Below are 115,343 nucleotides of genomic sequence, written 5' to 3'. Positions count from 1 at the left end.
AAAGATATTGAACAGACAGTTTTGTGCTGCTACATCTATAGAATTATCTGCTACAGGTAAGTTTAAAGCATCTCCTTTACGTAAGTCTACAAACTCACTTTTAAACCAGTCGTTTTGTTGTTCTGCTTCTATAAAATTTTTACGAGAAGCTTCAAGCATTTCATCAACAACATCTAATCCTATTACGCCACCTTTTTGTCGGTTGAAATAGGCAAATTGTAATAGTTCCATTCCGCCTCCAACTCCAACATATAACATTGTTGGATTGTTCGTAAGATCGCGAGCGTGCACTGTACTTCCACAACCATAATTCATTTCTTGCATGATTTTAGGAATTTTTAAGCCAGGTAATTCCCAAATAGGATTGGTGGTACAACAGAGGCCTACATCAGGTGTTAATGCAGCTTCTTTATAAACGTCGTGTGTAGTATCTAAATAACTCATTTAGTTTGATTGTTTATTTTTTTGTAATAATGTGTCTAGTCGATAGTTGTCCCATTCTGTCGGTAATAGGAGTAAAGCTATCAGTAAAATAGCTCTGTACATTACGTGCGATAAATCCCAGATAGGCGCTGTTAAGCCATGTCCGAAAGTAACAATTAGTAGTACAGATGCCAAAGCATATAACGTATAGTCGCGCTTGAATCCAATAATTAACAGTAAACCACCAAAAAACTCTACATATGAGGTGTAATAGGCAGTAGCTTGTAATAAGAATTCTGGTAAAATTCCTTCGTAAGGTTTAGCAAAAAAGTTGGTATATACTTTGTCAACGCCAAAGGTGAAAACTTTTCCAAACCCTTGAAAAAAGAATATGAATCCCAATAGTAATCGAATCGTGAGAAGTGCTATTTTTTTATTGGTATTCATATGTTTTTTAGATGAAAGTTGCTGTTTTTATGTAATCTTTTTTTTGCTGCTTCTTAATTTAAAATGTTTTGATTAGTTCTGTAAAGAGCGTAATCATTTTTGGTTCTGTTTTTCCTGCTACTGCGATAATATCTTCAATGTCTACTGGAGCTAAATTGTCAGGATCGCATTCGTCAGTTAAAACAGAAATTGCAATACATGGCAACTTTAAATGATTTGCGACAATGACTTCTGGGACAGTACTCATCCCTACAGCATCAGCACCGATAATTTTTAACATTCGGTATTCGGCACGTGTTTCCAATTGTGGTCCAATTACACTTGCATACACACCTTTTTGAATATCGATATGATGATTTTTAGCAATATCTTCAATGGTAGCAATCATTTTAGCATCGTATGGTGCGCTCATATCAGCAAATCGATCACCAAATTGTCCAACACCTTTAAAGGCTAAAGGTGAGCCGCCTTGTAAATTGATATGATCGTCAATAATCATAATATCTCCTTTTTTGTAATTGAGATTGATTGCTCCTGCAGCATTCGATACTAAAAGTCTCTGTATGCCTAATTGATGCATAATGCGAATAGGATAAGTGATGTCAACAAAATCATAGCCTTCATATAAGTGAAAACGACCTTGCATCACAATTACTTTTTTTCCTGCTAAAGTTCCATAAATCAGCTTGCCTGTGTGAAATTCGACAGTTGCCAAAGGAAAATAAGGGATGTTATTGTAATGTGCTTCAGCAATAATTTCTATATCATCAATCAATTTTCCTAATCCTGTACCTAGTACAATCCCGATTTCTGGTTTGTCAAATCCTTTGTTTATTAGATATTCAGTAGTTTCTGTAATGTGTTTTTGCATACGGGTATATTATGAAATGTATTTTTTAAATGTTTCGTAAGGTAATAAATCTTCAGCGTAGTCTATATCATTCAACGTTTCAAGAAGATGAATTTTTTCTGCATTAAGATCATTTAGAGTGTCTTGTAAAACGGTTTCTGTTCCCCAATTTTTTTGTGTAAATGCTTTTTTGTGTAAACGATTCATTCCTAAAAGGTAGTAACCACCATCTTTTGCAGGGCCGAGTACAATATCGTTTGTGTTTAGAGCTTCCATTGCCTCTTCAATGTGTTTAGGTTGTAAGTCATACAAATCACTTCCAATAATGATTACTTTTTTATAGTGATTAGCAAAAGCTTCGGTGAATGCGTGTAGCATGCGCTCGCCAAGATCTTTGCCTTTTTGAACTGCTTTTTGATAAATATTATCTGACCAAATATCGTTTGTATGAATTTTGACGGAGTACCAAACGCATTTATCAACATGTAATTGTTGTAACACAGTTTCGGTATGTTGTAAAAGCTCTTTATAAACTTCAAGTGCGGCTTTTTCTCCAATTCCTTGTGCCAAACGGGTTTTAACTTTTCCTAATTCAGGATTTCTAACAAAAGTGATGATGAGCGTTGATGAATCACGCATATTTTACTACTCTTTTTTGGGTGTTGATTTTTTAAAAATTTTAGTGCCCTTTTTTAACCAGATACTCCAATCTTCGTTAAATGTATGTACATTTTCCGTTTCCTTTCCTTGAGCATCAACAACTATTTGATCTTGGTTTTTCCACTCAAAAATCCCTCCGTATAAATTGTACACGTTTGTATATCCCGCTTTTTGTAACTTTTCAGCAATATCTTCCGAACGGATTCCTAATGAGCAGTATACAATAATAAGTTTGTCTCTTTCTTTTGGAAGTACTTTTTGAATTTTTTTAAGCTTAAACTTATCATAACCAACACATATTGCCTCTTGAATGTGACTTGTTTGGTATTCTTCAAGTTCGCGACTATCAAGCAATACAAAATTCTGTTTTTGAACTAATTCAGCTACGGTAATGTAAGGAACAGTTTGTTTATTCTCTTTTTGCAACAGACTATCGAGTTTTGTTTGCCCATTTACTAAAGAGACAACTGTAAAGATGAATATGTATAGAATGTATTTCATTAATAGTGTAAATTCATATGACTTGAACTGTAGCTCAACTTAGCTGTATTCTCAATATAAAAGCTTCAATTGTACTATGCTACGGTTCCTTGACAACTGCTTCCCGCACCAGCAGTGCAACCGAAACAGTGTTGTGAGATTATGATATTTCTGTTTTGTAACAATTCTTCGTTGTATTCTGAGATGTGTTTTATTTTGCTTGCAACTTTTAAATCGAGCATTTGATTAAAATCACAATCGTATAGCCAACCGTCCCAACTAACAGAAACAGTGTTTGTGCACATTACGTTTGCAACGGCGGCAGGATTGAAAGCTTCTACTAATGAATACATATAATCTTCATAGTTGTCTGAGGCAATCAAATAGTCTAAAAAGCGACTAATAGGAAGGTTTGTAATTGCAAATAGGTGGTGGAATTGAATTCCGAAATCTTCTACTAATGCTTTTTTGAAATCTTTTTCTAATGCCAATTGATCACCTGGGAGAAAAGCTCCTGAAGGGTTGTAAACCAAATCTAATCGCAAATGGCTGTCAGGTATACCATAACCAACGGCATTCAACTCTTGAAGTGCTTTGATAGACTTGTCAAATACACCATCACCGCGTTGTTTGTCTGTTTTTCCACGTGTCCAATGTGGCATGGAAGAAACCACATGTACATTATGTTTTTTAAAGAATTCTGGAAGATCGTAATATTTCTTGTTAGCTCTGATGATTGTTAAATTAGAACGCACAATAAAGTCTTTTACCCCTATTTTAGAAGCTTCTTCTACAAACCAACGAAAGTTAGGATTCATTTCTGGAGCACCGCCAGTTAAATCGAGCGTATGCGCACCAGTTTTTTCGATTACATCCAAACATTGTTGCATGGTTTCACGTGTCATGATTTCTTTCCGGTCTGGACCCGCATCTACATGACAGTGAGCGCAGACTTGATTACACATATATCCTACGTTGATTTGTAAAATTTCAATCTTTTTGGGTTGAAGCGGAAATTGATTGGTTTCTTTTATTTTACTAGCAAACGTAGGCAGTTCGCCACTTTGAAAAATTCCATTGGAAAGAATTTCTAGTTGTCGCTGCGTATTTGCAAGTTCGCTTTCTCGTTTAAGTAGGGACTTTGTCGCCATTAATCAGTTTTTTATTTTCTTTCTACATTATGTACGTGAACTGTGCATGCTTGGTTTGATTGCTTTTAAAGCATCTTTACATTATTGATATGATTGTGTAAGAATGCTATTTGTTCACATTTCTAATTTGTTGACTTTGTTCATCATTTGTACGCCGTGAACAAGCGTTGCACCTCCTTTGATTGCTGCACCTACATGAATTGCTTCCATCATTTCTTCTTTTGTAATTCCACGTTGTAATCCATCTTGTGTGTACGCATCAATACAATACGGACATTGTTCAGTATGCGCCACAGCTAAGGCAATCAAAGATTTTTCACGAGGAGTTAAAGCACCTTCTTCGAATACTTTTCCATAGTATTCGAAAAATTTTTCTCCAAGTTCTTTGCTCCATTCTGCAATTGAACCAAATTTTTTAAGGTCTCTAGGATTATAGTATGATTTGTCCATAATTTAATTAATTCAATGTTGAGATTTGCTAAAGTACGCAAAAACATACAGTCTTTAATGTGACGAGATTTTTTTTAAAACTTTACATTGGGGTTGAATAAAAATAAAAAATCCTAAGTCGTACAACTTAGGATTTTCTTGAAGTTCTGTTAAAACATCGTGCCCGTTTTCCTTATAATGACTACAACCTCTATTATAAAACACTTTGTTTTACTTAGAACTATTTTAGTGTTGTAAAAGTAATTTCAAGTATGCAATATTGCACTAGGGAATACCTTAATTTTAAACAGGAAAATAACCCTTATAAGTAAGTTTTGCTTGTAAGAAAAACTATTGAAAGAAATCTCAGTTTCTCTATATTTCAAGAGAAATAGAGATTTCAAAATAATTGGAGCGTTTTATTTTAAGGGACTAAAGCCGATGGAATCATTATATCTGCTAAGCGCAAATAAAACAATCCAGTTCCAGATAACCCTAACATAAGTCCTACATTTTCTTGTTGTCCAATTGTAAATCCGCTAGGATCATTTACACCGCTGGGAAAAATAGTTCCTGTTTTGTCGTACTGTGCAATTCCAAAATCACCAACATTTTGAGCAACTTGTATGTACGTAGGGTCTTCTAAAAGTTGGTATGCATGTAAAAGAATATCAGCATTTCCTGCTAAACCATGGCATAGAGAGAAGTTGGCTTTTGTATTGACGTTTGTTTCTTTTATAACACTTCTTTTAGTTGTTTCTAGAGCTGTTTTTGCTTCTTGCAAAAAGTACGTTTGTTGTGTCATTTCGTATGCTTTGAGATGTGCAATAGCAATTCCTGGTGCTCCATGACACCACATAGTACCGTAATGTAACGGCTTTGTTCCATCATATTGACGCAAATCTGGCCAATTTTGAGATTGTTCATTGAACCATTGCTTTTCGTAGTTGAATCCGCCAATAGCAGCATGCCAATACGCTTCGTTTTTGGTAGTTGCATATAGTTCCATTAGAGCAGAAGCAATACCACAAGCGCCATGTGAATATCCGGTTAGTGCATTTGTAGGATCAACAGTCATCCACGAACAAACTTGTCCGTTTTGCTGCATTTTATTTAATAAAAATTGTCCACAATCATTTGCTATTTCTAAAAATGTATCATCTTGAACAGCATAATAGAGTTTTAGCAAAACTGAAATAGAACCAGCAGCTCCCGAAATAATGTCCACTTCTTGATCGGTAATTTCTAATCCTTTGACAGATTTAACACATTGTAATCCCTTTTCAGAAATCGAAGGATTTCCTAATTTTTTCCCAATACGCCATAATGTAAACCCTACACCAATTTTCCCCGAATAATACCCATAATTATTTACATTCTTTTTTTCGAGATTAAAATCAATGGTATTTAATGTACCATTAATTGTATGTAAAACGATAGGGTCATTGATTTTGTTATATAATTCGGTCAAGAATAAAGCAATTCCAGTAAGTCCGCTATACAAATCAATACTGCATGCTTTTACTGCAGTTTCATATTTGTCGCCAACTACGGCTACTTCATGACTAGTCCAATTGCACATATTTTGATGCCAAATGGCTTCTTTACTTAGATACTTACCAATATTATGAGCGGTTTGTATGTACATTTGAAGGTCTTTTGTTGTTGAGGTTTCTATATTAGTCATAAGATGGAAAAGTTGGAGTTATAGCAGTATGTCTGTTTAGGTATAAGCGATCTGTTGTCATTCCTTTTTTAGCTAAATATTGTATGGTATGCTCGAAGGTTTTAGCGAAATTTTGATGCTGCTGAAAAGCCTCTACAAGTGCTTCAGCAATTGCAAAAGAACGACTCATGCCAAAACTTTGTCCTTTGCCAGGATCTTCTGCATAACTAACACCTTTGAAAAGTTTTTTGGTAAACATAGGAATTTCGTCAACTAGATAAGTTTCTAGTGTAGGTATTATGGATTTTAGTATGATTGCTACAATTTGTACGTGTTTTTTATCGAGATATAAGACAGCCGAGTCAGAACGAACGTAAAGTGCCGGATGATTTAAACATTTGAATTGAAAAGGAATTTTATATGAATTTAATGTACTTGTAAGAAGTTGAATTAATTCTCCAGCTCCTTCTGGAGTAATATTCCAGTATATTCTAGCTATTTCGGCTTCTTGAGGAAATATTTCGTTGCTAAATACATGATAAAATACAGGTTGCAAGTTCTTATTTTCTTTAAACCTATTTAAGTGTACTTTCGTATTGATTTCTGGTTGTTTTTGATGTGGGTTTGCATATTGATACGAATTGGGTTGCAACCAGCGCAATTCATCATTTTTTTGAATATAAATACTTCCTGTATTTTGGTCAATGTTGTAGATATTCCAATTATAATCGAACCCATTTATAGATGTATTGGCTTTGGAAAGTTGTTCCATAAACAACTCTCGTTCTCCTTTAGGTGGAATTTTGGTAGTATGTTCTTCTTCATTGATACCACAGTAGAAACGCATATAAATACTATTGGTTATCGCATTGATAAGATTGATGCGCTGTTGATGTGTATCAATCGTAGTATTACTCCCAAACGATTTGAAATCTTCTGAAAATGTATGATAAGGTGCTTGGTGTTGTACATACTCTTCTGTGCCAAGCACAATATAAGTGCTTAATGAAGTGATTTGAACAGCATCAACAATTTGCTTTATTTGTTGGGTATATATAGTTTCTTTCATACTTTAATCAATTAAATTCCATTGTTTCGCAATTCCTGATGTGTCTTCTAAAATATGATTGCAGAATTGTAAAATTCGCACAGAATTTGCATAAATGTGTGATTGGGCCATATTATTTTCAAAAGCAGTCTGTATCATTCGAACTGCCATATATGAGAGTGTTTTAATTAATTTTTTGGAACTCTCTTTAGCTGAAAATTCTTGTTTTTTTGCATAAGTATCCCAAAGTATTTTTACAATAGGAGTGATTTTTTCTATTGATAAAAATTCAGTTCCTTGTGTTTGAAGATGCTGTTGTATATTTTGATTATTAAAACTTAACACCCATGCACTAAAATATGATTGAAAAACTCCAGCCACATCCCATAAAGGGTCTCCAAGATCTGCGATTTCCCAATCAACTAATTTGATGTCTTCATTGTTAGGTATTACAATAAAGTTCATCCATTTAATATCCCCATGAATCAAACTAGTAGTTTCCCATTGTGTTGCTAATTTTTCAATTTTTTTAACTAAATCTTGATGTTTGTGAATTTCAGCAATAACAGAATTGGTAATGCCTTTAGGGTTCGCATTTAACAGTTGACTTGTGTTTAGAATCCAAGGAAGTTGTTTACTAAAAAATTGTAAAGAGCTATTTTTCTTAATCTCATTTGTAATATCAAAATGATAAGAAGCTAAAATGTTTGCCATTTTAATAGCGTGTGTCTTAGATAGTTTTTGATCTCTGTAGGTAACTTCATGAACATTTTTAGTGTTGGCAAAATATTCAGTAACTAATATGTTTTGATAAGGATCATACCCATAATAATCAGGAATGTGTTTTGCTGTTTCTCGATACAGATTAGATTGATGAATTAAATAATGACTGGTAGCATCTTTTTGCATTAAATAACTATTGGTAGCATCTTGCGTAATGAGTTGCTTAACAAAAAGGCCTTTATTGTTTTCTTGTTGAATTTTGAATATGGAATTTCGGCTTTGAGTTTGAGTTAACAGGTAGTCTCCAGACATAAAAGTATCAGGTTCAAGAAACCCTTTGTCTAGCAAATAATAGGTAATATTTTTTTTTGTTAAGCGCATTTTGAAAATTATTTTGGTTGGAAAAGTTGCCCGTAAAAACAGGCAACTTTATATAAAAAATAGCTGTATCTGTAGTAGATAAGCTGTTGTTAGCAAACGGGCCAAGCTCCTGTACAGCTGCGTGTTGGAATACAGTTGGCTACTGGAATGCTATGAATTTGAGCTTGTGCATTTCCTGCATCATCACAACCAATTTGTGTACAAACTGTTGCGGCAGTTCCTTGTGGTTTGTGGCAACCTTCATACCCTGTACATCCTAATAAATGTGTTGGTCCACCACACATACTTGGTTGTGTACAAAGTGTAGCAGCAGTACCAGGTTGTCCGCATCCAAGATAAGCAGTATGTCCAATAGTTTGTGCATGTGCTCCATCATTATCTTGACCGCACCCTTGATAACCAGTTGGTCCTACTATAGTACACCCTTGTGTTCCTGTAGGTCCCACTACTGTACATCCTTGCCATCCAGTTACACCAATAGTTTGTGCTTGAGCATTATCTTGACCACACCCTTGATAACCAGTTGGCCCTACTATAGTACAACCTTGCGTTCCTGTAGGACCCACTACTGTACATCCTTGCCATCCAGTTACACCAATAGTTTGTGCATGTGCATTTCCTTGATGGCATCCTTGATAACCAGTTGGTCCCACTATAGTACACCCTTGTGTTCCTGTAGGTCCTACTACTGTACATCCATACCATCCGGTGATACCAATAGTTTGAGCTTGAGCTCTTCCTCCTTGAGGACATGTAAGCGTTACTGGAGGAATACCACATCCTTGGAACCAAGTATTAATTACAGTTTGAGCTTGTGCATTTCCTTGATGGCATCCTTGGTAACCAGTTGGTCCCACTATAGTACACCCTTGCGTTCCAGTTGGACCTAAACAATGTCCAGGTTGTGTGCAACCTTGTGTTCCAGTAGGTCCAAGAGTCTGTGCTTGTGCGTGGCCTCCACCTACTTGCCCACATGTTAACGTAACAGGTGGAATTCCACACCCGTGAAAAAATGTAAACATAATAATAAAAGTTAAAGGTTAATAAATTGATTTTTAAATCTTTCGATTCGGATAATTGATAATTTTGTTTCAATTATTTTGTCATTATCTGCATTTCCCACAACCACAAACAGGCGCATTACCCTTTTTTTGTTGCTGTTGCGAAGTATTGTTTTGTGTAGTATTTATGAATTGTTGATATATATCACCTTGAAAAAATTGAGCAGCTTCTTGTTGAGTTCTTGTATCGTAAGTATTTAAGTAGGAAGAAGCATTTTTTATCCATAGTATTGTTCCACCAAAAAGACTGTGTGTTTTAGTCATTTTTACGTGATGTACAATATCTTTTTCATGAATATTGATTGAGTTTTTTAATAAAGGGTCAAAATAGAATGTAATGGATTCTTCATCAGTACTTGCTGCGACAAATCCATATATCATGAGTATATCGGCTATTTTTTCTCCGTTTTTAATCAATTTTTTAGGAAGTTCATCTATTGTTAATTTATTTGCCATATCATTGTTTTTTGTGGATTATTCTAAACTATCAATAGCGTGTAATAATTCTTTTCCATTAGGAGTTCCTAAACCTGTACATGGATTCCAGTCAGAAGCCGCTACATACAAATTATTGTTGCCTTCCAATACTTGATGAAAAACGGGTGTGCCCATTAGTCTGTATAAGTATGAATTGATAAACCCAAGTCTATAACCCAGATTTTGATTGATTCTAGCAATAAGCGCTGCCCATAAAGGTGTGGCTAGGCTGGTTCCTCCAATTTTAGCCCAATTTCCTTCAAAGAAAATAGCATATCCAGAAGCATCAGCAGCGTTAGCCGCAATATCAGGAATTCCTCTTCCTCCTGCTTTTTGATAAGGTTCAAATTGAGGAAATTTATGAATGTAATTTTGAATGGCAAGTGTTTGGTAAGGCTGTTCGGCAATCCGTTGACTAAAACCACCACCACTGGCTATTTGTGATTGTGGTGTGGATTCGTTCCAAACAGTTTCTTCATACATGTTCGTATTTTCAATAAAAGTTTTTGTTCCGCCACAAGCTAATACATATGGAGAGTTAACAGGAACATTAACATTTGCATACGGTTTATTGTTGAATGCTCCATTATCTCCAGAAGCTCCTACAATTGTAATTCCTTTTAGAGCTGCTTCATGAAAAACGCTATTTAACTCTGTAATTTCTTGCATAGAATAGCCAAGTTCTGAACCAGCCCAACTGATAGAGATTACGGAGAGTTTATTTTGAGTGTCAGCCAAAGCCATCTTCATGGCATTCAAAATCGAAGTTCCGTAGTAAATTACAAATTTAGCTTTTGGAGCTAGTAATCCAGCTACTTGAATATCGGCTGTGACTTCAACATTATCATTTATAGGCGTAGTAGTTGGTTTACCGATAATTTGAATTTCTGGAACGGGAATATTGTATTTGGCAAAGAAGGTATCTAAATCACTTTGTTCAAACTTCCCACCTAGTTCAATGATTCCTATGGTTTCTTTTTCTCCATCTCCTTCAGGAAAGTTATAAGCTTCTGCTAGCTCTAATATGCTGTATCCTTGTGAAGGTTCTTGTATAGGAATTGGGTTTCCGCGACCTACGCGTTTTTCTTGATTATTTTTTACAAATCCTGTTTTTTGATGTGGGGCTAATATATCATCTGGACTAGCATTTTCTTTGGCGTCGACATCTTTTACATCTAAATGAATATCTCCTTGCGTACTTAAAAATTTAAGTGAGTCAATTGGTGAGGAGTCATTTTCTTTGATGTTGAGTACATCTTTTGAGTGTATTTTGATTGTAATTTCTCGTGATAATTTATCAAAAGAGACCTCCCAATTATTTTCTTTGGCATGATCTATAATTTCATTTGCTTCATTCATGCTAGGAGCAAAAATTCTAGAATGTGTAGTGTTTGAAAGATATTTTCGATCTCTAGGATGTTTTAGGATTGCATCATCAATTATTCTTTGCTGTCGTTCTGTGACGTCATTGATAGGAACGTATACTTTAATCTCTAAAATGTCTTCTTTTTGGCTATTTTCATGAGTGGCTTCCATAAAAAGTAATCTGTTTGGTAAAGGTTACTCAAAGTTGCAGAATACGCCTTTATTTTAGATGCGTAGTTTCCCTTGGTTTTGAGATTGAGTATTATCACTTTTGAGCCCGTAAAAAATACGTATCGATTTTTATTGAATATTCTTTGTGTTGAAATTCAGTAGTTTATGGTGTTGTTGGAAATGAAAAAGTCCCTGAGTTTTTAAATGTAAACCAGGAACTTTCACTTCAAGAAAAATGTGTGCAGAAATATCATTTAGGTTTTAACGTTTGTAAATAATTGGACGGATTTACACCAGTGTATTTTTTAAAAGCTTTTGTAAAAGCTTCTGTACTTCCAAATCCTGTTTTTTTAGCAAGAGTTTTTATGGTTAATGTATGAAATGTCTCGTTTGAGTTTAACTCTTTTAAAAGATATTGTATACGCAACTCATTAATGTATGTGCTAAAGTTTTTTTCGTAATAGCTATTGATAATTTTGGAGAGATATTTTGGATTGGTGTCTAATTTTTTAGCTAGTGATTGTAAGGTTGTTTTTTTAAAAAATCCTTTACTTTGTTCAAAATCACTTAATTTATCCATAATATCTAAGATTACATTTTCAGGAATTTCAAGTGTGTTAGGTTGCATTTTCCTTTCTTTATAAAAGAATCTTTTAAAAGTATGTATAGCTTTTTCAATATAATGTTTCATTTTGTGTGTAAAAATTTCTAATAAGAAAGTAGTCTCACAACCGTTTTGGTAGAACGATCATGAGACAATTAAAAACATAGTGATTATGTATTATTGCTTATTTATTTGTTTGTTGAAAAAATGTCTTTTAACTGTTTTACGACACCGCCGTTTCCAGCAACTGTAATTTCGCCAATTTTTTCAGCAATTTTTTCTACATATTCCATTTCTTTCAACTTAAAAAGCATTTCGTTCTCTTCCATCAATTTTGCAGTGTTTAGCAAACTTCTAGTAGAAGCGGTTTCTTCACGACGCGTAATGATGTTTGCCTGCGCTTTTTTTTGTGCAATCAATACTTGGTTCATGATTTCTTTCATTTCACCCGTAAGGATTACATCACGAATACCACAAAATAATACCTTGATACCTAAAGTTTCTTCGGTATTTTTCATGTTTTCAAATACAGCATTGGCTATGTCATCTTTCTGATCTAACAATTCATCTAATGTGTAATTTCCAACATATGAACGCAGTTTTAGCTGCATTGCGATGTACAATTGCTTTTCATAATCTTTGTTATTTAAAACAGCTTTTTTAAGATCTATAACTTTGTATTGTGTATAGAAGTTAATTCGAATTGCGGCTTTATCTTTTGTTAACAATTCTTGACCAGAAATTTCTAGTTGTAATTGACGCATATCTACTTTTGAAATTTTTAAGCTTGTAGCATTTCTCCAAAAGCGGTAAATACCTGCATTTAGAATTTTTTCGTACTGATCGTCTATTAACAAAATACCTTTTTCATATTCTAATACTTCAAATGTTTTGATATATTTTGCTAAGTTGTAATTGCTTAGCAAGTTTTTATCTTCAATCTCGGTAATATCTATTTTGCTTAAGTCAATTCGAGTAAAAGTTCGTTCTACTAAGCCTTTCCAGTACAAGTGCTGTCCTGCTTCCAAAATTGTTTTAAAGTTTCCTTTTTCAAACATCAACACAATTTCGTTATCGTTTACAGTAATTACGTCAAGCATATTTGCTAAATTCTTGTCTTGCAAAATAATTTCACTTGCTACTGGCGCATGAAACTTTTCTGTAAGTTGATAGGTTGCCAATTGCTTGTTAAATCCTAGCCAGTGTGTACCTGAGGTAATCACTTTTTCATAGTTTCCGTTCTTGAAAACCAATCCTACATTTCCTGTATTAATTCGTACTCGTTTCATGATACTACTATTAATTTGTGCCTTTTTAGGCGATTTATACTTTTTTAATAAAAAACATCACGTATGCATCATTTCTTAATCACGGAGATAAAAGATTTTGCATGTTTTTACTAGTTCTTTTTTGAAAATGGAGTCGCACGAGCATTCAACTAATAGGTAGTTTTATGGTTATGTTTGACTTGATTTTCAAGAAATTATAGCTCCTGCAAGCAAGCACTTTTATGTCAAAGTAATCTCAAAACTGCTATTCATTTTGTTTAAAACTTTAGCAGATGGATACGTGAACGTTTTTGTGTCAATTTTTCAGCATGACATACTGGTGATCTTTTTTATAAGAGATCTAACTTGAAGCTACATTAACAGTGTAGTGCTCTACCAATTGAGCTACAATAACCTTGGGTTATTGATCGGACTCGAACCGACACCTTCCTATAAACGTTGTTCTAACCACTGAACTATCTCTGCTGTAAGAGAATGGGATTCGAACCCATGACCCACGTTTCCCTTGGAGGACTTTTTTGGCTAAGCCCAAGCCTTCAAGTCGAATTGCATATAAAATCGTAATACAAATTATGCAACGTTTTACACAATGGTGTTATACAGAAACACGCAACAAGACCCGCTTGATATTTTGATTCGCTAGGCGAAATTATTTCTGATGCAAATATTTTAATTAACTACGCAATTATCTTGCGTAGTTAAAAAATGTTTGGAAAATCCTAATGTTTATATATAAATTAGATTCCTTTCGTAGTTGCATACAATTGATCCCTACGATCAATTTCACCTAAAGGACTTCCTTTAAATATGGAAATGTTTTGGAAACCATTTTCTTCGGTGATTAGTGATTCTTCAGCTAATACAGCACCTCTTCTTTTATTTCCATAATCTCCTGTTAGTTTTTTAGTGGCAGGATCTAAGTCTCCCCATAAATTTGTTGGCTTTCCAGAGTCAATAGGTTCTACAAAGTAGGTGACTCCAGTCCTTTTTGAAGTCACGAGAAATCTTCCAGAATCTTCTGTTTTGTATAAAAACTTTTGTAATACATCGTGTCTCATAACTTTTGTTTTTGATAATTTTTATTTATTCTTATTGGTTGAAAAATGGCAAGATTCGTACTTGCATCTTCGAGATATATACTCGCTATTTTAGATTTAAACTACATCTTCTTGTAGAGTAATAGTATTTTATGCATTTTTGTTTTAAACACTATTCTTCTTTAATTTTTGGGTGACTTCGGGATTTGAACCCTGTTCTTCTCATCCACAGTGAGGCGTTTTACCAAATAAACTAAAGTCACCATTTTGTAGCGATAGAAAGATTCGAACTTTCAACTTCTGACTTATGAGATCAGTGCTTTGCCAATTAAACTATATCGCTAAGATAGATCTGAGAGGAATCGAACCTCTTCTTCGAGAATCAAAGTCTCGTGTGCTAGCCGTTACACAACAGATCAATTTTGTAAGTCTAATAGAATTTGCATCTATACCTTTAGCGGTAAGCTAATGTGCTTCGTTACACCATAGACTTTGAACGCTCCTTTCTAAATTGCGTTAGTACAGAGAGAGAGATTCGAACTCTCAAAAAACTGTTTCTAAGACAGCTGCGTATGCCTATTCCGCCATCTCTGTATTTTGTAATGTTGTCTGAGAAGTAGGATTCGAACCTACAACCTCTCGCGTCCAAGGCGAGTAAACAGCCATTGTTATTTTCTCAGTTTTGCAGTATCGACGGGATTTGAACCCGCAACTTCTCGAGAGACAGTCGAGCACGCTACCCATTGCGTTACGATACTGTGAATTTTTAGAGACAAGGACGAGATTCGAACTCGTAAAAAACAGTTTTGCAGACTGTTGCCTTTACCATTCAGCCACCTTGTCAATTGTTTTGAGGAAGCACGGATATTTGTACTCCGTATTGCAGATTTATAATCTGTTGTTTTGGTTTATAAACGATATCCTCAAATTTTAGTCATAAAAAAAGCATCTCTTTTATGGGAGATGCTTCTGTAAAATGTATTACACGATTATATCATTGTAATATATCTTTACAATACTCCCAAATATTAATACGCTCCACGTCACTTACTTGTTTCGGCAAAAACAGCCCTCTATGTCCAAATGGATAGAGAATGTCTGTGAAAGCAGCTATATGTTGTATATTATTTTTCATGATGTCTTTTTTGTTTTTGACGTTGCAAATATGAAATCTATTTTTCAATTACACAAGCTTTTTTATATTTATTTTACTGATAATCAAATGGTTACACTTGATTTTAAACAATAAAAATCTTGTCCGTTTTTTAACGGATACTTTGCTTTTTTACAACTGTCTGTCTCTCAATTGTTTTTTGTTTCAATGCTTTTTATTTTCTATGTACTTATGCGATGAACATTTTTTTATTTTTTTCATAAAAAAAGCGCCTAATTTCTTAGACGCTTTTGTGATTGTATAATTTTTAAGTTATTTCATGATTAATTATTCATAAAAATTTACATAAAGCGTCATTTTCGTTGGAAATGGTACCTCCATTCCATGATTATTATCCTGACTTTTCAGACAAATAGAAGCCATATGTGTGTATTTTTTTATCATTTGTGTGGCAAATATGTAATTTTTAAGAGATTCCATCCAAATATGATGGCTTATTTATAATTATTCTATAAATCTGTTAGAAAAATAAGCAGCAGTAGACGAGATTTGAACTCGCACTTCATGCGTGACAGGCATGCACTCTTCCAATTGAGTTACTACCGCTGCCGTTTTTTATATTTTACCAACTTTCAATTTTATAGTTTTTTAGTAGTTTTCCTGTAAATATAGTATTGTTTTGTTCATTTTCATAGATTGGATGTATGATTCGTGCAGCGCCATCTACTGGGTCGAGTGGAGGAATGTATCCTTTTTCAAATTGTTTTTTGCGCAATGTTTCTTGCGCGCCTGTTGAAATCCAACCTACATCAACTGCACTCATATACACATTATTTTTTTCAAAATCTTTTGCAGCAGTCAACGTCATCATATTTAATGCGGCTTTTGTCATATTAGTATGTGGGTGGAACATAGTTTTATTTTGGTAACTAAACTGCCCTTCGGAAGACGTTACATTGATAATATGTTTTTTAAGGAAATGAGATTTCTGTAGCAAAGGAAGAAGCTCTTTTATTAAAAAATAAGGCGATATTTGATTAATCAGGTTTACTTCAATCAATTCTTGCATAGAGATTTCTTGCAATGTTGCATTCCAGCTATTTTTAGAACGAGGATCAATTGGCTGTCCAAAACGGTTTAGTTCTAAATGATTTAAATCTACATGCTGATTTAGCATAGTTGCTTTTGCCACGGGTATTTTATTTGCAATTAAATATTGTTGGTTAGAAAACTTTTTTAGTAGTTTTTGTTCGTTAGCTATTAAAGGTGTATAATATTGATCGGTATATTTAATAGTTTGGGCAGCATTATTAATTAGGATATCGAGTGTTTGATGAGTTGTTTTATAGTATTGGATAAAATTTTCAACAGATTTTAGATTTCGTAAATCCAATCCATAAATAACCAAGTTATTTTTCCAATGTTCATAATCTTTTTCTTCTTGAAATAACGTTAATGCTGTAGCAGGAAAGCGTGTTGTTACAGTAAGATTTGCGTTGGAACGTAGCATTTTTAATGCAGTTGCGTACCCAATTTTTATACGTCCACCTGTTAAAATTACGTTGCGATTTGTTAAGTCAAGACTTTTGAAACGATTTTCATAATTCAATTCGGCGCAAGTTGGGCACAAGCGATTGTAAAATGAATGTGCAAAGGAAAAAGATGAATTACAACAATAACAATTTTTTGGAACATTTAGTTTTGTGAATGACTGTTCCTTTTGTTGATTTTCTTGGTATGTAGTAGTGTTTTGTATAGCATTTTTAGAAATTTCGCTATTTAAAATAGTTTCTAAATCTTGCTTCTTTTTTACTGAAAATGAGTCTATTCGATTTAATTTTTTTGCTAGTTTAAAAATTTTTGTGATGAGTGTACCTAATTGTTCATTGTTTGGATTGGCAAAAGGATCTTTTTTGAGTGTATGCAGTACTTTTAGACAGTTTTCCCATTCTTCTTTTGTAAAGTTATATTGCTGTTCAAATTCTGTCATGATTGTAATTTTCAAAAGGTTCTAAAAAGCCGATAAGTTCTAAGTTTTCCATTTTCCAACGAATTCCATGTCCGCTTGCAATTCTAGCTTCGTAAACAATTTCATGTTTGTAATGTGTAAATACATTCCACCAAGTTTTGTGTGCCAGTATATGTTCGATTAGCAATTTTACGCTATACTCTTTATGGTCTGTACTTCCTTTTATTGTTCCCCAAAAACTTTCTGTAGAGCGTTGAGCATGTTTTTCCCAAGCGCGCACAGCTTTAGAGATTTGATTATTATGCGCTTTAAAACTACATTGTAATAGTTCGTTTCGCAAGGGCGGAATGGCACGTTCATCTTGAATACTCGCAGACGTTAATCGTTGTCCCAAAAGTATCAAAAGATTGGTAAAACTTGTCCCTTCTACAGCAGAGGCAAATGCATTACGCGTCAATTTATTCGTTTCAAAATCGTACTTTTTTAAGATTTTGAATTGCTCTTTAAACACTGAAAATACTTTTGGCAGATTCGGAATGATTTCTTCGTCAAAATTGGGTTTCCCGTGAAATTTCTCAAAGTCATTTTCATACAACGCATACACATTTCGTGCTAAAACAGACAAGTGTTCATTTTGTAAAAACGCACCATAGGTTGCTTTCCATTCATCTGAAAAGTAATTTTTACAAGAGTATGCTATGTTTATGAGGGTATTCACTAATAGGAAGATTTTATGCTTTTTTATGTTGTAAGCACCAATGTAAGATTTTTGCAATATTTCGTGCATCATCAATTCCTCTATGATGTGTTCCGTCTAGAGGAATATTCAAAATATGTAGTGCACCTTTCATTCCAACTTTTTTTTGCAACCCTTTCACTTCTGAAAAAGTAGTTTTTACATTAATATGCTGTTGTCCCATAGGATATTCCACACCACGTAATTTGCATTGTTTTTTTAACATATTAAGATCGTATTCGCCGTAACTTGCCCATGTATATTGTTTCGGATTGTATGCGATACGAAGTTTTGAGCAAGCTTCTTCAAAGGAAACACCTTTTGTGTTGACTAATTCTTGCGTAATTGTGGTGAGTTCAGTACAAAATTCGCTGATTGTAGAACGTGTGGGTTTTACAATAATTCCTTCGTTTTGGCTGATTTTTCCAGTTTTTGTATCCAATACACAAATTCCGATTTCAATAATTTCGTTGACTTGCCCATTAGGAATTTTACCGTCCCAACAAGTCGCTTCTAAGTCAATAATAATTATATTGTCTGTATGATTCATTTTTTAATTTTTTTATTCAGATTCCACTACATTTTTTTGTGGAATGTGTGCGTCTACAATATATCGTACCATATTACACCAATTTGAAGCATGATCTAAAATCCACGCGTCGGAACTAATGGCAATTTGCTTACTTTCTACAATCAGTTTGTCTGGATTGTTGTCTAAAATGATTTCCCAATGGAGATGATGTATGTCTGCAAATTCTCGTAATGTTGTTTTTAAACGTCCGCTGTTGGATACAGGTTTGTCGAAAACCCACGTTGCTTTTTTGACCTTGTTTTCTTGTAAAAAATCTGCAATTAGCTGAATAGCTTCTGGTGTTTGTTTTACTTTTTTATAAGTTCCATGCACGCTAGATAAATCGCGATAGCAACCGTCTAAACCTTTAAAAAGATAGGCGCCTGACAATGCACTTTCAAGCATGATTAAAACATTAAATCCATCCAAAATGACTTCCTTTTCCGCTAATTGGTTTGATAACAGGCAACGTTCCGCACGTTTTATGAGTTTATCGTTTGCTTCACTCATTCCTTGTACGGCGCGTTGTTGACGATTGTTGAGTTTGTAGCGATTTCCTACCAATGCCAATGAGGATTTTTCAGAGAAGCCTCTGCTCAACAAATACGACAGATCTTTGATAGCTTCTCGCATTTTTGACTGCATGCTTAAGTCTCCAAACAAACGGTCGTCACTTCCTTCTTTGCCTCTGTTTCTCTCGGTCATGATTGTGTTTTTAGAGTTTCTAAAATTGTATAGACTGTGGAAATTTTGTTCGCCTCCAATTGATCTTTAGTTTCAAAAAACGCTATTTCAATTTTAGATAAAATGGCATCTTCAGAAAACCATTTCATAAGTTCATTTTTAAACTTATTATTTTTGGAAAATAGAATGTTTCCTAAAACAATATCAATTATTAAATTTAGAGCACTAGCATGATTGATGAACTTCCAATGTAATATTATTTTTTCTAATCCAACATATGAAATCATAAAGTCTAGCCCGTTTTCAATTTGAGAAAAAGACGCATCTTTATCATTCATTATTTTAATCCATAATGCAATAAAATACTTTTCAATAGCATCAATTTCGGTTTTGTTCCAAGTATACCAATTGGTGTAATGAAGTTTTTCAAACGTAAGAAAATCATCTAGCAGATCATTCTCGTCAAATTGTAATAGCTCCAAAATTCGTGGTAAAAAATGTTTATAGTCGTTTACATTTCCATAAGTTGTAACAGCTTTTTTCATATAATACCTGATCTCATCTTCTGAGATTGAAAGCAAATCTTTCGATAACAAAAGTTTAATGTCTTTATCAGAAACACAACAGCTACAGCTTCGTTCTCGAAGATTTCCCTCAAGGGAATATGAGTTGAATGTCTTGTAAAGATTTTCAGTTGCTATTTCAAGATTTGTTTTCATTATATTATTTCTTCTTTTTTTTTGCGACGCTTCCAAGGCGCATTTTTACTTACATCACCTGCCATAATACATCCAAATGGCATGACTTCATCAATCACTTCTCCCAACCCGAAGTGCTCCATTTGTGCACGTACAGTTGCTGCATTTTTATAGGCAGAAGGTAACTCAGTAATGTCAATTTCGTTGGAAAAGAATCGTACGTCTAAGCCTTTCGTTTCTGCTTCAAATATTTCTTGAAATGTTCCTGTTTTACTTTTTCGGTGTTGCGTTCTACTTACATTTCTTCCTGCTCCGTGTGGTGCAAAACCTAAATTTGTAGCGGTTGTTTTTCCTTCTACAATCAACACAGGTTCTGCCATGTTTAACGGTATTAATCGTGGTCCCGTAATGTCTGGCATAAACTTTTTGTCTAATGGAGTCGCACCTTTTGCATGATAAAACAAATCCCCGTCTTTAAATACAAAATTATGTTCGTTCCAATAGCGATTTACTTTATCAATTCCGAGTTTCTCTAAGGTTGCATCATGAATAACTTCGTGATTTTTTTTAGTCCATTTTCTAACAATTTGCAGTGCTTCCCAATAGTTTTGACCTTCTTCTGTATCAAAAGGAATCCACGCGTTGTGTTTTAAGGTTTCTGGCGATAATTCTCTTCGAAATTGTTCAGCTACTTTCATTCCTTTTTTGTATAAGTTTGCGCCAAAACCTCTACTTCCATGATGTGTAACCATCATTGTGTTTCCAGTTTTTTTAGAAGTTCCAACAAATAAGAAGTGGTTTCCATCACCTTGGGTTCCTAAATGTGAGCGTGCTGCTGAGATGCATTTTTGGTCATTCAAGAATTTGTTTGCTTCAATTTCTGCTAATAACTCCATTGGGAAGCGAAATTGCGTATGACGATCTCTTCCGCCAGGACCAAAATGCGTTACTGCATGTGCTGCATCTAATACATCTTGAGGATTTGCATCACCAAAATCAGTTAAAAGTACTGAGCAACAAATATCTGCACTATGCATTCCTGGGTGAATGGCATTTTTTGCTACAGCCACACCACCAACAGGGATAACGCCATTTGCTCCTGTAGGACAAGCATCCGGCATTACTGCTCCATTAACGATAGTTGGAGTTCGCATTAATGTTTCCATAGTTGTAAGTACATCAGAAACATTTTGCTCTTCGATTTCATTCTCTGCTTCAATATTAATAGCAAATGAAACTGGTTTTTCGTGTAATTCTATTTCTGGATCAGATGCGAACTGTTCTAAATAGGCTAACATCTCATCGTGTTGCAATTGATTTTCATTGATGTATACAAGAGCTTCTTTGAACCATTTTTTAGGTTTAAATCCTAAATCAATCAATGTGTTTCCGTTAATTTGAATGTGTTCTTTCATCTGTTTTTAGTTTAAAGAACTCCGCTGACATCCAGCGTTCAGCGGAGTAAGCTACAATGTCGTACGAGACAACATATTTATAATTCCGATACAAATGTTTTGAGTTACTGCGCAATTATTTTGCGTAGTAATAAAAGATCTTTATTTTCATTTCAAATTAAGAAGTTATGGCAATCAATAAAAATGCATTAATCCGGTATAAAACAATTGATAAGTGCTTGCAAAATAGATATCGTCAATGGACATTAAATGATTTGATAGATGCATGTTCAGACGCTTTGTATGAATATGAAGGGCGTGAAATTAATGTAAGTAGGCGTACAGTTCAGTTAGATATTCAAATGATGCGTAGTGACAAATTAGGTTATAATGCTCCAATTGTAGTATATGACCGAAAGTATTATAAATATGAAGATGAGGAATATTCTATTACTGATATTCCTTTGACAGAAAACGACATGAATGTGCTTTCAGAAACTGTAGAGATGTTGAAACAGTTTAAGGATTTTTCATTGTTTTCAGAATTAGGAGGAATCATTCAGCGATTGGAAGATAAGGTGTATACTGAAAAAACACATCAAACATCTATTATTCATTTAGATAAGAACGAAAATCTTCGAGGGTTGAAGCACTTGGATGTTTTGTATCAAGCAATTTTAAAAAAAATTGTATTGCGTATTACATATCAATCATTCAAAGCGAGGAATCCTTCAGAAATTATTTTTCATCCATTTATATTAAAAGAATTTAACAATCGCTGGTTTTTGATTGGAGTAGTAGGTAAAAAAACTAAAATTTCTACGTTTGCTCTCGATCGAATTTTAGAAGTTGATTATGATTTGAATATTCCGTTTAGAGAAGAAAATTTTAATGGAGATGAATATTATAAAAATACGATAGGGGTTACGGTTTTGGAGGAAAAACATGTGCAAAATATTTCGTTAAAAATTGATAAAAGCAATGCTCCTTATGTGTTGACAAAACCGTTACATCATTCACAGGAAGTTGTAGAACAGCATGAAGATAGAAGTATTACAATAACACTAAAAGTACATATCAATTTTGAGTTGGAACGTTTAATTTTAGGTTTTGGAGATAGTATTGAGGTAATTGCACCCAGACTTTTGCGAAATCGAATTCAAAAAAAACTACAGATTGCTTTGCAAAAATATGCAAAACAATAGTAACGATTTATAAAAGGAAAACGTTATCTATAAAGACAGTAAGCACAAGTTTATCCAATTTTTTTTAAGCATAATTAAAGCTGTAGAAGTAACAAATTTAAAGTCTACTGAAAATTATAGAAAAAGTCTAAAAAATGTAAGAAACAGTACTTTTTATATGATGTAAAACAAAAAACCCAATCAAATTGATTGGGTTTTTCTGGTGGTGCCTCCAGGAATCGAACCAGGGACACAAGGATTTTCAGTCCTTTGCTCTACCAACTGAGCTAAGGCACCAGTTGCAAATGCGGATGCAAATATAAGTGTTTTTTAAAATTCACAAAACTATTTTGCAAAAAAAACGTTTCTTAAATTAGCAATCTTTAATTTGAATGCATGAATTTAATCATTGACGCTGGAAATACGTTTGTAAAAATGGCTGTTTTTCAGGGAAATACTTTAGTGTTTGACGAAAGTTTTGAAAAAAAATATTTTCAAGAAAAAATTGAAAAATTTTTTAAAGCATACAATAAAATTGATGCTTTAATTACGTCTTCTGTGACAACATTAAGTGAAGACACGCAAAAATATCTAGCTTCTCTAAAGGTACAAGTCATGAAGCTTACCTATAAAACGAATGTGCCTTTTCAAAATGCATATAAAACACCTGAAACTCTTGGGGTAGATAGAATTGCACTTACAATGGCTGCAGTAAGTGAATATCCAAATAAAAATGTGTTGGTGATAGATGCGGGAACATGCATAACTTATGATTTTAAAACGACAAACGAGGAATATCTTGGAGGAGGAATTTCACCAGGAATCCGACTTCGATACAAAAGTTTAAATCTTCTTACCGCCAATTTACCTTTGCTAGAACCCATAATGCCAGAAAAATACATAGGCGATTCTACAGAAACAGCAATTCATTCAGGAGTAATGTTGGGTGTCTTAGCAGAAATTGATGGGATTATTGATGAATATAAACAGCAATTTGAACATTTAACAGTTATTTTAACAGGCGGCGACGCTAATTTCTTGGCTAAAAGGTTAAAAAATACCATATTTGCCAATTCAAAATTCTTGTTACAAGGATTGAACTATGTTTTAGAATATAATAGATATAATGATTAGAAAGTTTTTAGGATTATCAATTTTGTTGTTTTTCTGCCAAGCTAGTATTGCACAACAAGGAACAGCTTCCCCTTACTCATTCTTAGGAATTGGAGACTTAAAATTTAAAGGAACAACAGAAAATAGAAGTATGGCAGGTTTGAGTATCTACTCAGATAGTATTCACCTGAACTTACAAAATCCTGCTTCCTTTGGAAATTTAAAATTTACAACATATACACTTGGAGCCAGTTATAGTAGGCTTAAATTAGAAAGTGATGCAGGTTCTGACAAAGGATCGGCAACAGCCTTAGATTATTTAGCTTTAGGTTTCCCAATAGGTAAAAAAATGGGAGTTGGTTTTGGACTCGTTCCATTTACTTCTGTAGGATATAACTTTGAGGGAATTGGCGAGAGTGGTATCGCCTCAGCGCCACAAAAATTTGCTCAATATGAAGGAGAAGGAGGGTTGAATTCTGTATTTCTATCACTAGGATACAAGATTACAGAAGATTTTTCGGTAGGTGCCACAGTAAATTATAATTTCGGAAACATCAAAAATCAGAATACGGAGTTTTTAGGAGAGCTTAATGATGACGGGGAGTTTGTAAGGACTCTAAATTATGGAACTCGTTCTAAAGATGAATCTAAATTAAGTGGGCTAAGCTATAACTTAGGAGCTTATTATCAGACGAAATTTAACGAAAAACTGTCGTTCACTACTTCTGTTACCTTTTCGCCAAAATCTGATATCAGTTCAGAAAATACACGACAATTGTTAGCTTTAAATGTTTCAGGAGCAGGAGGAGAAATTGTAAGTTCAGGACAAGTGGATGACGTAGATTTAGGAGCTAAAAGAAAAACAGAGCTAACTCTACCTACTAAAATTGCTTTTGGAGCTGGTTTAGGAGAAAAAAACAAATGGTTTGCTGGAGCAGAATATACATTGCAAAACAATAGTGATTTTGGAAACGGATTAACTACTATTGAAAATGTGAATTATGATAACGGATCAAAATTTTCAGTTGGAGGTTTTTATATTCCAAAATATAATTCTTTTACAAGTTACTGGGAAAGAGTTACTTATAGAGCTGGAGTGCGCTATGAGGATACGGGAATCATGGTGCGTAATGAGTCAATAAATGATTTTGGCATATCTTTTGGAGTAGGACTACCTGTGGGACGATCATTATCAAACATCAACCTAGGTGTAGAGTTCGGAAAGCGCGGAACGATGGATTCAGGTTTGATTCAAGAGAATTATCTAAATTTCCACATAAGTTTATCATTAAATGATAGATGGTTTATTAAAAGAAAATACAATTAATCGATAAAAACGTAAAGAAATGAAGAAGACTGTTACATTATTAGTTGCTGGGTTGTTTGCGATAACAAGCTTTACAACTTTAAATGCTCAGGATTGTAAAGTGAAATTGTCCCTTTTTGCTGAAAATGCAAAAGCAAAAAACTATAACGAAGCAGAAAAGCAACTTGGAGAATTAAGAAAGGAATGTCCAACCATTAGTTCTGCCTTATACGCTTATGGTGAAAGAATTTATAAGGCGAAACTAACAACTGCTGCTGATAAAAAAGCAGTTGCACAAGAACTAATTCAATTATATAGAGATCGAATTGCAAATGTTCCTGATAAAACAAAAAAGGGAGATGTATTAGGAGATATCGGAACTTTGATGGTTGATTACAAAATTGGTAGTACAAAAGAGCAATATGATGTTTTTGATGAAGCGTTCAAGTCTGATCTTGAAAACTTTAAAAATCCAAAATCTTTATACTTGTATTTTGAATTATACTATAACATGTATAAAGAAGGGAACCAAGGTGTGCAACTGGAAAACTTAATCGAAAAGTATGAAGAGTTAACTGAAAAGTTTGATTCTGAAAGTGAGCGATTGGCAAAAATCAAAAACGAAATTATTACTAAGCAAGAAGCTGGGCAAGCGTTGACTTCTAAAGAGAAAAGAAATGAAAAAATTGCTGATACAAATATCAATGCAATCGCTATCTTCTCTGGAAACATGGAGTCTTTAATTGAAAGAGAGTCTACTTGTGAAACGTTAATTCCATTGTTTAGAAAGAACTTTGAGCAAAACAAAAGCAACGCTCTTTGGTTAAAAAGAGCTGCGGGAAGATTGGATGCTAAAGGATGTGATGAAGATCCATTATTCGTAGAATTGGTAGAAGCAGTTGATGCATTAGAGCCATCTGCAAACTCTAAAAGATATTTATCTAGTATTTACGAAAGAAAAGGTGATGCAAAAAGAGCTGAAGAATACTTGAGAGAGTCATTAAGTATGGAAACTGATCCGTACAAGAAAGGAAAGTTACTATACAATATTGCAAACAAAGCAAAGGCTAGAGGTCAAAAAGCAAAAGCAAGACAATACTACTTAGAAGCTGTTAAGAGCAATCCATCTTTAGGAAGTGCTTATTTGAAAATTGCTCAATTGTACGCTTCAAGTGTGAACCAATGTGGAAACGATGAGTTCACAAAAAGAGCAGGATATTGGAAAGCAGCTGAAATGGCAAGAAAAGCAGGGCAAGTAGATCCATCTTTAAAAAGTATTGCTGACAGAACAGTAAGTTCATATATGCAATCTGCACCTAGCAAATCAGATATCTTTAGTAAAGGGTATAAAGGAGGAGAAACAATTCCATTAAACTGTTGGATTGGTGGAAGCGTAAGAGTTCCAAACTTATAAGATGAAAATACATACAAAACATATCTTACATTGCATTGTCACAGCATTAGCTGTGACAATGTTTTTTTCATGTCAGGATAACTATAGCGAAATTCAAAAGCTAGCATATTCCAAACGTTTTCCTGTTGGTGAAGCAGAAAATATGTTTTTAGTATATACGGATTCAGGAAAGGTAAAATCTACACTTAGAAGTCCGTATAACAAAGATTTTTCAAATCAAAAATTTCCGTTCATGGAATTTCCTAACGGAATTGAATTAGAGTTTTTTGACGAGAAAAACAATAAAAGTGTCGTAACTTCAGACTATGCTATTTTGTATAGTGATACAAGATTAGTAGATTTACAAGGAAATGTAAAGGTTGTCATGCACAACGGAAATATATTGGAAGCGCCGCAATTGTACTGGGATCAAGATCGTGAATGGGTTTTTACGGAAGGAGAATACAAAATCAGTGGCGAATACGGTATGCTAGTTCAAGGAACAAATGGAATCGATTTCAACAGAGACTTTACTATTGTAGACGCGCATGAAATCTATGATAGTACTATTCCTATCGAAGAAAAAGACAAGTAAAACTAACGTCCAAAATTAACTACTCGTGAAAGTATTGAGTTATACCAAATACGTATATCTTTTTGTAGCAGCATTGTCTATCTACAAAATTGTAGAAACATATAACAGTTTAGGAACAATTGATTATTTATTTGTTGTCTTTGCTGTAGTTTCATTGTTTATGTTTTTCTTTAGAAGACATTACGAGCAAAAATTCAAAGACCGAAAAAACCAAAAATAAATGGAAATACAGTTGCTTATTATCATAACGGCATTACTGTTTTCTGCATTCTTCTCAGGAATGGAAATCGCATATGTTTCTGCGAATAAAATTCACATAGAACTTGAAAAAAAACAAGACGGAATTCTTGCGAAAGTATTAAGGCAACTTACGCAAAAACCCTCTAAGTTTATTGCTACAATGTTGGTCGGAAACAACATTGCACTTGTAATCTATGGATTGTTTATGGGAGATTTAGTTGTGGAGTGGATTCATGAAACTCCTTGGCTCAATCAATACATTACCGTAGAGTATGAGTTGGTTTTTCAGACTATCATTACGACACTTCTAATCTTGGTTACAGCAGAATTTTTACCTAAAGTATTCTTTCAAGTATATGCTAATAGTTTGCTTAAATTTTTAGCGATTCCTGCATACATTTTTTATCAACTTTTTTGGGTAATTTCTGAATTTGTTATGTGGATATCTAATGTGGTTTTAAAGAAGTTCTTTAAGACGGAAGGAGATGAGGTGCAATTGGAATTTAGCAAAGTTGAATTGGGAGATTATATCAGCGAACAGATAGAAGCAGGGCATCAAGACGAAGATATTGATTCTGAAATTCAAATATTTCAAAACGCTTTAGAGTTTTCTGCGGTAAAAACGCGGGAAGTCATGATTCCACGAACAGAAATCATGGCAATTGAGCTTAGAGAAAGTACTAAAAATCTAGCAAAACTTTTTTCAGAAACAGGGTATTCAAAAATATTGGTGTATAAAGATACGATTGATGATATTATTGGATACGTACACTCGTTCGAACTATTTAAAAAACCTAAAACTATTCGAAGTATAGTGCTTCCGGTTGTCTTTGTTCCCGAAGCAATGTTGGCAAATGATGTGTTGAATGTACTTACTAAAAAACGAAAAAGTATTGCGGTAGTACTTGATGAGTACGGAGGAACATCAGGAATAGTGACTGTAGAAGATATTGTAGAAGAACTATTTGGTGAAATAGAAGATGAGCACGATGTTACCGAGTTACTAGAAAAACAAATAGGAGAAAAAGAATATATATTCTCAGCGCGTTTGGAGGTTGATTATATCAATGAAACATATAAATTATCCCTTCCAGAAAGTGAAAACTATGGAACTCTTGGAGGGTTGATTGTAAGTGAAACAGAAGAAATTCCGGCGCAAAATGAAGTCATCATTATTGGCGATCTAAAGTTTACGATTGTAGAAGTTTCCAATACAAAAATTGACACAATACAATTACAAATACTTTCCGAAGATTAAAATCCCCAAAATAAACGAATTAATACGCAGTTCTTCTTTTATTATTTAGTAGGAAATTGTATTTTCGCCCACTGAATTTCATAAAAATTGAAGATACATGGCAATTCTTGCAAAAATTAGACAACGTACATTAGTCCTTATCCTAATTATTGGATTGGCACTTTTTGCTTTCGTAATTTCTGACGTATTCAACAATAACGGAGGAGATAAACAACCTAATAACATAGGAACTGTAAATGGTGAAAGTATTTCACGAGCACAATTCCAAGATCAAGTAGAGTACGGGAAAAATCTTTCAAGAGGAACTCGTTCAACAATGCAAGTAGTAAGCACTATTTGGGATGAAGAAGTGAAAAATACACTTATTACTCAGCAACTTGACGAATTGGGAATCACTATTGAAAAAGATGAAATTTGGAATTTACTTACTTCAAATCCAAATATCACAAATGACCCACGTTTTCAAGATGAATCAGGAACATTTGTAGAAGCTAAGTTAAGAGAATATGTAAATAACTTAGAAGCAACTAAAAATTCTGATGCTCAAAAAGCAGCAGAATATAACAGCTGGATAGCAACTGAGAACTACGTTGTTCGTCAAGCAAAAAGAGATTTATACTATAATTTGGTAAAAGCAGGTTCTATTGCGACAGTAAAAGAAGCTGAGATGGCTTATCGAATGGAGAATGATAAAGTTACATTTAAATATGCTTACGTACCTTACACTTCTATTATTGACTCTTTGGTAGAAATAAAGAAGAGTGATGTTTTAAAATATATGGAAAATCACAAATCTGAATTTGAAGAGAAAGAATCTAGAGATATTCAATACGTGTACTTCCAAGAAATTCCATCAAAATCTGATGAGGAAGAAACGATGGAAGTAGTAAAAGGATATAAAAAAGAACTTGCTGCTGCAGAAGATGCTGTAGGTTATGCTAATGAAAATACAGAAGTAACACAAACTTCAGACTATTTTTACAAAAATCAATTGCCTTCTGAGCATGCAGATGCAATCTTAGCAATGCAAGAAGGAGATGTGTATGGACCATATAAAGTAGCAAATCAATACAAAATATCTCGCTTGGTAGAAGCGGCACAATTGCCAGATTCTGTAAAGAGTAGACATATTTTGGTGCGTTATGCAGGTACTGAAAGAGCTGCTGCAGATATTACAAGAACAAAAGAAGAAGCTGAAAAATTAGCAGATAGTCTTCTAAATGTAATAAAGAAAAATAAATCTAAATTTGCTGACCTTGCAAAAGAGTTCTCGTCAGATCCAGGTTCGGCAGAAAAAGGGGGAGATTTAGGTTGGTATAACAATTTTACAAGAGGTCAATTAACTCCGGCTTTCAAAGATTTCATTTTTGAAAAAGAACAAGGAGCTATGGATATTGTTGAAACTCCTTTCGGATTCCATATTATCGAAATTTTAGAACAAAAAAATAATCAAAAAGTAGTAAAACTTGCTACAATTGCTAAAGAAGTAGAAGTAACAGAAAAAACGTTAAGTGATTTATTTACAGAATCTTCTAAATTTGAATCTGATGCAGGAAAGTCAAATACAGCTTTTGTAGATGTTGCTAAAGAAAAAGGATATAATGTAAATCCTGTAAATAAAATTAAAGAGCTTGATGATAGAATTTCTGGGATGGCTGAGCAACGTCAAATTGTACGTTGGGCATTTGAAGATGCAAGAAGCATAGGAGATATCAAGCGTTTTAATATTGGGAGTGGATTCTTAGTAGTGCAGCTTACAGCGAAACATGACGCTGGTTTACCTACAGTAGAAGAAGCTTCTGCAAGAGTGTTGACTAAGCTAAGAAATGAAAAGAAAGCTGAAATGATTAAAGAAATGAACGCTGGAAAGTCAATGGAAGAAATTGCTTCTGCAAACGGTAGTTCAGTTCAGCAAGCAACTTCATTGTCAATGGCTGCGCCAATGGTTCCTGGAGTTGGTCCAGAACAAAAAGTGGTAGGGGCAGCATTTGCATTAGAGCAAGGAACAACATCAGACCTTATTGCAGGACAAAAAGGAGTTTTCAAAATTGAAATCGTAAACAAAGTGAGTGCGCCTGCAAAAGATTCGTATCTAGCAGAAATGAACATGCTTAAAAATCAAAGAGCAGTAAAGGCTACAAACTCTGTATTTGAAGCTTTAAAAAGTGCAGCAGAAATAGAAGATAACAGAGCTGTATTTTACTAATAGATAAAAGCTTTTATATAATCATAAAAAAACCTGTGAATTTTTCATTCACAGGTTTTTTTATGATATTATTTATAAAATGATAATATACACTATAATATCATTTCTTTAAATGGAATAATTGTAGTATATCCTTTTTTAGAAAAATAATTTGGAGTGTCAGCATTACCTGTTGCTAAAATAAAATCGCCGCCCCAAGCTCCCAAACTCTTAATTTCACCAAAATAATCTGAAAAGAGACGTTTTTTTACTGGAGTTTCTTCAATAATAGTAGCAATAATTTCTTCATGCTCAGATAGTAAAAGATTGAAATCGTGTAAAGATTTACAAGAAATCATCTCTGAAGTAATGGCATTAACAATTTTAATTTCATTGATAAAATGCCCTCTTTTTTGTCTATATTTTGTGATAGCTGCTCTGCTATTTTGCTTCTGATTTAGGTGAATAAAATACAATTGATCCATAAAGCTTGGAACAAAGGATATTTCCGTTACTTTGGGTTTGTTATTAATAAGTTCATACATAATAGGAGTATGATGTTTTGCACAAGCAATATCATAGCCGCTACCTGAAAAAGCATTCCAAAGTAGTGCATACGGATCTATATTTGCCCACAAAGCAATATTGTGAATCAAAGTTGACGACGAGCCTAATCCCCAATTTCGAGGAAATGTCAACATGGTTTTTACATGAAAATCATGAATACCTGTTAAAAAACTAGGATTTAAACGTTTTGCTTCCGATAAAATAGTTGTTAGAATTTGGCTTACTTCGTCAGTATGTGGAGTATTAAGTGTGAGTTCATCTAAAAAAAAAGAAGAAGTATACCAACAATTTTTACGCTCGTCATAACTTTCCCAAACGAGCTTTCTTCTATCAGTACTAACGACATGTTTTACAACCAACGCTTGTCCAAATTTTGTAGGAATAGCCAATGATTTAGCACCATCTAGCACTACATATTCTCCAGTGAGCAATAATTTTCCGTTGCTGTAAAAATTCATGAAGCATGTTCTTTTTTGTATGCTGTAAATGCATTTACAACAGCGCTGTGAGTCACTGTTTTGTCTTTAAAAAAGTTCACAAAATATGCTTTTTCATCTTCAGAGGCTTCTAATTGATTCAAAATATTAATTAGATGCATTTTCATATGCCCTTTTTGAATCCCGGTTGTAACTAGTGAACGTATTGCAGCAAAATTTTGCGCTAAACCTGCTACTGCAACAATTTGCATTAACTCTTTAGCAGAAGGTTTTCCAAGCATTTGTAGTGCTATTTTTACCAGAGGATGCAAAGATGTTAACCCTCCTACGGTTCCTAAAGAAAGCGGAATTTCAATCCAAAATTTAAAGATGCCGTTAGTTGCTTCTGCATGTGTTAAGCTTGAATAAGTTCCGTCTTTTGAAGCATATGCATGTACGCCTGCTTCAATTGCCCTAAAATCATTACCTGTGGCGAGAACAACAGCATCAATGCCGTTCATGATTCCTTTATTGTGTGTTACAGCTCGATAAGGTTCTGTTTTCGCTATTTGTATAGCACGGACAAACTTTTCGGCAAATTCATTGGCATCGATTGATTCATTTTCTGTCAAAGAACTCACAGGACAACTTACTTCAGCTCTTACCAAACAATTGGGAACATAATTGGATAAAATGCTCATTACAATCTGTATTTCTTTTTCTTTCTCAGAAAAAAGGCCATACGATTTGGCAGCCGATTCAAATGTTTTAGCAAATTGCTCTAAGCACGAGTTAATGAAATTGGCTCCCATAGAGTCAACAGTTTCAAATGTGCAGTGTAGTTGAAAATACCCATCTAGCTGTTTTGTTTTGTCTCTAAGTTCGATTTCAGTAATTCCTCCTCCGCGTTTTTTCATATTTTGCGTGATGTGCGAAGTTGCTTCAATCAATTGCGGTTTAATATGTTCAAAATATGCTTTTAATTTTTCAGTATTTCCAAAATACATAAAATGAACTTGCCCTACTTTTTCGGTATTGATTACTGTAGCTTTAAACCCACCACGTGTTAACCAAAATTTTGCAGCTTTGCTTGCTGCGGCAACAACTGAACTTTCTTCAATTGCCATAGGAATTGCATATAATTGGTCATTGATGAGGAAATTAGGTGCAACACCTAAAGGCAAATAAAAATTTGTGATTGTATTCTCGATAAACTCATCGTGAAGTTTTTGTAGAGCTTCATCAGAATTCCAATATTTTTTTAATGTGTTGATGGCGGTTGTATCATTTAAAAAATAAGTGTCAACTAGCCATTCAATCTTTTTATTTTTAGTAAGTTTTGAAAATCCAGTAATAGGAGCAATCATAAATTAGGGTTTTGTGGCTGCAAAGATACATAATGAAATAGTAACATTTTTATTTCAAAAAAATTAAAAAACGCTTTGAAAATTAGGCTTTTGAAGTCAAATTGCTTCAAAAGTGATTAAAAAGGGGGAAACGAGTTAAAAAATGAAGAAAAAATATCTCATTTGCACCCTATATAATTTAAGGTTCGATTTTTGTGGTACTTGCTTGATATTTGTATATTGTCAGCTTTATAATTTAAAATTACTCAAAAATAGAAGGCGTTACATCTTCTTTTTATAAAACCTTAGAGCGAATGAAATTAAAACATGTTTTTCTTTTTATGTTCTTTATTATAGGACAAATTGTTACTGCACAACAAAAAGAAATTACGTTAGAAGAAATTTGGGGAGGAGCTTTTTCCACAAATGGAATGTATGTGTTGCATTCTATGAATAATGGGCAGCAATATACAGTGTTGAACCGACAAGAAGGTTCTGTTGATAAGTATGATTATAAGACACTGCAAAAAGTGGAAACGATAGTCAGTGCTAGTAATCTTCCAGAAGTAGGTTCTTTTTCTTCATATAGTTTTAGTGAAAACGAAGATAAATTATTACTTGCAACGCAGGTAGAATCAGTTTTTAGAAGATCTACACTAGGAATCTACTTTGTGTATGATATAGCTTCAAAAAAAGTAATCAAAATTTCAGATCAAAAAATTCAAGAGCCAACCTTTTCTCCAGATGGAAAAAAGGTTGCCTACGTTTATGAGAATAATATTTATGTAAAGAATCTAACTTCAGGTGTAGTTAAGCAGATTACAACAGATGGTAAAAAAAATAAAATCATCAATGGAGTGACAGATTGGGTATATGAAGAGGAATTTAGTTTTGTTCGAGCTTTTCAATGGAATGCAGCCAGTGATTATATTGCTTTTATTCGTTTTGATGAAACAGAAGTGCCAGAATTTTCTATGGATGTATATGGAACTAAGTTGTATCCGCAACAGCATGTATTCAAATATCCTAAAGCAGGAGAAGCAAATGCCAAAGTGTCTTTGCATTTATACAATTTGAATAAAGAGGAAACTTCTACTGTAGATGTATCAAATTATACAGATTTCTATATTCCAAGAATAAAGTGGACAAATGATCCGGCTGTTTTAAGTGTCCAAGTGTTAAATCGTCATCAAAATCAGTTGGATTTGATTATGTATAATACAGCAACGAGACAAAAATCAGTGGTTATACAAGAAACGGATAAAGCGTACATTGATATCACAGATAATTTAACTTTTTTAGCAGATAATAGCTTTATTTGGACGAGTGAGAAAGATGGTTATAATCATATTTATCTTTATAAAAAAGATGGAGAATTGATTAATCAAATTACTAAAGGTCCTTGGGAAGTAACCAATTATTACGGATATGACAAGAAATCGGATCGAGTGTTCTATCAATCTGTAGAAAATGGCTCTATTAATAGAGATATTTATTCAATCAAAACAAACGGAAAGAAAAAGAAGCGACTTTCGTCAAAAGAAGGTACAAATACTGCAAAATTCAGTGCAGATTTCACGTATTTTATAAATACGTTTTCAAGTGCAACAACACCTCCAGAATATACACTACACTCTGCTACTAATGGAGACTTGGTAAAAGAAATTAGAAATAATGATTCTGTAAAAGAAAAATTAGCTAATTATCGTACTTCTACAAAAGAATTTTTCACTTTAACCACAGCAAAAGGTCATAAACTCAATGCGTGGATGATAAAACCTGCTGACTTTGATACTTCTAAGAAATATCCGGTATTTATGTATCAGTATTCTGGTCCAGGTTCACAACAAGTAGCAAATAGATGGAACGGTTCCAACGATTATTGGTATCAAATGTTAGCACAAAAAGGATTGATAGTTGTGTGTGTTGATGGTAGAGGAACAGGATTTAAAGGGGCTGATTTTAAAAAAGTTACCTATAAAGAATTAGGGAAATATGAAGTAGAAGATCAAATTGATGCTGCCATTGAACTAGGAAAGCGTTCGTATGTAGATAAAAATCGTATCGGGATTTGGGGATGGAGTTATGGAGGATTCATGTCAAGTAACTGTATCTTAAAAGGAAATGATGTATTTAGTATGGCAATTGCGGTGGCTCCAGTAACGAGCTGGCGTTTCTATGATACAATTTATACAGAAAGGTATATGCAAACACCACAAGAAAATGCAAGCGGTTATGATGATAACTCACCAATTAATCATGTGGAAAAACTAAAAGGAGATTATCTGTTAATTCATGGTACAGGTGATGACAATGTACATGTGCAAAATACCATGCGAATGATTGATGCTTTAATCGCTGCCAACAAACAATTCGATTGGATGATTTATCCAGATAAAAATCATGGAATTTATGGAGGTTATACACGTTTGCACTTGTATACTAAAATGACCAATTTCATAGAAAATACCTTATTAAACAAACAATAAACTACATATTACACATTCACTAACCCAAACTATTTAATATAATGACAAACTCAGTTAAGCAAGCTCATCAAAAAGAGCTATTTGGACATCCAGTAGGACTGTATGTACTTTTCTTCACAGAAATGTGGGAGCGTTTTTCATACTATGGTATGCGCGCAATCTTGGTATTATATCTTGTTGCAGAAACACAAGGTGACAATGCAGGATTAGGCTGGACAAATGGAGAAGCATTATCTCTTTATGGTACTTATACAATGTTAGTATACGTAATGTCTATTCCAGGAGGATGGATTGCAGATAAGTTCTTAGGGCAAAAAAAATCGGTACTTTACGGTGGAATATTGCTAGTGGCAGGTCACAGTATTTTAGCGATAGAAGAGTTATGGGCATTTTATACAGGTTTAGGATTAATCATTGCTGGAGTGGGAATGTTGAAGCCTAACATTTCAACAATGGTCGGCGGATTATACAAACAAGGTGATATTCGTCGTGACAAAGGATTTACGATTTTCTATATAGGAATTAATGTTGGTGCCTTCTTGTCAAGTTTGATAGTAGGATATGTTGGAGAAGTTCATGGATGGCATTATGGTTTCGGATTAGCCGGAATCGGAATGGCGTTAGGATTATTACAATATTTATTAGGACAAAAACACCTAAAACATGTTGGAAACTTCTTGGGAACTTCTGAAAACGAAATGGAAAAAGAGGCAATGAGCAAACCTTTGACAAAAATTGAAAAAGACCGAATCATTGTTTTATTCATATCATTCTTGTTAGTAATTGTTTTCTGGGGAGCTTTTGAACAAGCTGGTGGGTTAATGAATATCTATGCGGCAGAAAAAACAAATAGAATGTTATTTGGATGGGAAGTGCCTGCTTCTTGGTTTCAATCACTCAATGCAATGTTTATTATATTCTTAGGAACATTGGTAGCAGGGTATTGGGCGGTTAGAAAACTCAAAGGAAAAGTATCTACCTCATTATTTAAAATGATTATTGGTTTAATTATTATGGGTACTGGATTCTTTTTTATGACAGCAGCAGCAGCAGAATATAACGCTAATGGACCTGTAGTAGGAAATGTTGGTGGTTCAGCAATGTATTGGTTGGTATTGGCTTACTTGTTCCATACAATAGGAGAGTTATGTATTTCACCTGTGGCATTATCTTATATTACAAAACTTGCACCATTAAAATACGCTTCATTAATGATGGGAGTATATTTTGCAATGACAGGTTTTGGAAACAAGTTAGCAGGATTATTAGGAGAAGCTTCTGAAAGCTTAGGTGAGTACACTATTTTTACTGGAATCGCTGTATTTTGTGTAGTATTTGGCTTGTTAGTTATGGTCTTTAGAAAAAAGTTGGAGTCACTGACACATGGAGCAGAAGACAATGAAAGAGCTATTGAAGATGATCTTACTGAAGGATTTGAACTAGGAGATCCTGAGATTAACTAACATTCTTGAATCAAAATAGTATATTATCATGAATACAGATATAGAAAATTTATTTAAGGATAAAGTTATTGGGCATCCTGCAGGATTATTTGTCATCTTCTTTACAGAAATGTGGGAGCGTTTCTCGTTTTACGGAATGCGAATTTTATTGGTTATATTTTTAACAGCACCATTATTTGGTGTAGATCACCCAGGTTGGGATTGGCCAAGAGAAAATGCATTAGCCTTGATAGGAACTTATGGATCTTTATTGTATTTAACACCAATTCTTGGCGGTTGGATTGCAGATAAAATTACTGGGTATCGTATAGCAGTCGTTATAGGGTGTTTTATTATGATGTTAGGACATGCGGCTATGGTTTTTGAAACGCCTTGGTCTTTGTATTTAGGATTAGCGTTATTAATCATAGGGACAGGTTTCTTTAAGCCAAATATGACTTCTATGATTTCTGAGATGTATAAAGGCAAAGAATCTAAAAAAGATGGTGCCTATACGATTTATTATATGGGTGTTAATGCAGGTGCGTTTTTTGGAATGATGCTTTGTGGGTACTTAGCAGAAAATCTTGGATGGAGCTATGGTTTTGGATTAGCAGGAATCTTTATGCTGTTAGGTTTAATTCAGTTTTGGTTGGCTAAAGACTTATTTGGTTCTATAGGAGCAAAACCTTCTGAAACATATGAGGTTGAACTGCCTCAGAATATTAATGAAGAAAGCCCAGTAGAAATACAAAAAGAAGTTGTGGAAAAATTGAATCCATTTACAACCTTAGATAAGGTATTAATGGCAATAGCAGCTTTGTGTGGTTTACTTTATTTATTTAATGATCCAATGTCAAAAATTGGAAATATAAACATATTAAATTATGAATTATTAGGGTTAAATGGATCCTATGCGACTGTGTTGATTGGGTTAGCAATTTTTCTATATTTAATTATATCTAGAACGGCTCGTTATTCTAAAATAGTCCGAGATAAACTTATAGCAGTTGCTGTTTTCGGATTGTTTACGGTGGTTTTCTTTGCTGCATTTGAGCAAGCTCTAGGATCTATGACATTATTTGCTAGAGATTATACTCAACGAGCATTGACGGGGAATTCAGCCTTAATATTTAAAATTGTAGATTTGGTTTTAACAGTAGTTCCATTAGCTATCATTACATGGGTTTTATATTTACTGTTTAAAAAAACGTATTCAAAAATTCCATATTCCAATATTATATTAGCGATCTCGTTTGCCTTTTTATGGTATATAGTTTTTTATAAAATCAATAATGAGTTTAGCAAGGAAACTACAGAAGTAGGAGCTACTTGGTTTGGAATATTGAATTCATTCTTTATTATTACACTTGCTCCATTATTTTCAAAATGGTGGGAGAGTGACTATAATCCTAGTGCAGCAATGAAATACGGTATAGGTCTCGTATTACTTGGTGCTGGATTCGGAATTCTAGTATTTGGAACTTTAGGTATTCCGCAGGGAGCAAAATCTGCGTCTGTGAGTATGATATTTTTAATACTAGCATACCTTTTTCATACCATGGGAGAATTGTGTATTTCGCCTGTGGGACTGTCTTATTTGAGTAAATTAGTTCCAGGACGAATGATAGGTTTTATGTTTGGTATTTGGTATTTAGCTATTGCAATAGGACAGAAAGCTGCAGGAACGTTGGGAGGAATGATTGATAAAATTACTGAGCAATATTCTTTGAGTACATTTTTCTTAATATTTACATTGTTCCCGATAGCAATCGGTTTGATTTCAATGATTTTAAACAGTGTCTTAAAGAAACTCATGCATGGCGTAAAATAAATTTACCTATCAAAGGTATATACAAAGCGTTTCTATTTGGAAACGCTTTTTTAATGCTGTACATTTATAACAATATAGATTCGTAAACTAGGCATAATGTTTGCGACAAAGTATGTATAAAATGAATAATATGAAAAACGTAATAGTATTGGTGAGTCTATTTTTAACAGGTCTTATTAGTGTGCATGCACAAGAAAAGATTAATTGGATTAGTGTAGAAAAGGCTCAAGAACTTATAAAGAAAGAACCGCGAAAAGTGATTATGGATGTGTATACCACTTGGTGTGGTCCATGTAAAGCACTTGATAAAAATACATTCGGAAATCCTGATGTAGCAAAATATATTAATGAGAATTATTATGCTGTGAAGTTTAATGCAGAAAGTGATATTGATGTCACTTACAAAGGCCAAACGTATACGAATCCTAACTATGATCCGAATAGAAAAGGAAAAAGAAATGCACAACACTTGTTTGCTCAATTTTTAAGAGTTCGTGCATATCCAACTATGGTTTTCTTTGATAGTGATTTCAATGTAATTGCTCCGATTTCGGGATATTTGTTACCAAAACAGCTAGAAATCTATTTGAAACTTTTCAAAAATGATACCTATAAAGAAATTAACACAAAAGAAGATTGGGAGAAATATCAAAAAGAATTTGTAAATGAGTTTAAAAGCTAAGTTTACTTTTTCAAAGAAATAGAAAAGAATCCTTTTTCTCCTGTATAGTGAAAAGGGATTTTTTGTTTTTGAGTAGTCGCTTGCCAACGATTGATATAACTTTTATAATTGCTTCCATCTGCAATAATCTGTTTAGGTTTCAAATCTTTAATAAGACGGTTTAAATTTATTTTGGGAGAATTGGTCAGTATAACATAACTAGGATTTAAGTTTGGTATTTTATAAATACCCAAACTATCAACTCGTAATACATGCGAACCGTTTATTTTATATACATTTTGCAATGAACTGATTGTTAAATGTGATACAATTTCTTGATTTTGTAAGCGTTGCATTGTGTAATTTCTGGCGAAAGCCAAACTATCTAAGGAATGATATACTGCTAATGAAGTTCCTTTTTGTATTGCCATGATAGAGGCTTTATTTTGATGAAATATAGAAAAAGAATCTTTAGTAGCATATAATTGAAAGCGATTGTAAAACCATAATCCTTGACAAATCAGTACGCTATACAGCACGACTTTTATATGTCTTTTTTTGGGGAAATGCAAATAATAAGTAATGGCAATCAGTACAATGTATGAGCCAAAAAGCTGGCATAAATGCATTGGAATATCTTGCAAAACAAATTGATCGTGTGAAGCTACCCATGAAACGAACGAATTCATCTGCTGAATAATCCATACATATGAGTCTGCTAAAAAAATAGGCAACATCTCTGCGGAAGCAAGCAAAATAATTATAATTCCAAAAATTAAAACGAAGCCAAGTATAGGAATGATGGTCAAATTAGTCACAAAAAACAATCCAGGGAATTGATGAAAATAATACAGGCTCAAAGGCAAAACGCCCAATTGTGCTGATAAACTTACCGTAAGCAAATTCCAAAAAGATATTGGTATTAGCGATTTAGGGTTCCATAATTTTTTCCAAAGAGGTTGTAAGCATACAATTGCAAACACAGCAGTATAGCTTAATTGAAATCCGATATCAAATAAAAAATGTGGCTTAAAAAGTAGTAAGAAAAACATTGACACTATAAGTACTTGTAAAGTATCTGTTTGGCGTTTGAAATGAGTGGCAATAACTAGCGCAGTAAACATTGTAACAGCTCTAACAACAGAAGCTGATGCGCCCGAAATAAAAGCAAAACCCCATAAAATGAGAAGTATAAGAAAAAGTTTGAAATTTTTTCCATGTTTTAATCGTTGTAATGGAGTTAAAATAAACTGTAGTATCATTACTAAAATTCCAATATGTAAGCCTGAAATTGCTAAAATGTGAATAGCTCCTGCATTTACATAATTGGTTTGTAATTCTTTAGAAATGTCTTGTCGTTGTCCAAGAATAAGAGCTTCAAGAACAGCAAGCTCATCTGCGCTAAAACCATAATGAATCAGTTGATTGTGAATATAAGTTCGTAAACGATAAGCGAAACCATAAGCAGATGAAACAGGTGTTTTGGAAACTATATAATCAGAAGATTGCAATTGTAATTGATGATAAATATAACGATCGTTTAAATACATCTTATAGTCAAAAGAACTAGGATTTAACGCTTTACGTATTATTTCAGGATTATGATTTGTGTATACTACATCATCTACAGCTAGAGGTGTTGCTAATGAATCTTTTTGAACCAACAACAATAACTTGCCAGAAACAGTAACATCATTCCCTTTGATAACCTTAGCATAATAGCGATTATAGTAATTGTTGGGTTTCAGTACTTCACGAACTTGCACTTGTATATTTTTGATGGTATTGAGATGACTGAAATGTGAGTGATGGAGCCTTTCATTGTGGAAATTTTCAATAACAATACCTAAACTTGTCATGGTAAGTAATGCAAACATTCCAAAATAAATAGTTTGTATGAATTGTTTGCGAGCAATCCAAAAACATATAGTCATTAATAGCGATAGTGTGCCAAAAACAAACAGACTAAACTTTATAGAAATAGAAAAATAATACCCAAGTAAAATCCCAAAAATTAGTGAAATAGTTAGTTTGGTAATTGTAAAATGAAGCCATTTCATAAACTGTAACTAAATTAAAATCAGCATAAAATAGCGAATCTAATTCAGCAAGTCCTTGATAAATGTACGAACAACAAAATTTGTTCGTAAGCGTTCAAAATTTTTAAAAATAGAGGGATAGACTAATTATAAAATGCGTCTAGCTTCCGTAAAAGCATTTTTCCAATAGCGCTCGCTCAGTGAGGAAATCAATACGCCTTTAGAAGTTGTGGCGTGAATGAACTTAATAGAACCTTGGCTATTTTCAATAACTAAGCCCACGTGATTAATACGTTTTCTATTTTTGTTCGTTTGAAAAAACAATAAATCTCCTTTCTGTACAGCACTCAACTTAATACGTTTTCCTTTAGTAGCTTGTTGATAGGAAACTCTTGGGAGTTCAATATGATGTGCTCTAAAAGCAGTATAAGTAAGTCCTGAGCAGTCCATTCCTTTTCTGTTAGTCCCGCCAAACTTATATCGAGTACCTTGGTATGCCAAAGCGGTTTCTACAATTGCATTGGCTTTGTTGAATGGTTTTGTAGAAGAAGAATGAACACGAACAGTTTTGGTTTTTGTCCTTTTGGAAGATGAAGAAACTTTTTTACTACTTCCACAAGAGAATATAAAAAAAGAAAGGAGCAACAGTAAAAATTTACGAATCATATACAATGCTTTTCCGCTAAAGTAACAAAATATAAACTCTCTTAATATAAAAGCAATCCAAAATCATACAATCTTAGATAGCTTTTTTACGTTACAACAGATTCTTAAAATGTAAACGAACAACCACAAACACTCATTTTTTCCTGAAACTACTGTTCGCCAATTGCCGTCAAATTCTCCCATGATTTTAAAGGGTTGATAGATTAATAATCTGATATTACAAATCTCAAAAACAACATGAAAACTTATAACAGAAGTAATTTGTGTATTTAAAAATGGGTGTTAGTTCCTTTGTAAATACTTGTGAATTAAATAATTGTGTTTGAAGTTTATTTTTTGAGTGAATTCACAATCAAGTTAGCAACGTTAGCACTTGCTCCTTTGCCTCCTAATTTTTGCTCTAAATCAAAGTAATTTGCAAAAAGTTGAGTTCGATGAGTATCTTCTAAAATCTTATGGAGTTCTTTTTGAAGTCGTTTGGTATTAAAATCGTGTTGAATCAATTCAGTCACAACTTCTTTTTCCATAATCAAATTCACCAGAGAAATATACTCAATGTGTTTTACCAAACGTTTGCCAATTTCGTATTCTATCCAACTGCCTTTGTAACAAACTACTTCAGGAACTTTAAAAACGGCTGTTTCTAATGTAGCAGTTCCAGAGGTAACTAACGCCGCAGTAGCTACAGATAAGAGGTCGTATGTACGATTGCTTACAAAATGAACTGCTGCTTTTTGGGTAAACGATTCATAAAAAGAGCGTTCTTGACTTGGAGCTCCAGCAATTACAAATTGATAATTAGGAAAAGCTTCTACAACAGAAAGCATAACAGAAAGCATTTTCGTAATTTCTTGTTTTCTACTTCCTGGAAGTAGTGCTATAATTGGACGTTGATCCATTCCAAACTCCTTCCTGAACTTATCTCCGTCGGTAGGTTCTCTGTCTGCGATGGCATCAAGCAATGGATGTCCCACAAAATGCACAGGATACGCATGTTTTTTTTCATAAAACTCTTTTTCAAAAGGTAAAATGACATACATTTCATCTACATCGCGTTTAATGGCTTTTATTCTGCCTTCTTTCCACGCCCAAATTTGTGGAGAAATATAATAATGAGTTGGAATTTCTTGTTGTTTAGCCCATTTGGCTATGCGCAAATTAAAACCTGGATAATCAATAAAAATCAGTACATCAGGTTGGTAGTTTGCGATATCTTCCTTACAAAGTGAAATATTTCGCAAAATAGTTCGAAGATTCATCAATACTTTAATGAATCCCATAAAAGCAAGGTCTTTGTAATGCTTGACCAAAGTACCACCAACCGCTTGCATCAAATCTCCGCCCCAAAACCTAAAATCGGCATCAGGGTCAAGATTTGCTATAGCTTTCATTAAATTGGAACCATGCAAATCACCAGAAGCTTCTCCAGCAATGATGTAGTACTTCATAATTATACGTTCAATAATTTATGTGCTAATACCAAAACAGCAGTAATGATTGTAATAATCAAGACACCTTTAGCACGTTTTTCTTTGTTAAAATTTAAAAAACCAAAAAAGGCAACAAAATTTAATGCTGCTCCATATACTACAACAGAGCTTATTTCGCTTGAGCTTACGGCAAAGTCCCAAACAGCTCCTAAACTTGCATTTCGTTGAAAAGAAACATACAATAAATACAAAAAAGTACCTATGATGGTAGTACACAATCCAACTACAATACCTGTAATTACTTCTTTATTCTTCATTAAATCCTAGGCTATTAAGTTTTTGAATTGCGTGATGTGCTGTTAAGTCAAACATTACAGGAACTAAGGAAACATATCCGTTTGCCAATGCCCATTCGTCAGTGTCTTCTCCTTTATCTTCATTCACAAATTTCCCAGATAACCAATAATATTGCTTTCCATGCGGATTGGTACGTTTGTCAAAATCTTCCTGCCAATATGCTTTTGCTTGTCTGCAAATACGAATTCCTTTAATGTCTTTCTCTTTTAGCTTTGGGAAATTTACATTTAAAACAACACCTTCAGGCAAGCCGTGCTCTAGTACCTTTTTAGTAATTTTCTTTACATATCCTTTAGTGGCTTCAAAATCGGCTTCCCAGTCATAATCTAATAATGAAAAACCTATCGCTGGAATTCCTTCAATTCCTGCTTCAACAGCAGCACTCATAGTACCAGAATAGATTACATTGATAGAAGAGTTAGAGCCGTGATTGACTCCTGAAACACAAATATCAGGTTTGCGGTTTAAAATTTCATTTACAGCTAGTTTTACACAATCTACGGGTGTTCCGGAACTAGAATATTCTATTTGTGGACCTTCATCAATTGTAATAGCTGTGCAATAAATAGTTGAGTTTGCTGTGATGGCGTGCCCCATTCCACTTTGCGGGCTGTCTGGAGCTACAACAATCACGTCTCCTAATTCATTCATTACATCAATCAATGCCCGCAAGCCGGGAGCAGTAATTCCATCATCGTTGGTAACTAAAATTAGTGGTTTCTCGCTCATAAAAAAGTAATTCGTTTTGATATTGCTAAAGTACATAATTTACTCGTGACATGCATAGCATTTTATCTTTAACAAAAAATTAGTACGATTGTTAAATAATGGCATAGTTTTTTCTTTATTTTAGTAAAAAATTAGAAAAATTAGCCCTAAAGATGATAATCTTTTCCTAATGATGATTGTCAATATTCAAGCTAATTGTTGAGAATGAAAAAAAATAAATGTGTGAAAATTCGAGCTTTTATGAAAAGGAATAGAATATTTTTAGTGATACTATTGGTCTTTGCAATGGTATCTTGTGGTTTTGCTAAAAAAACATTTGATGATCCCGAGAAAGATAAAACATTAGTAGACCTAATTTCTTATGTATTGGGAAGATGGCATTTCGATCCGCAAGATATTAATGATGATTTCTCTGAAAATGTATACAACGACTTTATGGAAGCCGTTGATCCGATGAAGCGCTACTTTTTGGCCTCAGATGTTGAAGAGTTTAGTCAATATAAACACAAAATAGACGACGAAATAAGAGAGCCTGGAGTACAATTTTTTAGCTTGGTATATGATCGTTTGGTAAAGCGTATGGAGGAAGCAAAAGTATATCAAGAAGAAATCTTAGCCTCTCCGTTCGACTTCACTGTGAATGAAACCATTAACCGAGATTACGAGAAAATGACATTTGCCAAAGATGTTAGCGAGCTAAAAGAGCGTTGGAGAAAAGAATTGAAGTTTTCTACTTTGGCGAACTACGATATCAAACTTGAAGTACAAGAAAACAAGAAAAAAGAAGATGCTGCTTACGAAATCAAAGATGATGAAACATTAGAAAAAGAAGCTCGTAAATCTACAGCAAAAACTTATGTAGAATTCTTCGACCTTATGGATGACCTTGAGCGAAAAGATTGGTTTAGCATTTATATAAATACTATCGTTGAAGAATTTGATCCGCATACCTCATATTTGGCGCCTCAAGATAAAGATCGTTTTGATATGAGTATGTCGGGAACATTAGAAGGAATCGGAGCTCGTTTGCAAAAGCGTACGGAAGGAGCAAAGATTTTTGAAGTCATCTCAGGAGGACCTGCATGGAGAAGTAAAAAAATAGAAGCAGGAGATGTTATCCTTAAAGTAGCTCAAGAAGGAGAAGAGCCGGTAGATATTGTAGGAATGCGTTTGGATGATGCAGTAAAGCTTATCAAAGGACCTAAAGGGACTAAAGTTACCTTAACCATCAAAAAAGTAGATGGCTCTATTGAAGTAATTACAATCAAAAGAGATCTTGTTGAAATTGAAGAAACCTATGCAAAGTCAGCTGTAGTTAAAAAAGGAAAACGCACATTCGGAATTATCAATTTGCCTAAATTTTATGTAAATTTTGAAGATTATAATAAGCGAAATGCTGCAAGTGATGTAAAGCAAGAGTTAGAACGTTTAAAAGAACAAGGAATGGAAGGTTTGGTACTAGATCTTCGTAATAACGGTGGTGGTTCTTTGAAAACAGTAGTAGACATGGCAGGGTTTTTTATAAAAGATGGGCCAATCGTTCAAGTAAAAAGCTCTGTAGATGGTAAGGAAATCTTAAATGATGAAGATAGTCGTATTCAGTGGGATGGCCCTTTAGTAATTTTAGTAAATGAACTTTCTGCTTCTGCTTCAGAAATCTTAGCTGCAGCATTGCAAGATTATAAAAGAGCAATTGTAATAGGAAGTAAACAAACTTATGGAAAAGGAACTGTTCAAAATATTGTAGATTTAAATAGATTTGTGCGTGGTGGAGACGGAAACGTAGGAGCTCTGAAACTAACAACTCAAAAGTTTTACAGAATTAATGGAGGATCCACACAATTAGAAGGTGTAAAAAGTGATGTAGTGGTGGTTGATAAATACAGTTTTATTGACGTTGGTGAAAAAGATCAAGAAAACCCATTACCTTGGGATCGCATTGACGCTGCTGATTATGACCTTTGGGATGGGTATATAGATTATGAAGAAACAATCAAGAGAAGTAAACAGCGTATGGCAAACAATGCGCAACTGAAGCTGATTGAAGAAAATGCAAAGTGGATTAAAAATCGTAGAGATGACAATGAGTATCCTCTCAATTATGCAGCTTACAAAAAAGAGTCAGATGCAGATGAAGAATATGCAAAACGATTTAAGGCCATAGCAGATTATGATACAAAACTTACGTTTACTTCGTTGCCTTATGAAGAATTATTAATGAAAAAAGATTCTTCCCTACAAAGTAAACGACAAGCATGGCATGAAGATTTAGCCAAAGATGTATATGTAGAAGAGGCAATCAATGTGCTAGGAGATATTCAGATCAACAATATCAAAAAGAAAAAAAGATCTGTTGTAAGAGGATAATTTAAAAGATATTAATGAGTCAACACTCAAATTCATTAACAGCTTTAGCGCTCCAGAAATTCAAAAAGAATTTTTGGGGCGTTTTGAGTTTTGGCTTTATTGTAATTTGTGCTTTTTTAGTTGTCTTTGCATATGTGTTTGCTCCAGATGATACACAAAATGCAAACCAAATGCATGTGTCTATCCACTCAAAAAAGCCTGGATTTATTGTGCAAATGCTTACAATTCCTTCCAAAGAAAAAAAAGAAGAATCTTTAGTAAAGACTATATTTTTTGGAAAAAAAAATACCGAAACAGAAATTCCCTTAACAAGTTATCGTACTGAAAACAATCAACTGTTTATTACAGAATATACAGATGGAACTATTGAAGGTGTGGAAAAGGAAATTCTGTTAAATGATTTTCCTGATAATATGAGTGTGCAACAAGTAACATCTCAATATATTAAATCAAAAACTTTTTATTTAGGAACAGATAAATACGGACGTGACGTATTAAGCAGAATGCTCATCGGGATGCGTATTTCGTTTTCTATTGGGTTTGTGGCTGTATTTATCTCATTACTTATTGGTATAACATTAGGAGCGTTGGCAGGATACTTTGAAGGTAAAGTTGATGCAATTATTATGTGGTTTATTAATGTTACATGGTCCATTCCTACATTACTACTAGTTATTGCTATTACCCTAACTCTAGGAAAAGGTTTTTGGCAAGTATTCGTAGCAGTAGGACTTACTATGTGGGTTGAAGTAGCAAGGATTGTGCGTGGGCAGGTATTAAGTGTGAAGCAAATGCAATATGTTACTGCTGCACGTGCCTTAGGATATCATGATTATAGAATCATTACCAAACATATATTGCCTAATATTATGGCTCCAGTTATAGTAATTTCGGCGGCAAACTTTGCTGCGGCAATTCTTATAGAGAGCGGGCTGAGTTTTTTAGGTATAGGAGCACAACCACCTATGCCAAGCTGGGGCGCAATGATTAAAGATCACTATAGTTATATTATTCTTGGAAAACCATATTTGGCTATCATTCCTGGAATAGCTATAATGAGTTTAGTAATGGCGTTCATGCTAGTTGGAAATGCTTTACGTGATGCTTTGGATGTAAAAAGTTAAAGATGTTAATTTGCATATGTGAAAAACACCTTGTTAGAAAATTATACATAAACATATTCCTATAAAATACATAAAAAAATACTCTTGAAACGAAACAAAATATATCCGTTACTAGTCCTGTTAATTGGTGCAGCTTTTTTGATATACGAACAATGTGAAAATAAACAACAAACACGTACATACAACCCTAATGATGAAATTCACGGAACAAAAAAGCAAACGACCAATAGCAAACCCAAAAAGCTGACAAATGAATTTTATTTACCAAGTTCAACTACAGGGCAAATTGTTCATCATGAAGGATATTCATTATCTTATCATGAAGCTTTTGAGCAAGCCGAATGGGTAGCATATGAATTGAAAAAGAACCAAGTAGTATATACCGACTACAAACGCCCGTATTTTGAACAGGATGAAGCTATCAAAACTAAGTCAGCACATTGGCGTAATTATAAAGAATCTGGATATGATCGAGGGCATTTGTGTCCAGCGGCTGATAGAAAGTATACCAAAACAGCCTTTACAGAAACGTTTTTAACTAGTAATATTTCTCCACAAGAACATGAGTTTAATTCGGGCATTTGGAATCGATTAGAACAAAAGGTGCGCTATTGGGCAAAAAAATACGACGGTGTATATGTGGTTACTGGAGGAATATTAGAAAAAAACCTTAAAAGAATTGGACACGAAGATGTCGCAGTGCCTAATTATTTTTATAAAATATTGTTGGACAATACAGAAGGAAACACTAAAATGATTGCTTTCTTACTGCCGCATCAAGACTCAAATAAACCTTTATATGAATATGTTGTTTCAGTTGATGAAATAGAACAACGAACAGGAATTGACTTCTTTCCAGAACTAGAAGATGCCAAAGAAAACAAATTAGAAGCTATGACTACTTATAAACAATGGAGCTTTCGATAGAATATTCAGCTATTTTATATAGAATTTAATATGTAAGGCGAGCTCTTGTGTGACTAATTAAAGTCTTCTTTTTTAAACTATATAAAATAGTAATTAAAAAGAAAGCGACCTAGAAGCCGCTTTCTTAACTTTGCAGTTTTAATCGTTATTTATTGTAACTGTACGTATGGTAGTAGGACAATCACAAATTGATTCATAATGCGTTCCTCCTCCTTTAATAGTAACTGAGGTTTTTGCGTTTGAAATTGTTTTCTTGTTGAGCTTTAAGGATGTAAGATTTCTTTTTTTCATGACAAAAAGTTTAAAAGTTAATACATACTAAAGTATAAAATGAAATCGCAAATCATTTACGGGAAACCCGTAATTAACTATAAAGCAGCTTGAATAAAAGTAAGTTGTCAAATAAAACTTAATATACATCAAACCTATAAGAAGTCGCTTGTTTAAAAAACATTTCACACAAAACAAGGTGCATTGCTTAAAAACAATACACCTTTTAAAAAATTGAAAGTAGTTTGGGTGATATATGCTAAGATGTTGATTCTTCTTGTTGTATTTCCAAAATCATATCTTGAATAAATAGAGGCAAATCTTTCACCTCATACGATTTTGGAAAGAAATAATGATTTAAAATACTTGCAGGTGTATAATGCACATCATTTACATCACACCACTCTTTATGTGTCTTTAGAGTTTCTTGAGCATTGGTATTTTCTGGTTTTCCAAATTTTTGCTGCCACTCATCAATACTTCTATTGGCATACCATTCTTTAAGCGCTTGATATGATTTCTGCGGATCGATTCCATATAAATCGATTAATCGAGAAGCAATTTGGTTGCTGGTATGTTCAACACTTGGAGGAACGTTAAATATAAACTCTAAGCTGATATCATTTCCATAAGTTTGCATTAACTTGTCATATGCTTCAAAAGCAGCTGTGCAATAGCCGCATAACGGATTGGTAACGCCTTGTAATTTAATAACTCCATTAGGATTTCCAAAAGTAATACGAAGTGGCTGCGGAATTACTTCTGTATTTTGAACTCCTTGTTCACGTAACATAGTTTTAAAAAGTTCAGGGTTTCTTTTGAACTTCAAGAAATCTGTTTCGGTAGAGGCAAGTTTTTCATGACTTTCCCAATATGATTTACAATACATCCAACCAATATATAGTAGGGCAAATACGCTTACAAGTTTGGCTATGTAATACCAATCCAATACCCAAATAAAGCTAAATGTAGCGGCTAGTAAAGCTGTTTTTAAGAGTAAGATTCCGGCAATGAGCAAGCATAATGCACACCATTTTTTTAATACTATGCCTTGGCGGTATAATGCATATATGACAATTGGAATTCCTGCAATAGATAAGGCTAGCAAGGTACTTTGATGAAACCCAACAGCTGATAAGGTTAAAAATAATCCTGCAAAGAAAACAAAGGAAGCATCGCTCAAGGAAATAAGTCCAAAAAGTTTATTTCCCTCAGTATTTATCACTTCGCTACAAGTACTATTTTTAGAAATAGCACCGCAAACTTTGGCAACGGCTTTGCTCTTTATTCCTAAATCTTCCCGAATAATTAAAATACTAATATACAATCCGACAAGTGTTAAAGATGTATAAAGTAAATAAGGAAAACTAAAGTTAATCATTACATTGATAGAAGCAATCGCAGCAATGATAAAATAGGGAAGTGCAGATTGTATAGATTTTGCATTAACAGTTTTTTCAAGCTCTTCTACGGCAACAATTGTTCCTGTCCAGCGTTCAGCAAAAACTGTTTCGGTTACTTTTTCTTTCTTCTCTTCTGCATCTGTGAGTAGTATTGTGCCCTTTCTTTTCTCAACCAAAACGACTTCTTCTCCACGTTCATTCTTAATAAGGGCCAAAAAACAATCAGGCATTTGTGAAAGCGCATCTTTAGGCACGTTGGCTGCTAGATTATCAATCTCAAAATAATCGAGGGTATCGGTAATTGATTTTAAACTTGGATATTCTGGATGCGATAACAGTTGTAAATTCAACAGTTCGCGATCAATATGTAAGTAACTATTGTTGGTAAGTAAGTTGAGTATAATATGTTCCATCTAATTCATTTTAATTTTGGTAGGGGGAAATTAAAATTTAAAAATTGTCTAGCTAAAGATAGAAAGTATTTTTAAAGTATACTGTAACGCTTTCTTTTTTTAGAAATAAGCTATGTTCAATTTATAAAATGAAGCATGTGTGATAAAAAAGCGAACTTTAGTTCGCTTTCAAGTCATACGTTTTCAAGGATTTATTAAGCACAAGGTGAGTCGTGCGATAAAGCACAAAGTGGTGCGTGCCATTCGCCTCCACAATTAAGACATTCTTGTTCTGTTCTTGGCCAAGCTCCTCCCGTAATGTTTCGTTGTTCTTTTTTTCCTAATACAGCCCCTAATTTTGAAATTCTTTGTAACATGAGTACATAATTTTGGTTAAACGATTACAGTAAGATAGCAAAGCTTTGTAAGAAAAAATTACGGTAATTCCGTACTTAACATTTTTGTAACGAATTTTAGAAGCTGCAGAGATAAAAAAGAAATATTACCATTCATTAATTCGATTTGCATCAAGTTTGATGAATATGAATAGTAAAATAGTGAATCCCCAAAGTCCAGAACCACCATAGCTAAAGAATGGCAGTGGGATTCCTACAGTCGGAAATAAACCGATTACCATTCCAATATTGATTGCAAAGTGAAAGAATAGGATAGCGGCGACACTATACCCATAGACTCGGCTAAATTTATTTTTTTGTTGCTCGGCTCGATGAAGTATCCGTAAAAGTAATGCGACAAATAAGAAAATAACCATTGAGCTTCCTAAAAAGCCCCATTCTTCACCAACTGTAGTAAAAATATAATCGGTGTCTTGTTCAGGGACAAAATCTCCTTTGGTACGTGTTCCTTGTAACCAACCTTTTCCCCAAAAACCACCAGAACCAATAGCAATTTGTGATTGATTGGTGTTGAACCCAAAGGTTTTTCTAATTTTCTCTAATTTGTCAGGGTCTTTTTCTAAACCTAAAACCAACGTAAATCGATCGCGATGATGTTGTTGAAATACATTGTAAAAAATATAATTGACTGCTAAAATAAAACTTATTGCAGCTACCAAAGAAGTAAGTGCTAAGGTTGTTTTTCTATGCCGTTTCAGTTCTTTTTTAAAGACATAAAAAATACAGATGAGTCCAAGTATAACTGTTCCTATGATGGTATAAATATAGCCTACCTTTAGTGTGATAATAAATAGTAAAATAAGAAGAAATCCTATCCATAAATAAATGGCAGGCAATCCTTCGCGATATAATACAAAAAAGAATGCCATATAGACCATTGCACTTCCAGCATCAGGCTGTAGCATAATCAACAAGGGAGGAGTTAAAATAATAGCAAAAGCTATGAGTTGATGTTTGAAATAATTAATATTGGTTTGGATATCACTCAAATACTTTGCTAAGGCTAAAACCGTGGCTGATTTAGCAAATTCAGAAGGTTGCAACGTAAAGCTGCCAATAGCGTACCAGGAAGTAGCACCGTTTATGTTTTTTCCCAGCACCATTAAACCCAATAAGCTTATCAAGGAAACTATATAAATAATACTTGAAAACCGTTCATAGAATTTTGCTTCTATTGACAGGATGAGAATAATGAGCATGATGCTTGAACCAATAAAAAAGAGCTGTTTTCCGTATAATTGGCTCATATCAAGAATACTTGTAGGTTCTTCGGTAACAGATGCAGAGTAAATATTAATCCAACCTATTCCTACCAATAAGAAATATAGTAGTATGGAAAACCAATCAATTTTTTTTACAAATTTTGCTTCTCTATTCATTAATGGTGAATGGTTTTCCGCTTAGTGGTTTTGCATATTCTTCCTCCAAACTCTTTTCTAGCACTAGTTTTTCCATGTCTTTCAGTGTAACTTCTCCTTTTAGATATAGCTCAATCATTAAGCTAGAAATCTTTCCAGCCCAACGCGCGCCATAATATCCATTTTCAACAAAAACCGCTATGGCTATCTTAGGATTGTCTTTAGGAGCAAAAGCAACAAAAATAGAATGGTCGGTTAACTGTGTTTTTTTACCATCAATAATAGTAAAGTTTTCAGCAGTTCCTGTTTTTCCGCAAATTTCAATGCCTGGCACATTTAAAAAACGGGCTGTTCCACCTTTTTCCATACTAAATACATCGTGCATCCCTTCAATAACAGGCTCAAAATGTTTTTTGGCTATCGTAGTATATTTAGGATCTGTAAAGTGTGGATCGTCTATGTCTTCTCCATCAATCTTTTTGATGATGTGTGGTGTGTAATAATGTCCTCTATTAGCAATTGTAGCGGTCATATTGGCTAATTGAATTGGAGTTAGCTCTACTTGACCTTGCCCAATGGCATTCGATATTGTATTCAATACATGCCAACGATCATGTTTAAAATACTGATCTGTATAATAGTCGCCAGTGGGAATTCTTCCTTTTCTTCCTGTTGAAAGGTCATTGTTAAAATAATCTCCTAAGCCAAAACTTTTAATATGATTGCTCCACACATTCATGCCTTCTCGAGGCGAATCGTATTTGCTTATAATTTGTCGGTAAGCATTTGCAAAATAAGCATTACAAGATTTTGCGACACCATTAATCACATTGCGCTTTCCGCTTCCACAGTGGCAGCCCATCTTTCGATTGCTTCTGCCGTAATAATATCCGTGATGGCAGGTGTATGTAGTTTGTGGAGTAATGACGCCTTCCTGTAGAGCGACTAAGGCATTCAAAGTTTTAAACGGAGAGCCTGGCGCATACTGTGCAAGTAATCCTCTATCGTATAATGGTCTATTGATTGAGTCGTAATGCAATTCGCTATAATTCTTTGATCGTTGGCGACCTACAAGCAAGTTAGGATTATAGCTAGGAGCTGATACTAAAGCTAAAATTTCTCCAGAGGAAGGCTCAATTGCAACAATTCCTCCACGTTTATTAATCATTAGTTTTTCTCCATATTCTTGAAGCTTGCTATCTATTGTAATTTGAATATCTTTTCCATTGACAGGAAGTGTGTCATGAATTCCGTTTTCAAAAGGGCCAATTACATTGTTGTGAATATCTTTTTGAATATATTTTACGCCTTTGATACCTCGAAGAACGTCTTCGTATGATTTTTCAATACCCGTTTTACCAATCAATTCTCCCGACTGGTAATATGGATTTTTTTGAAGGTCAGCATTGCTTACTTCTCCAATAGATCCTAATACATTTGCACCAACAGAAGTTTGGTAGTTACGAATAGAACGTTTTTGAATGTAGAATCCTTTAAAACGATGCATCTTTTCTTGTAGAAAAGCATATTCTTTTTTGGACATTTGAGGAACAAATACAGAAGGAATTCGCCAAGAGTATTTTTTTGCCTTTGTAAGGTTCTCTTCATATTCTTCAGGAGAAATATTTAAAAGTTTACAAAACTCCTCAATATCAAAATTTTCAACTTCTCGTGGCACAACCATAACGTCATATGAAGGTTGATTAGCAACTAATAATTCGCCATTGCGATCATAAACAAAACCACGTTCAGGATAGTCATACACAGTTTTGATAGCACTATCATTCAGGAAGTTAGTAGCTACCTTATTCTCATTGAACAATTGAAGGTAGGAAAGTCTTCCCGTGTAAATGATGCCAACAGAAACAACAACAAGGTATAACAATAGTTTCCTCATGAATTTTTTCGACTAAATAAAAATATTGATAATGTGGTAATTAGAATGGTAAAGATACTAAAGAATAGTGTATTTCTAAGGATGATAAGTATGTTTGAAATGTTAAAAATTTCTAATAAAAAGAAGAAAAAATGATGTATGAAGGTTAAAATGACAACATACACCATTCGTTGACCAAACGCTGTATTTTCAAGCTTTACAGATTGATGCTCGTAACTAATTCCAAAAGCAAACCTCAATACGAAAGGACGTATATAAGCAATGATAACACTAGCAAAAGCATGTGCGCCACCTGTGTCTGAAAACATGTCTACCGTAAGTCCTAATAAAAAAGCTAGGACTAAAAATAAACTACGATTTGCATTGAAAGGAAATAGCAATATGAAATATATATACACTAAAGGGTCTATATAACCCAAAAAATTGATATGATTGCATATCAATACTTGCGCCAAAACGGCGATGATAAATCGTACGCTATTCCAAAAAATTGTTGGACCCATTTGATTTAGTTATTCGGGGCTAATAAATTATCTATTTCTTCACGATGTAAATTTTCAATGACAAAAACGTGTTCTAAATTGGTCATGTCATTAAACAATTGGACGTTAATGTCGTATAAATTTTTAGAGGTATTCAATGTAAAATCTTTAATAGTGCCAATCATGATGCCTTTAGGAAATAGGGTAGAATTTCCACCAGTAATGATTGTGTCATTTTCTTTGAGTTGTACAATTTTTTCAATATCCTCTAATTGAACAATATTTGGATTATTTCCGTCCCAACTTAATGTTCCAAAGTGATTGGTATTTTTTAATTGCGCATTGATTTTCGAAATAGAGTTTAAAACACTTATGACTGTTGCGTGGCTACTACCCACTTCATCAACTACTCCTATAATACCGCTTGAGTTGATGACTCCCATATCGGTAGCAATACTATCTGAAGTTCCTATGTTAATTAACAGTACATTATTACGACGTGCGTAACTATTTTTGATAATCTTAGCACTTCTAAATAGATAATTTGTTGCGAATGAAGTACTGTCAATAAATGTAATAGCATCAATGCTATCTTTCCGATTGTGTAAAAGCATTTTCAAACGACGATTTTCTTCTACCAAACGTTTATTTTCAGATTCTAATGTAAAGTAAGAGGAAATACTATTCGTTTTTTCATAAATACCACCAGAAAGCCAATTGGCAGAGTTGATGAACTTACTTCGATGGTAGGAATGCGACTGAATCGTAAACGCAAGAGATATCAACAACAACAGCACGAAGAGAATAAAATTTCTATTCTTTCTTAGAAAATTAATGATCTGTTGCATGTATTCTTCCTATTCTTATTTAATCAATACGCTTTTAAATTTACTTAAGTTTTTCAAGGTTATTCCTGTACCTCGTACAACGGCTCTTAGAGGATCTTCGGCGATATATACAGGAAGATCGGTTTTTTGAGACAAGCGTTTGTCTAATCCGCGGAGCATAGATCCTCCACCAGCAAGATAAATTCCCGTATTATAAATATCGGCTGCCAATTCTGGAGGTGTTTGTGATAAGGTTTCCATCACGGCATCCTCAATACGTAAGATTGATTTGTCTAAAGCTTTGGCAACTTCACGATATGAAATTTGTACCTGTTTCGGCTTTCCAGTTAATAAGTCACGCCCTTGTACAGACATTTCTTCTGGCGGAACTTCCAAATCTTCGGTTGCGGCTCCAATTTGAATTTTAATTTTTTCAGCAGTGCGTTCTCCTACATATAAGTTGTGTTGTGTACGCATGTAGTATACGATATCGTTGGTAAACACGTCACCCGCTACTTTAACTGATTTATCACATACAATTCCACCTAAAGCAATCACGGCGATTTCGGTGGTTCCTCCACCAATATCAACAATCATGTTTCCTTTGGGTTGCATAATATCGACACCGATACCAATGGCTGCTGCCATTGGCTCGTGTATCAAATAAACTTCTTTTCCGTTAACACGCTCGGCAGATTCTTTTACCGCACGCATTTCTACTTCGGTAATTCCAGAAGGAATACAGATAACCATGCGAAGTGAAGGCGGAAATAATTTCTTTTTAAGCGCAGGGATATTTTTTATAAACAGACTAATCATCTTTTCAGATGCATCAAAATCAGCAATTACGCCATCTTTTAAGGGACGAATTGTTTTGATGTTTTCATGGGTTTTTCCTTGCATGCGTGCCGCTTCTTGCCCAACCGCTATAATCTTGTTGGATATGCGATCCCTGGCGACTATAGATGGACTATCAACAACCACTTTATCATTATGAATAATCAAGGTGTTTGCAGTTCCTAAATCTATCGCTATTTCCTCTGTTAAGAAATCAAAAAATCCCATCTGTTATGTCTGCTATTTATATATGTTTTGTAATTCGCTAATACTGAATTGCAAAAGTATAAAAAATTAATGTTTAAAATGTCTTGTGCCTGTAAATACCATTGCCATATTTTTTGCATTGCAATAGTCAATACTTAATTGATCTTTTATAGATCCTCCTGGTTGGATGACAGCCTTGATTCCAGCATTGTCTGCAATTTCTACACAATCTGGAAACGGAAAAAAAGCATCACTAGCCATCACAGCTCCATCAAGATCAAACTCAAAACTGTTTGCTTTTTCAATGGATTGTCGCAGCGCATCAACTCTACTCGTTTGCCCTGTACCACTTGCACACAACTGTTTGTTTTTTACAAGAACGATTGTATTCGATTTGGTATGCTTGCATATTTTAGAAGCAAATAGTAAATCCTCTAACTGCGCATTTGTAGGTTTATTGTTTGTAGGATATGTTAAATCTTCAAGACTGTCTGTTTTTGCATCTTTGTCTTGTACTAATACACCGTTCAAACATGTGCGAACTTGCGTTTCTGGCAAGGAAACTTCTTTTTGAATCAAGATGATTCGGTTCTTTTTTCCTTTGAGAATGTCTAGTGCATCATTGTCATACGAAGGTGCAATGACTACCTCACAGAAAAGCTTGTGAATTTCTTCTGCGGTCGCTTTGTCAATTTTCGTGTTGGCAATTAAGATGCCTCCAAAAGCAGATACAGGGTCACCTGCTAGCGCATCTACATATGCTTGGTGAATGGTAGCGCGTGTAGCAAAACCACAAGCGTTGTTATGTTTTAAAATGGCAAATGTTGGATCATCATTAGTGAACTCGTTCATTAAATTGACTGCCGCATCTACATCTAGTAAGTTATTATAGCTCAATTCTTTCCCGTGTACCTTGTCGAACATATCGTCAAAGTTCCCAAAGAAAAACCCTTTTTGATGAGGATTTTCCCCGTAACGCAATACTTTTCCGTTTGTTTCGCTCACTTTTAATGCTGCAATTTCATGATTTTGATTGAAATAGTTGAAGATTGCTGTGTCGTAGTGTGAAGATACGTTGAACGCTTTGGCTGCATATTGTTTTCTATCAGCTAACGTAAATGCACCATTTTGTGTTTCTAATAAATGCAAAAAGTGTTCATAATCGTTTACCGAAGATACGCATACTACATCTGCAAAGTTCTTAGCAGCAGCTCTGATTAAAGAGATTCCTCCAATATCAATCTTTTCAATAATATCTTGTTCACTTGCTCCAGAAGCTACCGTTTTTTCAAACGGATATAAATCTACAATAACAATATCGATTTGCGGAATTTCATATTGTGCCAATTCGGCAACATCACTTTCATTACTTTGGCGATTTAAAATTCCACCAAATACTTTTGGATGCAAGGTTTTTACGCGTCCACCTAAAATAGAAGGATAAGAAGTGATATCTTCTACAGGAACAACAGGAATACCAAGGTCTTTGATGAATTTTTCTGTTCCTCCGGTTGAGTAAATGGTAACACCTAATGCATACAGTTTTTCTACAATGGGTTGTAATCCGTCTTTGTTAAAAACCGAAATTAAAGCTGATTTTGCTTGTTTTTGGGAATTCATTATAGTTGAGTTGTTTAATTGTGTTGTGTGAAGCTGCAAAAGTACTAATTAACACTAAAAAAACACGCTCTTATGGAAATAATTAGTGGAGAATTTTATGTTGGTAACGGAATGAGGAGTTCTCTTAAAAAAAGCTGACAAACATTATTAATAGAAAATGTTTGTCAGTTTTTATATGTGTGGTACTGGGTCGTACTGAATCAAGTGCAGCATAAAAGCTCAGCATGACGTTTTTAAGTAATTAAAAGTCTCTTAGGAAAAGATTCCCAATACTCACTACTAATAGCTCACGACTCTCTAAGAAAGAATCTCTGCTACTTTTTCGTTTACAAATTCTAAAAATTCTTCGTCTTCTTTGGTAAACGGATCTGGCGTGTGCGAATCGATATCAATTTGCCCGATGTTTTCGCCATTTACAAATAAAGGAATCACAATTTCTGCTTTGACATGAATGCTACACGCAATGTAATTGTCTTGCGCTTTGACATCTGGTACGACAAAGTTTTCATTAGAAACGGCTACTTGTCCACAAATTCCTTTGCCAAACGGAATGATTGTATGATCGGTAGGTTCGCCCGCAAATGCACGTAGTTTTAATTCAGGTTTGTCACCGTTCTTAAAGTAAAAACCAACCCAATCATAGTAATCAATATTTTCTTGTAATACTTGACATATTTTGGTTAATCGATCGTCTACAGAGAGATTTTCGGTGGTTAGGATCGATTCAATTTCAGATTTATATATAGCTAAACTCATGTTTTATAAATTTTGATTCGGCAAAAATAGTCGAAATTCATCTAAAAATCTTTCATCATAAGACGAATAAAATCTTCCCCAAAAAGAATCCGACAAAATTTATGTGAATTGTGACATTTTGAAAGGGTTTTGCTGTAAGTTTGTAATTCATTGAATGATTTTAGAATCTTGTTAGAAAGTATCAAACGTTACAAATCGGCTCTAGGATTTATTATAAAATTCTTTGCTACGTACAGTATTCTCACGTATGTGTATAGTTTGTATTTGAGTAATTTTGACGGACAGCCTGACGGAATTACGCAAGTCGTAGCACACCAAACGGAAACTATTATTGATGCGTTTGGATACGATTCGAAAGTAGAAATTCACGATTCTGAACCTACCATGAAATTACTAATTCATGACAAGTACGTTGGTCGTATTGTGGAAGGATGTAATTCTATCAGTGTGTTAATTCTATTTGTAACTTTTGTAATTGCGTTTACGGGAAATTTAAAGAATACCATTTTGTTTGTACTTATAGGAAGTGTGTTGGTGTATTTGGCAAATTTATTTCGCTTAGTTGTTTTAGGAATTGGTTTGTATCGTTTTCCTGAACAAGAATATGTGTTGCATCATATTGTGTTTCCAACCATTATTTATGGAATGGTTTTTTTATTATGGATGTTATGGGTTCAAAAATTTTCAAAAAAATAGATGACAAAGGTTTGGAAATATATTGTAATAGGTTTTTTAGTCGGTTTGTTGATATTAATCCGTGCTTTTGAACAACAACTATTTTACGATCCTTTCTTAGATTTTTTTAAAAATGATTATTTACAAGCACAACCTCCTGCATATGATTCATGGAAGTTATTTGTACATCATATATTTCGTTACGGTTTAAATATGTTGATTTCTTTAGGGATTATTTATGTGGCTTTTGAAAACAAACATGTGTTGCTGTTTTCTATTGGCTTGTATATAGTGGCATTCGTAGTTTTAATTTCTTTGTATTTCTACTTTATTCAGCACAATTTAGAAGAAGATTATCTACTTACATTTTATATTCGTCGCTTTTTAATCCAGCCTTTATTTGTAATGATTTTACTGCCAGCTTTTTACTATCAACGAAAAATAAAGAACGAAGAAGTTTAGTTTCTGTTCTTTTTTAAGAGATGCAAATAGCTCATAAGCTAAATTTATACTGTAGATAGAAGCTTTTTTTAGTGTAAAGAAGTTCTAAAAAAAAACTTACTTACTAACATAAGTTCGATATAAGTGTTCTTCTAACGAAAACAGTTGAAGTTTTTTTTATATCGAACTTATAGTATGTGTAAAATATGAAGATTAGCGTACTTGAATGGTTTTTTGAGCAGAAATCAAATCTCCATTTTCTGAAATTCCTTCAATATACAGTGTTATATTTCGTGTTTTGGTGTCAAATATTTTAAAGTTTGCCGCAGTATTTTTATCCAACTTCAACTCTGGAATCCAAGAAATTGCGCCATAACGCTCAAACATCGGATTTAAGTAGGACGTGTAATTTGGTGAATAGTATGTTTTTTTACTTTTAAAAGGATAGGGAGCTTCTGAAGCTACATACATTTCATTAGTGTTTTCTCCATTTTTAAATAGAGGTGTTTTGCGAGTGTAAATCTTAATTACACCACCAAAACCTGCATTTACACCTTCGCCGACACCTGTTTTATCAATTACAACACGCTCTACATTGAACGAAGATAAATTGTATAAAACGCTAAAATCTCTAATGCGAACACCGTCAAAATAGATTGTTGGCACAGCGACTGGACGCCTTCTTGTGCGGATATCAACACGGCCTAAATTTTCTGCAACTTCATATCCGTTGTATTGAATAAAATCGGTTACATTTACAAAACGACTGTATTCTTGCTCCCCAAAATCGTACACTTTTGCGTTTACCAAAATAGGATCTTTGTACACTTCTTTGGTGTTTTTTACCAATACTACGGTATCTAACAATTGAGAATCTTTGTATATAAAATTCTCAGGAATGGTAAAGTTGGCAGAAGTTTCTGAGTTTGTTTGTGCTGTGTTCAATAATGTTTGAGAAATGCGATCACTTTTGTTACTTACTCTAAAATTCAGGTACATGCCTGGCTTTTTAAAAATACCTCTTTTGTCTACGTACGAAAAGCGAATTTCTTCACCTTCTTCCAAAAATAGATTTGTAATGGTAAAATTTTTGTCTTTGTCCAATTCAATAAAGCGAGCCGAATGATGTTTGGTTGCATACATAAAAATACGATCCACCTCTTTTGTAGGTCTGTTTACGCGTCCTTTGATAGTAATTCCGTTTTCAAAACGATTGAGTGCATTGGGTTTTTTACCGAAAATATCGTTCCATTCGTATCGACTCCAACCTTGTGTTAACAATAAAATATCGAGCTCGTATTTTTTCTTTCGATCCATGTCTTGAAAGTAGTATTGCGGATTTTCAATAAAACCTTTTACATGTGGTTTGAGGTAAAAATTAGAAAGAATATTGTGCTGGGGCTGGTAGCTTTTGGTCATTTCTGGCAACACAGAAACACTGAGATTAGCGTTTTCGTTCAATTTTAATTCGTTGAGCGATACTACAATAGAATCGTTAAAGGTATTTAGTTTTGAAACGTTGATTTCTACATTTTTTACAAAATAATCATTGAAAAATAAACGTTCCAACACAGGATTTCCATTGTCGTTAAATACTGTTATAGTGTTTACTCCTTTGAATAGGTCTTTTTTCAAAATGCTCAATGCTTTTTCGGTAGCGTCAAGTTGCAAATCGATTGTTTTTAAGTTTCCATTTTGATGAATTAAGATTTTGTAGTTTGTGTGTTGTGGATACGACAAGGTTTGCTGATTCGTACTGAAATTAATGATTACTTTGTCTTCAAACGGATTGTGGAGTACCATCGAAATTCCTCGGTCTTTTGCTTCAGGCAACACTTCCGTGAGAACTGTTCCGTCTTCCAATTTAATTTCGGCAGTATACTTTTGACCTTCTTTCGGTTGAAATAAAAATTTACCCATACCCAATGTGTTGCTTTCAAAAGAAGCTACCTGTTTTTGATTGTCATTGTATACAATTCCAGAAACTGACACGCCTTTTCCATTTTCGTCAATTACTTTAAAGCCAACATTGCTAAGTGTATTAACTACAATATGTCCTCCTTCTGGCAAGAATTGAAAATCATAGTTTTTTTCGACTCTTGTTTCGTTTTTTTCGACTGTTTCTTGATCGGAAACAATTTCGATTTTTTGAACGAACGCATCATTTTCTTTAAAATTTTTCATCCAATTCGTGGACGCTTTGATGTAATACGTTCCGCTAGAAAAAGTAGAATCTACTTGGAAATTTCCTTGCATGACACCATTTTCAGCTTTAAATAGTGCTTTTTTAAGTTGATTTCCAGCAGCATCGTACACGCCTACGTAAATATTGGTCGTGGCTTTGGATGTGAGTTGATTTTTTTGGTCGTAGGTATATCCTTTAAACCAAATTTCTTCTCCCTTTAAAAAGGTAGTTTTGTTAAGATGTACATACAGTGCTTCTCGTGGTAAGGTAAAATACGCTGCGTATTCATCTTCAATAGTTTGTGGTTTTTGCGCATGCATTATACCAAACATCAGTTGCAGTATAACTATGCATAGAATTAATTTCTTTTCTTTCATAATAATGGGTTGTTAATGTTGAGTTAACAAAACCACAAAAAAAGTACCAAATTATAAGATTTTTCAGATAATTTTTTAAATCATAGATTTATTATCTTACCAATAGAAAATGAAAAAACCTCTCAAATCTATTGAATTGAGAGGTTTTGTATGTTGAATTTTTTGAAGATTTTTTACATCATTCCTGGCATTCCGCCGCCCATTGGAGGCATTCCTCCGCCAGCTGATTCTTCTTTGATGTCGATCAATGCACATTCAGTCGTCAAGATCATTCCTGCAACAGAAGCAGCATTTTCTAAAGCAATACGAGTTACTTTTTTAGGGTCAATGATTCCTGCTTTAAGCATGTCTACATATTCATCTGTTTTAGCATTGTAACCAAAATCTTTTTTTCCTTCCATTACTTTAGAAACCACAACACTTCCTTCGCCGCCAGCGTTTGAAACAATGGTACGTAAAGGCTCTTCAATAGCACGAGCAATGATTTTGATTCCTGTTACTTCGTCTAAGTTGTCGGTTGTAATATTTTCTAATACACCTTTAGCGCGTACTAATGCAACACCACCACCGGCAACGATACCTTCTTCAACAGCAGCTCTTGTTGCGTGTAATGCATCATCAACTCTATCTTTTTTCTCTTTCATTTCAACTTCTGAAGCGGCACCAACATATAGTACAGCAACTCCACCCGCTAATTTAGCTAAACGTTCTTGAAGTTTTTCTTTGTCATAATCAGATGTAGTAGATTCAATCTGTGCTTTAATTTGTCCTACACGATTTTGAATCATTTCTGCATCTCCAGCACCATTTACAATCGTTGTATTGTCTTTGTCAATTGTGATTTTTTCTGCAGTACCTAACATGTCGATTGTTGCATTTTCTAGTGTAAATCCTCTTTCTTCAGAAATTACAGTTCCACCAGTTAAAATGGCAATATCTTCTAACATTGCTTTTCTTCGGTCACCAAATCCAGGTGCTTTTACGGCAGCAATTTTTAAAGCGCCACGAAGCTTGTTTACAACAAGAGTAGCTAATGCTTCTCCGTCTACATCTTCTGCGATGATTAATAATGGTTTTCCTGTTTGAGCGACAGGCTCTAATACAGGCATTAAATCTTTCATGGAAGAAATTTTCTTATCGAATAATAAGATATATGGATTTTCCAATTCTGCTTCCATTTTTTCAGAGTTGGTCACAAAATAAGGAGATAAGTATCCTCGGTCAAATTGCATTCCTTCAACTACATCTACGTATGTGTCAGTACCTTTCGCTTCTTCTACTGTAATTACACCTTCTTTTCCAACTTTTCCAAATGCTTGTGCAATTAAATCTCCTACAACTTCATCATTATTAGCAGAAATAGAAGCTACTTGTTTTATTTTTTCAGAAGAATCTCCAACTTCTTTTGCTTGTTTTTGTAAGTCTTCAGTAATTGCAGCCACAGCTTTATCAATTCCTCTCTTTAAATCCATTGGATTTGCTCCAGCAGCTACGTTTTTCAAACCTTCTTTAACGATTGCTTGTGCTAATACAGTAGCTGTAGTTGTTCCGTCTCCTGCAAGATCATTTGTACGAGAAGCCACTTCTTTAACCATTTGTGCTCCCATGTTTTCAAGAGCGTCTTCCAGTTCAATTTCTTTAGCTACAGAAACTCCATCTTTGGTAACTGATGGCGCACCAAATGATTTACTGATGATTACGTTTCTTCCTTTTGGTCCTAAGGTTACTTTTACTGCATTTGCCAATGCATCTACACCACGTTTGAGTCCGTCACGTGCTTCAATATCAAATTTTATATCTTTTGCCATTGTTATTCTGTTTTTAGGTTAAATTAAATAATTGCTAAAATGTCATCTTCTCTCATGATGATGTAATCAGCACCTTCAAATTTGATCTCAGTCCCAGAAAATTTTCCGTATAAAACTGTGTCACCCACTTTTACTGTTAAAGGCTCATCTTTTTTACCAGATCCAACCGCAACAACAGTTCCTTTTTGTTGCTTTTCTTGCGCCGAGTCTGGAATGTACAATCCAGAAGCAGTTTTTGTTTCTGCTGGTAATGGGGCAATCAAAACTCTATCCGCTAGTGGTTTGATGTTAACTTTGCTCATTTTGTTAAATATTTAATTTTAATGATTGTTTGATTATTTACGTTTGCATATTTGGCAGAAATTGTGCCATTGTGTGAATACTGACAAATTGAAATAAAAAATGCCAGCTTATGACAAGCTGGCATTTTTTGTATGCTATTAACAGAGGAATTTACTTTCCATCTGTATTGTTTCCGTCAGTTGAATTTGTATTCGTATCTGCTGGTGGTGTAGTTTGTTCTGTAGTTGGAACTGTATCATCAGCTACTTTTGAACGCTCTCCTACAGCACTTAGGTTTGTAAAGTTTGTAATTAGGATTAATGCAATTAAAATTGTTGCTAACGCCCAAGTACTTTTATCTAAGAAGTCTGTCGTTTTTTGCACGCCACCAATTTGCTGGTTTCCACCACCGCCAAAAGAAGAAGATAATCCACCACCTTTAGGATTCTGCACCATTATAACCAACATTAACAAGAATGCTACAATAAGGATTAAGATTATGAATACGTAATAAGTTGAACTCATTTTTATTAATTATTTTGTTGTAATTTTTTTATTGCTCGAATTTGGTCTGCAAAGAAACCACTTTTTTCTGGATATTTCAAAATTAAAATATTATAAGCTGTAATTGCTTTTTTATATTTCTTTTGTTCAAGGTATACTTTGGCCAATGTTTCAGTCATAAGTACTGATTGGTCTACGCTAGATTCGTTGGCTAAGTTGATTGTTTTTTCAAGTGTAGGCTTGGGTTTTATCTTCGGATTTGTGTCAATAAACTTGTCAATTAGTTCAAATCGTTTCTTTTTTTCATCTACAGACACATTAGTTTTTACTTGCTCTTTGGTTTTCTTTTTTTTAGGAATAGTTTCATTATCGGTCTTTGAGGAACGATTGATTGGTTGAAAACTTGTTAATTGAAGCCATTCTGTAAATGAATGTTTTTCTTTTTTGTCAAATGCAAGAGGTTTCCCGAGTTGCAGTGTTTCTTCAGGAGATTTCAATTTTTCATCAACAGTATGTGCAATTTTTTTCTCTTTCTGTTTTTTCTCCTTCTTCTTTTTGTTCTTTTTCTTTGATTTTACATCTTTTGCTTGATCCGCTTCTTCTTCAACTTTGGGATTTGCAGCAATTGGAATACTTGTTTTTGGTTGAAATAGGTTGGGATCAAGAATTGCTTCTGCTTCTTGAATTTTTGTTTTAATCGCATCTTCTATTTGAAGATTTTGATTTACAGTTACGTTTTCTACTTCAACTTCAATTTCTTTGGTTTGATTGTGAAGTTCCTTGAGTTCATTTGAAGTTTTGTGCTGCTCAAAGTTTTTAGAAGTAATAAAATCAAATAATATGCTACGGTCGGTAGTGTAAGCAGCCGTAGTTTTTAAGTGTTGATTGTACTTGAAACTATCTTGATTTTTTAATCCTTTTAAATAGATGACACGCGCCGCTTGAAAGTAAGGAAACTCTTTGATAATAGCGTCAATCGCTTCTGTTTGTGAAGCATTGATGTGTTTAGGATTTTGTAGGATATATGTAAAATCAGAGATGTTCATATTACCATTTTGCTAGGCTAGCATTAAAAATATCTAAGGTTAAACGTTCAAAAATTTCCTGATGAGCTGTTGATTGAATAGCTGTTAACTGTGTAGAAGCTGGATAATCGTAAAAGAACGAAAATCGCTGATCAAAATCGTCTTCAGGTTTGTTTTTATGTGTAAAACGTACTTGTACACCAATAGTTAATCGGTTTTGTGCAGCCGTATTATTTGCAGTAGCACTCATAGGCGAAACGCGATATTCTACAATTTCTCCTTCATATACCAAATCGCCATTAGCACGTACAAGATCTAAACTAGTTTGATTTAAAATCAGGTCTTGTAGCGCTAAAGTAAAATCACGATCTAATCCAGGTTCTACAATTGGTGCATTGTTCTGAAAAAAGTTTACTTGATAGGTTTCAGCATTTAGGTCGCCTGTTCCAGTAAAGTTATAAATGCCACAACTGGTCACTGAAATTGCTCCAACTAGTAAAATTAATAGGATATGTATCTTTTTCATGAATTATTTTTTATAAGTCAAATTGTTTAATCTTTCGGTACAATGTACGTTCGGAAATTCCCAGTTCTTTCGCGGCAGCTTTGCGCTTTCCTTTATTTCGTTCTAACGCTTTTTTGATGAGTTCTAATTCTTTGTCATGTAGCGATAGTGTTTCTTCTTCTTCTACATCTTCAGCAAAATGATACTTGTCGGTTTCGGGCATTACTGTTACCTCCGAAGGAATGGACAGTAGTTTTACAGGAGATTCGTTTTCTTCTTCATGGAAGATTTCATTGCTATCTTCATCACCGTAAATTTTTTGAATGAGACTTTCGTTGTCATCCTTCACTTTTTGAGAAACTCCGTTTTGCATGAGTTCCATGGTGAGCTTTTTCAAGTCGTTCAAATCGCTCTTCATATCAAAAAGAACTTTGTAAAGAATTTCTCGTTCTGAACTGAAATCGCTCTCGCTTTTTGAGTTTTCTACTACTGCAGGTAAATTGCCTGTTGTGTTTGGCAAATATTGACGCAATGTGTCAAATGTAATAGTTCTTTTTTCTTCTAATACAGAAATTTGTTCGGCTACATTGCGTAGTTGTCTAATATTTCCGCTCCAACGATATTTTTTAAGCAGTTCGGTAGCATTGTCATCCAAACGGATTGCAGGCATTTTATACTTCATTGCAAAATCAGAAGCGAATTTTCGAAATAATAAATGAATATCCTCTTTTCGAGCGCGCAATGGCGGAAGGTGAATTTCCACAGTACTTAAACGATAGTAGAGGTCTTCTCTGAATTTACCTTTTTTGATTGCTTCAAACATGTTAACATTTGTAGCTGCTACAATTCGCACATTTGTTTTTTGTACTTTGGAAGAACCTACTTTGATAAATTCTCCATTTTCTAATACACGTAATAAACGTACTTGTGTGGTAAGAGGTAATTCACCTACTTCATCTAAAAAGATAGTTCCGTTATCGGCTACTTCAAAGTAACCACTACGTGTTTGCGTAGCACCGGTAAAAGCGCCTTTTTCGTGTCCAAATAGTTCACTATCGATTGTTCCTTCAGGAATTGCGCCACAGTTTACAGCAATATATTTTCCGTGTTTTCTGTGTGATAAAGAGTGAATTATTTTGGGGATACTTTCTTTTCCAACACCACTTTCACCAGTTACCAATACAGAGATATCTGTCGGTGCCACTTGCATTGCTTTTTCAATAGCACGATTGAGCCCTGCATCGTTTCCGATGATTCCAAAACGTTGTTTAATCGCTTGTATGGATTCCATGTGTTTGTGGTTATTTTTTAGTTTATGTATTGAAATTGCTCATCAATAGTAATGGTTACATCATTAGAAATACTTGGAAGTGATGAGAAAATGGTTCCATTTCTACTGATGATTCGATTGCTAGCGTCGTATTCAATAGTTAGGTTTGAGTTGCCCTGCAACGTGTTTGCAGAGGTTACATTGTTGGTACTGTATATAATGGCTTGCCAATGTTCATATTGGTCGTCATATTCATCATTTAAAATGGAGAATAAATACAAATCATTAAGCGAACTTAATAATGGATTTGCCGTGGTGTCATATGAATAAGTGAACGTATTAGCATCCTGTCCTGTAATGACCGCAGATGATAAGTTGCCATTAGTATCGTAAGAGATTGTTTCTGTTTTGACTACATTTCCATTTTCCATTGTTTCTCTTAAAATCAACTTATTTGTAGTGTCATCAAAGGTAAATTTTGTCGTTGAATTAGTATTCTCTTTGGTTCGTGTAATCACATTATTAAGATGAATAAAGGTAAAGGTGTAGTCTTCAGAAGAATCTTGTAGGTCTTCATATCTAATCTCTGTTATCTTGTCAAGATTGTATGTTACAATCGTGCGGTTTACAATTGTTCCATCAACTGTTGTGCGAACTTGTGTAACTCTGCTATTTTCATCGCGTAGTATATTGGCAGTTCCATTTACGGTAGTTCCTAAAAAGGTAAATGTGGTGTTTTGTGCTAAAAATTGATTGTTTGCATTGATTACAAAATCTGCAGTAAACGAGGTTTCATTGCCTGGAGTTGAGGTGAAAGTTTTGATGTAATCATAATCAGCTAATTGCATTGATGCTCCAGGTGTTGTTGGATCTGTTGGATTTGGATTAACTGGATCAGGATTGGTAGGATCTGTTGGAGTTCCCGTAGTTGGTGTTTCAATGATTATGTCGCCATCATATGGTTCATTATTACATGAAAAACAAATTAGTAACAGTAAAATAGAAACGTATGTGTGTACTTTTTTCATCTAAAAAGATTATTGATATGTAAATACTTCTGATTGAGAAATGACAACACCGTCGCCCAAATCGAAACTTGAATCTCGCGCAGTAATTTTATTGTTAGCGTCGTAAGTGATTGTGAAATTAACATTTCCTTGGTTGGTCTGGATACCAGTCCAGTTGTTCGTACCGTGCAACGTAGCGATTAGAGTAGCAACTTGTTCATTGTTTTCACTCTCAAAAATAGAAAGTAAATACTGATCGTTGAAAGCCGTTTGCAATGGATTGGTAAATGCGTCATATGAAAATGTATTGTTGCCAGGATTACTTCCGCTAACGGTTGAACTTATGCAATTTCCGCCGCTGTATGTAAGTGTTTCTAATTGTGTACTATTGGTGCCTGAAAAAGATTCTTTTGAAATCAATTGACTATTTGAATTAAAGGTAAACACAGCCGACTCATCTGCAGGAGCATTCGTCCTAGTTACTGTAGTTCCGCTATACGCAAACGTATAGGTATAATTTTCAGTAGCATCTTCGAGATCTTCATACATAATCTGACTAATATTATCGCCTGAATATGTAATGGTTGTTCTATTAGAAACGGTAGTTCCTGAGGTTGTTTCTACTTGAACAATCTTACCATTGTTGTCTCTCGTGATTGTACTAACACCATTAACAGATGTGCCGAATGCAACGGTCTCAACATTTGCAGAAAGAACGACATTATTAGAGATAATAAAATCAGAGTTAATAGTAATTTCTCCAAAAATAGGCACGTTGGAGGTAGAATCTAACGAATAGGCACTCAATGTTGTAGTGCTGTTTCCGCCACCGTTTCCGTTTCCACCACCGTTATTTCCGCCACTATTATTGGTTGGGTCTTGAACCACAATATTGCTATCGAGTAGTTCATCGTTGCAAGAAAAGCAGCAAAAAGCTAAGATGATTGACGTAATTAGAAAAGTTTTTTTCATGTTATTGGTTTTGGTTGATTCTTAATTATTTTCTGAAAAGCTTACAGCTTCTCCAATTAATGTGGCAGAAGTACAGTCTATAATTTTAACATTGACAAAATCGCCAGGTTGATAGTTTTCTTTAGGAAAAACCACTACTGTGTTTTCGGAAGTACGTCCCATCCAATGCTCTTTAGACTTTTTGGACGTTCCTTCAATAAGTACTTCTTTTACTTTTCCTAATTGTGCCTTGGTTCGCATTGCTCCATGTTCTTGTTGCAACGCGATAATTTCAGATAGTCTACGTTTTTTTACAGTTTCTGGAACATCGTCTTCCATTTTTCGTGCGGCAAGTGTTCCAGGACGTTCTGAGTAGGCAAACATATAACCAAAGTCATATTTTACATATTCCATCAATGATAGGGTATCTTGGTGATCTTCTTCCGCTTCTGTTGGAAAACCAGCAATCATATCTTGAGAGATTCCACATTCAGGAAGTATTTCTCGAATCTTATCAATTAATTTAAAGTATTCTTCACGTGTGTGTAAGCGATTCATTTCTTTTAAAATACGATTGCTTCCACTTTGTACAGGTAGGTGAATGTAATTACAAATGTTGCGATGTTTAGCCATAATGCGCAACACATTTTCATGCATATCCTGTGGATTTGATGTAGAAAATCGAATACGTAATTTTGGAAAAGTAGTTGCTACCATATCTAACAGTTTTGCAAAATCAACAGCAGTAGCTTTTTGCATTTCCGATGCTTTGTCAAAATCTTTTTTCAATCCGCCACCATACCATAAATAGCTGTCTACATTTTGCCCTAATAGCGTTACTTCTTTATAGTTTTTACTTACAAGTTCTTTAATTTCTTCTAAAATAGATTGCGGATCACGACTGCGTTCACGACCACGTGTAAACGGAACTACACAAAACGTACACATGTTGTCACATCCTCGTGTGATAGATACCAAGGCAGTAATTCCGTTGCTGTTTAAACGTACTGGAGAAATATCTCCATAAGTTTCTTCTTTTGATAGAATAACATTGACAGCGTTGCGACCTTCATCAATTTCCTGTACAAGGTTAGGTAAGTCTTTGTAGGCATCTGGTCCCACAACCATATCGACGATTTTTTCTTCTTCTAAGAACTTACTTTTTAAGCGTTCTGCCATGCATCCCAAAACGCCTACCTTCATTGTTGGATTTTGCTTTTTTACCGCATTGTATTTTTCCAAGCGTTTGCGAACGGTTTGTTCGGCTTTATCTCGAATTGAACAAGTGTTTACTAATACCAAATCAGCTTCTTCCAATTGATCTGTGGTATTGAATCCTTCTTTGGCTAGGATGGAAGCAACGATTTCACTATCAGAAAAATTCATTTGACAACCGTAACTTTCTATATATAACTTTCTCGTGTTTTCTGGATTATGTTCCAATACGATACGTTCTCCTTGCTTGCTTTCGTCTATAATCTTCTCCATGAAAATATATGCTGAACTCTAAATAAGTTTGAATTAAGATGCAAAGATAGAATTATTTCAAAATATATGACATAATGACATGTTAAATAGTTTGTGAGTTTTTTTCTAAAAAATAAAGGCTCTCTCAATTATTCTGCTATTTTTGTGTAGAATCAACCATTATTTTAATATGACTAAAGAAGAACTAACAAAAAAAATCGACAATGCTCCATCATTGGATTTTGGAGACATTTTTAACGAATCCATGGAGCTTTTTAAGAAAGTTTGGTTGCAAGGATTTATTGCGCGATTGCTACAAGTTGTCGTAGGTTTTATCATTGTATTAATTTCCTATATTCCTCTATTTATGATGTTAGGTTTTTTTGGGGTTACAGTAGGCGCATTGGGTGAAGATGTAGCGCCAGCTGCTGCACTGCCAATGGTTTTACTACTCATTGTAGGAATCCTTTTAATTATTTTGATTTCAGGAGTCGCTTCTATGGCGATTTCTGCAGCATTTTTTAGGATTTGTAAAATGAAAGATCATGACGAATTGGGAAATGATGATTATTTTTACTATTTCCAAAAAAGATATTACAAAAAAATGGCGGTTTTAGTCGGCGCTTCTATTTTAATCTCAATACCAGCAGCGTTGTTATGCTACTTGCCGTTATTTTATGTAATTATTCCAATCACATTTTTTACGCTGTTCTTTGCGTTTAATCCAGAAATGACCGCAAATGATATTATTAGCGTATCTTTTAATTTAGGAACCAAAAAATGGGGAATAACCTTTTTGTCTGTGGTGTTATTCGGAATTATGGCTTACATAGTGGGACTCATTTTATGTGGAATCGGAGTCTTATTTACCATGTCGTTTGCACAGTTGCCATTTTACCTTGTGTATAAAAAAGTAATCGGTTTTGATAAAGATTATAGAATCTCAACGATCGGTTTACCAGCAGAAAACTAAACCGTACTTTATAAAACTTTTAGATGCTCATCTTTTCGGATGAGCATTTTTTTTTGCCTTATCGGGAACCTTTTTCAAAAAGAACGCGTCTATATACATAGAAACCAAAAAAAAGTTCTATGAAAAAAATACTATGTAGCTTTCTGTTAATTTGTGTGATTTCTTGTTCGTCTGATGATGGCAGCACACCTGTTGTAAATGAAACTTCTTTGGATGCATTGCGCGCAGAAAGTATACAACTGTTAACGGGAACCAACGAAAAAGTATGGCGAATTAGTCAAGCCATCTTGCAAAACGGGCAAAATACAATAAACATTTCTTCCAATTTTAATGTTAGAGATGACGAATTTATCTTCTCAGACACCAACATTGAGTGGCGACAAGGCGATGCTATTCAATACGATGCCGCCAATGCCAATGAGGCTAAACAAGATTATTACAAAGCGCCAGAAAATTACGGATATAGCTTTCTTGCGGAAAGTGCTACTCAATTTTCTTCCAATTCAAATATGACTTACGGGATACAGGAAAATGGTTCAGTTGTAGCAAATTTTGAAGTCGAAAATGCTATTGAATTACAACTCACGCTGGTACCAAAAACACTACAAGACTATGCGTCAGTTGAAAACTCTTCACTTCAATTTACAGAAGCGTTCACAGTAAATGCGTCATTGCCAATTTTTGGAACAGGAATGATCGGAGCGAATAGTGATCAAAGCATATATCTGGCTCATAACGGGTATTATAATAATAGTCAATCGCAAAGAGTACTAAAAATTGATTTGGTCAATGGAACAGAAACAGAACAAATAACAAGTAGTTATAACTATGTGTATAAAAAACTGCATGTTTTAAATAATAAATTATCCATGGTCAATACACAAACAGTTGAGTTTTATGAGCTGGATTTATCATCGAGTCCTAATTCTTACCCTGCTGGCGGTAATTTTGGGCAAGCGGTTTTCGGGACTGCAGCACAAGGCGATGACATCTATATTGTTGGAGGTCATTATACGGGTGATCCCAAAGAAATATTTAGGTTTAATATGGCAACACAAACGTATACACCTTTTGCAACATTGCCAGAAGCTAGATATGGTGCAGATGCTACTATAATCAACAATAAATTATACGTTTTTGGAGGTGCTACAGATTTCCCAGCAGTACAACCGCCACAGAATACTATTTATATTATTCCACTAGACAACCCAAGTAACATAGAAACCTTGGAGATGAATCAAAATATGAACGTGACTTATGTAAAAGCTTACCAAAACTTAATTTATGTTGCAGGGATTACATTTACTGGGAATACGGTTGTGGGTATTTCAAACAGAGAAAGTTATATTGGAGTTTTTAATACATTAAATAATACATATCAAGAGTTGCAACATAATCTGCCAAATGCTAGTGGATTAGAAGCTATTGAAGAAATGTGTATTGTAAATAACAAAATGTATGTTATTTATGGAGATATGACAGGGCAAGGACTCCATGATTGGAAAATATACGAAGCAACTTTAAACTAAAAAAAATTGTTTTTCGGGAACCTTTGCAAAAAAATAATCGTCTATATATATAGAAACCATTAAAACGTTGTTGCTATGAAACCATTTTTTTACAATATCATATTTGTTCTTTTTTTGAGTGTTTGTTTTTTCTCATGCTCAGATCTTGATGATAATGAAGAGGTTGGAACGGTTGCGCTAGAAAATGTTATTCAAAAAGATTCAGAGTTATTTGAACTAATTACACGTGTAGCGGAAACAGATACAGACGAAGATATTACGTGTATTCAATTTATCTATTCATTTACAATGTTAGAGTTTGACGCAAGCTTAATGGTGGTTGGTGAATACATAGTGCATAGCGATGAGCAATTTAGCTCTATATTGGGAAATATTGCCAGCGGGAACAGTATTGGAATCAATTTTCCTATTCAAAGTATTTTAAATAATGGAGAAGAATTCTTGATTCAAAATAAAGAAGAACTCAAACAATCTATTGATGATTGTATAGCGGCAGATCAAGAAGAACAAATAGGGAATTGCGAATTGTTACTTCAAGAATGTGTTTGGGTGGTGTCGCATGAAGATCAAACTGTCAATACATACGAAAATGCGGTTTTTGATGTTGCGAGCGATGGAACAATACAATTCTACAATAATGGCGAATTGCATGAAGGAACTTGGATTGTTTATTTTATTGAAGATGAATTGCATACAAATGTTACTTTTGAGAATCAAGGAGTAACAGCTGATGATTGGAATTTTGATTGGAAAACTGAAATTTTATCCAACAATTTGATGCGTTTTACAAATGATGCGACCAGTTTTATTCTAACTAAAGAGTGTGACGGTAATTACTGTACAGAATTAATTTTTTCTGAATGTGAAATAGTGGATAATTCTGGAATTTCTGAATTTGCCTTTGAAAATTACATACCTTGTATCTTGCAAATTGAAGATTTAGCAGAACTTACATCAGATGATAGTATTGCGTTTTACGAAACACAAATGGACGCAGATGCAGAGGTCAATATGTTGTCGCAAACACTGTATCAAAATAATACTCAATCGCAAACAATATATGTACGTGTAAATTATGGTGTAAGTGGAGAAACTTTTATTATTCCAATCACAATCATAGCGACAAATTGCTAAACTCTATTCAAATACAAACCAATCAAACTAGGAAAACGTTTTTGAAAAAAATAAACGTAGAAAAACATGATATTGTAGGCTTGCGCAAAAATGACAAACTTGCTCAAAAAGCAGTGTATGATACACTTGCACCTAAAATGTTGGCTGCGTGTCAAAATTTTATTTCAGATAGCGCTATGGCCGAAGAAGCGATGCAAAATGGTTTTGTAAAGGTTTTTTTCAATATAAAAAAATACAAACACGAAGGAAGCTTTGAAGGTTGGGTGCGGAAAATTATGATTCGTGAAAGTTTGTCTTTTTTGCGAAAGAAGAAATTTTTGATTGCTTCACAAAGCGAAATAATCCTATCATCACAAAAAACCTATCAAGAACCTTTAGAAGAAGTTTCTCAAATTCAACAATTGGTTGAGCAGCTTCCGTTGGAATTTAAACTCGTGTTCAACTTGTATGCAGTTGAAGAATATTCACATAAAGAAATTGCAAAGTTGTTAAAAATACCAGAAGCAACTTCCAAAACACGCTTATATAGAGCGCGAAAACTATTAAAAGAGCAATTGCAAACCGTAAAAAAAGCACATGGAAGATTTTGATTTTATAGATGCGCTTGCTAAAAGCGAACTCTCCGATAAAACGAGTATTCCTTCTGAAAATGGTTGGGAAATCGTTCAACAAAAAATAAAACGTAAAAAACGTAAAAGGTTTGCTGTGTATTTATTGTTGTTGATGCTATTTGGATGGTTGAGTGTTTATACCGTTGGTCATTTTGGCGAGAATATTGAGCAAAATTCAATGACACACACGAAAGAGAAAAAAATACCATCTCAAAACAAAATGCAGCATATTTCTAAAAGTGCCTCTCAAGAAAAGATAAATATTAATTCCAAAGAAAAAATAAGTATTGAGAAGGTAAAAGTTTCATCTATTGATAACATAACAAGAAAAACTTCTGTTGATGTCAATTCAACGACTCAAATTAACACATCTTCTTTGCGATCGTACGATAAAAATCATTCCAGTGAACAGCAAGGTGTTGATTTTGATATGGTTAAAAAAGAAGAAGAGAAAACGTTTATTCTTGAAGATGATGAGGTGTTTTATATGGAGAAAGTTGGTGTAAAGCTTTACGAATTTTCTTTGGTTGTTCCAGAAACGTTACAAAAGAAGCGTGCTAAGCAATCTAAAAAAACAAAGAAAGTCATCTATGAAAACTTTGACGTAATGGTTGGTTTTAATGGGTTTACGTCGTCAAACAATTATAAATTTCTACAATCGTATGTGGTAGAAGTGTCTTATACGGAAGAAAAAGAATTAAAAAACAACTACATTTTTAACTACGGAGCTTCGGTTCAATATAGAAACCTCCACATTAAAAATGATTCTATTAGTTTTAATAAAGGTGAAGTGAGTTTGAATTTGATATCTAGTTTTGAAAAGCGATTTGGGCACTTTAGCATAGAAGCGGGTTCGTATGTAGGGTATGAGCTTTATTCACCAAACAATGAACTTTTGGGCTACAATACTTCAAATTTCTTTGAGCAAAAAATAAACTACGGGCTTTTTTCTGGGCTTCATTATAAAAAAGTTGGGTTGGTTTTTAAATATGAATTATCTCCATACATTACCTATCTTGGAGCTAAGAAATTTGGAGCATTTACCGTCGGGATTACCTATGATTTTTAAGTGCAAAAAAAGGACGTTGTTATGTTGGTTAAAATACTGAAAACTGAAAAAAATGTGCCAATAAATAAAAATCTGCCTACTTTTGTACTCTGAAAAAAATGATATATGGCAAAGAATCTGGTAATTGTGGAGTCACCTGCAAAGGCAAAAACAATTGAAAAATTTCTGGGTAAAGAGTATAAAGTTGCGTCAAGTTTTGGACATATTGCAGACCTGCCTTCCAAAGAACTAGGAGTAAATGTAGAAGGTGATTTTGAACCTGAATACATTGTATCTAGTGATAAAAAATCAGTAGTAAAACAGCTAAAAGATTTAGCGAAAAAAGCAGAAATGGTTTGGCTAGCTAGTGATGAGGACCGTGAAGGAGAAGCCATTGCATGGCACTTAGCAGAAACACTAAAATTAGATCCTAAGCGTACAAAACGAATTGTTTTTCATGAAATTACCAAATCAGCCATTCTTAAAGCTATAGAAAATCCGCGTGATATTGATTATAATCTTGTCAATGCACAACAAGCACGTCGAATTCTAGATAGATTGGTTGGATATGAATTATCGCCTGTTCTTTGGAGAAAGGTAAAAGGAGGATTATCTGCCGGAAGAGTGCAATCTGTATCTGTGCGACTTATAGTAGAACGTGAACGTGAAATACAGGATTTTAAACCTAAAGCGTCATTTAAGGTTGCAGCCGAATTTTTAAACTCTGAAGGTAAAAAATTTAAAGCGAGACTTAATAAAACATTTGCAACTCACAAAGCTGCCAAAGAATTCTTAGCCAAAAATGTTGGGGCAAACTTTACAATTGCTAGTCTAGAAACAAAACCTGCTAAAAAATCACCCGCAGCACCTTTTACAACATCTACATTGCAACAGGAAGCTTCGCGTAAATTATATTTTTCAGTTAGTAAAACGATGACGTTGGCACAACGTTTATACGAAGCAGGGTATATCACCTATATGAGAACGGATAGTGTGAATCTTTCTAAAGAGGCTAAAAATGCAGCTCAAGCAGAAATTATTCGTTCCTACGGAGAAGAATATAGCAAACCGCGAAACTATACAAGCAAATCCAAAGGTGCGCAGGAAGCTCACGAAGCAATTCGTCCAACGAATATGGAAAATCATAGCATTGATGCTGAATATGATCAGGTGCGTTTGTATGAATTGATTTGGAAACGTACGCTAGCTTCTCAAATGAGTGATGCGCGCTTAGAACGTACCAATGCTAAAATACAAGCAAGCACTCATAATGAGTTATTTACAGCAAATGGAGAAGTGCTTAAATTTGAAGGTTTCTTAAAAGTTTATTTAGAAGGAAAAGATGAAGAAGAAGAGGAGCAAGATGGTATGTTGCCAACACTAAAAGTGGAAGAGCAGCTAACCAATGAATCTATTACAGCTACTCAGCGCTATACAAAAGCTCCGTACCGTTATACAGAAGCTTCTTTAGTGAAACAATTAGAAGAATTAGGTATAGGAAGACCGTCAACCTATGCGCCAACCATCTCTACAATACAAAACAGAGGTTATATTGAAAAAGGAACAATTGAAGGTATCGAAAGAAACTATCAGCAATTAACACTGCAAAATGATAAAATCATAGAGAAAGAACTTACTGAAAAGGTGGGTTCTGACAAAGGAAAACTTGTTCCAACTGATATCGGAATGATTGTGAATGATTTCTTGGTTAAAAATTTCTCGTCTATTCTAGATTATAATTTTACTGCAAAAGTAGAGCAGGATTTTGATGACATTGCTTCTGGAAATGAAGAGTGGAAAGACATGATGAAAAGTTTTTACAAGGATTTTCACCCAAAAGTAGAAGATGTAAAAGAAAATGCTGAGCGTGAGTCTGGAGAACGTATTTTGGGAACAGATCCAGCTACGGGTAAACAAGTCAGTGTGCGATTGGGTAAATTTGGGCCAATGGTGCAAATAGGAACGGTAGATGACGAAGAAAAGCCGCAATTTGCTAGTTTAAGTCCCGATCAGCAATTAAATACAATCACCTTTGAAGAAGCTATGGATCTCTTTAAGTTGCCAAAAAAACTGGGTGAATATAAAGGGGAAACAGTTGAGGTAAATAACGGGCGTTTTGGACCATATGTGAAGTTTGGGAAAAAATTTATTTCCTTAGATAAAGGAGAAGATCCCCTAGATGTAAAAATGGATAGAGCTATTGAATTAATTCAGGCTCGCGAAGAAGCTGATGCGCCAATAGCACAATATGAAGGACATGATGTTACGAAAGGTGTAGGTCGTTTTGGTCCTTTCTTAAAATGGAACGGAATTTTTATCAATGTAAACAAAAAATATGATTTTGATAATTTGTCGAAATCAGATATTGAAGAGTTGATTGAAGATAAAAAGCAAAAAGAAAGGGAAAAAATAATCCAAAACTGGGAAGAAGAAGGTATTCGAATAGAAAAAGCACGTTGGGGAAGGAGTAATATCATCAAAGGAAAAACAAAAATAGAACTGCCAAAAACAGTTGATGCTTCTAAACTGACACTAGAAGAAGTGCAAAAAATGATCGAAGAAAAAGCGCCAAAGAAAAAAACCAAAGCAAAACCTAAAGCCAAAGCCAAAAAATAATGGAGTTTGAGTTTTTATCGCCTGTCAATGATATATTGATGGCTCATAATGAATTGCTTTCCAAACAAAATTTAGGAAATCAGATTGATATTCATACTTCTAAAAATGGCTTGCCTGAAACTATACTTTCTGCAAAATTTGCAATCATAGCAGTTTTGGAAAACAGAAGTGATATTAATTACTTAGGAGAACAATTGGATTTGTTGGAAATTAGAAAAGCTTTTTACAGTCTATTTCCTGGAAATTGGAGTCATAAAATGGTCGATTTAGGGAATCTTTACAAAGGAGAAACCGTAGAAGATACTTATGCTGCGCTCAAAAGAATCATGGAGCCACTTCTTAAAAAAAATATCATTCCAATAATATTGGGAGGAAGTCAAGATTTAATGTATGCTATGTACAGAGCGTATGATAATATGGAACAAACGGTCAATATTGTCAATGTAGATAGTAAGTTTGACTTTGGATCAGAAGTGCAAATGGTCAGTAATCATACCTATATGGGGAAGATTATCATGGAATCGCCACATAATCTCTTTAACTACAGTAATATTGGCTATCAAACCTACTTCAATTCGCAAGAGGAAATTGACTTAATGCAAAAACTGTTCTTTGATGCATATCGTTTAGGACAGGTTTCGAGTGATATTAGTATTGTAGAACCTATTACACGCGATGCAGATATAGTTGGAATTGATTTATCTGCAGTAAAGGCGTCTGAAGTTAGTGGGAATCAAAATACATCTCCCAACGGACTAGATGGAAAGGAAATTTGTGCCATCAGTCGATACGCAGGAATCAGTGATAAAGTATCATCTTTTGGAATATTTGAATATAAAAATACGAAAGATGAAGAAATAACAGCGATGCTTGTTGCGCAAATGATTTGGTATTTTATTGAAGGTGTAAACTATCGTGTAAACGACTATCCATTTACCTCTAAAGATGATTATACCAAATATATAGTGCCTCACGAAACAGAAGAAATGATCTTCTATAAAAGCAATAAAACAGAAAGATGGTGGATAGAAATACCATTTATTTCAAGTTTGAATAATAAATTAAAAAGACATACGTTATTACCTTGCACCCACCAAGATTATTTGAATGCATGTAATCAAATAATTCCAGAAAGATGGTGGATGGCGTATAAAAAAAGTATAAATTAATAAGCGTGTTAAGAAAACCTTAAAATTATATTTGCGAAAAGCAGTTTAAAACCTTTAGTTTTTAGAATAAAAAATTGTTTTTTTAAAAATAAATAGATAGGTTTACGCCCTTAAAATCTATAAAAAACGTATTAACCTCAATAAATCCGTATGAAAAAGATTGTTGTATTAACAGCCGTTTTAGCATTTCTCTATAGCTGTGGTTCCAAAGACAGAGGTGAGTTAGTCGGTGTCAAAGGAAAAAAATGGCATCCAGAAAAACCTTATGGTATGACATTAGTTCCAGGGGGTTCTTTTATCATGGGTAAGTCTGATGACGATATCGCTCAAACTAAGAACGCACCAACTAAAACTGTGACCGTTCCTTCATTTTACATGGACGAAACAGAAATTACTAATAGTGAATATAGAGAGTTTGTCTATTGGGTAAGAGATTCTATCATCAGAACTAAACTAGCTATTTTAGCTGATGAAGAAGGTAAAACTGATCCAAATGAAGGAGGAATTGCTAAGTATGCGTTTAAAGATGCGGATACCACAAACTTAACTGCATGGGAGAAATACAATCTTGAAAACTATGTTGGATTGGGAGTAACAGGATACGAGGGAAGAAGATTGAACCGTGACGAAGATTTGATTTGGGATTACTCTGAAATTCCAGATGAATATTATGCAGAAGTAATGGACTCTATGTTGATTCCTGAAGCAGAATCTTATAACGGACAACGTACGATTGATTGGACTAAAGTACGCTTCCAATATACATGGATGGATATTGAAAGTGCTGCAAAAAACAAAGGTTTAAAACGTACGGAATTTATTAAAAGAGAAAATATAGAGGTATACCCAGATACAACCGTTTGGATTAGAGATTTTGAATATTCATACAATGAGCCAATGCACAATGATTATTTTTGGCATGATGCATACAATGACTATCCAGTAGTGGGTGTTACTTGGAAACAAGCAAAAGCATTCTGTGAATGGAGAACTCTTAAAAAGAATATCTACAGAAAAGAAAGAAAACGTCACTTAATCAACAAATTCAGATTACCTTCTGAAGCAGAGTGGGAATATGCTGCTCGTGGTGGTCTCGAAGGAGCAACATATCCTTGGGGAGGACCATACACTATGAATGACAGAGGGTGTTTCTTGGCAAACTTCAAACCTTTGCGAGGAAACTACGCTGCCGATCAAGCATTATACACAGTAGAAGCAGATGCATTTGAGCCAAATGATTTCAATTTATACAACATGGCAGGAAATGTTTCTGAATGGACGGCTTCTTCTTACGATCCAAGCTCATACGAATATATGTCTACAATGAGTCCTAACGTAAACGATACGTTAAACAAGCGTAAAGTTATTCGCGGTGGATCATGGAAAGACGTAGAATACTTCTTGCAAGTTAGTACAAGAGATTTTGAGTACAAAGACTCAGCAAGAAGCTACATTGGATTCAGAACAGTACAAAGTTACATGGGTACAGATGTAATTGGTACTGGGAAAAGATAATACATAGACACTAACTATTGACACACTTATAAAAAAACCACGGTTAACCCAACACTAAAATTTTATTAACTAAACACTAAACTAAAAATTAGATTATTATGGCAAAGAATGGCAAGATTACGCTAACGAACATGGTTTATGGACTTGGAGCGGCAATTGTAATTGTAGGAGCATTATTTAAAATTCAGCACTGGCCTTATGGTAGTGAGATTCTTACAATTGGAATGATTGTAGAAGCACTTGTATTTACATACTCAGCTTTCGAAAGACAAACAGATGAACTAGATTGGTCATTAGTATATCCAGAATTAGCTGGAGGATCAGCAAAAGCAAAAGCTAAAAAAGTAGAAGAAGCTACTGACGCTGAAGGATTATTATCTAAGAAATTAGATAACTTATTAAAAGATGCTAAAATTGACGGTGAATTAATGCAGAGCTTAGGAAACAGTATCCGTAACTTCGAAGGAGCTGCAAAAAGTATTTCTCCAACAGTTGATGCAATCGCTTCTACAAAAAAATATAGCGAAGAGATGTCATTAGCGGCAGCGCAAATGGAATCATTAAATAGTCTTTACAAAGTACAAATGGAAAGTGCTAATCGTCAAGCTGCAATCAATGAAGAGGCTGTAGAAAACGCACAAAAGTTAAAAGAACAAATGCAATCATTGGCATCGAACCTATCATCATTAAATGGTGTGTATGGAGGAATGTTATCTGCGATGAACAAGAGCTAATTAGTTATTGATAGTAAAAATTAAACAAAAAACTAAAAAAACTAATTAGAAATGGCAGGAGGAAAAGTATCTGCAAGGCAGAAAATGATTAACTTGATGTACTTAGTGTTCATTGCAATGATCGCAATGACCATGACCAAAGAAGTACTATCAGCATTTGACTCAATGAACTCAAAGTTCGTGAGTACAAACGAACTAACAGATGAGTCAAACAACAGACTGTTAACTGGACTTGATCAAAAAGCTCAAGAAAAACCAGAATTTAGAATACCAGCTCAAAAAGCACAGCAAATTAGAGCAATCTCAAACGATTTTGATGCATACTTGGAAGGAATCAAGCAAGATATCCTTAAAGGTGGTCAGTATGAAAGAACTGAAGATGGTGGACTACCTGCAGAAAAAATGGATAAAGGAGATTACTTAGATGAAAAGTGGTTTACAGGAGATCGTTTAACAAAAGAAGGAGAAGCTGTAATGGCTAGAATTCGTAAGTACAAAGAAGATATCAGAAATGTACTTGGAGACGATCAAACATATGCTACTGCAATCGAAAACTTTGAAAAGCGTTTTGATTTAAGTGATATCAAACCTATCGAAGGAGCTAAATTGGGCTATTTAGACTACAACTTTAAAGGTTTTCCAGCAGTTGCATCGTATGCGAAAATTACTGCAATGCAAAATGATGTGAAAACTACAGAGGCAAACTTGTATAACCTTTTCTTAGGAAACTCTCTAGAAGAAGCAATTACATTGAAAAACTATCAAGCTATTGTTTTACCTGAAAAGAACGCTTTCTTTGCAGGAGAAGAATTTAGAGGAACTGTGGTATTAGGTAAATATGCAAATGTTACACCTATCAAATTGAACGTAAATGGTGATGAAGTTTCTCTAAAAGAAGAAGAGGCTTTAGATTCTGCAGGAAATGCACGTGTTCGATTTAGAACTGGAAATGTTGGAGAGCATGAAGTAAAAGGTACCTTTACTTTTGTTGAAAAAGGAGAAGAATTACCTATCAATTTCTCTGCAAACTATGTAGTGGTTCCACGTCCAAACTCAGCAACGATTTCTGCAGACAAAATGAATGTGGTTTATCGTGGAGTTAACAACCCAATGACAATTTCTTTTGCAGGAGTTTCTGATAATAAAGTAAACGCAACTGCACCTGGATTACAAAAGTTAAGCAACGGAAAGTATAATATGAAACCTCAAACGGGTAGAGAAGTAACAATCAATGTTTCTGCTACTCTTGATGATGGTTCAAGAGCTTCTGATAGTAAAACATTCAGAATTAAAGAAATTCCAGCACCAACAGGTTACTTTAGAGGTGCTTCTGGAGCAATGAAGATGAGTAAAAGTGGTGTAGCTAAAGGTACTGTTGAGGCAAAATTAGATGACTTCGATTTCGATTTACCTTTACGTGTAACACAATTTGACTTTAAAGTTCCTGGTCAGCCTACAATAACTGTAAATGGAACACGTTTAGATTCTAGAGCACAAGCAGCTTTAAACAGAGCTAAACGAGGACAAACAGTACAAATTTTGAATATCAAAGCAAAAAGTAGTGGTCCACTTATCAAAAAAGTAGCACCTGTAATTATTGAAATTACAAACTAAAATTATTAAAACACTTGTTATGAATTGGAGAAGTTTATTTACAATTGCATTGACACTTTTAATTTCAGGAGTAACATTCGGACAAGCAAACTTGCTGAATGCGAAAGACCCTAGTGAAATTGGAGTTAAAACGCAAGCACAAAAAGATGCAGACAATGATGGTCCATTGCCTTATGGATATGTTGATGATCGTGATATTCTATGGTCAGCAACAACGTGGGAAATCATTGATCTTGACGAAAGAGTAAACTTTCCATTGTATTATCCAATTGATACGGTTGGAATGCGTGCAGATAGACGCTCTTTGTATGATGTGCTTCTTAAAAATGTAAAAAATAAGACCATCGAAAAAGTATATGCAGATGGAAACTTTACAGAAGTTCGTAAGTACGAGGATATCAAAAATAGTTTACGTAGAGTTGATACTCTTGATGCAGGTTTTGATCAATTAAACAGAGGAGAAAAATTATCTGACGAGTATATCGAAGTTAGAGATTTAACTTCTGCAGATATTGAAGAATATCACGTAAAAGGTGTTTGGTATTTTGACAAACGTCAAGGTGAACTAAAATACAGATTATTAGGAATTGCTCCAGTAGCTCCAGATGTTCAATTTATTGATCAAGATGGTGCTCAGCAAGATTTAATCGAGTTGTTTTGGGTATTCTATCCTGATGTTAGAGAAATATTGCATGATGCCAAAGCATTCAATGATAGAAATGCAGCTGTACCATTATCTTTTGATCACTTGTTAAATGCAAGACGTTTTAACGGGTTGATTTATAAAGAAGAAAATGTACAAGGAGATCGACGTGTGAAAGAATACGTAAAAGAGAATTCACTCATGCAATTATTGGAATCTGAACGAATCAAAGAAAAAATCAGAGGAAGAGAACAAGACATGTGGAATTACTAAAAATTCATAACATAACAATACAAGAAACGCTCACTATTTGGTGAGCGTTTCTTATTTTTACATTATGATTGATTATATAGTTGTTGGATCTGGATTAGCAGGGATTGCTTTTTGTGAAGAATTGGAAGCAAATGGAAAAACATTTGTGGTGTTTGAAGATGGTTCTCAGCAATCTTCAACCGTGGCAGGAGGGTTGTATAATCCGGTAATATTAAAACGATTTACACCTGTTTGGAATGCAGATGAACAACTAGCTGTGGCTTTGCCTTTTTATCAAAAACTGGAAAAGAAGTTAAATGCTTCGTTTGATGAAAAATTAGCCGTTTTAAGGAGGTTTACGGCTATAGAAGAGCAAAACATGTGGTTTGAAGCTTCTGATCAACCTAAGCTATCAAAATACCTTGATACGGAACTTATCACAAATAAAAATGATGCCGTCAATGCAAATTATAAATTAGGTAGAGTCAAAGAAACAGGAAGGGTTTTTACTGAAAAACTACTTAATTCATACCGAATATATTTAGCAAAAGAAAAAAAACTATTTGACAATCGTTTTCACTATGAAAAACTAAAACGGCAGGACGATAGTGTAAGTTATGAAGATATTCAAGCTAAAAAGATAGTATTTTGTGAAGGATTTGGAATTAAACAGAATCCTTATTTTGCCTATCTGCCTCTAAACGGAACAAAAGGAGAACTACTTTATATCAAAGCTCCTGAGTTGAAAATTGACTATGTATTAAAATCTTCTGTTTTTTTAATTCCTCAAGGAAATGACATATATACTGTTGGAGCAACTTACAATTGGAAAGATAAAACCAATTTGCCAACTGTTGAGGCAAAAAATGAACTTGTTGAAAAATTAGACAAACTCATCAACTGTAATTATGAAATTATTGATCAAGTTGCAGGTATTCGTCCTACAGTAATTGATCGCAGACCTTTAGTAGGTAAACATCCAAAGCACTCTACAATAAGCGTTTTAAATGGTCTTGGAACTCGAGGTGTAATGATTGGACCAACTGTAGCAAAGCAACTGTATGCCTATTTGGAAAACGATATAGAGCTTCCTCAAGAAATCAATATAAAACGTTTTGAAGAGTTATTAATAAATTAAAACTAATTTGAAAAATTTATACAAAACTCTATCTGATGTTTTTACGTATTCTTTTTATCTAAACTTTTATCGTAGGACATAAAAAAGTTAATCCAAATATTTCTTGATAATCGCATGATAATTGGCATAAAACCAATCAGCGTTCCCATAATCGCAAAAAAGGAAGTTAATAGTTCAGTGCCTATAAAATAACGGGAAATAATAAAAGCAGCGACAGCAAACGCAATTCCAACACCATAGCTTACATACATAGCTCCGTAAAAAAAAGAAGGCTCAATTTTATAACGAGTTCCGCAGTGAGAGCATGTTTCGTTCATCTTGAGTGTTGTGCTTAATTTGTATGGATTTTTTACCTGATACATGCTTTCATTCTGACATTTCGGGCAAGTTCCCGTTAAAATGCTATAAATTTTCGATCCTTTTTTTAACATTTGTAAAATAATATAAAACGTTGCTTTACTTCATACAAAAGTAAAGCTTCCTTTCAAGAAATAGCGTAACTTTAGTCACATAAATGATAAATATTCATAACATAGCAGTTGCCTTTGGCGGAACATATCTTTTTAGCGAAATATCTTTTCGATTAAATGCAGGTGATCGTGTTGGACTGATAGGGAAAAATGGAGCAGGAAAATCAACATTATTAAAAATTCTTGCCAGAGAAAATGAGCCTAGTGAAGGAGAAATTGCTACAGACAAAGATGTCGCAATTGGTTTTTTAAAACAAGATATTGAATTTACGCAAGGACGAACGGTTTTGGAAGAAAGTTATGAAGCTTTTGAAGAAATTCGTAAACTTGAACTTAAGATTGATCAAATCAATCACAAACTGGCAGAACGTACCGATTACGAAAGTGAATCGTACAATCAATTGATTGAGAATTTAAGCGAATACACAGCTCGATATGAAATTTTAGGAGGCTACAATTATAAAGGAGATACCGAACGAGTATTACAAGGATTGGGTTTCAATCGTGAAGATTTCGACAAAAAAACAGACACTTTTTCTGGAGGTTGGCGAATGCGTATTGAATTAGCTAAACTATTGCTTCAACAAAATGACATTTTGCTTTTAGATGAGCCTACAAACCACTTGGATATTGAATCGATTATTTGGCTAGAACAGTTCTTGAAAACCTTTCCAGGTGTTGTAATCATAGTATCGCACGATAAAATGTTTTTAGATAATGTAACAAATAGAACTATTGAGATTTCTCTTGGGCGCATATATGATTATAATAAGCCGTACTCAAAGTATTTAGTCTTACGACAAGAAATTCGAGAACAACAATTAGCTACGCAAAAAAACCAAGAAAAACAGATTCAACATACAGAAAAACTCATTGAAAAATTTCGTGCAAAAGCTTCCAAAGCTGCAATGGCACAATCACTCATCAAAAAGCTCGAACGCATTGATCGTATTGAAGTCGATGAAGATGATAATGCTGTCATGTCCATTCAATTTCCTGTCTCGATTCAACCTGGAAAAGTAGTGATAGAAGGTGAAAATATCTCTAAAAACTACGGTGAAAAAAAGGTGCTTTCCAATGTGGATTTATTTGTGGAACGCAGTAGTAAAATTGCGTTTGTAGGACAAAATGGGCAAGGGAAATCGACGTTAGCAAAGATTATTGTCAATGAGATTTCACATCAAGGAAAATTAGAATTAGGGCATAATGTTCAAATTGGGTATTTTGCTCAAAATCAAGCAGAATACTTAAATGGTGAATTGACAGTAGAAGATACTATGATTGAAGCTGCTGATGAAAAAACACGCCCTAAAGTGCGTGATATGCTAGGCGCTTTTTTATTCAGAGGAGAAGAAGTAGACAAAAAAGTGAAAGTCCTTTCGGGAGGCGAACGCAATCGCTTAGCGTTGTGTAAAATGTTACTGCAGCCTTTCAACGTATTGGTGATGGACGAACCAACAAATCATTTAGATATCAAATCAAAAAATGTACTTAAAACGGCATTACAAAGTTTTGAAGGAACATTGATTCTTGTTTCACATGACCGTGATTTTTTGCAAGGACTAACTAATAAAGTTTACGAATTTAAAGACCAGAAAATAAAAGAATATCTTGGTGATATCGATTACTATTTGGAAGAACGAAAAGTAAGTGACTTGCGTGAAGTAGAAAAGCGTACAATTGAAATTGAGGAAAATGTAAAATCAGAAGCGAAAATTTCTTCATATGAGTCGCAAAAAAAAGTTAAATCGCTTAACAATAAACTTAACAAAGTAGAGCGTGCCATTTCTGATTTGGAGAAAGAAATCAAAGACATTGATATAGAGTTGGCTGTCAATTATGATGAAACTATTGCACAACCCAATTTTTTTGATACCTATCAAGAAAAAAAGAAAACCCTAGAAAAACTTATGGAAGAGTGGGAAACAATTCAGGAAGAAATGGAATTACTTGAATCAGAAATGTAAGTTATAATTTTATATAATGAATGAGTATTTTTTTCAATGCCCGTATTGTTGGGAAGAAATTTCCATGTTAGTAGATATCTCTGTACGTACGCAAAAATATATTGAAGATTGCGAAGTCTGTTGCAATCCAATTGAAGTTTTTGTACAGTGTCAAGATGGAATTATAATAGAATTTGATGCGCAAAACATTGAACAATAAAAAAAATACTTTTTTTGTTGTTAGAATAAAAAATGATTGTATATTTGCAATCCAATATCGCGGGATAGAGCAGTAGGTAGCTCGTCGGGCTCATAACCCGAAGGTCACTGGTTCGAGTCCAGTTCCCGCTACTAAGAAAATCAAGCCTTCACAGAAACGTGAGGGCTTTTTTGATGTTATAGCTACAACAAAATAAAAAATCAAAGAATTTTCAGCTGCTCTCATTTTAGAATATTTTAGATTGAAAATATTAATTACTCATTACGATAGTTGATAGTCACTTGGTCTGAATTATGTAGTAAACTCTTAAAATTGGATATGGAACACAGTTTGTATTCCTTTCGACATACCACAGCAATCAATATCTTTAAGTCCCTACGAGATACAGGCACCCTTCACGTTCAGATCTTATTCCGCCTGATGGTAATCACACGGTATAAATCTGTTGCAGGACTCAAAAACTATTTGCGAGATATCGGAGCAACACTTCCAAAAGGTTACAGATAGAGTTCTAATATACAATATGAATATGGTATAAAAATTGTCGTTAAAAAAAAGGAGTTTTACGAGTTTCCGTAATAAAAAAATCGGTAAGCTTCTTTTATATATCGGTCTTAAAAATGCTTCCCCAAGTTATACCCGAATATTTCTTTCATACTCATGTTTAAAGTGACCAAACAAGGAAAATTCAAAGGAGAACAAAAATGGATGCACATAGTAGATGCAAAAGACTATCTAATGGAAAGTAGAGGACGTTATGGAAACGGATATTACATTGTATGGGAGAAAGAATTTAGAAAATTGAATCCGAAAAAATATAATGAATTGGTTTATGATAAAAATGAAGTAGGAGAAAACTTTTTATGCTTATGATAGTTTATTTAAGATTCAAATGATATAGTTTTAATGTCTAATTGATTATATTTAAAGATGTTAACTAAAAAATTTAATCATGAAAAAAAAGAATTTAAAATCGTTTACGCTGAATAAGAAATTTATAGCGAGCTTTCATCGATCCTCAAAAGGAGGAGCAGTAATGACTTGGGATATTCTATGTCAAACAGCTCCCACTCCAGGGCCAGACACCAACCATACTTGTTATTTTTCTTGTCCTGGAAATGATATGCCTTCATGTAATTGGTCAGATTGCTGTTAACATAAATGTACACTTGTAAAAACAAAACCCTCAACAATTATAGTTGAGGGTTTAAAATTGGGGAATTTTAGGTGTTGGGGAGTTTTTATGTTACGTAATAAATCATTCCAAACAATACAATCAAGGCAAAAACAATAGCTGCTACTGTAAAGCCTAGAACAAAACCTTTTATAAAACTATTTTGATAGTTGTCCATAGTAATTTCTAAAAATTAGTAAAGCAGCCTTTCTTAACAAAGGCTACTTTACCTCCTGTCTAAAATAACACCAACCTTACCACTATTCTGTATTTCCGCTATACAATAATTAATAATTTATCATTTGTGATATAGGTATAACTGTCAGCTTCCCCAAACTGATTGATTAGACACTTTCTTATTCAATAATTGCCATATTGAGCGATATATAATTTTTAAGTATAATCACTAAAATCTTCAGTTATCTTTTTTATTTGTTCTGTTGGCACCAACTTTAGTATCATCGATTTTGAATGGTTTTACTATAAAATAGGCAATGATGATAGCTAAAAGAAGTATCACAATGGTTATAATTACACCACACAAGAAATCTATGTTAATATGTTTCATGACTATTTTATCTGTGTTCGTTTGGCTATTAACAACAATAAAATAGATTTAGGAAAAGCCATGGGTATTACAGGCTATGCTGAAATACGCATGGCTTTTAATTAGTAATCAATAAATAATAGGGTTTAGTTTTTCTTTTTAATGGAATCCTTACGTTTTATTCCTAGTACTTGGTTACGTGCATTAAATGTTTCTTCTTTCTCTTTTCTCTTTTTTATGTAAAGCTCCATGATTGCACTTTCAATTTTTTTATTTTCATTGAGTCCGTTATATACATTTCGGATCATGGATTTCCCATACGGTGTTCCCTTTCGGCTTGTAACACCACGCATGTTTAAAATATAAAGCACTTCATCAGCATAATGGTAACCAAGTACTTTTCTTAATTCTTCACGCTGCCTCTTATGTATCATGATTTGACTTGTTCAAATGAAAACTTAAAAATTGATTTAAAAACTTCTGACATACCTTTTCTTACATTTAGAAATTATATTATATTTTAGCTGTCAGATTTTTTTGATTGGTGTAAATGTATTTATGCTACTTATATAATTCAAAAAGTTATTCTTTTAATTCAGGGAATTGATAGATCAATTCGAGGAAATGATATACGAAACATGAGATTTTTTTTATTCTTACTTAATTTTCTTTTTTGCTTATATGCATATTCACAGAATCAACAAGATTCTTTAATGAAAAAGAAGTATTCTGAGTTGTCTTCAATCGTAAGGGAAAATATTGATGATGACAAGCAAAAGGCACTTATATATGCGAAGGCATATTTAGCCAAAGCAAAAAAAGAAAATAATCAATTAGGGCTTGGAACAGGATATCGATTGCACGCCAATATAATTAAGGATGAAAATTTAAAAATTTCCTACTTAGATAGCGCAATAAATACTACTTTAAGCGTAGATAATAAATTTTATCCAGCTCTTTTACTACTATACAGAGGTGGTATTTATTATGATCAAAAAAAATTCAAGGCTTCTTTACAAGACTATCTTTTAGCAAATACTTATGCAAAAAAGAATAATGAGGAACTGTATTATACCATTAAATTTAATGTAGGAATTATTAAAAGACAGATAGGTAATTATAAAGAGGCTGAGGATATATTTAATGAATGTTTGGAATATGAAAGTAAATATAAAGATTTTGATAAGGGAGACATGTATTTTAGCACATTGTTTCAATTATCCAATGTATATTACGAAACCAAACAGTTTTTAAAAGCCACAGAAATTAATTCTAGAGGAATAATCGAAACATTAGAAAGAGAAGATTCTTCAAGGTACTATCATTTTGTTGTGAATGAAGGAATTAATTTAACCAATCAAAAAAAGTATTCGGAAGCAATTGACAGCATTTACAAGGCTAAAGATTATATCGAAAGTAAAGATGACTTAGCAGTAGTTTATCATTATTTAGGAACAGCTTTATACGAAAGTAATCAAAAGCACCAATCAATTCCATATTTTCAAAAAGTTGATTCTATTTTTTTAGAAACCCGTGACTTACTCCCGAGCTGTAGATCATCTTATGAAAAACTAATTAATTATTTCAAAGAAATAAAAGACCCAAAAAATCAGTTAGTATATACAACTAGGTTATTACAATTAGATAGTATATTAAATGATGATTATAAGTATTTGGTAAAAAATTTGTACAAGGAATATGATTTTCCAGAGTTAATGAGCGATCACAAAAAACTGATATCAGAACTTGAAAATAGTTCAGAAAAGAGAAAATATTGGATTATATTTCTAGTGCTAATTGTATTAATTTCAATGATATTACTTTCATATTATTCTAAGCAAAAGAAAAAATATAAAGAAAGGTTTGAATTACTTGTTGATAAGCAGAAGTTTCAACCAAAAGAAGATAATTCAATTAAAAATTCTTCAAAAGTTTTAGAGGAAATAGATGAAGAAATTATTAATCAAGTTTTACATGAACTAGAAAACTTTGAAAAAAGTCATAGTTTTCTTAGAAACCAAATTACCTTAAATGATGTTGCCAAACTAGCTAATACTAACACTAAGTATTTATCAAAAATTATAAACCATTATCACCAAAAAAATTTTAACACCTACATAAACAACTTGAGAATAGATTATATAATTGAACGTCTAAATACTGATAAAAATTTTAGAAAGTATACTATAAATGCTATCGCTGAAGAAGGAGGTTTTACAAATGCACTTTCCTTCTCAAGAGCATTTGCCAAAAAAACTGGTATAAAGCCTTCATATTTTCTAAAAGAGTTAAACAAAGGGAAAAATAACATATCAATTCCATGAATTGAAAGATATATCTATCTGTAACTTTCTTTTTTAAAAAGATAAATGCATAACATTGTCATGTAATAAAAAACATAATTAAAATGAAAAAAAAGAAATCTTCATTAAAATTAAAAATAGAAAGTCTAAATGAACGAAATTACTTGCTGGGCGGTACAGATGGCGCGAATACTGGTAATCCTGATACTACAACAAAAGGAGCTCCAAAATCTAAAGATGACGCTGCATGTGCTTCAAAGGTTGTCGTTTTAACTGTTTGTACTGAAGTGTCGAACACAAATAATCCACAGACAGATCCTTGATTATAAAAATAACTATACTTCATTATGAAAATTAAAACAGTTATTTTTTTGATTTTGATTAGTAGCATTTTCAGTTGTAATACAATAGAAAATCCTGCTAATCATTATATTTCAAAAACTGAGATAAAAAAGCTAATTAAAAAGGATAAATATAACTGGCAACATAAAGATATATTTAAAGATTCAATTCCTGGAATAAGTTTGGAGAAAGCATACAAAACAATACTGCCAAAGTTAAAAGGAGATACTATCATTGTTGCTATTTTAGATACTGGTATTGATATTAGCCACAAAGAGTTTAAAGGGGTTTTTTGGAAAAACAGAGATGAAATTCCAAATAATGCAATTGACGATGATCAAAACGGTTATGTTGATGACATTCATGGTTGGAATTTCTTAGGAAATGACAAAGGTGAAAATGTATTTATTTCAAATTATGAGTCTACTAGGTTTTTAAGGCTCTATGATACAGTTTTTAAAAATAAAGATATTAATTCTTTTACAGGAAGAGACAAGCTACTCTACAAACAATATCAACATGTAGTAAAAAATCACAATAGTAAACTAGAAAAGGCAAAAAAGGCTTTGGATGAATACTCAAGAGCGTATGATGAATATGAAAAAATGATCAATGCCCTCAATAAATACTTCCCCAATGAAAAGTTTACTTTGGAAAAATTGAATTTAATTAAAACAGATAACGATACACTTAAATACTATATCGAGGAAGCTAAAAAGTGTGTAACTTATAAAATAGACAGAGATTGGTTTGAATATAAGAAAAAAAAAGTTACCGTTCGTTACGAAAAACATTTAGGTGTAAGCGGATATAATGAAAGTGATATTATTGGAGATAATCCAAATACCCTAAAAGATAAAGGTTATGGAAACAATGATATAAAAGGTGAAAAGCTCACTCATTACCACAGTACCCAAGTTACAGGCGTGTTAGCCGGAAATCGAAACGATGATGAAGGAGTGAAAGGCATCACTAACTTAGTAAAGATTATGCCAATACGTTTAGCAGCATTAGGTTCCGAAAGGGATAAAGATATCGCTTTGGCAATACGCTATGCAGTTGATAATGGAGCTAAGGTTATCAATATGAGTTTCAGAAACGATTTTTCAACTCGTAGAGAATGGGTTGACGAAGCTATCAAATATGCTTCTGAAAAGGATGTTTTGCTTTTAATCGCAGCTGGAAATGAGAGCAAAAATTCAGATATTTATTTTAACTATCCAAATGATCAAATTGAAAACGATAATGATTTTGCAAATAATTTTATAGTTGTAGGAGCATCAACTCACAAAAAAAATTTAATAAGTAGTTTTTCTAATTATGGAAAACATAATGTTGATATCTTTGCCCCAGGCGAAGATATTTATACTTCAAACCCTGAGAACGAATATGCATTTATTGATGGAACTTCGCTAGCAACGCCCATAGTGTCAGGCGTTGCCGCGCTTATCCGTTCCTACTATCCCAACCTAACCGCCGCGGAAGTAAAACAAATCATTATGGAATCGGGTGTTTCGTTTGATATCATGGTCAACAAACCATCTTCAAGTAAAGAAAAAGAACTTGTTCCTTTCAGTTCCCTTTCCAAATCTGGAAAAATAGTCAATGCGTATAACGCCTTGCTCATGGCGGAAGAAGTTTCAAAGAAAAAGAAGAAAAAATAAAAAATCTCTTAAATTCAAAGTACATGTATCTCATTTGGTTTATACTAAACGCCTCGTTTATCATCTTATTTTTTGCATTGGTATTAACGCTGTTTAGTAAAGGAAAACAACTCTTTAATAATAAATACGGCAACGCAATCATCGTCGTGTTTGTGATTGGCGTTTTAGGAATGTTGAATGCAAAAGGAAAAGGTTTTGACAATTCATATACACATTATCAACACGGATTGAAAGGACACAATGTAAAATCTACAACCGTGCGCATCGATGAAAGTTTCATGTTTGAAATTCTATTAATCGTTAACTTCAAAAAAGATCAGCAAGATCAACTTAGAGCTAGCTATTCTCACAGCGCTATCAATGGAGTATCTGGCGGTTATCTATGGGAATACCAATACAGCGACATCGATCGCATTGACGAGCATACCTTTTCGTATGAAATGAACGGACTGATACATTGGTCATTGTTTGGAATTCACCTATACACGCAAAACAAAACCTATAAAGGCACTTTTTCATTGGTTGAGTAAATCCTCCTAAATGTAATTAAACAACTTTGTTTAGATATTTAAGATTGTCCTGTTTTGAAATAAAATAGATTCCAAATATATAAAAAGCCATGCGCGAAGCACTAATTCCGCTATGGCTTATATACATTGTTGTAGCCGGTACTATAATGTTCCGATTTCCATTCCTCTGAATTATTGGATAGTATCATATTTTTAAATATTGGAAAGCCTTGATTTTTTTCAAATTCCGTCATATTCCATTTTTTAGTCAATATAGCTTTCACCATTATTTTCATAGTTCGTAATTTGTTCAGAAAGGACTGTTTCACCATAGGTTTTTCTTTTAAATACCTACGAGTAATGGTTTCAAAATCATCAGCTGGTTTGCCAACAATATCTTGAACGGTTGTACTTGGTGCGTTTTGTTCAAAACCTCCATTGTGTCCGTCTTTAACGTAGTAGATAACTTGTGATGCGTCACGTTGCGGAAAGCCATAAGAGCGTAACATTTTTAACATCATATTTTCGGGTAAAATGTTTGCTTTTATTTTACGGCCAACAACTTTACCAACTATGTCTGCCATTTCTTGCGGTGTTAATAATTCTCTACTTGTTACTCGATATGTTTTTCCAATATGTGGCTCTGTGTTTTTTAGAATATGTGCAACTGTTAATCCAATATCTTCATTTGAAGGTGGTGCATTTGTTCCAAAATTAGGCATCATTCCGAATTGCAACATAGGTTCAGGCATCATAAAATAAACGAATGCAAAAAGTCCAGGATTTACAAATACTACGTTGGTGTTTTCAAGTCGCTTAAAGGCTTGGTCAACCAACCAATGTTCTTTGGTGTATACCGAAGGATGTGAATTTGACGATAACCATTGCGTAAGTACAACTACATTTTTTGTTTCCATTTCTTCTACCGCAGTTGCAAAAGTTGAACCTTGGAAAAGTACATTTGGGTAAGTAGGTACAAAGTATGCACTTTCAATATTTTCAAGTGATTTTCTAACATCTCTGATGTCTTGAATGTCGCCAACGAATATTTCAGCACCTAACCTTTTTAGTTCCTGTGCTTTTTTGTTATTTGGATTTCTAACAAACGCTCGGACTTTAAATCCTAATTTCAATAATTCTTTTGAAGCTGGAAAGCCCGTGTTTCCGTTTGCTGCTGTTACCAGTATTTGTTTATTGTTCATATTTTTGTTTTCTATTTATTCTTTGATTCCAATTGACGATAGACTGACCAATTTCAGTTGGAAAGTCTTCTTGTAGATAGTGAGAACTTTCCCCAACATATTCTACCTCAATATTTTTATAGTCATTTTTCATTTCCTGAACGTGGTTAGGTTTGATAAGAACACCAGTTTTAATCCATAATAAAAGTTTAGGAACGTCTGAAGTCTTAAGCCATTCGTGATTTTTGTTGACCATTTTGTAAACATCTTTTGGTTTTCCGTTAATAGGAATTTCATTCGGAAAAACATAGATTGGTTTACGATTTTGTTTTTTTAGGAAAGGTTGCCGATAGTAGTTCTTTTCGGTTTTGGTCAGTTTTCTTTTTTGGCCTATTGATAATAGGATTCTTTCAACAAAGAAATTGCCATTGATAATCATTAGTTTGCCAACAATTGGTGTGCGAAACAAACGAAAAATTAAACGAACAAAAGGATTTCCGAAGTCCCACTTTTTTGGTCGTATTATACCCTCCATAAAAGCTACTCCTTTTATTTTTTCACTATTTTTGCGTGCATACGACAAACCTAATGTAGTACCCCAATCGTGTAACACGAAAATGATATTGTTTAAATTCAATTCGTTAATGAACTCATCAAAATAGTTGGAATGTGTTAATACTCTATAGTCAATATTTGGTTTATCAGATTTTCCAAAACCAACTAAATCCATTGCGATTACACGACCTTTTGGCAATAAAAAAGAAATGATGTTTCGCCATATATAACTTGAGCTTGGATTTCCGTGAACACAGATAAACGTTACTTGACTAGTATCATCGCAGTTGTTTTCGTCTATATAATGAATTTTGGAATTCAAAATATTGATGAATTTTGATTGGTATGGAAAATTTTCAGAAGTCATATTAGCTATTACCATATTAAAATTTAAAGCTTATAATAGTTTAAAAGTTGTATATACAACATTGTAATTAAAAAAATTAGTTTAAACTATTTTCCAATTCAGTCAAATGTGTTAATCCATTTTCGCCCAATTTTGAAATTAGCTCGTCCATAGTCTCTTCCCAAAGAGGAATTAGCTTTTTTACCATTTCATTACCTTGTTTTGAAAGTTCAATTTCTGGTCGATATTCAGATGTTCTATTTATATAGTTCTGTTTTTCCAAGATTTTAATATTCCTGCTTACTGTTGAGCGTTCCAAAACTAATGCTTGTCCGATTTTCCCTTGCTCAACTTTCCCCATTTTTTTTAAAACAAATAAAATGGTCATTTGATTTTCGGTAATGTTAAATTCAGATAATTTTCTTCTAAAATGTCCATCAGCTATTCTTGATAGTCGTCTTAATCGTGAACCAATACAAAATTGTAAATCATATTTCATAAAGCAAATGTAAAAACTCCAAGTTGTATATGCAACATTATTTGTTGTTTTCTATATTTTTTATGATGTTCTGATGGTTTTTTCAGTATTGGCTACAACGGTCCTGTATATAAAAAGTAGCGGTTTTTACGCACTAAATTTTCGGTTTATAATTGACTTTTAATTTATTCACTATCTTTCGATTGAGTGATTAAACCGCTATTTTTTATATACGTTGTTAGCAAACGTTATTCATTTTATTGTTCGTAAATCAGTTCGCCTTTCAGATAGGTTTCTAAAACTTGAGTTTGATTGATTTGTGTCGGTTGAATGTCAAATAGATTTTGGCTTAAAACAATAAAATCTGCTTCTTTACCAACTTCTAAAGTTCCTACTTTGTTTTCCTGTCTCATCACATAAGCTGCATTAATTGTGTATGCTCTTATGCTTCATTTAGAGATATGTTTTGTGGTGCACGAGTTACAGCATTCTGCATTCCTATAAATGGATTTAGCTCACTCACATCCCAATCGCTACTCAAGGTCAATCTTGCATTGGCATCTACCAAATTTTTAATTGGAACATTCGCATTATTTAATGCAGAACCAATAAGAAAGTCGGTTTCGTGCCAATTAGCAGGTTGTGTAAAATCTCCTGCAACTTGTGCATCTGCGGTCACATTTAATTGACTAAATCTTGAATAGTCGGAAGGCAGGACATATTCTACGTGCGTTAATCTGTGTCTGCCATTTCCATTACTACTTTGCTCAATGGCATTAAGAGCTTCATTCACGCCACGATTTCCAATGGTATGAATATGAAAATCAAAACCTATTGGCTCTAAAGCTGATATATATTGTGAAATTCTACTTTGAGAGACATAGTTTAATCCATTATTTGTAGGTAAATTGAATAAGTCTATTAGGTAATCGTCTTCCATTGCAGATGTTGTGTTGATGATTATTCCGTCAGCATACAATTTGATTTGATTGATTTTCAAAAAACTATTTGCATCGTTAGAATATAGAGATTGAATAGTGCTGATTTGTGTAGCATCATTTTCGGTTGGATATAGCCAAAGCCCAAGATTTGCTCTTACAGTAAGTTTTCCTTCATCTTCAACTCTTTGCCAAGTTTGATGATGATTACGTTTCCAATAGGTTCTTGCATCACAAACAGAAGTAATTCCGTTTTTTGCCAATTCTGGAAGAGCAAAATTTACCAAGCCATCATAATCGTTTTGTTCGTTATTTGGAATTGACGCAATGGCTAAATCAATGATTAAGTTTCCTGCATTGTCTATTAAAATTCCGTTTGGCATTCCGTTGTCATCTTTCATTATGATCCCACCAATTGGGTTTTCAGAATTTTCGTCTATACCAGCAAGTTCTAATGCTTTTGAATTTACCCAAATGGAATGTGAGGTTTGTTCCATTACCGCAATAGGTTTGGTGGTTGAAATGTCGTCTAAAATTTCGATTGGTTCGCGAGTAGCATCGAAAAGGGTATAAATATCAAATCCCCAACCTAAAATCCACTCAGAATTTGGATTTTGCGTTACTGCTTGTTCTATATCAGAAGCATAGTTTTCTGGGTTAGTTTCTTCGGTGTTCAGCACAAAAAGAAAATTATCTGATGCTGCTTCCAAGGGATGCAAATGAACATCATGAATACCAGGCATTACCATTTTATTCTCCAAATCAATAATTTCTGCATTTTCAGAAGCTTGATTTTCAACGTCTGTAGTTGTTCCTATGGCTATTATTATTCCATTACGAATCAGCATGGCTTCTGCCCATTCTTGATTTGAATTAACGGTATAAATTTGTCCATTAACATATAGTCGTTCATTAGTTTGGTTAGGTTGAGTTCCGTTATCATCTTTTTTACAAGAAGATAAAGTGATAAGAATTAGATAGAAGAATAAATTTCATATGATTCATATATTAATTGTTCTTTTTAATGTTAGCTAACGGTTTTGTGTATAGCTTTTTGCAAGAAAATCGGCAAGATTTTTCGACTATACCTAAAGATAACTCATTGTGGTTGAATTTCTTCTTGGAAATTCAACCACAATGAGTTATACACGTTGTTACACAACGTAATTTACTTACCTTCTAATATCATAGTTGCAATTTGTGAGTTTATTTGATTTGGTCTAATCGTCCAGTTTAAAGCACCATTAGTTAACAAAATCACTGTAACATTTTGATTGGTTTGTTCATTCCAATAATACCTGAAAGAGGAAATTCCAGCACCTCCGTGTCCAACCATTCTATAACCACCTTGAAGTTTATATGATTCCCAACCTAAACCAAAGTAACCATCTTTTCCACTGTTTAACTTTACAGGTGTCCAAATTTCATTTAGTTGCTCTTTTGTTAAGATTTTTTCATCTTGAATGGCTTGAAACCATTTTATTAAATCATTTAATGAGATGTTTAAACCAGCACCAGCATACATAGGAGGCGAATAATTTAGAGGAAACATTTCTAAATTCCCATCCCTATTTTGATAGCAAGTAACTCTATTTTGTATAATTTTTTTAAACCCACCATATTTAGCCGAACTTAGATTGAACTTGTCAAAATATTCAGTTTGCATATATGATTCAAAATCTTGATTTGCCAATTTTTCAATTATAGCACGAATTAGAAGAAATCCTGTTGCGTTATATTTTGATTCGGTTCCTGGACTAGAACTAAAAGGTTTATCTTTTAAAGTATCAATAACAAATTTTTCACTATCTGGAGCTAAAAAAATTTGATAATCAATTTGGTCTGGAACACCAGAAGTATGAGATAGTAATTGTTTGAGAGTTAATTTTCTCCAAGTTTCAGGGAAGTCATTTCTGTTTGGAAGAAAATCTTCTACGGTTTCACTTACACTTCGTTTATGAATACTTAATAATTTATGAAGAGCAACTGAACTGAATAATTTGGATAATGAAGCAACAGGGAAAGACATGTCTATAGTCATAGGTACTTTAAGTTGTGCGTGTGCTAAACCGTATGATTTTTTGTGTACTACTTTATTGTCAACGAGAATTGCGTAGTTTAATCCAATAATCTTTAGGCTATCTATGGTGCTTTCTAGATAGGCATCAGTTTTCTTAAAAATATTTTTGTTATTTTCTTGAGCGTAAGATTTTCCTATCAAACAAGTGATTAGAAGTAGTTGTAAAATTAATTTCATCAGTTCTGTTTGTTATTTAGACCTAATAGATTCGAAATTGTTACAGTTTTGAAAAAATAACGGTTGTTTTTTTATGTGGTGTAACGTTATTGCGGTTATACATTGTTACCCAACGTTTTTTTAATTTAATCGAGTTTCTAATTCCATTCTAACTTCTTCAGCGGTCGGGTCTTTAGCTAATATTATTCCATTTTCGTCAATTAAGAATATTCCGCCACCACTACCATCGACTCCATATTTCTGCCAAATATTGTTTTGTCTGTCCAATTCAACTAGGTTAATCCATTCCCATTTTTCCTTTTCAAGGAATTTTACAAGTCTATCTGTATTTTTAAATTCTCCAGCAACCCCAATAATTGTAAATCCTTTGTCTTTATATTCGTTGTAGAGAGGAACCATTGTTCGACTTTTGGCTATGCAAGGACCGCACCAAGTAGCCCATAAATCTAATAATGCTACTTTTCCATTAATTTTTTCAGAAAGTTTAATTTCATTTCCATTTAAATCAGGTGCGGAAAAGTCAGTGTATTTTTTGCCAATTTTTATATTTTCAATTGCATTAATTAAGTTTGAAGCAAGTTCATTATATGGATGGTTTGGGTTGGCGTCTGACAGTATTTTGTGATTTTTTTTAGCAGAATTGACATCAAGATTTTCTTTATTAAAAATTAAGTTGTTTAAAAAAAAGGAATAAGATACAAGATTAGGATTGTTTTCAATGTAATTTTGCTGAAACAGCTTTTGTTGCTTGTAAATAGGTTTTATTTTATTGTCTAACTCTTTGGCTTTAGGACTTAAATTTTCTTCTGATTTTTCTAAATCATCAAGCTTTTTGTAAATGACTACTTTCTCATCTTGATTTTTGGCTTCTCTTAATTCCGCGTAAATTAGTTTTGCTTTATCACTGTTATATTCATTACTCTTAATAAGTGCACTAATGCTGTCTTGAAGCGGTTTTATTCTATTGTTAAATTCATTCTCAAAATTTTGTTTAAATTTTGTGTATTCAGCGTTTAGGTTTCCACCTTTAGTAACGTTTTTGTCAAATTCTTCTTCAGAGTAAATGGTTAAATCAATTTTTTCGTTTTCTAAAAACAGAGGCATAAAACGTCCTCCTCCATTTTCTTTGGCTTCTCCAAGAAAAAGATTAACTGCTTCAGGATTTTTTAGTTTAGATTCAAAATAAAATTCCCCATTTTCAACTGGAATTTCAATCAATGAGTCAAACCTCATATCTTGATTTGGTTTTACTAAAAGAATAGATTTTGTTTTAGTTCCGATTACTTTTCCACTTAACAATAGACTTTGTTCCTTTTCTGTTGAACAGTTCAAGAAAAATAGTATTGTAAATAGTAATGTAAATTTGACAACATATTTCATTTTTGATTTCGGTTTTAAATTTTGCACTGACGTTAGCAATTCCGAGTGGATTCGGACGTAGTCGAATCCGCCGTAATTGCGGTTATATTTTGTTGTACACTGCCTTTATTTTATTTGTCATTTGTTCACTCGTCCAGTTCACTGGATAATCAAAACCAATTTTTGAAATAATTTTTGGGTTATTAATTAATTTTTCCAATTCTTTGTTTTGATTTATAGTTTGTTTAAACTTTTCAATTATTTGCTCAGAGGCGTCTTGATGTATTCGTTCCGAAATTAATTTATCAACATTCTGTAACTCAAAAAGCCATAGTTTATTTATTTCAATTTTATTTTCTTGAAGCAATTTGTTTAAGGCTACAAACTGTTCTTTTGTTCTAGGGTAACCAGAGATTAAAATATCACTTGTTAATCCTTTTATTTTTTCTTCGATTAATTTAGTAATCAATTCGGTTGGAACTAATTTTCCGTTATCTAAATGTTTTTTAATATCAATAGCTAATTCAGATTCAGATTCATTCCTCAACTTATTTGTAAATAATTCTCTTATTGAAACTAGAGTTAAATCATATAGTTCCACTAGAGTTTTTTCAATATCTGTTTGAGATGAAAAAGTTGTTGACGATATTAATTGACAGTGTTTCATTCAGGTTGTGTACAACGGTCTAGTATAACCGTCAGTTACGGGTTAATATGCGTTAATTTTCGGTTTGGCACAGACGTTAGCAATTCCGGGTGGATTCGGACGTAGTCGAATCCGCCGTAATTGCGGTTATACATTGTTGTGTAGCGTTTTTATTTATAAGGTTCACACCATTCATTCAACATTGATTTTTTATAGGATTCGGGTGCTTCTTCACAGTTATTTTGGCTTCCAACTTCCTTTTCAATTATGGATTCATTTGTGGTTCCGTATGGAATTGTTGTTATAAATTCAGCATTAACTTTTTTCAAGTATTTATTTATTATAAGAGCGATTTTATTAAGTCTATGGTCAAAATAATTACCTACAAAAACTTTTTTTGAAATTCCATTTCGGGTAATAATAAATTTCAGATTTGTTCCGTCATCAACGCAGTGATTTAACCAAACTTCGTCTCCTTTTTTCTTCAGAATATCTTGAAATAATAAATTCAAACTATCCAAGTCATTTTTACTTATTAAAGTGTCTTCCTTAACTGGTTTAAGTAATAAGTTCTCAAAATGAAGTGAGTCTTTTTTTATCCGCACTAGAGAAGTCGATTCACAATGGTATAGTTTGAATTCAATGGTTTGAGCCTTCAAATTCCAAATTAATAGAGTTAATGATATTGTTAATATGTATTTCATTTTCTTAATGCTACACAACGGTTTGGCTATGATTTCGTTGCATGAAAATCCGCTAGGATTTTCCGAAAGGAAAGTCAGAAGCAATGGACTATAGTCGGTGTTGTAAAACGCTTTTTTAATTCCATTCCACGTTTAGTTTTTCCAATTCCGCATTTAATTCAGTGAGTGATTTCGGTTCAATTATTTGCGTGTTGATTGTCAATTCGTTTTTGTCCGTTTTTAGGATATAATCTCCCGCAAACTTTTTAATCCGTTTTATTTCAGTCAGATTTATTTTTTTTCCGAATGGTCCGTTAACATTTATAATTCCGTTTTCAATGGTCAAATATTTGTATTTTTTTTGGTAGAAGTAAAGTCCTAAATACATTATCGAAATGACAATCCATCCATAGTCAGTCCAATTCGGTTCTTCTTTTTCAAAAACTCCGACAAAGAACCAAATTAACCAAACGAGTCCTAAAATTAAATTCACATTTAGGTGTTTCTTTTTGTATCCTATTTTCATTTCTTAAATGTTTTACAACGGTCTCGGCTATGAGTAGTTGCATGGTTTTGCGTTAAACTTAGCAAGTACACACCAAACTGAAAATTCGCAAGGATTTTCAGAAGTAGGCCAGAACAAGCAATTACTTATAGCCATTGTTGCCATTAGTTTTTACTCAGTTAATATTTCAATTATTTCCGCTTCTCCGATTTTATTCGGTCCTTCGTGAATCCACCAAATTCTTCCCTTTTCAATCAAATCTGCAATATTCTGGTGTTTTAGAAATCGGACTTTTACATTCTCTGTTTCACTTGGTAAAATCAATTCCTTTTCAAACTCAACTTGTCCAATATAAGTTGTCACAAAATCAGACGAGTTTTCTTTGTATTCAAAAACGTGATTCGGTCTGTAATTAGTTTTGATTCCTGTTTTCCGTCCACCTTGTTCAGTCGGATACAGAGTTAGTTTAGCCTTTATGTCGATTGTGCCCGAAATCATTGAATTCTTTCAGCAAGTTTTAAGTTCCACCATTCGATTATTTCAGAAGCCATTTCATCAGCTCCAAACTCATCGCGATAAAGTCCGTAGGTTACAGATAACTCACTTTCCAGAACACGAGTTATCTTTTCCAAGTCAGCACCTTTGTATAAATTGCTCAAAATTTGATGATTTAGTCCATCAAATTCGTCTTTTGGTGCTCCAGGAATTAATTCCCAAGAGTTAAGTATTTTTCTTAATTCTCTGAAATTTTCTTGAAACTCTTTTTTGATTTGTTCTCTGTTCATTCAAATTAATGGCAACGTATGTATAACAGGAATTCCTGTTATTTCTTGTATAACTAAACCTTTTTTTCTATTATAAATTTAGTTATTTTAAAGCTACACTATTTTCATTCAAAGTCAAAGTCTTCAGTAAGTTTTTATACTTTTAACTTCGGGTGGCATGAAATTGTATTAATTTCAAAGGCTTTATTGAAGGCATTAGGAATTCAGCGAATTAAAATTTCTCTTGAAACGAATCTTTTATCGCGCATGTAGTTTTCTTACTAATATGTTATCAGGTTTTCTTTTTAGATAAATAAAGATTCTTTTAAAATAAATGATACATAGTAAGCTGCTATATATTTGCGTTATCCTTTATAAATAGAAATGAAATTTTTTGTGCTAGAGAAGAAACATCGAAAGTTCATGTTCTAAATTAAAAGTTGTAAATCAATATGAAACAAAGTAATAAAGTAATATCTCTTATGGTTAGGGGTAGTGTTGTCCTTTTAGGAATAGTGTCAATTGTGTTTTTCAATGCTTGTAATTCAAAAACACATAACACAAATACAATTGAATTAGTGACAAATCAGAGTATATATCTCGGAGAAAACCCACCCAATCTCATACCCAAAGCTTTTGCACCCGATATTGTTTCTACCCAAAATTATGAGTACGGTGGTATTTTTACACCAAATTTAAAAGAGTTTTATTTCATTAGAGATGGAGGTAAGTTTAAAGAAGCAGTATTGGTTGTTTTAAAAAATAAAAATGGCAAATGGATAGAATCAGTTGTATCAGATTGGATAGGTCAACCAGTAATTTCTCCTGATGGTATGAAAATGCATTTAGGGAAAAGGTATATGGAGCGTACAGAAAACGGATGGTCAGAAGTTAAAGAGTTAGGACCTCCATTTGATGAAATACCTATCATGCGACTCTCATCTTCCGCCAACGGCACGTATTATTTTGATACATATGTAGAGGACATTCCAGATTTTCCTTTACGATACTCAAGATTAATTAATGAAGGGCATGAAAAACCTCAAGAATTAGGAAAAACTATCAATACAGGAATTAAAAATTTTAATCATCCTTTTATTGCTCCAGACGAATCGTACTTGATTTGGGATGCTGTAAAAGAAGAAGGATATGGAAGTTCGGATCTTTACATTAGCTTTAAACAGGAAAACGGATCTTGGGGAGAAGCAATAAACTTAGGGGATAAAATAAATACGGAAGCATGGGAAGCATCAGCAGCTATAACGCCAGACGGTAAATATCTGTTCTTTTCTAGAAATATGGGATCAAAGAATTATGAGAACGTAGATATTTTTTGGGTAAGTACGCAGGTCATTGAAAATTTAAAAAATATACAGGAATAAACTTCTATACCGTTTTTTCAAAAAAAGTAAATACAATCAAAATAAATAAAGTATGAGAATACAGCTATTATTATTTATAACTGTAATATTGCTTAATCCCTTTGTAGGAAAAGCACAAGAACTTAGAAGTGATGAATCCCTCAAATCACGCATAGATAATTTTATAACTGAGAGTGTTGAAAATGGTTACTCTGGAAGTGTGCTAGTAGCAAAAGAAGGACATGTAATTTTATCTAAAGGATATGGTTGGGCTGATAGAGCTAAAAAAATACCGAATAGTTCACAAACTGTATTCAATATCGGTTCAATCACTAAACAATTTACTGCTACTGCCATTTTAAAACTTTTGGATGAAAAAAGATTAAATCTTTCAGATACATTATCAAAATATTTTCCAAATGCTCCTCTAGATAAGCAAAGCATTACAATTCATCAACTTCTTACCCACACATCAGGGATTGCGCCTCAAACAGGAGGTTTTAGATATACAGAGGCTACTAAAGATGAATTTCTAAATGAGTTCTTCTCTTCAAAATTACTGTATAAGCCTGGAAATACACATACGTATGCCAATGCAAATTATATCCTGTTAGCAGCAATTATTGAAAAAGTAACTCAACAAGAATATGAGACGTTCTTAAGAGAAAATTTGTGGAAACCTTTGGAGATGAACCGTACAGGGTATAAAAGTATTCATTTCAATAGCGAACAACTCGCACATGGTTATTATTTTAATTATACACAAGGAGAGTGGAAAGATTGGGGAGTTACGCAAGAATATTTGCCATATACAGATAAACATTGGTATAGTATAGGAAAAGGAGATGTGTATGCTACGATTGAAGACTTATATAAATGGCATCTTGCTTTAGAGCAAAATGAGGTTTTAAAAAAAGCTACGAAGAGTTTAATGGAAATGCCGCATGTTCCAGAAAATGATGCCGAAAAATCATTTTACGGATATGGTTGGGCTATATTCAATTCTTCAAAAAACACTAAAATAGTCACTCACAATGGAAGTAATGGAATCTACTTTGCTGATTTTATAAGAGATGTGGAAAATGATTTGGTTGTAATTGTGTTATCCAACATTGTGTTGAATCAGCAATCAAAAAATATAGCTTGGGAAATAGCTTCAATGATTTATGATGAGAAGTATGAACCTATAAAAATTCCCAAAAACACATACGAATTGGTATTTGATTTTATTAGAAATAATACTCCTGCTTATGTTCAACAATTACCCGCATATATAAAACAAAGAACTGGTATGTCAATTACAGAAAAATCCATTCTCAATAGAATTGGGTTTCAGCAAGTATCTAAAAATAAAGATAAAGAGTGGGGCATTACGCTTCTTAAGTTGAACGTTCGTTTATTTCCTAATGATGGAAACCTATGGGATTCTTTGGGAGAAGGTTATTTTTTACTAAACGACAAAAACAATGCTAAAAAAAGTTTTGAAAAAGCCATTGAGTTACGCCCTGAAAGTGCATGTCATTGGTGCGAAAACTCAAAAAAACGATTGAAGCAAATATTAGAGGAATAACACTAATCTTATAACTGTGAATACTTATAAAATCCTACGCAAGATTTAGATAACTATAAAAAAATCGCCTGAAAAATATTCACAGGCGATTTAAAATCAGAAACTTAATTGTAAACTATCCTTGCAAGTCTTCCAAAACTTTTATGTTTTCCAACTCGTGTTTAATTACGGTTCGTTGTTTATCTAAAATTGTACGCATACTTCTTGGAATGTATGGTTCATTTTCACTTAACACTTCATTATATTCATCCAAAGCCGCTTTTTCTCCTGTAATTGACGCTTCTAACATTGCTTCATCATTATCTGAACGAATCCATGACTTTACATCCATCCATGCTCTATGTGCTGATCCTGTAAAGCTTCCTCCTTTATTGGGTTCTTGATTGATATCTCTTAACTCTGACTTAATCTCGTGACCAAAATAATTACGTTCTCGTGATCTACGTTCAAACAAACGTTTCAATCCGTCAGATTTAGCGTTTTCAGCTGCCTTTTTATATCCTTTTTCTGCATCATAATTCTTTTCTAATAGGTTATTTAGCTTTTTTCCTAGCTCTTCATTGTAATTGTACATAGTAATTTTTTTATTGTTAATAAATTATTTTAGTGAGCCACATTATTTCGTGCTTCATCCATAAAATCTACATATTTTGTGGCCAATCCTTCTTTCTCTTTTTCTGATAATACTTTACCAGCTAATTGAAAAAATGTGTGTTCTTCATCATCCAAATGATGCAACACTTTATGCTGTAGATCCTTTGCATATTTTAACCAAGCAGATGAGTCTTGTTCTGTATCTTCAAGTTTTTCTACGAGTTCATCAATTTCGTGATGCTCTGCAATTCCATGACGCGCATGATTTTGCATCATATCATCACTAATAAGAGGTTTGTAGAAATGACGCTCTTCAGCATCTTCATGAATTTTTAATTCGTGTTTCAACGCTTCAAAAACGTGTGTTCTTCTTTCGGTATCTCCAGAAGTTTTAATGAGTTCGTCAAGTAGTTTGCGTTGGATGTCGTGGTCTTTTCTAATAGCTTCAAAAATTTTCATAGCAATTTTTATTTTTTGATGGTGATAACTTCTACACTAATTGAAGCTATCTTAATTTGTTAAAGTTGTGTAATGCAATTTTTATAGTACAAATATACTTTCGACAATTGAGGGAGGTTGCCGTAAAAAAATGGAATATTAACTCAAAAACTAAATGAGCACCTGTTCTGTATTTTTTTTAACAACCTATATGTCATAGTTATACGATATGATATCCATAATATATGTGGTAACATTTTTTTGCAAAGACTTCAGGACGTGAGGAGCATCTTTAATTTTTTATACAGCAATAAAATTTTAAAAAAAGGCATAATATGCTTACAATCAGTTTAAAACATATAGCTGAATATTGTTGAATATGTTTTATTTTTAATCTGTAAAATGTTATATTTGTGATACTGTAGAATATACAATATACATCCTCAAAAAGAATACATTTCATGTCGTTTGAACGAATTAAAGAAAAGCTCAATATCCTGGCAGATGCCGCAAAATATGATGTTTCTTGTGCCTCTAGCGGAAGCAATCGAGCCAATACCAACAAAGGCTTGGGCGATGCAACAGGTATGGGAATATGTCACACATATACTGAAGATGGGCGTTGTGTATCACTGCTTAAAATTCTGTTAACTAATCATTGCATTTTTGATTGTGCGTATTGTGTAACTCGTAAAAGTAATGATATCAAACGAGCGGCTTTCAAAGTGCAGGAAGTAGTTGATTTGACTATCAATTTCTACCGAAGAAATTATATAGAAGGGTTGTTTTTGAGTTCTGGTATTTTCAAAAATGCAGATTATACGATGGAGCGTTTAGTCTTAGTGGCAAAAAAACTGCGTTTAGAAGAAAATTTCAATGGTTATATTCATTTAAAATCCATTCCAGGGGCTTCAGATGAATTAATGCGTGAAGCTGGTTTGTATGCTGATAGGTTAAGTGTAAACATTGAAATCCCTACGCGAGAAGGATTAAAAAAATTGGCACCTGATAAAAAGCGCGAAGATTTTATCAAACCAATGAAAAAGGTAAAAAATGAAATCATTCAATACAAGTCAGAAAAAAAGATTATAAGAAGCACTCCTAAATATGCACCTGCAGGTCAAAGTACACAAATGATTATTGGCGCAAGTGGAGAAAATGATTATCAAATCATGACTGCATCTCACTTTTTCTACAAAAAATTTAACTTAAAGCGTGTTTATTATTCGGGGTATGTTCCTATAAGTTATGATAGCCGCTTGCCGCAGATAGGAACAGAAGTGCCAATGCTACGTGAAAATAGATTGTATCAAACAGATTGGTTGATGCGCTTTTATGGGTTTCATGTACATGAAATTGTCAATGAAACACACCAACATTTAGAATTAGACATTGACCCAAAATTGGCATGGGCGCTGCGAAATATTCATGAGTTTCCTGTAGATGTAAACCGTGCTGATAAACGTATGCTAGCTAGAGTGCCAGGTTTGGGAATGACTTCTGTACATAAAATTTTACAGGCGAGAAAGTTTCGTCAACTCAATTGGGATCATTTAAAACGTATAGGAGTTGCATTAAATAGAGCACAGTATTTTTTGGTATGTAGTTCTGGTATTTTTGAGCGTCGTGATTTAGAGCCAGCAACGATTAAAGGATTAATTCTTCAAAATTCGGCTAGTAAATATAGGTTGGCAACAAGTAATCAACTTAATTTGTTTGGCTAATGCAGAAAGTTTTAATATATGATGAAACTTTTGAAGGCTTTTTAACGGCTGTTTTTAAAGTATATGAAGAAAAATTAAAGACAGTTCAGATTCAAAAGAATAGGAATGTTCAGTCTTCTTTTTTTGGAGAAAATGAAGAAATCATCTCAGACAAAGTAAAAGCTGAAAGAGTTTGGAGCGGACTACAAAAAAAGTTGACTCCACTTGGAAGAAATCAAATATACTATTCTTTTTTAAGTGAAATTTCTGGGATTGAAAACACAATGCTTGCTTACATTCAACAAGTATTTTCTTCTGTAGAATCCATAGAAAAAGATTATGCTAACCCGATTGTTCTTCAACTTTCAAAGATTATGAGAAGTGTAGGACGTGAAAAACATCGAATGGAAGCTTTTGTTCGTTTCAAATTAACCAAAGACGAGATTTATTTTGCAAACATAGAACCTGATTTTAATGTTTTACCTCTTATTGCGAAGCATTTTAAATCACGGTATGCAGATCAAAAATGGGTCATTTACGATATCAAGCGAAAATACGGATTGTATTATAATTTGAATCATGTAGAAATGATTGTGATGGATTTTCCCAATGAATTTGATTTTACAAAGACATCAAGCGACTTCTTTGACGAAGAGGAATTGGATTTTCATGAATTATGGCAAAATTATTTTAAGAGCACTACAATCGAATCTAGAAAAAATAGACTGCTTCACGTTCGTCACGTCCCGAAGCGATATTGGAAGTATTTAAGTGAAAAACAACCTTTATAACTGTATATATTAAAGCATGACGGCAGTTGCAGCTACAGCAACAATTAATAATAGTAAAACTGCAGCAACTAAGTAAAAAGCAGTTTTAGTTTTTTTATTATTCTGAAAAATATAATTGCGTTGATTATTTTGTGCACTGTCTTTAACAAATTCAAAATTTTCTTTTCCTTGTTTCATTGTATGTATAGTTGTAAGATTAATGTTTTATACAAAGATACATGGCAAGTAGCGACAGGTTTTGCTGTAAAAATTTAAATTTTAACTCATATCTTAAATTTGACTCCAGTTCTGAGATAAATTCGAGCTTCATTGTCTAAAGAGAATATAGCATCACGATTTTTGTTGCGAAGTTCGCTATTAACAGATAGTATATATGCTGTTCTAGCATAAAACTGTAAGTTTTTGGTAAAATAATATTCATACTGAAGTCCAGCAATAATCAAAGAAAGATTAATACTTCGTGCTGCTTCTCCGTCTACAAAGGGAACATCACGTTGCAAATTAGATGTAAAACCATCCAATTGTGCATACGCTTTTAAACGATGCTTTTCAGAAAAATGATATTGTAAGTTTGATTTAGGCACACCAATACTAAATGACCAATTTGGACGAAATTTTTTGTAATAACTCACTAAGGGTAACGGAAAATCAAAACCTGAATTTCCTGCATAAGAAACTCCAATAATAAGCTTAGTACGTTTGCCATTAAAAACATCTCCTTGTTTGATAAATAAAACGGTTCCCGATAGTACAACATCTTCCAAACTTACGGCGTTTGCAACCAAATTGGTGCTAAAACCGGGTTCGAAACGAATTCCTAAGCGCCAATTATTTTTTAAAGGAGTTGTGTATCCAAAGTTAAAATTTAGTAACTGAAAGTCATTAAGATCTCTCGTGTCAAATGGAAAACTCTTTTCTGACCGTAAATGTATATTGCTATAATCTAGACCGACAAACAAATAGGTGTCATTGTCTTTTAATTTAATAGGGTAATTAAATAAAGCACGAAATCTTGTATATTCTACATCCGATTTGGCCATGGGAATGATGGTATAATCAACACGAGCAAGATCACCTAACTGTGCATGTGTTGTTACAGAACAAATCAATAAAAGAAGAATGAATATACCGGATGTTTTTTGCATGAGTAGTGAGAACTTTGGATAAATAAAGATCAAAGCGATATCTTCAAAATATCGCTTTGATTTTGTTAAATTGAGCTCGTAATAAAGTTAAATTACGAAGTCAAATCTTCTATTTTGTATAGTAATTGTGTCTTAAGCAATCGCATCATTTTGACTTTTTCTCAAAATAATGGTCAGTAAATCGCTTTTAGCATTATTTGGATGCTGTTTTTGTATTCTTTTTGCGCATCGTAATTTTTTTCTAAAATGCTATTTAGCTTTTCACCAACTTCTTTTGTGTAGGTCTTCATGAGCAATTTTACAGGAGATTTGAATATATGCTAATCACTAAATGACCTTAGAATTGGTATCTAATTCCCAAAGCAATATCAAAATCAACATCATCACTATAATCATCATCAAACGACCATTCTGGACGTATATCTAAGGAGAGTAATAATGGAATGTTGAAATTATACTCAATACCTACATTTCCTGCAACTAAAGCAAAAGAACCATCGGCAACAGGTGTGTCAAAAGAACCAATTCCTGCACCAGCACCTAAGTACCAGTTAAAATTTCCATCTAATGGACGTACCCATTGATACAAACCTACAAGTTTAAAAGCTTCTACATTGTCATTGTCTCTAAAACCTAGATCAAATTCCAGTCGGTTATTATCTCCAATATATCTTTGATATGAGATTTCTCCTCCAAAACCGTCGTTGTCTCCAAGACGTAAACCAATAGCATTTTTAGAAATTTGCTGTGCGCTCATCGACGTTGCAAGCGCTAAAAAACCGAGGATTAAAAGTGTTTTAATTTTCTTCATTTGTTGAAATTTTAATGTTGTTTGTAAAAGTAAGGTACGCAACTTATTTGAATTAGCTCATATGAGTGAAGGATTAACTCAAATTAATTTTGCATATAGTCTTATAATTGAAACATCAATTAAGAAGTTATCTTTTGTACTTTGAATTTTGTTAAATACGGCTTCTCAATAATTCGTTCAATGTCTTCAATAGGTGTTTCCATATCTAACCACTTGTTCTTAAAAAGAGGTGGAATTTCTAAAGGCATATATTCATATAGATTTTTCTCAGAAGATAATAAATCATTTATTTCAGTATTAATAACAGTACATGTTTTAAAACCATCGTCTAAGACATTGTAGATTCCTGCTACAGAAAATGGAGTGAGCTTCTCTTTTTCAACCAAAAAAGTATGTACTTTATTATTAATAATATGATACATGTAAAATCCTGTAACTAATATTAAACACCGCCTTTTAGAAATAGCTTCTTTGTACAATACACTTTTATAGATGTCTTTTTTATCAGTATGTAATGTGATTTTCTTTTCTTGAAAACTTTCCCAGTCTCCTTCAAAATTTTGCGGTAAAATTCCCCAAATACCTTCTGAGATTACTGTAGGCTCATCTGTTGTGATGATAGAAACAGATTGTTCCTTTTTTCCATCTATTACCATACGTGGCTTATAAATATTAGGATATTTTAAAGGTATACTAAAAGTAAGTTCTAAGAGTGTTTTGCTGGCAGTATTTGATAGTTTGTAGTTCATATTTGTATCTACTTTTTGAGCTACATAGTAAGATTAATTTATTATTTCGATTCAAAAGTAAGTATCTGTACAAATCATAATTATCTCAAAAGCAATTCATATTAACGCATTTGCAATACATTATATATAATAAGGTGTAAAAACAACATAGGTTGGAAATTATATAACAAGTTGAAAAAATCTTGTAACGTGTAAGCTATTAATTATCAAGACCTTTGTAACATACAAAAACCAAATAATATTAACCATTAAAAAATATA

General features: G+C 33.5%; 110 protein-coding genes and 10 tRNA genes (1 of these 120 running past the window's edge). 42 read left to right on the top strand and 78 right to left on the bottom strand.

Going from position 1 to position 115,343, the window contains the following annotated elements; all coding sequences use genetic code 11:
* The 30 genes from arsM to AA088_RS00430 all read right to left on the bottom strand — a co-directional run.
* Positions 1-444, bottom strand: the 5' portion of a protein-coding gene (gene arsM / locus AA088_RS00570; RefSeq protein WP_046742992.1) for an arsenosugar biosynthesis arsenite methyltransferase ArsM. Its footprint begins 525 nt before the window's first position; the window shows 444 of its 969 coding nt (coding positions 1-444); it begins with the start codon at positions 442-444; its stop codon lies beyond the left edge, outside the window.
* A complete protein-coding gene (locus AA088_RS17485; RefSeq protein ID WP_052752731.1) occupies positions 445-870 on the bottom strand; it encodes a DoxX family membrane protein in 426 nt (141 codons plus the stop codon).
* A gap of 58 nt (positions 871-928) precedes the next feature.
* The gene (locus AA088_RS00560) at positions 929-1,741 is read right to left on the bottom strand and encodes a purine-nucleoside phosphorylase (RefSeq protein ID WP_046742991.1); all 813 of its coding nucleotides are present in this window, start codon (positions 1,739-1,741) and stop codon (positions 929-931) included.
* 9 nt (positions 1,742-1,750) lie between these two features.
* On the bottom strand, positions 1,751-2,359 hold the full coding sequence (locus tag AA088_RS00555; RefSeq protein ID WP_046742990.1) for a TIGR04282 family arsenosugar biosynthesis glycosyltransferase: 609 nt from the start codon (positions 2,357-2,359) through the stop codon (positions 1,751-1,753).
* A gap of 6 nt (positions 2,360-2,365) precedes the next feature.
* Complete coding sequence (locus tag AA088_RS00550; protein WP_046742989.1) at positions 2,366-2,881, bottom strand: rhodanese-like domain-containing protein; 516 nt, start codon at positions 2,879-2,881, stop codon at positions 2,366-2,368.
* Between the two features lie 74 nt (positions 2,882-2,955).
* Complete coding sequence (gene arsS / locus AA088_RS00545) at positions 2,956-4,011, bottom strand: arsenosugar biosynthesis radical SAM (seleno)protein ArsS (protein WP_046742988.1); 1,056 nt, start codon at positions 4,009-4,011, stop codon at positions 2,956-2,958.
* Positions 4,012-4,125: 114 nt separating this feature from the next.
* Positions 4,126-4,461, bottom strand: a complete 336-nt coding sequence (locus tag AA088_RS00540; RefSeq protein WP_046742987.1) for an arsenosugar biosynthesis-associated peroxidase-like protein — start codon at positions 4,459-4,461, stop codon at positions 4,126-4,128.
* A gap of 403 nt (positions 4,462-4,864) precedes the next feature.
* Positions 4,865-6,127, bottom strand: coding sequence for a lanthionine synthetase LanC family protein (locus AA088_RS00535; protein ID WP_046742986.1), 1,263 nt, complete (start codon positions 6,125-6,127; stop codon positions 4,865-4,867).
* Positions 6,120-7,175, bottom strand: a complete 1,056-nt coding sequence (locus AA088_RS17480; RefSeq protein WP_052752730.1) for a T3SS effector HopA1 family protein — start codon at positions 7,173-7,175, stop codon at positions 6,120-6,122. The genes AA088_RS00535 and AA088_RS17480 overlap by 8 nt, the downstream gene beginning before the upstream one ends.
* Before the next feature lie 3 nt (positions 7,176-7,178).
* A complete protein-coding gene (locus AA088_RS00525) occupies positions 7,179-8,258 on the bottom strand; it encodes a phosphotransferase (RefSeq protein ID WP_046742985.1) in 1,080 nt (359 codons plus the stop codon).
* Between the two features lie 89 nt (positions 8,259-8,347).
* Positions 8,348-9,280, bottom strand: coding sequence for a hypothetical protein (locus AA088_RS00520; protein WP_046742984.1), 933 nt, complete (start codon positions 9,278-9,280; stop codon positions 8,348-8,350).
* Positions 9,281-9,364: 84 nt separating this feature from the next.
* Positions 9,365-9,775, bottom strand: coding sequence for a hypothetical protein (locus AA088_RS00515; RefSeq protein WP_046742983.1), 411 nt, complete (start codon positions 9,773-9,775; stop codon positions 9,365-9,367).
* Between the two features lie 18 nt (positions 9,776-9,793).
* Positions 9,794-11,332, bottom strand: coding sequence for a S53 family peptidase (locus tag AA088_RS00510; protein WP_052752729.1), 1,539 nt, complete (start codon positions 11,330-11,332; stop codon positions 9,794-9,796).
* A gap of 250 nt (positions 11,333-11,582) precedes the next feature.
* Entirely contained in the window at positions 11,583-11,960 is a 378-nt protein-coding gene (locus tag AA088_RS00505; protein ID WP_162199664.1) for a helix-turn-helix domain-containing protein, read from the bottom strand.
* Between the two features lie 164 nt (positions 11,961-12,124).
* Positions 12,125-13,225 carry a slipin family protein gene (locus AA088_RS00500; protein WP_046742982.1) on the bottom strand — a complete coding sequence of 367 codons (1,101 nt, stop codon included), beginning with the start codon at positions 13,223-13,225 and terminating at the stop codon, positions 12,125-12,127.
* 737 nt (positions 13,226-13,962) lie between these two features.
* Positions 13,963-14,283, bottom strand: coding sequence for a hypothetical protein (locus tag AA088_RS00495; RefSeq protein ID WP_046742981.1), 321 nt, complete (start codon positions 14,281-14,283; stop codon positions 13,963-13,965).
* A 171-nt stretch (positions 14,284-14,454) separates the two neighbouring features.
* A tRNA-His gene (locus AA088_RS00490) sits at positions 14,455-14,525 on the bottom strand.
* A gap of 7 nt (positions 14,526-14,532) precedes the next feature.
* Positions 14,533-14,605 (bottom strand) — tRNA-Met (locus AA088_RS00485).
* A 4-nt stretch (positions 14,606-14,609) separates the two neighbouring features.
* Positions 14,610-14,680 (bottom strand) — tRNA-Gln (locus tag AA088_RS00480).
* A gap of 102 nt (positions 14,681-14,782) precedes the next feature.
* Positions 14,783-14,856, bottom strand: a tRNA-Leu gene (locus tag AA088_RS00475).
* Between the two features lie 14 nt (positions 14,857-14,870).
* A tRNA-Pro gene (locus AA088_RS18115) sits at positions 14,871-14,942 on the bottom strand.
* Between the two features lie 5 nt (positions 14,943-14,947).
* Positions 14,948-15,020: transfer RNA gene (locus tag AA088_RS00470), tRNA-Asp, on the bottom strand.
* Positions 15,021-15,032: 12 nt separating this feature from the next.
* Positions 15,033-15,105 (bottom strand) — tRNA-Cys (locus AA088_RS00465).
* An 805-nt stretch (positions 15,106-15,910) separates the two neighbouring features.
* Positions 15,911-15,982, bottom strand: a tRNA-Asp gene (locus tag AA088_RS00460).
* Positions 15,983-15,998: 16 nt separating this feature from the next.
* Positions 15,999-17,366 (bottom strand): SDR family oxidoreductase, encoded by a 1,368-nt coding sequence (locus AA088_RS00455; protein WP_046742980.1) that lies wholly within the window; start codon positions 17,364-17,366, stop codon positions 15,999-16,001.
* Complete coding sequence (locus AA088_RS00450) at positions 17,353-18,063, bottom strand: hypothetical protein (RefSeq protein ID WP_156168330.1); 711 nt, start codon at positions 18,061-18,063, stop codon at positions 17,353-17,355. The genes AA088_RS00455 and AA088_RS00450 overlap by 14 nt, the downstream gene beginning before the upstream one ends.
* 13 nt (positions 18,064-18,076) lie before the next feature.
* Positions 18,077-18,631 carry a 3'-5' exonuclease gene (locus AA088_RS00445; RefSeq protein WP_046742979.1) on the bottom strand — a complete coding sequence of 185 codons (555 nt, stop codon included), beginning with the start codon at positions 18,629-18,631 and terminating at the stop codon, positions 18,077-18,079.
* A 12-nt stretch (positions 18,632-18,643) separates the two neighbouring features.
* Positions 18,644-19,357: a DUF434 domain-containing protein gene (locus tag AA088_RS00440; RefSeq protein WP_046742978.1), complete on the bottom strand. Its 714-nt coding sequence runs from the start codon at positions 19,355-19,357 to the stop codon at positions 18,644-18,646.
* Complete coding sequence (locus tag AA088_RS00435; RefSeq protein WP_156168328.1) at positions 19,354-20,055, bottom strand: hypothetical protein; 702 nt, start codon at positions 20,053-20,055, stop codon at positions 19,354-19,356. Before AA088_RS00435 ends, AA088_RS00440 begins: the two co-directional genes overlap by 4 nt.
* Complete coding sequence (locus tag AA088_RS00430; protein WP_206539835.1) at positions 20,055-21,449, bottom strand: RtcB family protein; 1,395 nt, start codon at positions 21,447-21,449, stop codon at positions 20,055-20,057. The genes AA088_RS00435 and AA088_RS00430 overlap by 1 nt, the downstream gene beginning before the upstream one ends.
* A gap of 167 nt (positions 21,450-21,616) precedes the next feature.
* Here AA088_RS00430 and AA088_RS00425 point away from each other — a divergent pair, with 167 nt between their 5' ends.
* Complete coding sequence (locus AA088_RS00425) at positions 21,617-22,633, top strand: helix-turn-helix transcriptional regulator (protein WP_046742976.1); 1,017 nt, start codon at positions 21,617-21,619, stop codon at positions 22,631-22,633.
* Between the two features lie 200 nt (positions 22,634-22,833).
* On the opposite strand, the gene AA088_RS00420 is transcribed toward AA088_RS00425, so the two are convergent.
* Positions 22,834-22,909: transfer RNA gene (locus tag AA088_RS00420), tRNA-Phe, on the bottom strand.
* A gap of 99 nt (positions 22,910-23,008) precedes the next feature.
* Here AA088_RS00420 and AA088_RS00415 point away from each other — a divergent pair.
* The 7 genes from AA088_RS00415 to AA088_RS00385 all read left to right on the top strand — a co-directional run bounded on the left by AA088_RS00415 (position 23,009) and on the right by AA088_RS00385 (position 30,723).
* The gene (locus AA088_RS00415; RefSeq protein ID WP_046742975.1) at positions 23,009-23,746 is read left to right on the top strand and encodes a type III pantothenate kinase; all 738 of its coding nucleotides are present in this window, start codon (positions 23,009-23,011) and stop codon (positions 23,744-23,746) included.
* Positions 23,739-25,052, top strand: coding sequence for an outer membrane protein transport protein (locus tag AA088_RS00410; RefSeq protein ID WP_046742974.1), 1,314 nt, complete (start codon positions 23,739-23,741; stop codon positions 25,050-25,052). Before AA088_RS00415 ends, AA088_RS00410 begins: the two co-directional genes overlap by 8 nt.
* Before the next feature lie 19 nt (positions 25,053-25,071).
* Positions 25,072-26,445 carry a hypothetical protein gene (locus tag AA088_RS00405; RefSeq protein ID WP_046742973.1) on the top strand — a complete coding sequence of 458 codons (1,374 nt, stop codon included), beginning with the start codon at positions 25,072-25,074 and terminating at the stop codon, positions 26,443-26,445.
* Position 26,446: 1 nt separating this feature from the next.
* On the top strand, positions 26,447-27,019 hold the full coding sequence (gene lptC / locus AA088_RS00400) for an LPS export ABC transporter periplasmic protein LptC (protein WP_046742972.1): 573 nt from the start codon (positions 26,447-26,449) through the stop codon (positions 27,017-27,019).
* A 25-nt stretch (positions 27,020-27,044) separates the two neighbouring features.
* Entirely contained in the window at positions 27,045-27,239 is a 195-nt protein-coding gene (locus AA088_RS00395; protein WP_046742971.1) for a hypothetical protein, read from the top strand.
* Positions 27,240-28,517: a hemolysin family protein gene (locus tag AA088_RS00390; RefSeq protein WP_046742970.1), complete on the top strand. Its 1,278-nt coding sequence runs from the start codon at positions 27,240-27,242 to the stop codon at positions 28,515-28,517. It begins immediately after the preceding gene.
* A 97-nt stretch (positions 28,518-28,614) separates the two neighbouring features.
* Positions 28,615-30,723 (top strand): peptidylprolyl isomerase, encoded by a 2,109-nt coding sequence (locus AA088_RS00385; RefSeq protein WP_046742969.1) that lies wholly within the window; start codon positions 28,615-28,617, stop codon positions 30,721-30,723.
* A gap of 92 nt (positions 30,724-30,815) precedes the next feature.
* Here AA088_RS00385 and AA088_RS00380 read toward each other — a convergent pair whose 3' ends face one another.
* Both AA088_RS00380 and AA088_RS00375 read right to left on the bottom strand, forming a co-directional pair.
* Complete coding sequence (locus tag AA088_RS00380; protein WP_046742968.1) at positions 30,816-31,727, bottom strand: GYDIA family GHMP kinase; 912 nt, start codon at positions 31,725-31,727, stop codon at positions 30,816-30,818.
* Entirely contained in the window at positions 31,724-33,052 is a 1,329-nt protein-coding gene (locus AA088_RS00375; RefSeq protein ID WP_046742967.1) for a hydroxymethylglutaryl-CoA reductase, degradative, read from the bottom strand. The genes AA088_RS00380 and AA088_RS00375 overlap by 4 nt, the downstream gene beginning before the upstream one ends.
* Before the next feature lie 293 nt (positions 33,053-33,345).
* On the opposite strand from AA088_RS00375, the gene AA088_RS00370 reads away from it, so the two are divergent.
* The 4 genes from AA088_RS00370 to AA088_RS00355 all read left to right on the top strand — a co-directional run bounded on the left by AA088_RS00370 (position 33,346) and on the right by AA088_RS00355 (position 39,478).
* Positions 33,346-35,520 carry a S9 family peptidase gene (locus AA088_RS00370; RefSeq protein ID WP_046742966.1) on the top strand — a complete coding sequence of 725 codons (2,175 nt, stop codon included), beginning with the start codon at positions 33,346-33,348 and terminating at the stop codon, positions 35,518-35,520.
* Positions 35,521-35,561: 41 nt separating this feature from the next.
* Complete coding sequence (locus AA088_RS00365; RefSeq protein ID WP_046742965.1) at positions 35,562-36,983, top strand: peptide MFS transporter; 1,422 nt, start codon at positions 35,562-35,564, stop codon at positions 36,981-36,983.
* 28 nt (positions 36,984-37,011) lie between these two features.
* The gene (locus AA088_RS00360; protein WP_046742964.1) at positions 37,012-38,796 is read left to right on the top strand and encodes a peptide MFS transporter; all 1,785 of its coding nucleotides are present in this window, start codon (positions 37,012-37,014) and stop codon (positions 38,794-38,796) included.
* Positions 38,797-38,926: 130 nt separating this feature from the next.
* The gene (locus AA088_RS00355; protein ID WP_046742963.1) at positions 38,927-39,478 is read left to right on the top strand and encodes a thioredoxin family protein; all 552 of its coding nucleotides are present in this window, start codon (positions 38,927-38,929) and stop codon (positions 39,476-39,478) included.
* 2 nt (positions 39,479-39,480) lie between these two features.
* On the opposite strand, the gene AA088_RS00350 is transcribed toward AA088_RS00355, so the two are convergent.
* The 5 genes from AA088_RS00350 to surE form a co-directional block, all read right to left on the bottom strand.
* Positions 39,481-41,517 carry a ComEC/Rec2 family competence protein gene (locus AA088_RS00350; RefSeq protein WP_046742962.1) on the bottom strand — a complete coding sequence of 679 codons (2,037 nt, stop codon included), beginning with the start codon at positions 41,515-41,517 and terminating at the stop codon, positions 39,481-39,483.
* 126 nt (positions 41,518-41,643) lie between these two features.
* Positions 41,644-42,162 (bottom strand): C40 family peptidase, encoded by a 519-nt coding sequence (locus AA088_RS00345; protein ID WP_046742961.1) that lies wholly within the window; start codon positions 42,160-42,162, stop codon positions 41,644-41,646.
* Between the two features lie 329 nt (positions 42,163-42,491).
* Complete coding sequence (lpxB, locus tag AA088_RS00340) at positions 42,492-43,610, bottom strand: lipid-A-disaccharide synthase (protein ID WP_046742960.1); 1,119 nt, start codon at positions 43,608-43,610, stop codon at positions 42,492-42,494.
* A 2-nt stretch (positions 43,611-43,612) separates the two neighbouring features.
* Positions 43,613-43,909: a hypothetical protein gene (locus AA088_RS00335; protein ID WP_046742959.1), complete on the bottom strand. Its 297-nt coding sequence runs from the start codon at positions 43,907-43,909 to the stop codon at positions 43,613-43,615.
* Positions 43,899-44,678, bottom strand: coding sequence for a 5'/3'-nucleotidase SurE (surE, locus tag AA088_RS00330; RefSeq protein ID WP_046743172.1), 780 nt, complete (start codon positions 44,676-44,678; stop codon positions 43,899-43,901). Before surE ends, AA088_RS00335 begins: the two co-directional genes overlap by 11 nt.
* A gap of 240 nt (positions 44,679-44,918) precedes the next feature.
* Between surE and AA088_RS00325 the strand changes: the two genes are divergently transcribed.
* The 3 genes from AA088_RS00325 to AA088_RS00315 all read left to right on the top strand — a co-directional run bounded on the left by AA088_RS00325 (position 44,919) and on the right by AA088_RS00315 (position 49,096).
* Positions 44,919-47,045, top strand: a complete 2,127-nt coding sequence (locus AA088_RS00325) for a carboxy terminal-processing peptidase (RefSeq protein WP_046743171.1) — start codon at positions 44,919-44,921, stop codon at positions 47,043-47,045.
* Between the two features lie 14 nt (positions 47,046-47,059).
* Complete coding sequence (locus AA088_RS00320) at positions 47,060-48,169, top strand: ABC transporter permease (RefSeq protein ID WP_046742958.1); 1,110 nt, start codon at positions 47,060-47,062, stop codon at positions 48,167-48,169.
* 84 nt (positions 48,170-48,253) lie between these two features.
* Positions 48,254-49,096 (top strand): DNA/RNA non-specific endonuclease, encoded by an 843-nt coding sequence (locus AA088_RS00315; protein WP_046742957.1) that lies wholly within the window; start codon positions 48,254-48,256, stop codon positions 49,094-49,096.
* A 138-nt stretch (positions 49,097-49,234) separates the two neighbouring features.
* On the opposite strand, the gene AA088_RS18110 is transcribed toward AA088_RS00315, so the two are convergent.
* The 10 genes from AA088_RS18110 to AA088_RS00275 all read right to left on the bottom strand — a co-directional run bounded on the left by AA088_RS18110 (position 49,235) and on the right by AA088_RS00275 (position 59,561).
* Positions 49,235-49,387, bottom strand: a complete 153-nt coding sequence (locus tag AA088_RS18110; RefSeq protein ID WP_156168326.1) for a hypothetical protein — start codon at positions 49,385-49,387, stop codon at positions 49,235-49,237.
* A gap of 238 nt (positions 49,388-49,625) precedes the next feature.
* A complete protein-coding gene (locus AA088_RS00310; RefSeq protein WP_046742956.1) occupies positions 49,626-51,182 on the bottom strand; it encodes a vitamin K epoxide reductase family protein in 1,557 nt (518 codons plus the stop codon).
* A gap of 194 nt (positions 51,183-51,376) precedes the next feature.
* Positions 51,377-51,538 carry a hypothetical protein gene (locus AA088_RS18610; protein WP_164484228.1) on the bottom strand — a complete coding sequence of 54 codons (162 nt, stop codon included), beginning with the start codon at positions 51,536-51,538 and terminating at the stop codon, positions 51,377-51,379.
* Between the two features lie 125 nt (positions 51,539-51,663).
* Complete coding sequence (gene rodA, locus AA088_RS00305; protein ID WP_046742955.1) at positions 51,664-52,956, bottom strand: rod shape-determining protein RodA; 1,293 nt, start codon at positions 52,954-52,956, stop codon at positions 51,664-51,666.
* Complete coding sequence (mrdA, locus tag AA088_RS00300) at positions 52,949-54,832, bottom strand: penicillin-binding protein 2 (RefSeq protein WP_046742954.1); 1,884 nt, start codon at positions 54,830-54,832, stop codon at positions 52,949-52,951. Before mrdA ends, rodA begins: the two co-directional genes overlap by 8 nt.
* Positions 54,829-55,335: a hypothetical protein gene (locus AA088_RS00295; protein WP_046742953.1), complete on the bottom strand. Its 507-nt coding sequence runs from the start codon at positions 55,333-55,335 to the stop codon at positions 54,829-54,831. The genes mrdA and AA088_RS00295 overlap by 4 nt, the downstream gene beginning before the upstream one ends.
* A gap of 5 nt (positions 55,336-55,340) precedes the next feature.
* The gene (gene mreC, locus AA088_RS00290) at positions 55,341-56,162 is read right to left on the bottom strand and encodes a rod shape-determining protein MreC (RefSeq protein WP_046742952.1); all 822 of its coding nucleotides are present in this window, start codon (positions 56,160-56,162) and stop codon (positions 55,341-55,343) included.
* 15 nt (positions 56,163-56,177) lie between these two features.
* Positions 56,178-57,206, bottom strand: a complete 1,029-nt coding sequence (locus tag AA088_RS00285; RefSeq protein ID WP_046742951.1) for a rod shape-determining protein — start codon at positions 57,204-57,206, stop codon at positions 56,178-56,180.
* A 66-nt stretch (positions 57,207-57,272) separates the two neighbouring features.
* Positions 57,273-58,805, bottom strand: coding sequence for a bifunctional phosphoribosylaminoimidazolecarboxamide formyltransferase/IMP cyclohydrolase (gene purH, locus AA088_RS00280; RefSeq protein WP_046742950.1), 1,533 nt, complete (start codon positions 58,803-58,805; stop codon positions 57,273-57,275).
* A gap of 297 nt (positions 58,806-59,102) precedes the next feature.
* Positions 59,103-59,561, bottom strand: a complete 459-nt coding sequence (locus AA088_RS00275; protein ID WP_046742949.1) for a GAF domain-containing protein — start codon at positions 59,559-59,561, stop codon at positions 59,103-59,105.
* 168 nt (positions 59,562-59,729) lie between these two features.
* Here AA088_RS00275 and xrtF point away from each other — a divergent pair, with 168 nt between their 5' ends.
* Positions 59,730-60,257, top strand: a complete 528-nt coding sequence (gene xrtF / locus AA088_RS00270; RefSeq protein WP_046743170.1) for an exosortase family protein XrtF — start codon at positions 59,730-59,732, stop codon at positions 60,255-60,257.
* The gene (locus AA088_RS00265) at positions 60,258-60,698 is read left to right on the top strand and encodes an exosortase F system-associated membrane protein (protein ID WP_046742948.1); all 441 of its coding nucleotides are present in this window, start codon (positions 60,258-60,260) and stop codon (positions 60,696-60,698) included.
* Between the two features lie 192 nt (positions 60,699-60,890).
* Here AA088_RS00265 and AA088_RS00260 read toward each other — a convergent pair whose 3' ends face one another.
* The 10 genes from AA088_RS00260 to miaB form a co-directional block, all read right to left on the bottom strand.
* Positions 60,891-63,239, bottom strand: coding sequence for a hypothetical protein (locus AA088_RS00260; RefSeq protein WP_046742947.1), 2,349 nt, complete (start codon positions 63,237-63,239; stop codon positions 60,891-60,893).
* A 173-nt stretch (positions 63,240-63,412) separates the two neighbouring features.
* Positions 63,413-65,047: a chaperonin GroEL gene (gene groL / locus AA088_RS00255; protein ID WP_046742946.1), complete on the bottom strand. Its 1,635-nt coding sequence runs from the start codon at positions 65,045-65,047 to the stop codon at positions 63,413-63,415.
* A gap of 23 nt (positions 65,048-65,070) precedes the next feature.
* Entirely contained in the window at positions 65,071-65,349 is a 279-nt protein-coding gene (locus AA088_RS00250; protein ID WP_046742945.1) for a co-chaperone GroES, read from the bottom strand.
* Positions 65,350-65,500: 151 nt separating this feature from the next.
* Positions 65,501-65,854, bottom strand: coding sequence for a preprotein translocase subunit SecG (gene secG / locus AA088_RS00245; RefSeq protein ID WP_046742944.1), 354 nt, complete (start codon positions 65,852-65,854; stop codon positions 65,501-65,503).
* A gap of 5 nt (positions 65,855-65,859) precedes the next feature.
* Complete coding sequence (locus tag AA088_RS00240; protein WP_046742943.1) at positions 65,860-66,879, bottom strand: tetratricopeptide repeat protein; 1,020 nt, start codon at positions 66,877-66,879, stop codon at positions 65,860-65,862.
* Position 66,880: 1 nt separating this feature from the next.
* Entirely contained in the window at positions 66,881-67,384 is a 504-nt protein-coding gene (gene lptE, locus AA088_RS00235; protein ID WP_046742942.1) for an LptE family protein, read from the bottom strand.
* 10 nt (positions 67,385-67,394) lie between these two features.
* Positions 67,395-68,654: a sigma-54 interaction domain-containing protein gene (locus tag AA088_RS00230; protein WP_046742941.1), complete on the bottom strand. Its 1,260-nt coding sequence runs from the start codon at positions 68,652-68,654 to the stop codon at positions 67,395-67,397.
* Positions 68,655-68,671: 17 nt separating this feature from the next.
* Complete coding sequence (locus AA088_RS00225) at positions 68,672-69,661, bottom strand: hypothetical protein (protein ID WP_046742940.1); 990 nt, start codon at positions 69,659-69,661, stop codon at positions 68,672-68,674.
* Positions 69,662-69,670: 9 nt separating this feature from the next.
* Positions 69,671-70,612 carry a hypothetical protein gene (locus tag AA088_RS00220; RefSeq protein ID WP_046742939.1) on the bottom strand — a complete coding sequence of 314 codons (942 nt, stop codon included), beginning with the start codon at positions 70,610-70,612 and terminating at the stop codon, positions 69,671-69,673.
* Positions 70,613-70,633: 21 nt separating this feature from the next.
* Positions 70,634-72,079, bottom strand: a complete 1,446-nt coding sequence (miaB, locus tag AA088_RS00215) for a tRNA (N6-isopentenyl adenosine(37)-C2)-methylthiotransferase MiaB (protein ID WP_046742938.1) — start codon at positions 72,077-72,079, stop codon at positions 70,634-70,636.
* Between the two features lie 169 nt (positions 72,080-72,248).
* On the opposite strand from miaB, the gene AA088_RS00210 reads away from it, so the two are divergent.
* The 12 genes from AA088_RS00210 (at position 72,249) to AA088_RS00155 (ending at position 87,034) form a co-directional block, all read left to right on the top strand.
* Positions 72,249-73,031 carry a hypothetical protein gene (locus tag AA088_RS00210; protein WP_046742937.1) on the top strand — a complete coding sequence of 261 codons (783 nt, stop codon included), beginning with the start codon at positions 72,249-72,251 and terminating at the stop codon, positions 73,029-73,031.
* 119 nt (positions 73,032-73,150) lie between these two features.
* Positions 73,151-74,560, top strand: coding sequence for a Kelch repeat-containing protein (locus tag AA088_RS00205; protein WP_156168324.1), 1,410 nt, complete (start codon positions 73,151-73,153; stop codon positions 74,558-74,560).
* A gap of 75 nt (positions 74,561-74,635) precedes the next feature.
* Entirely contained in the window at positions 74,636-75,694 is a 1,059-nt protein-coding gene (locus AA088_RS00200) for a hypothetical protein (protein ID WP_046742935.1), read from the top strand.
* 41 nt (positions 75,695-75,735) lie between these two features.
* Positions 75,736-76,284, top strand: coding sequence for an RNA polymerase sigma factor (locus tag AA088_RS00195; RefSeq protein ID WP_046743169.1), 549 nt, complete (start codon positions 75,736-75,738; stop codon positions 76,282-76,284).
* Complete coding sequence (locus tag AA088_RS00190; protein WP_046742934.1) at positions 76,271-77,374, top strand: hypothetical protein; 1,104 nt, start codon at positions 76,271-76,273, stop codon at positions 77,372-77,374. Before AA088_RS00195 ends, AA088_RS00190 begins: the two co-directional genes overlap by 14 nt.
* Before the next feature lie 105 nt (positions 77,375-77,479).
* Positions 77,480-79,969: a type I DNA topoisomerase gene (gene topA / locus AA088_RS00185; protein ID WP_046742933.1), complete on the top strand. Its 2,490-nt coding sequence runs from the start codon at positions 77,480-77,482 to the stop codon at positions 79,967-79,969.
* On the top strand, positions 79,969-81,138 hold the full coding sequence (locus tag AA088_RS00180; protein WP_046742932.1) for a formimidoylglutamase: 1,170 nt from the start codon (positions 79,969-79,971) through the stop codon (positions 81,136-81,138). Before topA ends, AA088_RS00180 begins: the two co-directional genes overlap by 1 nt.
* 150 nt (positions 81,139-81,288) lie before the next feature.
* Positions 81,289-82,653 carry a T9SS ring complex lipoprotein PorK/GldK gene (porK, locus tag AA088_RS00175; RefSeq protein ID WP_046742931.1) on the top strand — a complete coding sequence of 455 codons (1,365 nt, stop codon included), beginning with the start codon at positions 81,289-81,291 and terminating at the stop codon, positions 82,651-82,653.
* Positions 82,654-82,751: 98 nt separating this feature from the next.
* A complete protein-coding gene (porL, locus tag AA088_RS00170) occupies positions 82,752-83,387 on the top strand; it encodes a type IX secretion system motor protein PorL/GldL (protein WP_046742930.1) in 636 nt (211 codons plus the stop codon).
* A 51-nt stretch (positions 83,388-83,438) separates the two neighbouring features.
* Positions 83,439-85,001 (top strand): type IX secretion system motor protein PorM/GldM, encoded by a 1,563-nt coding sequence (gene porM / locus AA088_RS00165; RefSeq protein WP_046742929.1) that lies wholly within the window; start codon positions 83,439-83,441, stop codon positions 84,999-85,001.
* Positions 85,002-85,020: 19 nt separating this feature from the next.
* The gene (gene porN / locus AA088_RS00160; RefSeq protein ID WP_046743168.1) at positions 85,021-85,917 is read left to right on the top strand and encodes a type IX secretion system ring subunit PorN/GldN; all 897 of its coding nucleotides are present in this window, start codon (positions 85,021-85,023) and stop codon (positions 85,915-85,917) included.
* Positions 85,918-85,981: 64 nt separating this feature from the next.
* Positions 85,982-87,034: an NAD(P)/FAD-dependent oxidoreductase gene (locus AA088_RS00155; RefSeq protein WP_046742928.1), complete on the top strand. Its 1,053-nt coding sequence runs from the start codon at positions 85,982-85,984 to the stop codon at positions 87,032-87,034.
* Positions 87,035-87,075: 41 nt separating this feature from the next.
* On the opposite strand, the gene AA088_RS00150 is transcribed toward AA088_RS00155, so the two are convergent.
* Positions 87,076-87,465: a DUF983 domain-containing protein gene (locus AA088_RS00150; RefSeq protein WP_046742927.1), complete on the bottom strand. Its 390-nt coding sequence runs from the start codon at positions 87,463-87,465 to the stop codon at positions 87,076-87,078.
* An 83-nt stretch (positions 87,466-87,548) separates the two neighbouring features.
* On the opposite strand from AA088_RS00150, the gene AA088_RS00145 reads away from it, so the two are divergent.
* From AA088_RS00145 to AA088_RS18105, 5 genes are all read left to right on the top strand, one after another.
* Complete coding sequence (locus AA088_RS00145; protein ID WP_046742926.1) at positions 87,549-89,471, top strand: ABC-F family ATP-binding cassette domain-containing protein; 1,923 nt, start codon at positions 87,549-87,551, stop codon at positions 89,469-89,471.
* A 16-nt stretch (positions 89,472-89,487) separates the two neighbouring features.
* On the top strand, positions 89,488-89,670 hold the full coding sequence (locus AA088_RS00140) for a CPXCG motif-containing cysteine-rich protein (protein WP_046742925.1): 183 nt from the start codon (positions 89,488-89,490) through the stop codon (positions 89,668-89,670).
* 58 nt (positions 89,671-89,728) lie between these two features.
* Positions 89,729-89,801: transfer RNA gene (locus AA088_RS00135), tRNA-Met, on the top strand.
* A gap of 529 nt (positions 89,802-90,330) precedes the next feature.
* Positions 90,331-90,543, top strand: a complete 213-nt coding sequence (locus tag AA088_RS00130) for a hypothetical protein (RefSeq protein WP_046742924.1) — start codon at positions 90,331-90,333, stop codon at positions 90,541-90,543.
* 79 nt (positions 90,544-90,622) lie between these two features.
* Complete coding sequence (locus AA088_RS18105; protein ID WP_156168322.1) at positions 90,623-90,826, top strand: hypothetical protein; 204 nt, start codon at positions 90,623-90,625, stop codon at positions 90,824-90,826.
* Between the two features lie 711 nt (positions 90,827-91,537).
* On the opposite strand, the gene AA088_RS00125 is transcribed toward AA088_RS18105, so the two are convergent.
* Positions 91,538-91,825, bottom strand: a complete 288-nt coding sequence (locus AA088_RS00125; protein WP_046742923.1) for a hypothetical protein — start codon at positions 91,823-91,825, stop codon at positions 91,538-91,540.
* Between the two features lie 279 nt (positions 91,826-92,104).
* On the opposite strand from AA088_RS00125, the gene AA088_RS00120 reads away from it, so the two are divergent.
* The 4 genes from AA088_RS00120 to AA088_RS00105 all read left to right on the top strand — a co-directional run bounded on the left by AA088_RS00120 (position 92,105) and on the right by AA088_RS00105 (position 96,230).
* Positions 92,105-93,715, top strand: a complete 1,611-nt coding sequence (locus AA088_RS00120; protein ID WP_046742922.1) for a helix-turn-helix domain-containing protein — start codon at positions 92,105-92,107, stop codon at positions 93,713-93,715.
* An 83-nt stretch (positions 93,716-93,798) separates the two neighbouring features.
* Positions 93,799-94,017, top strand: coding sequence for a hypothetical protein (locus tag AA088_RS00115; protein ID WP_046742921.1), 219 nt, complete (start codon positions 93,799-93,801; stop codon positions 94,015-94,017).
* Between the two features lie 24 nt (positions 94,018-94,041).
* Positions 94,042-95,700 carry a S8 family serine peptidase gene (locus AA088_RS00110; protein WP_046742920.1) on the top strand — a complete coding sequence of 553 codons (1,659 nt, stop codon included), beginning with the start codon at positions 94,042-94,044 and terminating at the stop codon, positions 95,698-95,700.
* Positions 95,701-95,723: 23 nt separating this feature from the next.
* Positions 95,724-96,230: a hypothetical protein gene (locus tag AA088_RS00105; RefSeq protein ID WP_156168320.1), complete on the top strand. Its 507-nt coding sequence runs from the start codon at positions 95,724-95,726 to the stop codon at positions 96,228-96,230.
* A gap of 110 nt (positions 96,231-96,340) precedes the next feature.
* On the opposite strand, the gene AA088_RS00100 is transcribed toward AA088_RS00105, so the two are convergent.
* The 12 genes from AA088_RS00100 to AA088_RS00050 all read right to left on the bottom strand — a co-directional run bounded on the left by AA088_RS00100 (position 96,341) and on the right by AA088_RS00050 (position 105,942).
* On the bottom strand, positions 96,341-97,411 hold the full coding sequence (locus AA088_RS00100) for an NmrA family NAD(P)-binding protein (RefSeq protein ID WP_046742918.1): 1,071 nt from the start codon (positions 97,409-97,411) through the stop codon (positions 96,341-96,343).
* Positions 97,401-98,327 carry a haloalkane dehalogenase gene (locus tag AA088_RS00095; protein WP_052752724.1) on the bottom strand — a complete coding sequence of 309 codons (927 nt, stop codon included), beginning with the start codon at positions 98,325-98,327 and terminating at the stop codon, positions 97,401-97,403. Before AA088_RS00095 ends, AA088_RS00100 begins: the two co-directional genes overlap by 11 nt.
* A 61-nt stretch (positions 98,328-98,388) precedes the next feature.
* Positions 98,389-98,790 carry a MarR family winged helix-turn-helix transcriptional regulator gene (locus AA088_RS00090; protein ID WP_046742917.1) on the bottom strand — a complete coding sequence of 134 codons (402 nt, stop codon included), beginning with the start codon at positions 98,788-98,790 and terminating at the stop codon, positions 98,389-98,391.
* 236 nt (positions 98,791-99,026) lie between these two features.
* Complete coding sequence (locus AA088_RS18760; protein WP_156168318.1) at positions 99,027-99,182, bottom strand: amidohydrolase family protein; 156 nt, start codon at positions 99,180-99,182, stop codon at positions 99,027-99,029.
* A gap of 29 nt (positions 99,183-99,211) precedes the next feature.
* Positions 99,212-100,555, bottom strand: a complete 1,344-nt coding sequence (locus tag AA088_RS00085; RefSeq protein ID WP_052752723.1) for an amidohydrolase — start codon at positions 100,553-100,555, stop codon at positions 99,212-99,214.
* A 320-nt stretch (positions 100,556-100,875) separates the two neighbouring features.
* The gene (locus AA088_RS00080) at positions 100,876-101,964 is read right to left on the bottom strand and encodes a serine hydrolase domain-containing protein (protein WP_046742916.1); all 1,089 of its coding nucleotides are present in this window, start codon (positions 101,962-101,964) and stop codon (positions 100,876-100,878) included.
* 120 nt (positions 101,965-102,084) lie between these two features.
* Positions 102,085-103,344 (bottom strand): TlpA disulfide reductase family protein, encoded by a 1,260-nt coding sequence (locus AA088_RS00075; RefSeq protein ID WP_046742915.1) that lies wholly within the window; start codon positions 103,342-103,344, stop codon positions 102,085-102,087.
* Positions 103,345-103,426: 82 nt separating this feature from the next.
* On the bottom strand, positions 103,427-103,990 hold the full coding sequence (locus AA088_RS00070) for a nucleoside monophosphate kinase (protein ID WP_046742914.1): 564 nt from the start codon (positions 103,988-103,990) through the stop codon (positions 103,427-103,429).
* 149 nt (positions 103,991-104,139) lie between these two features.
* Entirely contained in the window at positions 104,140-104,673 is a 534-nt protein-coding gene (locus tag AA088_RS00065) for a hypothetical protein (RefSeq protein ID WP_046742913.1), read from the bottom strand.
* 115 nt (positions 104,674-104,788) lie between these two features.
* Positions 104,789-105,178 carry a hypothetical protein gene (locus AA088_RS00060; RefSeq protein WP_046742912.1) on the bottom strand — a complete coding sequence of 130 codons (390 nt, stop codon included), beginning with the start codon at positions 105,176-105,178 and terminating at the stop codon, positions 104,789-104,791.
* A gap of 150 nt (positions 105,179-105,328) precedes the next feature.
* Entirely contained in the window at positions 105,329-105,655 is a 327-nt protein-coding gene (locus tag AA088_RS00055; RefSeq protein WP_052752722.1) for a hypothetical protein, read from the bottom strand.
* Positions 105,652-105,942, bottom strand: a complete 291-nt coding sequence (locus AA088_RS00050; RefSeq protein ID WP_046742911.1) for a hypothetical protein — start codon at positions 105,940-105,942, stop codon at positions 105,652-105,654. The genes AA088_RS00055 and AA088_RS00050 overlap by 4 nt, the downstream gene beginning before the upstream one ends.
* A 431-nt stretch (positions 105,943-106,373) precedes the next feature.
* On the opposite strand from AA088_RS00050, the gene AA088_RS00045 reads away from it, so the two are divergent.
* The gene (locus AA088_RS00045) at positions 106,374-107,303 is read left to right on the top strand and encodes a PD40 domain-containing protein (protein WP_206539834.1); all 930 of its coding nucleotides are present in this window, start codon (positions 106,374-106,376) and stop codon (positions 107,301-107,303) included.
* Between the two features lie 52 nt (positions 107,304-107,355).
* Entirely contained in the window at positions 107,356-108,852 is a 1,497-nt protein-coding gene (locus AA088_RS00040) for a serine hydrolase domain-containing protein (RefSeq protein ID WP_046742910.1), read from the top strand.
* Between the two features lie 115 nt (positions 108,853-108,967).
* Here the strand turns inward: AA088_RS00040 and AA088_RS00035 are convergent, their stop codons facing one another.
* Together AA088_RS00035 and AA088_RS00030 are read right to left on the bottom strand one after the other, a co-directional pair.
* Complete coding sequence (locus tag AA088_RS00035; protein WP_046742909.1) at positions 108,968-109,426, bottom strand: ferritin-like domain-containing protein; 459 nt, start codon at positions 109,424-109,426, stop codon at positions 108,968-108,970.
* A gap of 29 nt (positions 109,427-109,455) precedes the next feature.
* The gene (locus AA088_RS00030) at positions 109,456-109,905 is read right to left on the bottom strand and encodes a hemerythrin domain-containing protein (RefSeq protein ID WP_046742908.1); all 450 of its coding nucleotides are present in this window, start codon (positions 109,903-109,905) and stop codon (positions 109,456-109,458) included.
* 440 nt (positions 109,906-110,345) lie between these two features.
* Here AA088_RS00030 and AA088_RS00025 point away from each other — a divergent pair, with 440 nt between their 5' ends.
* On the top strand, positions 110,346-111,608 hold the full coding sequence (locus AA088_RS00025) for a putative DNA modification/repair radical SAM protein (protein WP_046742907.1): 1,263 nt from the start codon (positions 110,346-110,348) through the stop codon (positions 111,606-111,608).
* Positions 111,608-112,378 (top strand): TIGR03915 family putative DNA repair protein, encoded by a 771-nt coding sequence (locus AA088_RS00020; protein ID WP_046742906.1) that lies wholly within the window; start codon positions 111,608-111,610, stop codon positions 112,376-112,378. The genes AA088_RS00025 and AA088_RS00020 overlap by 1 nt, the downstream gene beginning before the upstream one ends.
* A gap of 9 nt (positions 112,379-112,387) precedes the next feature.
* Here the strand turns inward: AA088_RS00020 and AA088_RS18095 are convergent, their stop codons facing one another.
* The 4 genes from AA088_RS18095 to AA088_RS00005 all read right to left on the bottom strand — a co-directional run bounded on the left by AA088_RS18095 (position 112,388) and on the right by AA088_RS00005 (position 115,083).
* Positions 112,388-112,555 carry a hypothetical protein gene (locus tag AA088_RS18095; RefSeq protein ID WP_156168316.1) on the bottom strand — a complete coding sequence of 56 codons (168 nt, stop codon included), beginning with the start codon at positions 112,553-112,555 and terminating at the stop codon, positions 112,388-112,390.
* 86 nt (positions 112,556-112,641) lie between these two features.
* Complete coding sequence (locus AA088_RS00015; protein ID WP_046742905.1) at positions 112,642-113,523, bottom strand: DUF6268 family outer membrane beta-barrel protein; 882 nt, start codon at positions 113,521-113,523, stop codon at positions 112,642-112,644.
* A gap of 337 nt (positions 113,524-113,860) precedes the next feature.
* Positions 113,861-114,334, bottom strand: a complete 474-nt coding sequence (locus AA088_RS00010) for a hypothetical protein (RefSeq protein ID WP_046742904.1) — start codon at positions 114,332-114,334, stop codon at positions 113,861-113,863.
* A gap of 119 nt (positions 114,335-114,453) precedes the next feature.
* Positions 114,454-115,083 (bottom strand): SOS response-associated peptidase family protein, encoded by a 630-nt coding sequence (locus AA088_RS00005; protein ID WP_046742903.1) that lies wholly within the window; start codon positions 115,081-115,083, stop codon positions 114,454-114,456.
* Between the last annotated feature and the right edge of the window lie 260 nt (positions 115,084-115,343).

Source organism: Kordia zhangzhouensis, assembly GCF_001005305.1.
Taxonomy (GTDB): domain Bacteria; phylum Bacteroidota; class Bacteroidia; order Flavobacteriales; family Flavobacteriaceae; genus Kordia; species Kordia zhangzhouensis.
This window is presented reverse-complemented; position numbering and strand designations above follow the sequence as displayed.

Excerpts from the sequence above, each read along its gene's own strand:
- AA088_RS00090 (WP_046742917.1), bottom strand. The coding sequence starts at position 98,790 with ATGAAATATGATTTACAATTTTGTATTGGTTCACGATTAAGACGACTA.
- AA088_RS00430 (WP_206539835.1), bottom strand. The coding sequence starts at position 21,449 with ATGAAAGAACACATTCAAATTAACGGAAACACATTGATTGATTTAGGA.
- AA088_RS00110 (WP_046742920.1), top strand. The coding sequence starts at position 94,042 with ATGAAAATTAAAACAGTTATTTTTTTGATTTTGATTAGTAGCATTTTC.
- AA088_RS00325 (WP_046743171.1), top strand. The coding sequence starts at position 44,919 with ATGAAAAGGAATAGAATATTTTTAGTGATACTATTGGTCTTTGCAATG.
- AA088_RS00205 (WP_156168324.1), top strand. The coding sequence starts at position 73,151 with ATGAAAAAAATACTATGTAGCTTTCTGTTAATTTGTGTGATTTCTTGT.
- AA088_RS00505 (WP_162199664.1), bottom strand. The coding sequence starts at position 11,960 with ATGCAACCTAACACACTTGAAATTCCTGAAAATGTAATCTTAGATATT.
- AA088_RS00320 (WP_046742958.1), top strand. The coding sequence starts at position 47,060 with ATGAGTCAACACTCAAATTCATTAACAGCTTTAGCGCTCCAGAAATTC.
- topA (WP_046742933.1), top strand. The coding sequence starts at position 77,480 with ATGGCAAAGAATCTGGTAATTGTGGAGTCACCTGCAAAGGCAAAAACA.
- AA088_RS00200 (WP_046742935.1), top strand. The coding sequence starts at position 74,636 with ATGAAACCATTTTTTTACAATATCATATTTGTTCTTTTTTTGAGTGTT.
- AA088_RS00140 (WP_046742925.1), top strand. The coding sequence starts at position 89,488 with ATGAATGAGTATTTTTTTCAATGCCCGTATTGTTGGGAAGAAATTTCC.
- AA088_RS00095 (WP_052752724.1), bottom strand. The coding sequence starts at position 98,327 with ATGGTAATAGCTAATATGACTTCTGAAAATTTTCCATACCAATCAAAA.
- AA088_RS00115 (WP_046742921.1), top strand. The coding sequence starts at position 93,799 with ATGAAAAAAAAGAAATCTTCATTAAAATTAAAAATAGAAAGTCTAAAT.
- AA088_RS00105 (WP_156168320.1), top strand. The coding sequence starts at position 95,724 with ATGTATCTCATTTGGTTTATACTAAACGCCTCGTTTATCATCTTATTT.
- AA088_RS00345 (WP_046742961.1), bottom strand. The coding sequence starts at position 42,162 with ATGATTCGTAAATTTTTACTGTTGCTCCTTTCTTTTTTTATATTCTCT.
- AA088_RS00510 (WP_052752729.1), bottom strand. The coding sequence starts at position 11,332 with ATGGAAGCCACTCATGAAAATAGCCAAAAAGAAGACATTTTAGAGATT.
- porL (WP_046742930.1), top strand. The coding sequence starts at position 82,752 with ATGGCAAAGAATGGCAAGATTACGCTAACGAACATGGTTTATGGACTT.
- AA088_RS00295 (WP_046742953.1), bottom strand. The coding sequence starts at position 55,335 with ATGGGTCCAACAATTTTTTGGAATAGCGTACGATTTATCATCGCCGTT.
- AA088_RS00385 (WP_046742969.1), top strand. The coding sequence starts at position 28,615 with ATGGCAATTCTTGCAAAAATTAGACAACGTACATTAGTCCTTATCCTA.
- AA088_RS00380 (WP_046742968.1), bottom strand. The coding sequence starts at position 31,727 with ATGAATTTTTACAGCAACGGAAAATTATTGCTCACTGGAGAATATGTA.
- AA088_RS00560 (WP_046742991.1), bottom strand. The coding sequence starts at position 1,741 with ATGCAAAAACACATTACAGAAACTACTGAATATCTAATAAACAAAGGA.
- AA088_RS00080 (WP_046742916.1), bottom strand. The coding sequence starts at position 101,964 with ATGAAATTAATTTTACAACTACTTCTAATCACTTGTTTGATAGGAAAA.
- rodA (WP_046742955.1), bottom strand. The coding sequence starts at position 52,956 with ATGAATAGAGAAGCAAAATTTGTAAAAAAAATTGATTGGTTTTCCATA.
- AA088_RS00285 (WP_046742951.1), bottom strand. The coding sequence starts at position 57,206 with ATGGGATTTTTTGATTTCTTAACAGAGGAAATAGCGATAGATTTAGGA.
- lptE (WP_046742942.1), bottom strand. The coding sequence starts at position 67,384 with ATGAAAAAGATACATATCCTATTAATTTTACTAGTTGGAGCAATTTCA.
- AA088_RS00120 (WP_046742922.1), top strand. The coding sequence starts at position 92,105 with ATGAAAAAGAAGTATTCTGAGTTGTCTTCAATCGTAAGGGAAAATATT.
- AA088_RS00365 (WP_046742965.1), top strand. The coding sequence starts at position 35,562 with ATGACAAACTCAGTTAAGCAAGCTCATCAAAAAGAGCTATTTGGACAT.
- AA088_RS00260 (WP_046742947.1), bottom strand. The coding sequence starts at position 63,239 with ATGAAAGAAAAGAAATTAATTCTATGCATAGTTATACTGCAACTGATG.
- AA088_RS00550 (WP_046742989.1), bottom strand. The coding sequence starts at position 2,881 with ATGAAATACATTCTATACATATTCATCTTTACAGTTGTCTCTTTAGTA.
- AA088_RS00535 (WP_046742986.1), bottom strand. The coding sequence starts at position 6,127 with ATGACTAATATAGAAACCTCAACAACAAAAGACCTTCAAATGTACATA.
- AA088_RS00155 (WP_046742928.1), top strand. The coding sequence starts at position 85,982 with ATGATTGATTATATAGTTGTTGGATCTGGATTAGCAGGGATTGCTTTT.
- AA088_RS00390 (WP_046742970.1), top strand. The coding sequence starts at position 27,240 with ATGGAAATACAGTTGCTTATTATCATAACGGCATTACTGTTTTCTGCA.
- AA088_RS00265 (WP_046742948.1), top strand. The coding sequence starts at position 60,258 with ATGACAAAGGTTTGGAAATATATTGTAATAGGTTTTTTAGTCGGTTTG.
- AA088_RS00100 (WP_046742918.1), bottom strand. The coding sequence starts at position 97,411 with ATGAACAATAAACAAATACTGGTAACAGCAGCAAACGGAAACACGGGC.
- porN (WP_046743168.1), top strand. The coding sequence starts at position 85,021 with ATGAATTGGAGAAGTTTATTTACAATTGCATTGACACTTTTAATTTCA.
- AA088_RS00540 (WP_046742987.1), bottom strand. The coding sequence starts at position 4,461 with ATGGACAAATCATACTATAATCCTAGAGACCTTAAAAAATTTGGTTCA.
- AA088_RS00190 (WP_046742934.1), top strand. The coding sequence starts at position 76,271 with ATGGAAGATTTTGATTTTATAGATGCGCTTGCTAAAAGCGAACTCTCC.
- AA088_RS00085 (WP_052752723.1), bottom strand. The coding sequence starts at position 100,555 with ATGCTGATTCGTAATGGAATAATAATAGCCATAGGAACAACTACAGAC.
- AA088_RS00145 (WP_046742926.1), top strand. The coding sequence starts at position 87,549 with ATGATAAATATTCATAACATAGCAGTTGCCTTTGGCGGAACATATCTT.
- mrdA (WP_046742954.1), bottom strand. The coding sequence starts at position 54,832 with ATGAGGAAACTATTGTTATACCTTGTTGTTGTTTCTGTTGGCATCATT.
- lpxB (WP_046742960.1), bottom strand. The coding sequence starts at position 43,610 with ATGAAGTACTACATCATTGCTGGAGAAGCTTCTGGTGATTTGCATGGT.
- AA088_RS00125 (WP_046742923.1), bottom strand. The coding sequence starts at position 91,825 with ATGATACATAAGAGGCAGCGTGAAGAATTAAGAAAAGTACTTGGTTAC.
- AA088_RS00030 (WP_046742908.1), bottom strand. The coding sequence starts at position 109,905 with ATGAAAATTTTTGAAGCTATTAGAAAAGACCACGACATCCAACGCAAA.
- AA088_RS00555 (WP_046742990.1), bottom strand. The coding sequence starts at position 2,359 with ATGCGTGATTCATCAACGCTCATCATCACTTTTGTTAGAAATCCTGAA.
- AA088_RS00055 (WP_052752722.1), bottom strand. The coding sequence starts at position 105,655 with ATGATTTCGGGCACAATCGACATAAAGGCTAAACTAACTCTGTATCCG.
- AA088_RS00455 (WP_046742980.1), bottom strand. The coding sequence starts at position 17,366 with ATGACAGAATTTGAACAGCAATATAACTTTACAAAAGAAGAATGGGAA.
- porM (WP_046742929.1), top strand. The coding sequence starts at position 83,439 with ATGGCAGGAGGAAAAGTATCTGCAAGGCAGAAAATGATTAACTTGATG.
- AA088_RS00050 (WP_046742911.1), bottom strand. The coding sequence starts at position 105,942 with ATGAACAGAGAACAAATCAAAAAAGAGTTTCAAGAAAATTTCAGAGAA.
- AA088_RS00025 (WP_046742907.1), top strand. The coding sequence starts at position 110,346 with ATGTCGTTTGAACGAATTAAAGAAAAGCTCAATATCCTGGCAGATGCC.
- AA088_RS00520 (WP_046742984.1), bottom strand. The coding sequence starts at position 9,280 with ATGTTTACATTTTTTCACGGGTGTGGAATTCCACCTGTTACGTTAACA.
- AA088_RS00445 (WP_046742979.1), bottom strand. The coding sequence starts at position 18,631 with ATGAATCATACAGACAATATAATTATTATTGACTTAGAAGCGACTTGT.
- AA088_RS00180 (WP_046742932.1), top strand. The coding sequence starts at position 79,969 with ATGGAGTTTGAGTTTTTATCGCCTGTCAATGATATATTGATGGCTCAT.
- AA088_RS00410 (WP_046742974.1), top strand. The coding sequence starts at position 23,739 with ATGATTAGAAAGTTTTTAGGATTATCAATTTTGTTGTTTTTCTGCCAA.
- AA088_RS00350 (WP_046742962.1), bottom strand. The coding sequence starts at position 41,517 with ATGAAATGGCTTCATTTTACAATTACCAAACTAACTATTTCACTAATT.
- AA088_RS00310 (WP_046742956.1), bottom strand. The coding sequence starts at position 51,182 with ATGGAACATATTATACTCAACTTACTTACCAACAATAGTTACTTACAT.
- AA088_RS18105 (WP_156168322.1), top strand. The coding sequence starts at position 90,623 with ATGAAAAAAAAGAATTTAAAATCGTTTACGCTGAATAAGAAATTTATA.
- AA088_RS00040 (WP_046742910.1), top strand. The coding sequence starts at position 107,356 with ATGAGAATACAGCTATTATTATTTATAACTGTAATATTGCTTAATCCC.
- AA088_RS00355 (WP_046742963.1), top strand. The coding sequence starts at position 38,927 with ATGAAAAACGTAATAGTATTGGTGAGTCTATTTTTAACAGGTCTTATT.
- AA088_RS00010 (WP_046742904.1), bottom strand. The coding sequence starts at position 114,334 with ATGAAGAAAATTAAAACACTTTTAATCCTCGGTTTTTTAGCGCTTGCA.
- AA088_RS00525 (WP_046742985.1), bottom strand. The coding sequence starts at position 8,258 with ATGCGCTTAACAAAAAAAAATATTACCTATTATTTGCTAGACAAAGGG.
- AA088_RS00230 (WP_046742941.1), bottom strand. The coding sequence starts at position 68,654 with ATGGAATCCATACAAGCGATTAAACAACGTTTTGGAATCATCGGAAAC.
- AA088_RS00020 (WP_046742906.1), top strand. The coding sequence starts at position 111,608 with ATGCAGAAAGTTTTAATATATGATGAAACTTTTGAAGGCTTTTTAACG.
- AA088_RS00370 (WP_046742966.1), top strand. The coding sequence starts at position 33,346 with ATGAAATTAAAACATGTTTTTCTTTTTATGTTCTTTATTATAGGACAA.
- AA088_RS18110 (WP_156168326.1), bottom strand. The coding sequence starts at position 49,387 with ATGAAAAAAAGAAATCTTACATCCTTAAAGCTCAACAAGAAAACAATT.
- AA088_RS00425 (WP_046742976.1), top strand. The coding sequence starts at position 21,617 with ATGGCAATCAATAAAAATGCATTAATCCGGTATAAAACAATTGATAAG.
- AA088_RS00005 (WP_046742903.1), bottom strand. The coding sequence starts at position 115,083 with ATGAACTACAAACTATCAAATACTGCCAGCAAAACACTCTTAGAACTT.
- porK (WP_046742931.1), top strand. The coding sequence starts at position 81,289 with ATGAAAAAGATTGTTGTATTAACAGCCGTTTTAGCATTTCTCTATAGC.
- secG (WP_046742944.1), bottom strand. The coding sequence starts at position 65,854 with ATGAGTTCAACTTATTACGTATTCATAATCTTAATCCTTATTGTAGCA.
- AA088_RS00225 (WP_046742940.1), bottom strand. The coding sequence starts at position 69,661 with ATGAAAAAAGTACACACATACGTTTCTATTTTACTGTTACTAATTTGT.
- surE (WP_046743172.1), bottom strand. The coding sequence starts at position 44,678 with ATGAGCGAGAAACCACTAATTTTAGTTACCAACGATGATGGAATTACT.
- AA088_RS00515 (WP_046742983.1), bottom strand. The coding sequence starts at position 9,775 with ATGGCAAATAAATTAACAATAGATGAACTTCCTAAAAAATTGATTAAA.
- AA088_RS00495 (WP_046742981.1), bottom strand. The coding sequence starts at position 14,283 with ATGAGACACGATGTATTACAAAAGTTTTTATACAAAACAGAAGATTCT.
- AA088_RS00065 (WP_046742913.1), bottom strand. The coding sequence starts at position 104,673 with ATGAAATACATATTAACAATATCATTAACTCTATTAATTTGGAATTTG.
- AA088_RS00220 (WP_046742939.1), bottom strand. The coding sequence starts at position 70,612 with ATGAAAAAAACTTTTCTAATTACGTCAATCATCTTAGCTTTTTGCTGC.
- AA088_RS18760 (WP_156168318.1), bottom strand. The coding sequence starts at position 99,182 with ATGAGACAGGAAAACAAAGTAGGAACTTTAGAAGTTGGTAAAGAAGCA.
- miaB (WP_046742938.1), bottom strand. The coding sequence starts at position 72,079 with ATGGAGAAGATTATAGACGAAAGCAAGCAAGGAGAACGTATCGTATTG.
- groL (WP_046742946.1), bottom strand. The coding sequence starts at position 65,047 with ATGGCAAAAGATATAAAATTTGATATTGAAGCACGTGACGGACTCAAA.
- AA088_RS00015 (WP_046742905.1), bottom strand. The coding sequence starts at position 113,523 with ATGCAAAAAACATCCGGTATATTCATTCTTCTTTTATTGATTTGTTCT.
- AA088_RS00210 (WP_046742937.1), top strand. The coding sequence starts at position 72,249 with ATGACTAAAGAAGAACTAACAAAAAAAATCGACAATGCTCCATCATTG.
- AA088_RS00375 (WP_046742967.1), bottom strand. The coding sequence starts at position 33,052 with ATGATTGCTCCTATTACTGGATTTTCAAAACTTACTAAAAATAAAAAG.
- AA088_RS00150 (WP_046742927.1), bottom strand. The coding sequence starts at position 87,465 with ATGTTAAAAAAAGGATCGAAAATTTATAGCATTTTAACGGGAACTTGC.
- AA088_RS00250 (WP_046742945.1), bottom strand. The coding sequence starts at position 65,349 with ATGAGCAAAGTTAACATCAAACCACTAGCGGATAGAGTTTTGATTGCC.
- AA088_RS00075 (WP_046742915.1), bottom strand. The coding sequence starts at position 103,344 with ATGAAATATGTTGTCAAATTTACATTACTATTTACAATACTATTTTTC.
- AA088_RS00405 (WP_046742973.1), top strand. The coding sequence starts at position 25,072 with ATGAAGAAGACTGTTACATTATTAGTTGCTGGGTTGTTTGCGATAACA.
- AA088_RS00360 (WP_046742964.1), top strand. The coding sequence starts at position 37,012 with ATGAATACAGATATAGAAAATTTATTTAAGGATAAAGTTATTGGGCAT.
- AA088_RS00240 (WP_046742943.1), bottom strand. The coding sequence starts at position 66,879 with ATGAACATCTCTGATTTTACATATATCCTACAAAATCCTAAACACATC.
- AA088_RS18610 (WP_164484228.1), bottom strand. The coding sequence starts at position 51,538 with ATGTTACAAAGAATTTCAAAATTAGGGGCTGTATTAGGAAAAAAAGAA.
- AA088_RS00275 (WP_046742949.1), bottom strand. The coding sequence starts at position 59,561 with ATGAGTTTAGCTATATATAAATCTGAAATTGAATCGATCCTAACCACC.
- AA088_RS18095 (WP_156168316.1), bottom strand. The coding sequence starts at position 112,555 with ATGAAACAAGGAAAAGAAAATTTTGAATTTGTTAAAGACAGTGCACAA.
- AA088_RS00130 (WP_046742924.1), top strand. The coding sequence starts at position 90,331 with ATGTTTAAAGTGACCAAACAAGGAAAATTCAAAGGAGAACAAAAATGG.
- arsS (WP_046742988.1), bottom strand. The coding sequence starts at position 4,011 with ATGGCGACAAAGTCCCTACTTAAACGAGAAAGCGAACTTGCAAATACG.
- AA088_RS00335 (WP_046742959.1), bottom strand. The coding sequence starts at position 43,909 with ATGAAGAATAAAGAAGTAATTACAGGTATTGTAGTTGGATTGTGTACT.
- AA088_RS00070 (WP_046742914.1), bottom strand. The coding sequence starts at position 103,990 with ATGAAACACTGTCAATTAATATCGTCAACAACTTTTTCATCTCAAACA.
- AA088_RS00415 (WP_046742975.1), top strand. The coding sequence starts at position 23,009 with ATGAATTTAATCATTGACGCTGGAAATACGTTTGTAAAAATGGCTGTT.
- AA088_RS00500 (WP_046742982.1), bottom strand. The coding sequence starts at position 13,225 with ATGAAACGAGTACGAATTAATACAGGAAATGTAGGATTGGTTTTCAAG.
- AA088_RS00045 (WP_206539834.1), top strand. The coding sequence starts at position 106,374 with ATGAAACAAAGTAATAAAGTAATATCTCTTATGGTTAGGGGTAGTGTT.
- AA088_RS17485 (WP_052752731.1), bottom strand. The coding sequence starts at position 870 with ATGAATACCAATAAAAAAATAGCACTTCTCACGATTCGATTACTATTG.
- AA088_RS00035 (WP_046742909.1), bottom strand. The coding sequence starts at position 109,426 with ATGTACAATTACAATGAAGAGCTAGGAAAAAAGCTAAATAACCTATTA.
- AA088_RS17480 (WP_052752730.1), bottom strand. The coding sequence starts at position 7,175 with ATGAAAGAAACTATATATACCCAACAAATAAAGCAAATTGTTGATGCT.
- AA088_RS00440 (WP_046742978.1), bottom strand. The coding sequence starts at position 19,357 with ATGACCGAGAGAAACAGAGGCAAAGAAGGAAGTGACGACCGTTTGTTT.
- AA088_RS00435 (WP_156168328.1), bottom strand. The coding sequence starts at position 20,055 with ATGAAAACAAATCTTGAAATAGCAACTGAAAATCTTTACAAGACATTC.
- AA088_RS00060 (WP_046742912.1), bottom strand. The coding sequence starts at position 105,178 with ATGAAAATAGGATACAAAAAGAAACACCTAAATGTGAATTTAATTTTA.
- mreC (WP_046742952.1), bottom strand. The coding sequence starts at position 56,162 with ATGCAACAGATCATTAATTTTCTAAGAAAGAATAGAAATTTTATTCTC.
- purH (WP_046742950.1), bottom strand. The coding sequence starts at position 58,805 with ATGAATTCCCAAAAACAAGCAAAATCAGCTTTAATTTCGGTTTTTAAC.
- lptC (WP_046742972.1), top strand. The coding sequence starts at position 26,447 with ATGAAAATACATACAAAACATATCTTACATTGCATTGTCACAGCATTA.